The 115,343-nt window shown below is 47.7% G+C and carries 107 protein-coding genes and 1 riboswitch (2 of these 108 running past the window's edge); of the genes, 74 read left to right on the plus strand and 33 right to left on the minus strand.

Going from position 1 to position 115,343, the window contains the following annotated elements:
* The 19 genes from IQ294_RS09150 to IQ294_RS09240 all read left to right on the plus strand — a co-directional run.
* Window positions 1–1,014: the 3' portion of an excalibur calcium-binding domain-containing protein gene (locus tag IQ294_RS09150; RefSeq protein ID WP_203333728.1), read on the plus strand. It extends 495 nt beyond the left edge of the window; 1,014 of the gene's 1,509 nt are visible here — the last part of the coding sequence; its start codon lies beyond the left edge, outside the window; it ends in the stop codon at window positions 1,012–1,014.
* A gap of 178 nt (window positions 1,015–1,192) precedes the next feature.
* Window positions 1,193–1,363 carry a hypothetical protein gene (locus IQ294_RS09155; RefSeq protein WP_203333729.1) on the plus strand — a complete coding sequence of 57 codons (171 nt, stop codon included), beginning with the start codon at window positions 1,193–1,195 and terminating at the stop codon, window positions 1,361–1,363.
* A gap of 405 nt (window positions 1,364–1,768) precedes the next feature.
* Window positions 1,769–2,860, plus strand: coding sequence for a CdaR family transcriptional regulator (locus IQ294_RS09160; RefSeq protein WP_203333730.1), 1,092 nt, complete (start codon window positions 1,769–1,771; stop codon window positions 2,858–2,860).
* Window positions 2,861–3,004: 144 nt separating this feature from the next.
* Window positions 3,005–4,420 (plus strand): FAD-binding oxidoreductase, encoded by a 1,416-nt coding sequence (locus IQ294_RS09165; RefSeq protein WP_238942725.1) that lies wholly within the window; start codon window positions 3,005–3,007, stop codon window positions 4,418–4,420.
* Entirely contained in the window at window positions 4,410–5,723 is a 1,314-nt protein-coding gene (locus IQ294_RS09170; RefSeq protein ID WP_203333732.1) for a (Fe-S)-binding protein, read from the plus strand. The genes IQ294_RS09165 and IQ294_RS09170 overlap by 11 nt, the downstream gene beginning before the upstream one ends.
* Before the next feature lie 204 nt (window positions 5,724–5,927).
* The gene (locus IQ294_RS09175; protein WP_238942726.1) at window positions 5,928–7,133 is read left to right on the plus strand and encodes an anhydro-N-acetylmuramic acid kinase; all 1,206 of its coding nucleotides are present in this window, start codon (window positions 5,928–5,930) and stop codon (window positions 7,131–7,133) included.
* 72 nt (window positions 7,134–7,205) lie between these two features.
* Entirely contained in the window at window positions 7,206–8,117 is a 912-nt protein-coding gene (murQ, locus tag IQ294_RS09180) for an N-acetylmuramic acid 6-phosphate etherase (RefSeq protein WP_203333733.1), read from the plus strand.
* A gap of 70 nt (window positions 8,118–8,187) precedes the next feature.
* Window positions 8,188–9,258 (plus strand): serine hydrolase domain-containing protein, encoded by a 1,071-nt coding sequence (locus IQ294_RS09185; RefSeq protein WP_203333734.1) that lies wholly within the window; start codon window positions 8,188–8,190, stop codon window positions 9,256–9,258.
* 20 nt (window positions 9,259–9,278) lie between these two features.
* Complete coding sequence (locus IQ294_RS09190; protein WP_203333735.1) at window positions 9,279–10,841, plus strand: ABC transporter substrate-binding protein; 1,563 nt, start codon at window positions 9,279–9,281, stop codon at window positions 10,839–10,841.
* A gap of 51 nt (window positions 10,842–10,892) precedes the next feature.
* Complete coding sequence (locus IQ294_RS09195; protein WP_203333736.1) at window positions 10,893–11,837, plus strand: ABC transporter permease; 945 nt, start codon at window positions 10,893–10,895, stop codon at window positions 11,835–11,837.
* Window positions 11,838–11,865: 28 nt separating this feature from the next.
* Window positions 11,866–12,696 carry an ABC transporter permease gene (locus IQ294_RS09200; protein WP_238942728.1) on the plus strand — a complete coding sequence of 277 codons (831 nt, stop codon included), beginning with the start codon at window positions 11,866–11,868 and terminating at the stop codon, window positions 12,694–12,696.
* Between the two features lie 89 nt (window positions 12,697–12,785).
* A complete protein-coding gene (locus IQ294_RS09205; RefSeq protein ID WP_203333737.1) occupies window positions 12,786–13,805 on the plus strand; it encodes an ABC transporter ATP-binding protein in 1,020 nt (339 codons plus the stop codon).
* Window positions 13,774–14,748: an ABC transporter ATP-binding protein gene (locus IQ294_RS09210; protein WP_203333738.1), complete on the plus strand. Its 975-nt coding sequence runs from the start codon at window positions 13,774–13,776 to the stop codon at window positions 14,746–14,748. Before IQ294_RS09205 ends, IQ294_RS09210 begins: the two co-directional genes overlap by 32 nt.
* 40 nt (window positions 14,749–14,788) lie before the next feature.
* The gene (locus IQ294_RS09215; RefSeq protein WP_349291341.1) at window positions 14,789–15,679 is read left to right on the plus strand and encodes a MurR/RpiR family transcriptional regulator; all 891 of its coding nucleotides are present in this window, start codon (window positions 14,789–14,791) and stop codon (window positions 15,677–15,679) included.
* 11 nt (window positions 15,680–15,690) lie between these two features.
* Window positions 15,691–16,893, plus strand: a complete 1,203-nt coding sequence (gene nagA, locus IQ294_RS09220; protein ID WP_203333739.1) for an N-acetylglucosamine-6-phosphate deacetylase — start codon at window positions 15,691–15,693, stop codon at window positions 16,891–16,893.
* Window positions 16,871–17,578, plus strand: a complete 708-nt coding sequence (gene nagB, locus IQ294_RS09225) for a glucosamine-6-phosphate deaminase (RefSeq protein ID WP_203333900.1) — start codon at window positions 16,871–16,873, stop codon at window positions 17,576–17,578. Before nagA ends, nagB begins: the two co-directional genes overlap by 23 nt.
* A gap of 335 nt (window positions 17,579–17,913) precedes the next feature.
* Window positions 17,914–18,366 (plus strand): DUF4357 domain-containing protein, encoded by a 453-nt coding sequence (locus IQ294_RS09230; protein ID WP_203333740.1) that lies wholly within the window; start codon window positions 17,914–17,916, stop codon window positions 18,364–18,366.
* A 33-nt stretch (window positions 18,367–18,399) separates the two neighbouring features.
* Window positions 18,400–19,392 carry a LysM peptidoglycan-binding domain-containing protein gene (locus IQ294_RS09235; RefSeq protein ID WP_203333741.1) on the plus strand — a complete coding sequence of 331 codons (993 nt, stop codon included), beginning with the start codon at window positions 18,400–18,402 and terminating at the stop codon, window positions 19,390–19,392.
* 124 nt (window positions 19,393–19,516) lie between these two features.
* Window positions 19,517–19,894 carry a YhjD family protein gene (locus IQ294_RS09240; RefSeq protein WP_203333742.1) on the plus strand — a complete coding sequence of 126 codons (378 nt, stop codon included), beginning with the start codon at window positions 19,517–19,519 and terminating at the stop codon, window positions 19,892–19,894.
* Between the two features lie 19 nt (window positions 19,895–19,913).
* On the opposite strand, the gene IQ294_RS09245 is transcribed toward IQ294_RS09240, so the two are convergent.
* Window positions 19,914–20,084, minus strand: coding sequence for a hypothetical protein (locus IQ294_RS09245; protein ID WP_203333743.1), 171 nt, complete (start codon window positions 20,082–20,084; stop codon window positions 19,914–19,916).
* A 200-nt stretch (window positions 20,085–20,284) separates the two neighbouring features.
* On the opposite strand from IQ294_RS09245, the gene IQ294_RS09250 reads away from it, so the two are divergent.
* The 5 genes from IQ294_RS09250 to IQ294_RS09270 all read left to right on the plus strand — a co-directional run bounded on the left by IQ294_RS09250 (window position 20,285) and on the right by IQ294_RS09270 (window position 22,837).
* Window positions 20,285–20,650, plus strand: coding sequence for a YolD-like family protein (locus IQ294_RS09250; RefSeq protein ID WP_203333744.1), 366 nt, complete (start codon window positions 20,285–20,287; stop codon window positions 20,648–20,650).
* A 166-nt stretch (window positions 20,651–20,816) separates the two neighbouring features.
* A complete protein-coding gene (locus IQ294_RS09255; protein ID WP_203333745.1) occupies window positions 20,817–21,140 on the plus strand; it encodes a hypothetical protein in 324 nt (107 codons plus the stop codon).
* 68 nt (window positions 21,141–21,208) lie between these two features.
* Window positions 21,209–21,973 carry a 3-oxoacyl-ACP reductase FabG gene (gene fabG / locus IQ294_RS09260; protein ID WP_203333746.1) on the plus strand — a complete coding sequence of 255 codons (765 nt, stop codon included), beginning with the start codon at window positions 21,209–21,211 and terminating at the stop codon, window positions 21,971–21,973.
* A gap of 13 nt (window positions 21,974–21,986) precedes the next feature.
* Entirely contained in the window at window positions 21,987–22,436 is a 450-nt protein-coding gene (locus IQ294_RS09265) for a MaoC family dehydratase N-terminal domain-containing protein (RefSeq protein ID WP_203333747.1), read from the plus strand.
* Window positions 22,433–22,837, plus strand: a complete 405-nt coding sequence (locus IQ294_RS09270; RefSeq protein ID WP_203333748.1) for a MaoC/PaaZ C-terminal domain-containing protein — start codon at window positions 22,433–22,435, stop codon at window positions 22,835–22,837. The genes IQ294_RS09265 and IQ294_RS09270 overlap by 4 nt, the downstream gene beginning before the upstream one ends.
* A gap of 55 nt (window positions 22,838–22,892) precedes the next feature.
* On the opposite strand, the gene IQ294_RS09275 is transcribed toward IQ294_RS09270, so the two are convergent.
* Window positions 22,893–23,519: a hypothetical protein gene (locus tag IQ294_RS09275; RefSeq protein WP_203333749.1), complete on the minus strand. Its 627-nt coding sequence runs from the start codon at window positions 23,517–23,519 to the stop codon at window positions 22,893–22,895.
* 370 nt (window positions 23,520–23,889) lie between these two features.
* On the opposite strand from IQ294_RS09275, the gene IQ294_RS09280 reads away from it, so the two are divergent.
* Window positions 23,890–26,145: a putative bifunctional diguanylate cyclase/phosphodiesterase gene (locus IQ294_RS09280; protein WP_238942730.1), complete on the plus strand. Its 2,256-nt coding sequence runs from the start codon at window positions 23,890–23,892 to the stop codon at window positions 26,143–26,145.
* 220 nt (window positions 26,146–26,365) lie between these two features.
* On the opposite strand, the gene IQ294_RS09285 is transcribed toward IQ294_RS09280, so the two are convergent.
* Together IQ294_RS09285 and IQ294_RS09290 are read right to left on the minus strand one after the other, a co-directional pair.
* Window positions 26,366–27,334, minus strand: coding sequence for a class F sortase (locus tag IQ294_RS09285; RefSeq protein ID WP_203333750.1), 969 nt, complete (start codon window positions 27,332–27,334; stop codon window positions 26,366–26,368).
* 24 nt (window positions 27,335–27,358) lie between these two features.
* On the minus strand, window positions 27,359–28,690 hold the full coding sequence (locus tag IQ294_RS09290) for a hypothetical protein (RefSeq protein WP_203333751.1): 1,332 nt from the start codon (window positions 28,688–28,690) through the stop codon (window positions 27,359–27,361).
* Window positions 28,691–28,944: 254 nt separating this feature from the next.
* Between IQ294_RS09290 and IQ294_RS09295 the strand changes: the two genes are divergently transcribed.
* From IQ294_RS09295 to IQ294_RS09310, 4 genes are all read left to right on the plus strand, one after another.
* Window positions 28,945–29,511: an RNA polymerase sigma factor gene (locus IQ294_RS09295; protein WP_203333752.1), complete on the plus strand. Its 567-nt coding sequence runs from the start codon at window positions 28,945–28,947 to the stop codon at window positions 29,509–29,511.
* The gene (locus IQ294_RS09300) at window positions 29,504–30,277 is read left to right on the plus strand and encodes an anti-sigma factor (protein ID WP_203333753.1); all 774 of its coding nucleotides are present in this window, start codon (window positions 29,504–29,506) and stop codon (window positions 30,275–30,277) included. Before IQ294_RS09295 ends, IQ294_RS09300 begins: the two co-directional genes overlap by 8 nt.
* Window positions 30,278–30,753: 476 nt before the next feature.
* Complete coding sequence (locus IQ294_RS09305; protein ID WP_203333754.1) at window positions 30,754–31,347, plus strand: kinase; 594 nt, start codon at window positions 30,754–30,756, stop codon at window positions 31,345–31,347.
* 45 nt (window positions 31,348–31,392) lie between these two features.
* Complete coding sequence (locus IQ294_RS09310; RefSeq protein ID WP_203333755.1) at window positions 31,393–32,112, plus strand: nucleotidyltransferase domain-containing protein; 720 nt, start codon at window positions 31,393–31,395, stop codon at window positions 32,110–32,112.
* A 50-nt stretch (window positions 32,113–32,162) separates the two neighbouring features.
* Here the strand turns inward: IQ294_RS09310 and ytvA are convergent, their stop codons facing one another.
* Window positions 32,163–32,957 (minus strand): YtvA family blue-light photoreceptor, encoded by a 795-nt coding sequence (ytvA, locus tag IQ294_RS09315; RefSeq protein WP_203333756.1) that lies wholly within the window; start codon window positions 32,955–32,957, stop codon window positions 32,163–32,165.
* A gap of 278 nt (window positions 32,958–33,235) precedes the next feature.
* On the opposite strand from ytvA, the gene IQ294_RS09320 reads away from it, so the two are divergent.
* The 10 genes from IQ294_RS09320 (at window position 33,236) to IQ294_RS09365 (ending at window position 39,826) form a co-directional block, all read left to right on the plus strand.
* Window positions 33,236–33,619: a DUF302 domain-containing protein gene (locus IQ294_RS09320; RefSeq protein ID WP_203333757.1), complete on the plus strand. Its 384-nt coding sequence runs from the start codon at window positions 33,236–33,238 to the stop codon at window positions 33,617–33,619.
* Window positions 33,620–33,690: 71 nt separating this feature from the next.
* On the plus strand, window positions 33,691–34,800 hold the full coding sequence (locus tag IQ294_RS09325; protein ID WP_203333758.1) for an MBL fold metallo-hydrolase: 1,110 nt from the start codon (window positions 33,691–33,693) through the stop codon (window positions 34,798–34,800).
* Window positions 34,801–34,970: 170 nt separating this feature from the next.
* A complete protein-coding gene (locus tag IQ294_RS09330) occupies window positions 34,971–35,231 on the plus strand; it encodes a metal-sensitive transcriptional regulator (RefSeq protein ID WP_203333759.1) in 261 nt (86 codons plus the stop codon).
* 151 nt (window positions 35,232–35,382) lie between these two features.
* A complete protein-coding gene (locus IQ294_RS09335) occupies window positions 35,383–35,862 on the plus strand; it encodes a DsrE/DsrF/DrsH-like family protein (protein WP_203333760.1) in 480 nt (159 codons plus the stop codon).
* 22 nt (window positions 35,863–35,884) lie between these two features.
* Window positions 35,885–36,250, plus strand: a complete 366-nt coding sequence (locus IQ294_RS09340) for a rhodanese-like domain-containing protein (protein WP_203333761.1) — start codon at window positions 35,885–35,887, stop codon at window positions 36,248–36,250.
* A gap of 19 nt (window positions 36,251–36,269) precedes the next feature.
* Window positions 36,270–36,566, plus strand: a complete 297-nt coding sequence (locus IQ294_RS09345) for a rhodanese-like domain-containing protein (protein WP_203333762.1) — start codon at window positions 36,270–36,272, stop codon at window positions 36,564–36,566.
* 128 nt (window positions 36,567–36,694) lie between these two features.
* Complete coding sequence (locus IQ294_RS09350; RefSeq protein ID WP_203333763.1) at window positions 36,695–37,267, plus strand: sulfurtransferase TusA family protein; 573 nt, start codon at window positions 36,695–36,697, stop codon at window positions 37,265–37,267.
* Window position 37,268: 1 nt separating this feature from the next.
* Window positions 37,269–38,396: an MBL fold metallo-hydrolase gene (locus IQ294_RS09355; protein WP_203333764.1), complete on the plus strand. Its 1,128-nt coding sequence runs from the start codon at window positions 37,269–37,271 to the stop codon at window positions 38,394–38,396.
* Between the two features lie 367 nt (window positions 38,397–38,763).
* Window positions 38,764–38,991 carry a sulfurtransferase TusA family protein gene (locus IQ294_RS09360; RefSeq protein ID WP_203333765.1) on the plus strand — a complete coding sequence of 76 codons (228 nt, stop codon included), beginning with the start codon at window positions 38,764–38,766 and terminating at the stop codon, window positions 38,989–38,991.
* A 58-nt stretch (window positions 38,992–39,049) separates the two neighbouring features.
* Window positions 39,050–39,826, plus strand: a complete 777-nt coding sequence (locus IQ294_RS09365; RefSeq protein ID WP_203333766.1) for a sulfite exporter TauE/SafE family protein — start codon at window positions 39,050–39,052, stop codon at window positions 39,824–39,826.
* Between the two features lie 52 nt (window positions 39,827–39,878).
* On the opposite strand, the gene IQ294_RS09370 is transcribed toward IQ294_RS09365, so the two are convergent.
* From IQ294_RS09370 to IQ294_RS09380, 3 genes are all read right to left on the minus strand, one after another.
* Complete coding sequence (locus IQ294_RS09370) at window positions 39,879–41,747, minus strand: heavy metal translocating P-type ATPase (protein ID WP_203333767.1); 1,869 nt, start codon at window positions 41,745–41,747, stop codon at window positions 39,879–39,881.
* Between the two features lie 205 nt (window positions 41,748–41,952).
* Window positions 41,953–43,209, minus strand: coding sequence for a YeeE/YedE family protein (locus tag IQ294_RS09375; protein WP_203333768.1), 1,257 nt, complete (start codon window positions 43,207–43,209; stop codon window positions 41,953–41,955).
* Window positions 43,210–43,372: 163 nt separating this feature from the next.
* Window positions 43,373–44,239: a patatin-like phospholipase family protein gene (locus IQ294_RS09380; RefSeq protein WP_203333769.1), complete on the minus strand. Its 867-nt coding sequence runs from the start codon at window positions 44,237–44,239 to the stop codon at window positions 43,373–43,375.
* A gap of 142 nt (window positions 44,240–44,381) precedes the next feature.
* Between IQ294_RS09380 and IQ294_RS09385 the strand changes: the two genes are divergently transcribed.
* Window positions 44,382–44,801, plus strand: coding sequence for a universal stress protein (locus IQ294_RS09385; protein WP_203333770.1), 420 nt, complete (start codon window positions 44,382–44,384; stop codon window positions 44,799–44,801).
* Window positions 44,802–45,024: 223 nt separating this feature from the next.
* Here the strand turns inward: IQ294_RS09385 and IQ294_RS09390 are convergent, their stop codons facing one another.
* A complete protein-coding gene (locus IQ294_RS09390) occupies window positions 45,025–45,588 on the minus strand; it encodes a recombinase family protein (protein ID WP_238942731.1) in 564 nt (187 codons plus the stop codon).
* A gap of 121 nt (window positions 45,589–45,709) precedes the next feature.
* Here IQ294_RS09390 and IQ294_RS09395 point away from each other — a divergent pair, with 121 nt between their 5' ends.
* The 5 genes from IQ294_RS09395 (at window position 45,710) to IQ294_RS09415 (ending at window position 51,489) form a co-directional block, all read left to right on the plus strand.
* Window positions 45,710–47,170 (plus strand): SulP family inorganic anion transporter, encoded by a 1,461-nt coding sequence (locus IQ294_RS09395; RefSeq protein ID WP_203333771.1) that lies wholly within the window; start codon window positions 45,710–45,712, stop codon window positions 47,168–47,170.
* Window positions 47,171–47,382: 212 nt separating this feature from the next.
* Window positions 47,383–48,750, plus strand: coding sequence for a copper amine oxidase (locus IQ294_RS09400; RefSeq protein WP_203333772.1), 1,368 nt, complete (start codon window positions 47,383–47,385; stop codon window positions 48,748–48,750).
* Between the two features lie 189 nt (window positions 48,751–48,939).
* Window positions 48,940–49,572: a Yip1 family protein gene (locus IQ294_RS09405; RefSeq protein ID WP_203333773.1), complete on the plus strand. Its 633-nt coding sequence runs from the start codon at window positions 48,940–48,942 to the stop codon at window positions 49,570–49,572.
* A gap of 173 nt (window positions 49,573–49,745) precedes the next feature.
* A complete protein-coding gene (locus IQ294_RS09410) occupies window positions 49,746–50,555 on the plus strand; it encodes an alpha/beta fold hydrolase (RefSeq protein WP_203333774.1) in 810 nt (269 codons plus the stop codon).
* Between the two features lie 4 nt (window positions 50,556–50,559).
* Window positions 50,560–51,489 carry a GGDEF domain-containing protein gene (locus IQ294_RS09415; RefSeq protein WP_203333775.1) on the plus strand — a complete coding sequence of 310 codons (930 nt, stop codon included), beginning with the start codon at window positions 50,560–50,562 and terminating at the stop codon, window positions 51,487–51,489.
* Between the two features lie 37 nt (window positions 51,490–51,526).
* Here the strand turns inward: IQ294_RS09415 and IQ294_RS09420 are convergent, their stop codons facing one another.
* The 4 genes from IQ294_RS09420 to IQ294_RS09435 are packed head-to-tail and all read right to left on the minus strand — an operon-like array spanning window position 51,527 to window position 56,183.
* The gene (locus tag IQ294_RS09420; protein ID WP_203333776.1) at window positions 51,527–53,116 is read right to left on the minus strand and encodes an ROK family protein; all 1,590 of its coding nucleotides are present in this window, start codon (window positions 53,114–53,116) and stop codon (window positions 51,527–51,529) included.
* Between the two features lies 1 nt (window position 53,117).
* Window positions 53,118–54,212 (minus strand): S-methyl thiohydantoin desulfurase family protein, encoded by a 1,095-nt coding sequence (locus IQ294_RS09425; RefSeq protein ID WP_203333777.1) that lies wholly within the window; start codon window positions 54,210–54,212, stop codon window positions 53,118–53,120.
* Window positions 54,209–55,546: a cytosine permease gene (locus tag IQ294_RS09430; protein WP_203333778.1), complete on the minus strand. Its 1,338-nt coding sequence runs from the start codon at window positions 55,544–55,546 to the stop codon at window positions 54,209–54,211. Before IQ294_RS09430 ends, IQ294_RS09425 begins: the two co-directional genes overlap by 4 nt.
* 46 nt (window positions 55,547–55,592) lie before the next feature.
* The gene (locus tag IQ294_RS09435) at window positions 55,593–56,183 is read right to left on the minus strand and encodes a TetR family transcriptional regulator (RefSeq protein WP_203333779.1); all 591 of its coding nucleotides are present in this window, start codon (window positions 56,181–56,183) and stop codon (window positions 55,593–55,595) included.
* A gap of 410 nt (window positions 56,184–56,593) precedes the next feature.
* Between IQ294_RS09435 and IQ294_RS09440 the strand changes: the two genes are divergently transcribed.
* Together IQ294_RS09440 and IQ294_RS09445 are read left to right on the plus strand one after the other, a co-directional pair.
* Window positions 56,594–57,415 (plus strand): alpha/beta fold hydrolase, encoded by an 822-nt coding sequence (locus tag IQ294_RS09440; RefSeq protein WP_238942732.1) that lies wholly within the window; start codon window positions 56,594–56,596, stop codon window positions 57,413–57,415.
* 99 nt (window positions 57,416–57,514) lie between these two features.
* A complete protein-coding gene (locus tag IQ294_RS09445; protein WP_203333780.1) occupies window positions 57,515–58,360 on the plus strand; it encodes an STAS domain-containing protein in 846 nt (281 codons plus the stop codon).
* 58 nt (window positions 58,361–58,418) lie between these two features.
* Here the strand turns inward: IQ294_RS09445 and dapA are convergent, their stop codons facing one another.
* Window positions 58,419–59,306, minus strand: a complete 888-nt coding sequence (gene dapA / locus IQ294_RS09450) for a 4-hydroxy-tetrahydrodipicolinate synthase (RefSeq protein ID WP_203333781.1) — start codon at window positions 59,304–59,306, stop codon at window positions 58,419–58,421.
* Window positions 59,307–59,475: 169 nt separating this feature from the next.
* Window positions 59,476–59,655: riboswitch (Lysine riboswitch) on the minus strand.
* Between the two features lie 119 nt (window positions 59,656–59,774).
* Here dapA and IQ294_RS09455 point away from each other — a divergent pair.
* From IQ294_RS09455 to IQ294_RS09480, 6 genes are all read left to right on the plus strand, one after another.
* Window positions 59,775–60,395: a class I SAM-dependent methyltransferase gene (locus IQ294_RS09455; protein ID WP_203333782.1), complete on the plus strand. Its 621-nt coding sequence runs from the start codon at window positions 59,775–59,777 to the stop codon at window positions 60,393–60,395.
* Between the two features lie 42 nt (window positions 60,396–60,437).
* Window positions 60,438–61,286, plus strand: coding sequence for a KPN_02809 family neutral zinc metallopeptidase (ypfJ, locus tag IQ294_RS09460; protein WP_203333783.1), 849 nt, complete (start codon window positions 60,438–60,440; stop codon window positions 61,284–61,286).
* 134 nt (window positions 61,287–61,420) lie between these two features.
* Complete coding sequence (locus tag IQ294_RS09465) at window positions 61,421–62,587, plus strand: TraB/GumN family protein (protein ID WP_203333784.1); 1,167 nt, start codon at window positions 61,421–61,423, stop codon at window positions 62,585–62,587.
* A 300-nt stretch (window positions 62,588–62,887) separates the two neighbouring features.
* Window positions 62,888–65,995 (plus strand): efflux RND transporter permease subunit, encoded by a 3,108-nt coding sequence (locus IQ294_RS09470; protein ID WP_203333785.1) that lies wholly within the window; start codon window positions 62,888–62,890, stop codon window positions 65,993–65,995.
* Window positions 65,996–66,195: 200 nt separating this feature from the next.
* Window positions 66,196–67,545, plus strand: a complete 1,350-nt coding sequence (locus IQ294_RS09475) for a DHA2 family efflux MFS transporter permease subunit (RefSeq protein ID WP_238942762.1) — start codon at window positions 66,196–66,198, stop codon at window positions 67,543–67,545.
* Between the two features lie 268 nt (window positions 67,546–67,813).
* Window positions 67,814–69,025 carry a NupC/NupG family nucleoside CNT transporter gene (locus tag IQ294_RS09480; RefSeq protein WP_203333787.1) on the plus strand — a complete coding sequence of 404 codons (1,212 nt, stop codon included), beginning with the start codon at window positions 67,814–67,816 and terminating at the stop codon, window positions 69,023–69,025.
* 628 nt (window positions 69,026–69,653) lie between these two features.
* On the opposite strand, the gene IQ294_RS09485 is transcribed toward IQ294_RS09480, so the two are convergent.
* Entirely contained in the window at window positions 69,654–70,490 is an 837-nt protein-coding gene (locus IQ294_RS09485) for a nuclease-related domain-containing protein (protein ID WP_203333788.1), read from the minus strand.
* A 279-nt stretch (window positions 70,491–70,769) separates the two neighbouring features.
* On the opposite strand from IQ294_RS09485, the gene IQ294_RS09490 reads away from it, so the two are divergent.
* Window positions 70,770–72,068, plus strand: a complete 1,299-nt coding sequence (locus IQ294_RS09490) for an NCS2 family permease (protein ID WP_203333789.1) — start codon at window positions 70,770–70,772, stop codon at window positions 72,066–72,068.
* 105 nt (window positions 72,069–72,173) lie between these two features.
* Complete coding sequence (locus tag IQ294_RS09495; RefSeq protein WP_203333790.1) at window positions 72,174–72,359, plus strand: hypothetical protein; 186 nt, start codon at window positions 72,174–72,176, stop codon at window positions 72,357–72,359.
* Window positions 72,360–72,822: 463 nt separating this feature from the next.
* On the opposite strand, the gene IQ294_RS09500 is transcribed toward IQ294_RS09495, so the two are convergent.
* The 3 genes from IQ294_RS09500 to IQ294_RS09510 form a co-directional block, all read right to left on the minus strand.
* Window positions 72,823–73,722: a MerR family transcriptional regulator gene (locus IQ294_RS09500; protein WP_203333791.1), complete on the minus strand. Its 900-nt coding sequence runs from the start codon at window positions 73,720–73,722 to the stop codon at window positions 72,823–72,825.
* Window positions 73,723–73,887: 165 nt separating this feature from the next.
* Window positions 73,888–75,171, minus strand: a complete 1,284-nt coding sequence (locus IQ294_RS09505) for an MFS transporter (protein ID WP_349291347.1) — start codon at window positions 75,169–75,171, stop codon at window positions 73,888–73,890.
* Window positions 75,172–75,325: 154 nt separating this feature from the next.
* On the minus strand, window positions 75,326–76,561 hold the full coding sequence (locus tag IQ294_RS09510) for an MFS transporter (protein WP_203333793.1): 1,236 nt from the start codon (window positions 76,559–76,561) through the stop codon (window positions 75,326–75,328).
* 360 nt (window positions 76,562–76,921) lie between these two features.
* On the opposite strand from IQ294_RS09510, the gene scpC (IQ294_RS09515) reads away from it, so the two are divergent.
* From scpC (IQ294_RS09515) to scpC (IQ294_RS09525), 3 genes are all read left to right on the plus strand, one after another.
* The gene (gene scpC, locus IQ294_RS09515) at window positions 76,922–78,421 is read left to right on the plus strand and encodes a succinyl-CoA:acetate CoA-transferase ScpC (protein WP_203333794.1); all 1,500 of its coding nucleotides are present in this window, start codon (window positions 76,922–76,924) and stop codon (window positions 78,419–78,421) included.
* A gap of 79 nt (window positions 78,422–78,500) precedes the next feature.
* Entirely contained in the window at window positions 78,501–79,145 is a 645-nt protein-coding gene (locus IQ294_RS09520; protein WP_203333795.1) for a LytTR family DNA-binding domain-containing protein, read from the plus strand.
* Between the two features lie 234 nt (window positions 79,146–79,379).
* Complete coding sequence (scpC, locus tag IQ294_RS09525; protein WP_203333796.1) at window positions 79,380–80,894, plus strand: succinyl-CoA:acetate CoA-transferase ScpC; 1,515 nt, start codon at window positions 79,380–79,382, stop codon at window positions 80,892–80,894.
* A gap of 365 nt (window positions 80,895–81,259) precedes the next feature.
* On the opposite strand, the gene IQ294_RS09530 is transcribed toward scpC (IQ294_RS09525), so the two are convergent.
* Complete coding sequence (locus tag IQ294_RS09530) at window positions 81,260–81,733, minus strand: VOC family protein (RefSeq protein ID WP_203333797.1); 474 nt, start codon at window positions 81,731–81,733, stop codon at window positions 81,260–81,262.
* Window positions 81,734–81,892: 159 nt separating this feature from the next.
* Between IQ294_RS09530 and rlmN the strand changes: the two genes are divergently transcribed.
* A complete protein-coding gene (gene rlmN / locus IQ294_RS09535; protein WP_203333798.1) occupies window positions 81,893–82,969 on the plus strand; it encodes a dual-specificity RNA methyltransferase RlmN in 1,077 nt (358 codons plus the stop codon).
* A gap of 71 nt (window positions 82,970–83,040) precedes the next feature.
* On the opposite strand, the gene IQ294_RS09540 is transcribed toward rlmN, so the two are convergent.
* Entirely contained in the window at window positions 83,041–83,616 is a 576-nt protein-coding gene (locus IQ294_RS09540; protein ID WP_349291342.1) for a carbohydrate ABC transporter permease, read from the minus strand.
* Between the two features lie 107 nt (window positions 83,617–83,723).
* Between IQ294_RS09540 and IQ294_RS09545 the strand changes: the two genes are divergently transcribed.
* On the plus strand, window positions 83,724–84,854 hold the full coding sequence (locus IQ294_RS09545) for an ABC transporter ATP-binding protein (protein ID WP_203333799.1): 1,131 nt from the start codon (window positions 83,724–83,726) through the stop codon (window positions 84,852–84,854).
* A 159-nt stretch (window positions 84,855–85,013) separates the two neighbouring features.
* Window positions 85,014–85,850 carry a YkuS family protein gene (locus IQ294_RS09550; protein WP_203333800.1) on the plus strand — a complete coding sequence of 279 codons (837 nt, stop codon included), beginning with the start codon at window positions 85,014–85,016 and terminating at the stop codon, window positions 85,848–85,850.
* A 120-nt stretch (window positions 85,851–85,970) separates the two neighbouring features.
* Here IQ294_RS09550 and IQ294_RS09555 read toward each other — a convergent pair whose 3' ends face one another.
* Both IQ294_RS09555 and IQ294_RS09560 read right to left on the minus strand, forming a co-directional pair.
* Entirely contained in the window at window positions 85,971–86,912 is a 942-nt protein-coding gene (locus IQ294_RS09555) for an NERD domain-containing protein (protein WP_203333801.1), read from the minus strand.
* A 158-nt stretch (window positions 86,913–87,070) separates the two neighbouring features.
* On the minus strand, window positions 87,071–88,351 hold the full coding sequence (locus tag IQ294_RS09560) for an MFS transporter (protein ID WP_203333802.1): 1,281 nt from the start codon (window positions 88,349–88,351) through the stop codon (window positions 87,071–87,073).
* A gap of 184 nt (window positions 88,352–88,535) precedes the next feature.
* On the opposite strand from IQ294_RS09560, the gene IQ294_RS09565 reads away from it, so the two are divergent.
* On the plus strand, window positions 88,536–89,288 hold the full coding sequence (locus IQ294_RS09565) for an exodeoxyribonuclease III (RefSeq protein WP_203333803.1): 753 nt from the start codon (window positions 88,536–88,538) through the stop codon (window positions 89,286–89,288).
* Between the two features lie 203 nt (window positions 89,289–89,491).
* On the opposite strand, the gene IQ294_RS09570 is transcribed toward IQ294_RS09565, so the two are convergent.
* A complete protein-coding gene (locus tag IQ294_RS09570) occupies window positions 89,492–90,676 on the minus strand; it encodes a CDP-glycerol glycerophosphotransferase family protein (protein WP_203333804.1) in 1,185 nt (394 codons plus the stop codon).
* Between the two features lie 165 nt (window positions 90,677–90,841).
* Here IQ294_RS09570 and IQ294_RS09575 point away from each other — a divergent pair, with 165 nt between their 5' ends.
* The gene (locus tag IQ294_RS09575) at window positions 90,842–92,464 is read left to right on the plus strand and encodes a catalase (RefSeq protein ID WP_203333805.1); all 1,623 of its coding nucleotides are present in this window, start codon (window positions 90,842–90,844) and stop codon (window positions 92,462–92,464) included.
* Between the two features lie 263 nt (window positions 92,465–92,727).
* On the opposite strand, the gene IQ294_RS09580 is transcribed toward IQ294_RS09575, so the two are convergent.
* The 10 genes from IQ294_RS09580 to IQ294_RS09625 form a co-directional block, all read right to left on the minus strand.
* Window positions 92,728–93,414 (minus strand): P-II family nitrogen regulator, encoded by a 687-nt coding sequence (locus IQ294_RS09580; protein ID WP_203333806.1) that lies wholly within the window; start codon window positions 93,412–93,414, stop codon window positions 92,728–92,730.
* Entirely contained in the window at window positions 93,404–94,141 is a 738-nt protein-coding gene (locus IQ294_RS09585; RefSeq protein WP_203333807.1) for a DUF1538 domain-containing protein, read from the minus strand. Before IQ294_RS09585 ends, IQ294_RS09580 begins: the two co-directional genes overlap by 11 nt.
* Window positions 94,138–94,833, minus strand: coding sequence for a DUF1538 domain-containing protein (locus IQ294_RS09590; RefSeq protein WP_203333808.1), 696 nt, complete (start codon window positions 94,831–94,833; stop codon window positions 94,138–94,140). The genes IQ294_RS09585 and IQ294_RS09590 overlap by 4 nt, the downstream gene beginning before the upstream one ends.
* Window positions 94,834–94,911: 78 nt before the next feature.
* On the minus strand, window positions 94,912–95,328 hold the full coding sequence (locus IQ294_RS09595) for a Na+/H+ antiporter subunit G (protein WP_203333809.1): 417 nt from the start codon (window positions 95,326–95,328) through the stop codon (window positions 94,912–94,914).
* A complete protein-coding gene (locus IQ294_RS09600) occupies window positions 95,312–95,596 on the minus strand; it encodes a Na(+)/H(+) antiporter subunit F1 (protein WP_203333810.1) in 285 nt (94 codons plus the stop codon). Before IQ294_RS09600 ends, IQ294_RS09595 begins: the two co-directional genes overlap by 17 nt.
* Window positions 95,593–96,078, minus strand: a complete 486-nt coding sequence (locus tag IQ294_RS09605; RefSeq protein WP_203333811.1) for a Na+/H+ antiporter subunit E — start codon at window positions 96,076–96,078, stop codon at window positions 95,593–95,595. The genes IQ294_RS09600 and IQ294_RS09605 overlap by 4 nt, the downstream gene beginning before the upstream one ends.
* Window positions 96,079–96,299: 221 nt before the next feature.
* The gene (locus IQ294_RS09610) at window positions 96,300–97,784 is read right to left on the minus strand and encodes a Na+/H+ antiporter subunit D (protein ID WP_203333812.1); all 1,485 of its coding nucleotides are present in this window, start codon (window positions 97,782–97,784) and stop codon (window positions 96,300–96,302) included.
* A complete protein-coding gene (locus tag IQ294_RS09615) occupies window positions 97,777–98,115 on the minus strand; it encodes a Na(+)/H(+) antiporter subunit C (RefSeq protein WP_203333813.1) in 339 nt (112 codons plus the stop codon). The genes IQ294_RS09610 and IQ294_RS09615 overlap by 8 nt, the downstream gene beginning before the upstream one ends.
* Window positions 98,115–98,540, minus strand: a complete 426-nt coding sequence (locus IQ294_RS09620) for a Na(+)/H(+) antiporter subunit B (protein WP_203333814.1) — start codon at window positions 98,538–98,540, stop codon at window positions 98,115–98,117. Before IQ294_RS09620 ends, IQ294_RS09615 begins: the two co-directional genes overlap by 1 nt.
* Window positions 98,530–100,932: a Na+/H+ antiporter subunit A gene (locus tag IQ294_RS09625; RefSeq protein ID WP_203333815.1), complete on the minus strand. Its 2,403-nt coding sequence runs from the start codon at window positions 100,930–100,932 to the stop codon at window positions 98,530–98,532. The genes IQ294_RS09620 and IQ294_RS09625 overlap by 11 nt, the downstream gene beginning before the upstream one ends.
* A 331-nt stretch (window positions 100,933–101,263) precedes the next feature.
* Between IQ294_RS09625 and IQ294_RS09630 the strand changes: the two genes are divergently transcribed.
* The 11 genes from IQ294_RS09630 to IQ294_RS09680 form a co-directional block, all read left to right on the plus strand.
* Entirely contained in the window at window positions 101,264–101,950 is a 687-nt protein-coding gene (locus tag IQ294_RS09630; protein WP_203333816.1) for a universal stress protein, read from the plus strand.
* A gap of 71 nt (window positions 101,951–102,021) precedes the next feature.
* Window positions 102,022–102,666 (plus strand): pentapeptide repeat-containing protein, encoded by a 645-nt coding sequence (locus IQ294_RS09635; RefSeq protein ID WP_203333817.1) that lies wholly within the window; start codon window positions 102,022–102,024, stop codon window positions 102,664–102,666.
* Between the two features lie 326 nt (window positions 102,667–102,992).
* A complete protein-coding gene (locus IQ294_RS09640) occupies window positions 102,993–103,349 on the plus strand; it encodes a helix-turn-helix domain-containing protein (RefSeq protein WP_203333818.1) in 357 nt (118 codons plus the stop codon).
* Between the two features lie 167 nt (window positions 103,350–103,516).
* Window positions 103,517–104,302, plus strand: a complete 786-nt coding sequence (locus IQ294_RS09645; protein ID WP_203333819.1) for an SDR family oxidoreductase — start codon at window positions 103,517–103,519, stop codon at window positions 104,300–104,302.
* A 12-nt stretch (window positions 104,303–104,314) separates the two neighbouring features.
* Window positions 104,315–104,794 (plus strand): DUF4334 domain-containing protein, encoded by a 480-nt coding sequence (locus tag IQ294_RS09650; RefSeq protein ID WP_203333820.1) that lies wholly within the window; start codon window positions 104,315–104,317, stop codon window positions 104,792–104,794.
* Between the two features lie 237 nt (window positions 104,795–105,031).
* Window positions 105,032–106,804 (plus strand): DNA helicase RecQ, encoded by a 1,773-nt coding sequence (gene recQ, locus IQ294_RS09655; protein WP_203333821.1) that lies wholly within the window; start codon window positions 105,032–105,034, stop codon window positions 106,802–106,804.
* A 246-nt stretch (window positions 106,805–107,050) separates the two neighbouring features.
* The gene (gltB, locus tag IQ294_RS09660; RefSeq protein WP_203333822.1) at window positions 107,051–111,637 is read left to right on the plus strand and encodes a glutamate synthase large subunit; all 4,587 of its coding nucleotides are present in this window, start codon (window positions 107,051–107,053) and stop codon (window positions 111,635–111,637) included.
* A 36-nt stretch (window positions 111,638–111,673) separates the two neighbouring features.
* Window positions 111,674–113,161: a glutamate synthase subunit beta gene (locus tag IQ294_RS09665; RefSeq protein WP_203333823.1), complete on the plus strand. Its 1,488-nt coding sequence runs from the start codon at window positions 111,674–111,676 to the stop codon at window positions 113,159–113,161.
* Between the two features lie 245 nt (window positions 113,162–113,406).
* Window positions 113,407–113,841 carry a hypothetical protein gene (locus IQ294_RS09670; protein ID WP_203333824.1) on the plus strand — a complete coding sequence of 145 codons (435 nt, stop codon included), beginning with the start codon at window positions 113,407–113,409 and terminating at the stop codon, window positions 113,839–113,841.
* A 191-nt stretch (window positions 113,842–114,032) separates the two neighbouring features.
* Entirely contained in the window at window positions 114,033–114,836 is an 804-nt protein-coding gene (locus IQ294_RS09675) for an HD-GYP domain-containing protein (protein WP_238942733.1), read from the plus strand.
* A gap of 131 nt (window positions 114,837–114,967) precedes the next feature.
* Window positions 114,968–115,343, plus strand: partial view of a hypothetical protein gene (locus IQ294_RS09680; protein WP_203333826.1) — the 5' portion only. It continues 173 nt past the right edge of the window; the window shows 376 of its 549 coding nt (coding positions 1–376); the start codon lies at window positions 114,968–114,970; its stop codon lies off the right edge, out of view.

Here is a 115,343-nt window from a genome sequence, read left to right on the forward strand (position 1 = left end):
ATGGATTTAAAGAATAAAAACATAAAAATCACTCACTTCCTTAATAAACGGGATGATTTAGGATTCAGTAAAAATGGCCAGCGGCTTTTAAAGGAACGTCATAAAGGTGCAGGCTTAATCATTGAGGGGTACTTCAAGGAAAAGAAGAAAACCAACGATTTTATCGTAGTGGATAAGAATGTTTTTGTTTACGAATACAGTGACAGTGAGAGAAAAGTAAAGCTGCTTCATCAATGGCCGATCGCTTTTTTCGCGAATTCAATCATAGATCATTTCGCTATTAAGACAGAGGTCAGCACTGAAGAAGGAAAACTTGTCTTACAGGGATCAGGTAAAGCCTTCGAAGAGTTTCTTTCCAAAGAAAAAGTTACGTATACGAAGAAAGAACGGAAGTTATATCAGAAGACAATAGGTTTCCGGAGCAATAAATTATGGAAAAAGGTAGCTGCTTCTTTGATTTATCTTTCAGTTTTCTTCCTGATTATTATGTTTTCATTTGGCGACACAACTTCTGATTCAGAAAGTATTGAAGCAGCTGACGAAGCTTCGGCGATTTCAACAAATGAAAGCCAGGAAGAAGCAGCAGGGGCTGAAGAACAACAGGAGCAAGAAGAAGCAGCGCGTCTGGCTGAAGAAAAGGAAAAAGAGGAAGAGGCTGTGCGTTTAGCTGAAGAGCAAAAGAAACAGGAAGAAGCAGAAGCGGCGCGTATAGCCGAGGAACAAAAGAAACAGGAAGAGGCAGCGCGTATAGCTGAGGAACAAAGACAGCAAGAAGAGGTAGCACGCGCAGCCGAAGAACAAAGACAGCAGGAAGAAGCAGCGCGTGTAGCCGAAGAACAAAGACAGCAGCAAGAAGCGGCTGCAGCGGCAGCTGTTGAAGCTCAAGCTTCGAATGTCTATTATAAAAATTGTGATGCTGTTCGCGCGGCCGGCGCAGCTCCTATTCGAGTCGGTGAACCTGGATATTCCAAGAAACTGGATCGGGATGGGGACGGAATTGGCTGCGAAGTTTAATTTAAAAAAAATGAGCGAGTTATTCATTATTAATATGATGGAAGACAGCGGATTGCCTAATACTTGGCAGTCTGCTTTTTCCAGTCCTTTATTAATTTCAGCAAAATATCTACTTTTTCTCCCCTCATCTCTCTATATAGCAAGTAAGGAGCCTGCTATATAAAAGAAGATGAAAAAAATGACTAAAACACATTATGACAAAAGAATCATCCTACCAGATTACGGCGAGCTTTATGAGTTTTACGAAGTGGATGAGGCGACGCGTGCAAAGACCCCAGTAGACCCATTCGATGCGGGACTCCTGATGATGGCGTTGGAAGAACTGCCGGGAATCTTCAAATCAATTTAATACGTGGAGTATACGCCAGCGGGTTTTACCAGAGCAAAAAGTTCTTAGTGCGAAATGGCTCAAAGTTTGCTGCCAGTACCACGCCGAAATGTTCAAAAAATATCTACAGCTTCATAGGGGGTAATTTTGGGAGGTTTGCTGGTTCCGTTCCATCAATAACTGTTCTTGCAGGGAAATAAAGGCTGAATCCAATTAGTAAACCCGGTACATTGACTAATTTTGAAGGCTTGTTCCTCTGTGTCGCGCGTCCTGTTACGTAGTCGTTTTGCCGGAATAAGCTAATGGAAATATGAAATATGGCAGTTGAGAGCCCAATTTAACATTCCATGTCACAAAATGATAGCGGGATAAATATAGTCTGGAATTGAGGTTTTAGTTTATAGTAAGTGAAAAGGTGGTGAGGCAATGTTCGATTTTGAATCCCTGAGTTCTCAAATTGTAAATGAGCTCACTTCATTGATCGATGAGAACGTGATTGTAACAGACAAAAACGGTTTTATCATTGCGAGTACAGATCCGCAGCGCTTAGAGACTTTTCATGAAGGGGCAACCCTTGCAATGGAAAAACAGCAAGAAATCCGTATGACCAAAGAAATGTGTGAAAAACTGGATGGAGTACGTCCCGGCATTGTGATGCCTCTTATAGTATTAGGGGCACCTATTGGGGTGATTGGGGTTACAGGCAAGCCGGACCAGGTAGATAAATATGCAAAACTCGTAAGAAAAGTTACAGAACTTTTTATAACAGATTCTATTTCACGCCAAGAAAAAGAGAGACATATCCGTGAAATTGAATTCTTTTTCTTCGATTTGATAACTGCATCCCCTTCTGTTGAGATTATCGAAAATCGGGCAAAAATGATCAATATAGACATTTCACTATATCGGCGGATTGCCGTAATCCAAACATATCATCAATTGGAAATTACAGATGTGGAGAGCTTGCTGCGCATTCAGAAAATTCATCCCGAACTGAAAATCATCCGTTGGGGGATGAAAAAGCTGATTCTTCTCATACCGGATATTAAAAAAGAAAAATTGGTGGATGGGATAGGGGAATTGCTGGTCAAAATTCAAGGCAAGAAAAAACAGGAGTTGCCGGTAGGCGTTGGAAATATTAACGACATCCATGAATTGAAAAGACCTTATCAACAGGCGGAAACAGCGCTGGCCGTTGCTGAAAGAAGGGAAGGGATTGTATTCGAAGAAGATCTGAAATTGGAGCTGCTGTACTACTCAATCCCCGATGAGATCCAGGAAGAATTTTTAAATCGGACGCTGGCGCCTTTATATAAAAAGGAAGAATTGCTGCGAAGTTTAGAAACCTGGATAAAGATGAAGAAATCACTACAAGTTGTGGCGGATGAACTCCATATTCATAAAAACACATTAATCTACAGACTTAACAATATACAATCTATCCTGAATATGGATTTACATAACACGGATGATTTGATGACCCTGTACACAGCAATTCGACTGTACAGAAAGAAATGACCCTCTGGATTCCAGAGGGTCATTTAGTTTTTCGTCATAAAAAAAGATTGTATTCCTGTCGTGATTTGTTCGTTTAGTACATAGCGGGAGTAATAGTTGGAATATTATAATTGCTGAAAGAGCTTCATGAAAGCAGGGATACAATTGGAAAGCGAAATAAAAAATTCTTTCAAGTCAGTGGTTGGAGCGGAATATGTAAAAGACTCAAAAGCACAGTTATTTGCTTACTCATATGATGCAACAGCAAATTTTCAGGCACTGCCTGATTTAGTTCTTTCACCTAAAAATACAGAAGAAGTCCAGGAGATAGTGAAAATTTGTGATAAAGAACAAATCCCGATTGTACCGAGAGGCTCCGGAACGAATTTGGCTGCCGGCACGGTCCCGACCAAAGGAGGAATTGTGCTTCTGTTCAATAATATGAACAAGATTTTGGAGTTGGATAAAGAGAATTTAACGGTGACTGTACAGCCTGGGGTCATTACTCAGGATTTAAGTATATACGTTGAGCAAAACGGCTTGTTTTATCCTCCAGACCCAAGTTCAATGAAAATTTCAACCATCGGAGGGAATGTCAGTGAGAACTCTGGGGGACTGCGAGGATTGAAATATGGTGTAACCAAGGATTATGTGAAGGCGCTGACTTTAGTGACCCCTGATGGAGGAATTGTGAAACTGGGAGGAAAACTCGCTAAAGACGTAGCGGGCTATGATTTGATGTCTCTATTGATCGGAGGTGAAGGTACGCTTGGTATAATCACGGAAATCACTCTGAAACTGATTCCGCTGCCGGCTGTGAAGAAAACTGGAATTGCCTACTTTAATTCATTGGAAGATGCGGCAAAAACTGTATCGGCGATCATTTCAAACAGAATTATTCCGGTAACACTTGAATTTATGGATAAAGGTACTATTGGTGCTGTGGAAGACTTCATGAAAATCGGTTTGCCAAGGGAAGCAGAGGCGATGCTTCTGATGGAACAGGACGGCAATAAAGAGCAGGTGGATGAAGATATCCGGCAAATGATAGCAATAGCAGAAGAAATGGGAGCTACTTCAGCAATTCTTGCAGCTTCAGAAAAAGAAGCTGCAAGTTTAAAGGCGGGCAGACGCGTTGCCCTTTCCGCTTTGTCTCGGAAACGCCCCACAACAATTCTGGAAGATGCCACAGTGCCTCGTTCTGAAATTGCCAAGATGGTCCGGGCGATTCAGGATATCGCCTTAAAATATGATGTTGAAATCAGCACTTTTGGACACGCCGGAGACGGCAATCTGCATCCTACCTGTTTAACGGATATCCGTGACAGAGAAGAGATGGACCGGGTCGAGAGAGCTTTGGATGAAATATTTCATATAGCAATTGAATTGGGGGGAACCATTACCGGTGAGCATGGTGTAGGAGAAATGAAGGCTCCTTATCTTGAATGGAAACTTGGAGCCTCCGGTATGAATTTGATGCGCAGTATCAAACAATCTATTGACCCGAAAAATATCATGAATCCGGGTAAAATTTTCGCAAAAGAAACCAAGAAAAGGCTGGTGATTCATAATGGTCAGTGAATTACAGCAGCGGATGCAGAAATCATTTCAGGAAAACGTCAGTGAAGAGTATCTTATGGACTGTATGCGGTGTGGTTTTTGCCTGCCGGCCTGTCCGACTTACTTAGCCACAAATCAGGATGAAACACATTCGCCACGCGGAAGAATTTCATTGATGAAAGCGATGAGGGATGGAGATGTTGTCTGGGATGGGTCTGTAGAAGAGGCTTTTGATATGTGCTTGGGATGCAGAGCTTGTGAACCTGCTTGTCCGGCTGGTGTGCAATACGGGGTTCTAATTGAAGAAACGCGTGTGGCGGTCCAGCAGGCTAAGCCGCAGGGAAGGCTTGAAAAAACGGTCCGTAAGACAGCATTTGACGGAATTTTTGCTGATCAGAAAAAAATGGCAACGGCAGTAAAATTGGTGCAATTTTATCAGCGCTCAGGATTGCAGGCGGCTACTCGAAAAATTGGTTTCTTAAATCTCTTTCCTCCTTTTATGAAAGAAATGGAGGGTGTTTTACCGAAAGTGGAGAGCAAAAGAAAGCGGGCATCATTGAAAAAACCGCAAACGGCTCGAGTTGCATTTTTTACAGGCTGTTTAATGGATACCTTGTTTCAAAACACAAACCGCAAAACCATTGAAATGCTTGAGTGGCTGGGGGCCGAAGTGATTCTGCCGAAAGAACAGCAATGTTGCGGTGCTCTCCATGGCCACAGCGGAGAAATGGATAAAGGCTTGCGGAATGCCAGAGCTAATATTGATGCTTTCGACTCGGATGACTTTGATTATATTGTCAATAATGCAGGAGGCTGCGGTGCTTTTCTTTCCGAGTACGGCAAGCATTTGCAAAATGATAAAAGATACATGAAAAAAGCAGAGAGGTTTTCCCGGAAGACGATTGATATCTCTTCTCTTTTCGTCAAACTGGGCATGAACCTCAGATTGAAAGCAATGGAGGCGGAAGAAAAGTCTATTGTGACTTATCAGGATTCCTGTCATTTAAGAAATGTAAACCAAGTATTCTTAGAGCCCCGCTCGCTCCTGGAAGATGCTCCGGGTTTTGAATATAAAGAATTAAAAGATGCCGGCAGTTGCTGCGGATCGGCTGGCATCTATAATTTGCTCCAACCGGAAATGGCAGGCAAGATTCTGACTTCGAAGATGAAAGAAGTGAAAAAATTGCAGCCGACTAAAATTGTTACTTCAAATCCAGGCTGTTTGATGCAGATGCAGATTGGCATACAGAAGGAAGGATTGGAACAGGAAATTCAGGCAGTGCATATCGTCGATTTTTTATATGATGTAATTTTAAAAGATTAAAAGAAGGTTACAAAAATGAAGCCAAAAGTAAGTGTACGAAAAATCCAGAGACAGTTTATAGTGAGCTGAGCACCAAAAAAATCAATAATGATATATAATTTTAATAATTTATAAATATATTGATATTTTATATCATAAACTTTATAATTTATTTATGAAAGATTCTAACTATTCTTTCTTATGCCTAAAAAGGGAAGTGAAAAATTGCAAATTCCTAAAATGACAGTGGTTGGCTTGATGTCTGGAACCTCTTTGGATGGAATGGACATTGCCATAGTCGATCTTCAAAAAAGAAAAGAAAACATTGACTTGGAACTCCGCTATTTTAAAACTATTCCGTATGAACATGAAATTAAAAATCAATTGGAAAAAATCGTAGTACCTAGTGCCGCTTCACCAGAAATTTCCTCGATGAACATGTTGCTTGGAGAAGTATTTGCTGAGGGCATTCTGCAGACCATCGAAGATTCTGGAATACAAATCTCTGATATAAAACTGATCAGTTCACATGGACAGACAATTTTTCATGATTCTGTAATTAGAAAAGATGCACCAAGTCATCGACCAAATACTTTACAGATTGGTGATATAAGTGTTATTGCAGAAAGAACAGGAATTACAACAATAGGTGACTTCCGTACGCGTGATATGGCTGTGGGAGGCCAAGGGGCTCCTTTAGTTCCTTTCCTGGATTACCATTTGTTCAAATCTGAAGAAAAGGGAAGAGTTTTAGTAAATATTGGAGGTATAGCAAATATTACTGTGATTCCGAAAAATTCAGACAATACGAAAGTGGTTGCTTATGATACGGGACCAGGGAATATGCTACTGGATGCTTTTGTATTCTGGCATACCAAAGGTAATGAAAGTTATGACGATAGCGGGACTTTAGCTAGTAAAGGAACGACAGATGAAGAATGGCTGGAAGATTTATTGAAGCATCCCTATTATGAAAAAAAACCGCCGAAAACCACTGGACGGGAGCAATTTGGAACGGAGTATGCGAGAGAACTATGGGAGGAAGCTGAAAAGAGGGATATTCCGCAATTAAATAGAATCGCGACATTGACTTCGTTAACTGCCATTACTTTAGGGAAAACGTTAGAAGATCATTTAAAAGAAGACAGAATTGAAGAGATATACATCAGTGGCGGCGGTTGGCATAACCAAACCATGATGAAACTGCTGAAAGCTTACCTGCCGAAAAATGTGAGAATCAGTTCTTCAAAAGAATTGGGTATAGACGGTGATGCAAAAGAAGCCATAGCATTTGCGCTGTTCGGGTATTTGGGCTTTCATAAACAACCGAATAATTTACCAGCGGCTACAGGTGCAGGTAAAACCGTGATGATGGGAAAAATCTCTTGGGGCGAAGCTGAAACCATCAGCAGCGAAGATGACGAGGATTGAAAATTTCAAAAGAGCATTAATACTGAATATAATATTTGAAATGTTTTATAAAAAATTAGGATGGTTGCCAAAATGAATGATATTACAAAACTCGTGACAGAAAAGCATAATCCGAAAACAATGGAACTTGATCAGATGTCTGTTGGGGAGATACTGACTCTGATGAATGAGGAAAATCTAATGTTACCGAAAGCGATTAATGAAGTGCTGCCTGAAATCGAAAAAACAGTGGAAGTTATTTGTAATTCCTTTTCAAAAGGTGGACGATTATTTTATGTGGGTGCTGGCACAAGCGGTCGCATCGGGTTATTGGATGCAGTGGAATGTCCTCCGACATTCAGCACGGATGCCGAGCTGGTACAAGCGGTTTTAGCAGGCGGCAATGGGGCTTTAATGGTAGCGGTTGAGGGAGCGGAAGACGATGAGCAATCCGGGAAAGAGGATTTGAGAAATCGAAGTCTGACTCCTGACGATGTTGTCGTTGGTATAGCGGCAAGCGGGCGAACTCCCTACGTAAAAGGGGCACTTCAATATGCGCAGGCTATCGGCGCTGTTGCGGTTAGCTTAACAAGTAATGCAAATTCCGAAATAAGTCATTACGCGGATATACGGATTGAGGTTGTCACAGGACCTGAGGTATTGACTGGATCAACTAGATTAAAAGCTGCGACTGCTCACAAAATGGTCTTGAATATGATTTCGACAACTTCCATGGTAATGATGGGAAAGACATATAGAAATTTGATGGTTGATGTGAATGCCTCTAATGTCAAACTCCGTGAAAGAGCTAATAAGATTGTTCAGGAAGCGACGGGGGTGGATTATAAAACGGCAAGTCAAGTTTTGCAAGAGACTGATCACGCTGTCAAGCCTGCTATTGTAATGCTTCTGGCAGATGTGAGTTTTTCGGATTCCCTAAAGTTACTGGAAAACGCAAAGGGATTTGTCAGAGAAGCGATAAAAAAGAACAAAATGATAAATTAGGTTAAGTTTTTTCTTTTAATTTCTTTCAAAGTTAACAAAAGAATCTTTTAAAGAAAGGAGGTCACTGAGTATGCGCATAGTAGAAACAAAGATTGATAGTATTTTCGAGAAATATTTAGCCCAAAAATATTTTGTTGGAGGAGTTTGCCATATTCAGCAGAACGGAAAGTTAATCTTCTCTAAAGCGTATGGAAAAAGAAATACCATGTTGGACGAAAAAATGAAAGCGGATTCAATTTTTGACTTGGCAAGCTTAACGAAAATAATTACATCCACTTTAATCCTTCGATTGATCAGTAAAAGGCAGTTAGCCCTGGATACGACATTAAAAGAATGTCTCCCGGCAATCGCGGATGATCAAGAAAAATTAGCATCTTTAACAATTCGGCAGTTACTGACTCACTCCTCTGGATTAATAGCCTGGCATCCGTTGTATACCGTTGTCTCATCACCAGGAGATTTTATCGACGCCATAAAGGAAATTAGCCTGTTTCATCAAGAGAGCAATAAAGTTCTCTACAGTGATTTAAATTACATATTACTGGGTGAAGTCCTTAAAGAACATTATCACTCCGAGCTTCAAGATATTCTTCAAATAGAATTGAATTCACCTTTACAACTGGCTAGGCTGACTTATGGCCCGCTGATTGACAGCAATATAGCTGCCACTGAATTTGGAAATCGGATTGAGATGGAGATGTGCAGACAAAGAGGAAAAACATTTTCCGGTTGGCGAAATACTGAACAGCCTATATCCGGAGAAGTTAATGATGGCAACGCTTTTTATTTTTTTAAAGGACAATCAGGACATGCAGGTTTGTTCGGAACAGCTGAAGACTTATCCGTAATTATTGAGGAATATCTGCAGGCAATAGCTGGAGACAGTCTCATTCTGGATTCTGGTCTGGCTAAGGAATCTGTCCAGAATCAGGTAGCGGATAGAGGGCTTGGATGGCATAGCGGGAAGCCGTTCCCAATTGGCGTGGGACATACAGGATTTACAGGAACTTCGTTATGGATTGTTCCCGAAAAAGGATTGAACGTAGTATTACTTACCAACAGACTTCATGTTGAAGAGCCTAAAAATATCAACCAGTTTAGAGAAGAGTTGCACAAGGAAATTTTATCAGGCATATCTTAAATTGAGAAGGAGAGGAAATAATGATGAAAAAAGAATATTTATTGACTTTTATTTTGTTTGCTGTAGTTGCGATTATGGTCGCTTGCTCCAATGAAGCAGCCGAAAACGAAGGAACTGATGAGAATACAAGTGATGGAGAAAACCAGGCAGAACAAGTATTGAAAATTGCAAATGATCAGGAACCTGCCGGATTAGACCCGCATAAAACACCGGCACATTCTTCAGTCCGTATATACTCACAGGTTTACAGCGGGTTGGTTCAATTGGATGAAAAAATGAATCTGGAGGGTGATTTGGCGGAAAGCTGGGAACAGCCGGATGATCAAAGCTATGTTTTTAAACTCCGTGAAGGTGTAACTTTCCATAATGATCGGGAAATGACTGCGGAAGATGTGAAGTACAGCTTTGAGCGTATTTTGGATGAAGAAACTGCATCACATATTGCTTCCTACTTTGCAAATGTGGAAAGCATCGAAGTGCTGGGGGATTATGAAATCCAGTTTAATTTGACTGCCCCGGATGCGACGTTTTTATCGAACCTCACGAATGCCAGTGCTGTGGTTGTAGCACAGGAGGTTGTCGAAGAAAATGGTGGAGATCTTCAACAGGTTGCGGTTGGTACTGGACCTTTCAAATTTCAGGAGTGGGTTCCGGATAACCAGGTTGTGTTAGTTAAGAATGAGAACTATTACGAAGAAGGCTTGCCAAAATTGGATGAAGTCATCTACTTTACGATGAAAGATGAAGCAGCTCGAATGTCCGCAATTCGCACTGGAGAAGTAGATTTGACTTCGTTGACTGCTAAATCTGCCTCATTGCTGGAAAATGAAGAAAACTTAGATATCAAGAATTATCAATCTCTGGAGTACAGCTATGTAGGTTTCAATGTAAATTCGGAACTGTTGAGTGACGTTAAAGTCCGACAAGCTTTAAGTCTGGCAACAAATCGCGAAGCTGTTGCAGACATCGTTTGGAATGGAGATGCAGTAGTTTCCGGTCCAGTAGCCCCATCAATGGGAGATTGGGCAATTGATGTAACTGCACATGAGCTTTATGCAAATGATATCGAAAAAGCCAAGCAATTACTTGAAGAAGCAGGATATCCTGATGGATTCGAAATTACAATCACAACAGCATCGACTTACCCGGACATGGTCAATACTGCGCAAGTGCTTCAGCAGCAGTGGGCTGAAATTGGAGTAGACGCTGAGATCAGTCAGATCGAATGGGGCGCATACATTGATACATGGTCGAATACATCTGCTGATGTTCTTATAGGGCGGAATGGCTCTGGTACAGATCCGGATCGTGCTTTGCAGTACTTTTTCCATACAGATGGATCTGCTAATGTTTGGGGATTCTCTGATGAAGAATTTGATCAATTGACTGAAACAGGGGAAACGACACTTGAACAAGCAGATCGAAAAGAAATCTACACAGAAGCGCAAGAAGTATTACTGAACTTGTCGCCAAACCTGTTCCTGGTTTCACCAATGAGTTATGTGGCGGCCAGCAAGTCGGTAGAAGGATTTACCCCATATCCTCATAACGGCGAAGATATTCTCGAAGTAACTAAACAATAACTCAATTGAAGCTGCTTCGGCAGCTTCTTAAACTTATAAAGGGTGAGTAGCATGCTTTCGTATATACTGAGAAGATTATTGATGTTAATTCCTGTTTTATTCGGAGTCTCCATCGTTATATTTATTGCATTAAGGGTTATACCGGGAGATGTAGCTGCCACTATTTTAGGAACGGATGCTACACCTGAAACACTTGCTCAGTTAAGAAAAAATTTCGGCCTTGATCTGCCGATTTATGAACAATATCTGCAGTGGATAGGAGGAGTCCTGACTGGAGATTTTGGGGAATCGATGCGCACGGGTAAAGAAGTTTTACCGGATATTCTCGATCGTTTCGCTATAACTTTTGAGTTGACGATCCTTGCCGCAATTATTTCCTGGATTATTGCAATCCCAATGGGAATATTAGCAGGCATCAAACGCAATTCCAAAACAGATTTTTCTGTTCGAGTTATTTCCTTGCTCGGTGTATCGGTGCCCAATTTCGCTTTAGCCACAGTACTTATACTGGTGCTTTCTCTTTCTTTCTCATATAGCCCACCTGTTGGTTATGTGGGGTTTTGGGAAGATCCGATCAGAAACCTGCAAATCTTATTTTTGCCGGCCCTTGTTATGGGTACGTCCATGGCGGGTGCTGTCATGCGGATGACCCGGTCTTCCATATTGGAAATTTTAAGGCAAGATTTTATTCGGACCATTCGGGCCAAGGGCGCCAAAGAGAAAATTGTTATTTTCGATCATGCATTGAAAAATGCAATGATTCCCATTTTGACAATTATTGGCCTTCAGGTCGGTGTTCTGTTGGGTGGAACTGTAATCATCGAACAGATCTTTTCACTGCCAGGTCTTGGACAACTCGTTTTGACAGGAATAAATCAACGGGATTTTACAGTTGTTCAGGGAGCTGTTTTATTTATAGCATTTGTTTTTGTGCTTATAAACTTGCTGGTAGATTTGCTTTATTCATATCTGGATCCAAGAATTACGTACAAATAAGATACTTATATAAGGAAGTGCAATCTAGATGAAAGCTTTCATGCAGAGCTTGAAAAATGACAAAGTCGGTTTTATCGGATTCATTGGGATTTTATTGGTCGTTATCGTTGCTATACTGGCCCCAGTGATTGCACCTCATAGTCCCAGTGAAATATTCAACGAACATATTCTGCAAGGGCCAAACGCTCAATTCCTATTTGGAACAGATGAACTCGGCAGAGATATTTTCTCGAGAGTCGTATTTGGAGCACAGGTTTCGCTGCAGGTTAGTTTGACTGCTGTGGGGATAGGGGCAATTGGAGGGCTTGTTCTTGGTTTAATCAGTGGGTATTTTCAAGGGAAAATCGATCAAATTATCATGCGGGTAATGGACGTCTTTTTTGCTTTTCCTGATATTCTTCTTGCATTAACGATTATTGCTGTTTTAGGGCCAAGTTTGACAAATACAATGATTGCCATCGGGATAGTCTTTATACCTGTCTTTACAAGATTGGTACGATCTGCTGTTATGTCGGTAAAGGAAAATGAGTATTTAACCAGCGCGGTTGCTGTAGGAGTCCATCCACTAAAAATTATCGCTAAGCATGTCACTCCAAATATTATGGCACCATTTATTGTTCAAGTTACGCTGGCATTATCAGGTGCAATTTTAACGGAAGCTGCTCTCAGCTTTCTGGGGTTGGGAGTTCAGCCGCCAGATCCTTCATGGGGAGTCATGCTCAATGCCAGCAGAGCTTACATGGAATTTGCACCTTGGACCATTTTATTTCCTGTCACAGCCATTGTAATGACCATTCTTTGCTTTAACCTGTTGGGAGACAGTCTGCGGGATTTACTGGATCCAAAGCTGAAGTCCTGACTTAGCCAAAAATATTTCACTCCATATTTTTATACGGTAATGGACCAGGAATTAAACATGCAATTTGTTAGATTAAGGAGAGATATAAATTGAGCTCTGTATTAGATATAAAAAACTTATCCATAGACTTTGCTTCAAAAAAAAAGACATATAATATTGTAAAAGAATTTAATCTGCGGATAGACAAAAGAATGAAATACGGAATAGTCGGCGAATCCGGAAGCGGTAAAAGTCTTACTTCTCTTGCAATCATGAATCTTCTTCCTGAAGTATTAAATATAAGTGAAGGCAGTATTACGATGCAAACTAAGGAGAAAATCGACTTAACAAAACTTTCACCCAAAGAAATGCGGAAGGTCAGAGGTAAAGATATCGCCATGATTTTTCAGGAGCCAATGACTGCTTTGGACCCTTTGTATACAATAGAGCACCAATTGGTGGAAGTGCTGCGCATACATACCAAAAGCAGCAAAAAAGAAATGAGCGATTTAGGTTTAGAAATGTTGAAGAAAGTCGGAATTTCACGTCCGGCTGAAACTCTTAAAAGTTATCCGCACCAGCTTTCAGGAGGAATGAGGCAACGTGTAATGATCGCGATGGCTTTAATCTGCAAACCTAAACTGCTTATAGCAGATGAACCAACCACAGCTTTGGACGTAACGATTCAAGCACAAATATTGGATTTAATGAACGACCTGTCGGAAGAACATGATACTTCAATCCTGCTGATTACGCACGATCTGGGAGTAATTGCAGAAACATGTGATAGAGTGGCAGTGATGTATGCAGGACAGATAGTAGAGGAAACGACAGTAAAACAATTATTCACCAACCCTTCCCACCCTTATACAAAAGGATTACTGGAATCAATCAAATCTCTGGGAGACAAAGAAAGAGATTTGTATTCCATTCCTGGAAATGTTCCTACACCCTTTAACTATCAGGAAATGGGATGTCGTTTTGCCAGCCGTTGCCCTCATGCGATGAGTATTTGTAAAACTGAGCCAGCTATGTACCAAATTGAAGGAGATCATAAAAGCAAGTGCTGGCTTCATGCAGAGGAGGTAAATTTAAACGATGAGCAATACTTACGTGTTGGAAGTCAATAATCTGAAAAAGTATTTTCCGGTAAAAACAGGTGTATTCAAGAGAACCACCGGTCATATAAAAGCGGTCGATGACATCAGCTTTAAGATAAAAAGCAATGAAACCTTGGCGTTGGTAGGAGAAAGCGGATGCGGTAAATCGACTACGGGCAGAACCATTCTGAAATTATATGATTCCACTGCAGGGGAAGTTTTCTTTAATGGCGAAGACATAATGAAAATTTCAAAAAGCCAATTCCGCCATATGAGAAAAGATATCCAGATGATATTCCAGGATCCGTTCAGCTCATTAAATCCGCGGATGACAGTAAAGGAATTATTAATTGAACCATTGGCCACGCATAAAATTGGCGACTCGGCAGAGAGAAATCGATTAGTTATTGAGATGATGGAAAAAGTGGGACTTTCAAATGAACAATTAACCAGCTATCCCCATGAATTCAGTGGTGGCCAAAGGCAAAGAATAAGTATTGCCAGAGCGTTAATTGTAAAACCTAAAGTGGTAATTCTGGATGAATCCGTTTCCGCATTAGATGTTTCCATTCAATCTCAAATTTTAAACTTGCTTATAAAACTCCAAAAGGAATTCAATCTGACATACATCTTTATTTCACATGATTTAAATGTTGTTAAACACGTAAGTGACCGGACTGCAGTAATGTATTTGGGACAAATAATGGAGATGACTGAAACAGACAGGTTATATACAAATCCCCTGCACCCATACACGAAGGCGCTTTTGTCAGCTATTCCATCACTTGATCCATATGAAAAGAAAGAGAGAATCATATTGAAGGGAGACATACCCGATCCGTCCAATCCCCCGTCAGGTTGTCCCTTCAGATTAAGATGTCCAATGGCTCACGAAAGATGTATAGTTGATAAACCGGAATTTTTGGAGCAGGAAGAAGGTCATTGGGTAGCTTGCCACTTATACACCCAGTAATATCAGCAAATAGTGCAGCAAGTATGAGGAGTTGGTGATTATGACAATGGCACGTGGGGGATTAGTTTTACTAAAAGAGATGCGGGATGTATTGCCGTCGTCTGAAAAAAAACTTGCTGACTTTATTTTAAGTAATCCGGAGAAAATAATTGTGATGACAGTATCTGAGTTGGGAGATGCGAGCCAGACAAGCGGGGCGGCTGTTACCAGATTATGCAAGTCACTGAACTTAAAAGGGTTTCAGGATCTCAAACTCCGCATACACGGAGATATCGGCCGGAAATCCGAGTCGACCAACCGGGATATACAACCAAATGAACCGGTGTCGGAAACCATTCAAAAAGTGACGGATCATGCAGTGCGAACATTGCTCGAAACAGCAGAACTATTAGAGAGCAATCAGCTTGAACAGGCTGTAGATGCTGTAGTAGCAGCTAAAAACATTCATTTTTTCGGTGTGGGTGCTTCCAGTATTCCGGCTATGGATGCCCAGCAAAAATTTCTGCGTATCCATAAATCTTCGACAGTCAGCACAGACTTGCATTTAGGTGCAACAATTGTGGCGAACGTTGGTCCAGAGGACGTAGTGGTCGGTATTTCTTTTTCAGGGGAAACGTTTGAAGTTAAAAAAATCATAGAACTGGCAAACGCCAGAGGAGCGACAACAATCAGCTTAACAAAGTATGGACAATCTGCAGTCTCTAAAATATCCCAAATCCAACTCTGTACTTCGCCGTCCCGTGAAGCAAATTTTCGGAGTGGTGCCACTTCTTCCCGGCTTGCGCAATTACACGTGATAGATGTCTTGTTTATGTCTGTTGCTTCCAGACAATTCGACACAACAATCACTTACTTAGATGCTACGCGCGAAGCCATTGAAAATATTCAGAACCAGCGGGACAATAAGAAGAGAAAATCTTCAGCTGATTGAGGAAGGTGTTTATGAAGACGACTATGCTTATCTATAACATCCGTATTGCACTTCCGGATGGGAAGCTGATGAATGGAGAAATTCTGATTAAAGAGGGCAAGATTAATCAGATATCGGATTTTCCGATTAACGATTTTGATGGCGAGCGGATCGATGGACGAGGATCAATTGCTCTCCCCGGATTTATCGATATCCATATTCATGGAGCAGATGGTGCCGACTTTATGGACGGTAGTGAGAGTGCGTTTGCCAAAATAGCCCAAGCACTCCCCCGAGAAGGGACGACTTCTTTTCTGGCTACAACCATGACACAGGCAACCGGGAAAATACAACAGGCAATAGATGCCGGCTTTCGTTATTTGAGTAAAACGCAATGTGGCAAGGGTGCCGAATTTCTTGGATATCATTTGGAAGGGCCATTCATTGCTCCTGAAAAAGCTGGGGCACAACCAAGGGATTTTATTCAGAAACCTTCTGTAGAGTCGATTGAACAATGGTTTGGAAAAAAGTTAGAACACCTTAAAATAGTGACTTTAGCTCCTGAAAGAGATTCACAAAACCTGGTCATCAAGCACTTAGCCGACAAAGGTATCATCATGTCAGCCGGGCATACCATAGCGACTCAACAAGAGATTCAGACAGCCATTGAGCACGGGCTAACTCATCTCACTCATTTTGGTAATGCCATGAGAGGCTTACATCAGAGGGAAATCGGAGTCATAGGAGCAGGCTTGCTGCATGACCAATTATATTGTGAGTTAATAGCAGATGGTATTCATGTGTCAGACGATATGATGAAACTGATGATGAAAGTAATAGGTCCGGATCGTCTTCTGCTCATCACAGATTCGATGAGAGCAAAAGGTTTGGCGGATGGTATATATACCCTTGCAGACCAGCAAGTTAAAGTTTCGGGAGACAAAGCTACGCTCGAAGATGATTCATTGGCAGGCAGCCTTCTAAAGATGAATGAAGGTATAAAGCGGCTGCGCCTCTTGTCTGATCTGTCTTTACATGAAGTAATGAAGATGTCTTCAGTTAACGCGGCAAAAAGATTAGGCATCTTTGATCGAAAAGGGAGTATTGAAGAGGGGAAGGATGCTGACATCGTCATACTGAACGAAGCATTTGATGTACGATATACAATTTGCAGAGGGAGATTGAGTTATGCGTATGATGTCAACAAAGTCGATTCACTGGATTCAGGTTGGTGACTATGATGAAATGAGCGAGCTTGCTGCCTCCATTTTTGAGCAGCAATTACTGAGGAAACCGGATAGTACTTTAGGTCTTGCTACAGGAGGAAGCCCTCAGGGGTTTTACGTTTCTCTGGTAAAGAGGTATATAAATGGAGGATTTTCATTTAAAAAGGTGAACACTTTCAATTTAGATGAATATATTGGTCTCGGGCCTGACGATGAAACAAGCTATCATCATTACATGAAGCGCAGCTTTTTCGACTTTGTGGATATCCCTGTTTCGCAGCAGCATTTGCCCAATGGTTTAGCGGATGATTTGTTGCTGGAATGCCAATTGTATGAGCAGGCAATTGAAGAGAGCGGCTGGATAGATTTGCAGCTGCTAGGAATTGGGGTAAATGGCCATATTGGATTTAACGAACCGGGAACTGCGTTTCAATCCAAAACTCAGGTAATTGATCTCACAGAAGAAACGCGCAATAAAAATTCCAAATATTTTTCTTCGGAAGCAGAAGTTCCTGCCCAAGCAATTACGATGGGATTGAGAACTATCATGAAGGCGAAACAAATAATTCTCTTGGCATTTGGGGAAGAGAAGGCTGGGGCAATTGCAAGATTACAGGCTGGGACTGTTACTGAAGATTTTCCAGCAAGTATCTTGCATCACCATCCAAATGTTAAAGTTTTATACGGTAAGTAGTATGTGGCACATACCACTAATTATCGTTTTCCCCATTCATACGCTCTCTAAAGTTAATCGGAATTAACAGAAATACTCAATAAATCCCCCAAAGTAAGGCGGACTTTGAAAAAGAAATTTCTTTTTCAGTCCGTTTTTTGCGTTGGAGCTGTTTAAGTATATTGCCATTAAAAAGGGACAGGTGGGCTATTCAGAGTCACTTAAATCTGTTTATTAGTTCTGGAAGTTTTCTTATTACTAAAATTTATAAAAATGTATCCTTTTCTCCAAAAACTCCCTATATAGCCAGTAAGGAACCAATTTCCGAAACCTACTATATAAAAGGAGACAAAAAAATGACCAAAACACAATTCGTAAAAAGAATCACCCATCCCGATTACGGCCAGGTCTATCAGTTTTATGAAGTGGATGAGGAGACGCAGAAAGAGGTGTTTGTGGATCCATTCGATGCGGGGCTGCTGATGCTGGCGACGGAAGAGGAGCTGCCGGAGATCCTGGCGATTACATCAAAACGGGGAGCGGATGCGAGTGGCTATTATATGGGAGAGAAATTTATCGTTCAGAAAGGGTCGAAGTTTGCGGCGTCGACTACGGCGAAATGCCCAAAGAAATATGTGAAGCTGCGGGAGAAGCTGATATTGGAAGGCCTGCTCATTCCGCTGCATAACCAGTTGTTCCTGCTGGAGGATTTTGAATTCGATACGCCGGGTACTGCCATGGGCACGGTGATTGGCGGCTGGGGCAAAGGGCCGCATGACTGGAAAGAGACGAAAAAAGGCAATGCTTGATGAATTCAAAATTAAAACTGTGGGGGTTAGTTGATGAAGAATTTTTTAGCATTGCCGAATTTAGTGGATCTGCGTCACCAGTTGCCGAAAAAGCAGGATTATCCCGCGCGCAATAAAAAGATCAGTACGCGTGTCTGGCATCATTCGCTGACGCTGTCGCATCTGACGGGATCGGATGCGGCAAGTTTTGCAAAGTATCATATGGATGTGAACGGCTGGCCGGGCGTCGCTTATGCGATTGTGGTCGAGCCGAAAAATAGGGTGCAGACGCCGCGCGGCAAACGGGCGCGGATCGTCTGGGCGCATGATTTTGACCGGCGCACGTATCATGCGGGCAACGCCAATGATTACGGGCTCGGCATCTGCGTGGCGGGCGATTACCGCAATGAGCGGATGCAGGATTATGTGAAGGAGACGATCAACGAATTACAGGCGGCACTGGTGGCGGACGGCATCGGCCGTGAAGACAAATCGCATCATGAAATGCCGGGCTACGGCTGGAAGGCGTGCTGCGTGTTCGATTATAAAGGGGCGTTCAACTTCCTGGACCAGAAATCACTCGTCAAAGCGGTTCCGGCGACGTATGTGATCCAGGAAGGCGACACGTTCTGGAATATCGCGAATAATATGGACGGCATCCGGGTCGCGGATCTGCTGGCGGCGAATCCCGGAATCAATGCGAACGCTTTGCAGATCGGGCAGGTGATCCGGCTGGGGGATGCGAAAGGGGCGGCGCTGAAAACGTCTGCGAAAACGAAGCCGTCATCTGTTCCGGAGAAGCAGCTGGCGATGAAGGAATTTGTTTTATTGCCAAAGACAGTGGCGGCTTGGAAGACGTATCCGCTTGGCGTGGCGCCGGTTGCGAAAAACAGTGACTGGAGTCTGGCGCCTGCCCGGTTCGGGGGATTGGAATATGAAATTCTGGGCCGGCCGCAAACCGATGTGGTGATGATTCTAACGGGCAGAGGCAAACGCAATATTTACGTCGCGGCGTCGACGGGTGCGAAGATTTATCTGAAATCATGACGTCTATAGCTGCTTGACACCCGCTCATTTCCGGATGAGCGGGTTTTTTATTGCCATAAAGGATTGCCGTTCCTGCAATCGTGGTATAGAATAGGAACATATGTTCTTGAAAGGGGTTTTTGCGATGGGGCGTTTAATGACACAGGAAGATATCACCCACTTCGAAAATCTGATCTATCTCCCGATGGTGCTGACCATCCTGCATAGAGACCGGGAACTGGTCGACACGATGCCGTTCAAGCTGAAGCGGCCATATCAGCAGCTGATCGACGACGCCATTAAATGCGCTGAAAGGGATCTCCGCACGAGCCGGATCTTCCTGCGGAAACAGATGTATAAAGTGCTGCAGGGCAGCCGGGATAAATTGTTCACCGAATATGTTTTCTACTACAGGGGCTACGAGGATCACCGGAAGTATCTGCATTACCAGATGCGGAACCGCACGGAGGAGCTGATCCGTACGTATTTTGAACAGGGAATAAACGAAAACCCCCAGCTGTGAAAGATGAGGGCATTTGGGGTTACTGCATATTGCTGATCATGCGGATCATCACTCGCGGGATGAATAAGACGACGTTCCAGACGATGCTGAGAACCATTTCAATCATGTGGCCCATACGGAACTCAGCAAAGAATTCTTTGACGGGATTGTCTTTTTTCGGTTTTTTTTGGGCAGTCGGCACTTGGCTCATAGGATCCCCATTCCAAAGTCATTTTCCTCAGTATATACAAGCGGATTCAGCCTGCCAATCTTTTTCGGGCTTCATGCTGATGCCGGAAAACCGCTGAAGCATGTGCGTCAGCGGTTTTTATTTGCCGGAAAGGATTGCCGGCCTTGCAAACGTGGTATAGAATAAGAACAAATGTTCTTATTTTTTAGGAGGTGGCTCACATGAAGAAGTTGAACAGGGAATTCAAGATGCGGGGCGACATCAAGGACCGCGGGAACATCAAGTGGCAGGGGCTGATGCTGCCGGAACATATCGAGATGCTGCGTGAGTGGTATGAGGAAGATCATCATGTGCCGAGACCGGACCTGGATGAATACGATCTTCAGCTGATCCAGGAGGAATTGGACATCGCGTTGAAGCGGAAATGCGAAGTGCTGATCGAGACGTGGAAGGACAAGCAGATCTCCAAGCACCGCGGCGTTATCGAAGAGATTCAAGTGGCACGCCGCGAACTGGTCTACGAGAGCCCGTTCGGCACGCACCGGCTGAGTCTGGATGAGATTGTGGCAGTTATGTTGATTGATTGATGAAATAAAGTCAGGGAAGGGATGTTGCCGGCAATCGTTTTGATTGGGCGGGACATCTTTTTTTAATGGGTAAGAAAAACATGAAAATTATGGTAAAGTGAAAGTAGTCAGAATTATAGGTGAATATTGGCGCATGAAAATCAGAAGGAAAGAGAGGGGAGCCGACATGGACTATACAGCACTGATTATACCGTTGATCATCATAATTATTTTCTTCACCGCTATGACCTTCATCTATAAAGATAAAGAAAAGGTGGATAAGGGCTTTAAAGTGAATTTCTTCCGCTTGAGTTACCGGCGAAGAATGATCAGGAGCCTGAGCGGGGTACCGTTCGCGATTCTTGTGTTTTTCCTGCTTTATTATTTTGAATTTTTTTCGTTTGATGTATTCCTCGTCATCCTGGCAATTATACTGATGGTCTATGCGCTGGAAGCGGGTTATAACTACCGGATGTGGAAGAAGGAAGAGGCAGAGAAGGTGTCGGAGTAGGAGATGCCGGGTTTCATTGGCATAAATCGGTTTTAAAAGCACATACGGGATGAAAGGGGAAAAGGGGCATGGCAAAGAATTTTGAAGGCAGGACAGCGCTGGTTACAGGGGGAAGCAGGGGAATCGGCAGGCAAATCGCCGAACGGTTTGCGGAAGAAGGGGCGAGTGTCGCGATTATCGATATCAATGCGGAAGCGCTGGAGGCGGCGAAGCTTGAACTGGAGGCAAAGGGCTATTCGGTTTATACGAAAGTGGCGAGCGTGACGGAAAAAGAGCAGGTCGAGGGGGCAGTGGCGGAAGTGAACGGGCATTTCGGCTCCGTCGATATTCTGGTGAATAATGCCGGTGTCATCCGCGACAATATGCTCTTCAAGATGAGCGATGACGACTGGACGACGGTTATGGATGTGCATCTGAAAGGTGCGTTTTACGCTACGCGCGCGGTGCAGAAGTACATGATCGAGAATAAATACGGAAGAATCATCAATATTTCTTCCACTTCAGCGCTCGGCAATAGAGGCCAGGCGAATTATGCGACGGCGAAAGCGGGGCTGCAGGGCTTTACGAAAACGCTCGCGATCGAGTTAGGGAAGTTCGGCGTGACGGCGAATGCGGTGGCGCCGGGCTTTATCGAGACGGACATGACGAAAGCGACGGCCGAGCGCATGGGTGTGCCGTTTGACGGTTTCGTCCAGGCGAATGTGGCGATGATTCCCGTCGGCAGGAGCGGCAAGCCGGAAGACATTGCGAATGCCGTGGCTTTTTTTGCGGATGAACGGTCCTCTTTTGTGTCCGGCCAGGTGCTGTATGTTGCCGGCGGACCGAGAAACTGAGGGGGCTGGGTGAATGCTGAAAGCGATGATCGGCAGGAAATCAGAGAAGACGAAAAATGTCATTGAACGCGGCGCGGTGAAGAAATTCGCGGAAGCGCTGGGAGACGCGTCACCGCTTTTCACGGACGAGGAAGCCGGCAAACGGTCGGGATACGGGCGCAATATCGCGCCGGTGACATTTCCGGTGACGTTCGACGGCGGTTCGATTCCGGGGCTGGATCTGCCGGATAAAGGGCTCATCCACGGAGAGCAGAAATACGAGTATGCGCGTCCGCTTTTTATCGGGGAAGAAGTGTATTGCTGGATGGAAGTGAAGGATTATTACGAGAAAGCCGGAAATTTCGGCAGGATGGGCTTTCTCATCGTAGTTCTTTACGGGGAAGCCGATTCCGGTGAGCTGCTTTTTTCGGAAGAGCGCGTAATCATCATCAACGAAGCTGCCCGGAAGGAGATGGAGCGATGACGGCGATGGCACAGATGGAAATCGGGGAGGCGCTGCCGGTGATTCGGCTGCAGCCGGTGTCCCGCCTGGATTTGATCCGGTATGCCGGTGCATCCGGCGATTTCAATTCCATACATACGATTGACGAAGAAGCGGAAAATGCAGGGCTCCCCGGCATTATCGCACACGGCATGTGGACGATGGGGAACCTTGCGAAACTCTTCACTCCTTATCTGGGGGAAGGGTTTATTCGGAGATATTCGATCCGCTTTAAAGGGATGGTGTTTTTGGGGGATGTGGTTTCGCTGACGGCGACACTGGAGGAAAAGCGGAGCGATGGAATGGTTTTTGCCGTTGAAGCTGTGAACCAGGACGGGCGGAAAGTCCTCGCGGGAGATCTGGTTTTTTCTGTAGAGGGATGAGGATGAATAAAGGAGCACACCGTTTTTTCGGATGTGCTCCTTTTTATATCCGGTTTTATTGTCCGGAGCTGGACCTCGGCCGCTCGGTCAACGGCCTGTTCCGCAGCAGCACCAGGACGGGCCCGATGATCGGGATCCACGCCAGTCCTTTGGCGCGTGCATCGGGATAAAAGCGGTGGACGGTGTAGATGGACAAGCCGTAGAGCACCAGCCAGTCGACGGTCATGACCGATACGAGACTGGAAGCGAAAAAGGAGTCGGCGTAGTCAGCGAACGAAAAGCCCTGCAGCAGCGTCAGCAAATTGCCGGCCCACATGATGATGAGCACGATGAGCCAGAAACGTGAACGCAGGAAACGGAAAAGCCAGCGCGGCGTGCGCAGTTTCCTGTCCGATTTTTTTATGCCGAAAGCGAAATAAGGCAGCAGCGAAAACGCCCCGATGCCGAAGGACAATAAGGCGAACGGCCATGCGGGCCAGCGCTGTTTATCGTTCAGGAGCAGGAGGGTAAGAAAGACCAGCGGAAAGATGCCGAGCGAGTTGAACACGGCCAGGACGAGCGGATCGATCGCGCCGATGCTGCCGTTGAACAGCTCGGGAAAAATCGGGTTGTTGGCGCCGGTACCGGGTGCCAGGTAGCGGGCGTATAGGATTAATAGGATCCAGATTAGCAGGAAGACCATTTTGTCACCTCATTTCTTTTGGTATACCCGGTGGGCGGAGGGGTGTAACAGATTTTTGTCGGACTTCCCGCTGAATAAGGTAGGCTAATTTTTTTGTCTTTTATTTGTCCATTTGCATGAATTTATCAATGCATATATTTAAATGGGTAAAAAGACCGTTTAACTGTTCGGGTGTAAAGTGATAAAATAACTACTTGATTTGAATGGAGAAGTTAATATAAATTATATGAAGATAATGGAATTGGACGATTATAACCCGGTAAAGATTTGAGTGCCTGGGTTTTAGAGTTGAATATTATTCTTCTTATATAAAAAAGGCAGCCGAAAATTATTGATAGGCTGTATTTTTGATGCGAAAGGAAGAATAGAGATGGTTAAGAATAATGTTTTTCCGATTTCACTATTCATATTTGTCATTGGCGGATTTTACGGCTGGACCTCCTATTTTGAAGGGAATCTATTGCTCGTCGCCACTGGCATCAATGTGCTTGAAATCCTTGTCGGGATGGCCGGTATCTTCTGGATTTTTCAGGCCTATCGAGGCGCCATTCCCAGGCAAAGGAGTTTTTGGGTGCTGCTGTTGACTGGTCTTATTATCTATATCGCCGCCAATTGGATATGGCTGTATGATCAATTATTCCGCGGGTCGCCGGACTTTTCAGACGCCTCTTATCTGATTTGGATGATGGGTTATCTTTTTTTCCTGGCTGCCTTGATCGCTAAGGCGATCGAATTGCGGAAAGAATCCCCAGGGCCGTCCTATATTTTCAATATCACGGTCTTTATGATTACCGTCATTGCCGTCTGTTTTCAATACTTGATAAATCCAGCGGTTGACGTGCCGGGAACTACCTGGATTTCCGTCGCAACGGCGGTTGTCTATCCGATCATCGACTTGTCGATCATCTTGATTGCCACAATTTTGTACTATCAGATGCTGAAAGACCGGAAACGGGATTGGCTGCTGATCCTGGTGGCTGCGTTTTTCCTTCAGATCACAGCTGATTTTCTTTTCGCCTATGCAGGATTCAATGGCAGTTACGAGCAGGGCCATCTGATCGATCTGCTGTGGCTGCTGTCGACGATGTATATCGGGTTAGCAGGCTATTTCGGCAAGATGGGAGATACGAAAGATGTCTGGCTTTTAAAGAATCCGGTCAGGGGTCAGGAGGAAACTTTTCCATATTACAGTATCCTCGTCCTGCTGGTGATGGTTGCCAATAGTTATGATTTTGACTTCAATGCGCTCAGTCTGGGATTATTGCTCACTTTCTTCCTCGTGCTCGGCAGGCAGCTGCATATTCAGCAGAAGAACCGCCATTTGATGAATGAGTACCGGTATCTCGCTTATCATGATCCGCTGACGAATCTGCGCAACAGAGGCAGTTTTGTGGAAGAGATCGAGTGCGTCCTAACGGAGAATTCCACGAGGGAGACGGCTTTGCTGCTGATTGACCTGGATCAGTTTAAAGTGATCAACGATACGCTCGGCCACCATGTCGGCGATAAAGTACTCGAGCAGACGGCTGCACGGCTGCAGACGGTCATCGAAGACAATATGCTGCTGTTCCGCATGGGCGGAGACGAGTTCGTCATCGTCATCATCGGTGATACAGACAATCAAAGCGTGGCGACAGCCGAGAATTTGCTGGCTCTTTTCCGGGAGTCCATGCCCATCGATGAATATGAAGTGGATGTTACGCCGAGTATCGGCATCAGTAAATTTCCGAATCATGGCCATACGGCGGAAGAGCTGATGAAGAATGCGGACGCCGCGATGTACCTGTCGAAAGAAAACGGCAAAAATGGCTACAGTATTTTTAATGCTGAAATGAGCCAGGACAATGTACGGAAAATGACGATCGAGATTGAATTGAAAAAAGCGATCTCCAAAAAACAGCTGCAGCTGTATTATCAGCCGAAAGTGGATCTTCGGAACAATAAAACCATCGGCATGGAAGCGTTGCTGCGCTGGCAGCATCCGTCTCTCGGATGGGTGTCCCCGGACGAATTCATCCCTGTCGCTGAAGAGACCGGACAAATTGTTTCGATCGGCGAATGGGTGCTGCGGGAAGCGTGCCGGCAGAACAGAGCTTGGCAGGACATGGGCTTTCCGCCATTGACGGTATCGGTCAACGTTTCCGTTCTGCAGTTCAGGCATTCGGATTTTTTGGGGACTGTCCAGCAGATTCTGGATGAAACGGCTCTGGATTCGCAATATCTGGAGCTGGAGATTACTGAAAGCATCATGCAAAACATCAAAGAAAGCATCATCATTCTGGATGGCCTTCATCAGATGGGTATCAAAGCTTCCATCGACGATTTTGGAACCGGCTATTCTTCTCTGCATGTTTTGCAGAAACTGCCGATCGACACATTGAAAATCGACAAGTCCTTTGTGGATGAGCTGGACGCGGATCCGTTGAACCCAATGGTGAAAGCCATCGTCGACCTCGGATTAAACCTGAACATGACGCTTGTCGCTGAAGGAATCGAATCCGAAAATCAGGTGAATGTCCTGCTCGGACACGGCTGCACAATCGGCCAGGGTTATCTGTTCTCGAAACCGGTCACAGCGACTGACTTCGAAGAATTAATGGCAGCTCGTCTTGGACAACTGAAATAAAGAAAGAGGGCTCCCCGCCATTCTGATGAATGGCGGGGAGCCCTCTTGTAGTTTGGGAGACGCAGATTTCACGGTTTTATTAGCTGACGGCGGATATAATCGCCCAACGGCGGATATAATTTCTCAACGGCGGATATAATCGCTCAATGACGGATATAATTTCTCAACGGCGGATATAATCGCTCAATGACGGATATATTCCCCCAACGGCGGATATCCGTCATTCGCCAGCCGCCGTCTTCTCCGATTCATTCAAATCCACATCAACCGATGAAACGTAATAGCGTTTTGCTGGATCTGCTGCGAGCTCGACTTTCTTCCGGTCGAACAGCGAGACGGTGGCGATTTTCGTCATCTGGCCGCTTTCGATGTCTTCTTCGTAGACGCGGTAGCCGATGATGGCGTCGTCGCGGACCGCATGCCATGACAGATTGAACGCCGTTACGGTGACGTTTGTCGGTGCTTCCGGCTGCTGGAGCTGAACGCTCGAATCGGATACAAGTTCCGCTGTCACGACCAGGCGTTCTTCATGTGAACCGGTGTTTCGGTCAAAAGTGCCGGTGCAGGTGATCAGATTGATCATCCGGCCGTCCGAGGCGCCGAAGATATCGGCGATCGGGGCTTCATCGGTCGGATAGCTGTTTTTTTCATTGATCTTGAAGATCATTTTCCGGCCATCCCCATCTGTGATGATGACTGTTTCACCGGGTTCGACATTCGACAGGTGATAGAAGATGGCCGGTCCAGTCAGGCTATCGACATGTCCGGCAAGAACGGCATGGCCTTTTGCGCCAACTTTGAAGCCGGGTTCGAACCAGCCGGCCTGATTGATGTCTTCAGGTACACCCATTTCACCGTTGTCGAGTACGCCGGTCGCTTCAATGGATGCGTCGACGCCGATGGATGGAATGGTGATCCGTGCCGGAATCATGCCTTGGATGCTTTGCTGACGCTGTTTCTGTAATTCCTGCAATTTTTCGCGCTGTGCAGGAAGAATCGGGAATTCAGCGATTTTGTCGACTTTTTCATTGGTGGCCAATTGCTCAGCCGGTGTTTGTTCCAGCGTTTCAGGAAGGTTGAGCTGAGCGATGTCTTCTTCAAAAGTCGGTTCCCCGGCCATCGGCTTGAGGATGACAAACAGCACTCCGCAAAGGAGGATTGCTGTTGCCATTGTCCAAAATTGTCTCATCGCCCATGCTCCTTTCCAGTTTGCTTATTGCTGTCTTCTCTGACGAAACGTCATAGTTCCCGCTCCTGCAAGTACAAGTGTGCTGAGTGCAATCCAGATCATCATTGTGCTGGATTCATTCGCTGTGCCGCCAAGCCCTGTAGCCGGCATTTTTTCTGGTACAGCTGTTTCGAATTTTTCAGGGAACTGGTCAACGATGGCTCCGCTCAATGCTTTACCGATTGCGAAGACGATTGTGTAACCCTCACGGTACGTATTGTATGAAGCGTCGAAATCACCAGATGCATATTGTGTGAATGTGTCCACTACCGATTGTTCATGAGCTGCCACATTCGCGATTGTTTCGTCCATCGGCAGACGTTCTTCTGTTGCTGTGCTTAGGAAAGTTCCAAGGTCAGTGGCGAATGTTTCAATCAAAGCGGATTGTGCCTGCATGATCGCTTCTTCATTGCCATCTGCCTGTGCAGCTGCCAGGTCACTTTGGATGGAGATATGTTCGTTATTCCATAATTCCGCGAAGGCAGTAGCTGCATCATCTCCGTAGAAAGAGGCGATGGCTGCACTGAATTCTGCCGTGTTCTGGTCTTGCGCCCAATCAGCAAAGTCAAAATCTTCCGCTCCGTTAAAGCCTTTTGCCATGCTCAATTGTGAAAGTGCGAAATGCTCTGCTGCAATGCGGCTGACGGTCGAACGGAAGTCGCCGGCTGCTGTGTTCGGATCGGAAAACTGGTCCGGGAATTGTGCTGCAATGGCGCCACTGATGGCACTGCCTGCTCCGAAAATCTGTTTGAAGCCGTCAAGATAAGCCATGTAGGAAGCTTCGTATTCACCATCTACATAAAGGTCGAACGTGTTCTGGACGAAATCTTCATGCGCGCGGAGTGCTTCAGTCGCACCTTCTGCCGGCAGGTTGCCTTCAGTGGCGGATCCAAGGAAAGCACCCATTTCATCTACGAACGACTGCACTGTGTCCAATGCTTCTTCCTGTGCCATTTCGTCTCCCGCTTTCACGGCCATCGCATATTCATCGGTCCCGGTGTTGTGCTTATCGAAAATTTCTGCGAAAGCGGCTCCGCCTTCTTCACCGTAGACGGAAGCGATGACCGGTTCCATGTCCGCTGTGTTGGCATCAAGTGCCGCCATGGCTGCTTCAGCTGCCGCGTCACCTTCGTAGATTTTCATCATCGAATCGACTGCCAGTGTGTAATGCTCCGATAACAGGGAATCCAGTGTTGCCCGAAGTTCCACCCCGGTTGTTTCCACCGGAGAACCTTCCTCCGCGCTTACTGCCATGCCCATACCCGGAACCAATAATGCCGTACCCAATATCGGTGCCAAAACTTTTCTGAATTTCATCGTCAACACTCCTTTTTTTGTTTCTACAGGCATAACGGGCGGGTTTCCGGTTTAGATCACCTTTTTTTGAAAAAAGATTTTTTATTGGAATAAACCTTTTGATAAGCCGCTGATTTTATTGCCATGGCTGATCTAAAATGGCTCTTTGTACGTTATATAGGTAAGCTTACGAAAATAAAACCGGTCCCTCTTTCTCCGGAATGCTCCGGTGTAGTAAGCTTGTACTATGCCACAAGAATCGAAGGAGAACAGCGATGGAGAAAAGTTCCGATACGTTGCTTTACACGCGCATCCGGGAAAAAGATAAGGATGCGCTGGAAGATCTGTACGACCGCTATGAGAAGATCCTCTTTTCGTTTCTTTATAAAATGACGCAGGACCGTGAGCTCGCAGAGGAAGCGCTGCAGGAAGTGTTCATTAAAATCTGGCGGGGCGTCGGCGATTACGACGACAGCAAAGGGAAATTCAGTTCCTGGCTGTTCCGCATGGCGCAGAATTCGGCGATCGACCTGATCCGCAAACGCAAAAAGCCGACCGTGGGGCTGGAGGAAATTGCAGAAATGCCGAGTGCGGAACGAAGCGTCGAAGGGACGGCCGAATGGCAGGAAGAGAAAGAACACATCCAGGCGGCGGTGTCGCAATTATCCGCCGAACAGCAGGAGATGATCCAATTATTTTACTTTAAAGGCCACACACACGAAAAAATCGCCGAACTGTCCGGACTGCCGCTCGGAACCGTCAAGAGCAGGATCCGTCTGGCGCTCGGCAAATTAAAGAAAACACTGCACGGAATGCAGGGAAAGGGGGCTTACGATGAATAACGAATTATGCGATGGATTGGTGGATTATTTAAATGGTACACTTTCTATAGAAGAAACCCGTGAATTTGAAGAACACTTGAAAACATGCGAAGACTGCCGGGAAATTGTCGACGCAACCGGACAGCTCCCTTACCTGTCAGACCAGGAAGAACCGCCGGCGGGCATGAAATCACGGATTCTCGCGAATGTTTTTGAGGAAGAAGAGGAACCCGTACCGGTCGTTTCCGCTGTAGAACCGGGCAAGACTGACATCGAAATGGGCCGCGCACCGGCCAATCCGGAATTGACGGTGACTCCGGTGACTGACCGGAAACGCAAACGGGTCTGGTGGACACCCCTGATTGCCGCCGCTCTATTGGTGTCACTGCTCGGCAATGCTTATACTTTCATGCAATTGCAGAACGAACAGCCGGCACCGGCCGAGCCGCAGACGGCGTTCCAGTCGATCGATCTGCAGCCGAGCGAAGGTTTTGGCGGCGGTGCGACAGCCGCGGTGATCGAGCAGGCTGACGGCGCTTTGAATCTCGTCGTGACGGCAGAACAATTGGCTGCGCTTGAGGGCGAGCAGATCTATCAGGTCTGGCTGATCGAAGGCGACAATCCGATTCCGGCCGGCGCATTCACGGCGAATGCCAACGGAGAAGGCGCTGCTTTGTTTAATATTGAAAACAACACCGAAGAATGGGATACCATCGCGATCACACTCGAACCGCAGCCTGGCAACGAATCGCCACAGGGCCAAGTGGTGCTGAGCGCGGGACTATAAACTTTTAGGAAGACCGGCTGCCGGGTGCAGCCGGTTTTTTTATTGCTGGGGGCTGAATGTGGAGGTTGTGGGCGGGAGAGGGATGTTTGTGCGCGGGAGAACCATACTTATGCGCGGGAGACACATGTTTATGCGCGGGAAAACATCTTTTGTGCTCAACTCAATATATTTGTGATATGAATGTTAATTTTTTCGCCCACATAACCCCCAACCCCAAATTCAAGAACAACAGCGGACGTTTTTCGCCTTGCGAAAAACTCCAATCCCTTAAAGGAAGACTTCGCATCCGCGAAGCCTTTTTCATTATTAAAGCCCCTATTATTAAAATTTATGTGGTGGCACCCCGGTAATAATTTCAGACTCTTCCAGCAGAAGAGCCTGTTTTATTTGCATCAATCAAAAATTTTAGAGGGAATGTGCAAAGCCCAGGCGAAATATTAAAGAAGGTAATTTGGATGGATTGAAAGGAAGATGAAATGAAAGACATGATGAAGCGGATCATAGACAATTTATCGCCGATTGAAAACGGCAGGCGGCTGATTATCGGCATCGACGGCATGAGCCGGTCGGGCAAGACGACGCTTGCCGGCGAATTGAAGCGGCAGTTTGAAAATGAGGGGGTGCGGGCCGTCATTTTCCATCTTGATGATTTGATCGTCGAAAGAGCCCGGCGCTACGGCACAGGCGAAGAAGAGTGGCTGGAATACTACGGGCTGCAATGGGAAACCGGTTGGCTGCGGGAACATTTTTTCAAACGGCTGAAAACTGAAGATGAGCTGACGCTGCCGTTTTACGACGGGCAGGCGGACCGGCATGAGTGCCGGGAAATCTCTCTTCCAGATTCCGGTGTCATCATTATCGAGGGCGTTTTTCTGCAGCGCCCGGAGTGGCGGGGCTTTTGCGATTATGTGATTTATGTGGACAGTCCGCGGCAAAGGCGCATTGAGCGGGAGGCGGAGGTTGTTCAGCACAACCGGGAAAAATTCGAGAATCGCTATTGGCCAGCGGAGGAATATTACGAAAAGGTGGAAGAACCGCAGACACGTGCGGATTTGATTGTCCGGAATTAATCGGATCACAATTGCCGGCGGACCGCCAAAAGGGAGACAAAAGAAATGACGGCATACAATAAAACAGCACCGCTCGAAGCGGCGCAGAAGTTCATCGAAAGGTATTTTCCTGATTGCGACGCAGCGCTGCTTGCCGGAAGTGTGGTGAGAGGGGAAGCTACCGCAACGTCAGACCTGGATATTGTCGTGTTTGACGGGAATACTTTGGCTTCCTACCGGGAATCACTGGTGGCGTTCGACTGGCAGATTGAAGTATTTGTCCATAACCTGACGTCCTATAAAGCCTATTTTCAGCAGGACGCGGAACGGGCAAGGCCGTCGCTGCCGCGGATGGTGGCGGAAGGAGCCGTTTTGCGGGACAGCGGTGTAGTCGATGCCATTAAAGAAGAAGCGGCGCAATTGCTTGCAGAAGGGCCTGCCCTTTGGACGCCGGAAACCATCCGCACCAAACGCTATTTTCTGACCGATATGCTGGATGATTTCATCGGCTGCACGGAGCGTTCGGAAGGGATGTTCATTGCCGGAACACTGGCGGAACTGGTTGCGGAGTTCGAACTCAGGACGCATGGCAAATGGATCGGCGCATCGAAATGGATCGTCCGGGCATTAAAGCAGCATGATGAAGATTTCGCGGAGCGTTTCGTCCGAGCATTTGATGCCTACTACCGAACTGACGATAAAGACAAAGTTATCCGGCTGGCCGATGCCGTTATGGAACCGTACGGCGGCAGCCTGTTCGAAGGGTTTTCGCTCGGCAACCCCTGAACCTGAAAAGTCCTCCCGGAAACGAGTTCCGGGAGGAGAGGGGTCCATTCTTATTTGTCTGCATCCAAGCTGATGCCGATGGAGTGTTCGATCGCCTGGCGGACTGTCGAAAAAGTTGTCAGTGATTGGCTGTCGAACGGCAGGCTGGAAATTTCCATCGCGGCTTTCGCATTGATGCCGGTGACGTAAAGTTTTCCGCCCATCAGACGCAGGACGTCCTGGATCATCAGCAGTCGGTGGATGAAAGAGCTGCCTTCCCACAACACGCCTGAGATGTCGATGATGATGTGGTGCACCGCATTTTTTTGGACGTATTCACTCAGTTTGTCGGTCAGCACTGAAAAACGTTCGTCGTTCATCTTGCCGACAAGCGTCACAGCGCCGAGGTTATCGTTGATGGGCAAAATCGGCAGCATCAGGCGGTTGATCTCGTCTTCCTGCTCGATCAGCAGAAGCCGCTGGTTTTCCTCAACCGATATATCGGTCTGGGTGCCGATGAAATAAAGATGATCTTCGATGGTGACCGGTTCGATATTCAAACGGTTCCAGAACGGTGTGCCGTCTTTGCGGAAATTCCGTAATACGACAGTGACCGGCTCCGTATTGGAGATGGCCTCCCGTATTTGGCGGACGGCATCCTGCTGGGTTTCATCGCCTTGCAGAAAGCGGCAATTCTTCCCCATGATTTCTTCCCGGCCATAGCCGGTTAATTTTTCAAATGTGTGGTTGGTGTAAATGATGGGATTGTCAGGCTGCTGCGGGTCTGTCACCGCAGTGGCAACCTGGCTGCCGTCGAGCATCGCCTCAAAAAGGGCGGATTGAGTGTCGGGACTTAAATGTTTCATCGCATTATTCTCCAGTCTTTTTATAATAGTAGGATTGCAAAAAAATTGACCGGAGAGTCGGGAATATTGGTGCCTCCGTATAAGAATATTTGTCAGCGGCATGGAGTCGAATTATTCAGTGTATCTTCAACGTTAAGTTTACAGACAGCAGCTGCCGCTTGTCCAGAAATATGGAAACGGGCCGGAGTCACGGCAATCCGGGGTGAACATGTTTTATTCGCTTTCATCAGGGAATTTAGAAGGAAGATGATAAACCACATTCAGAGAGGAGCATGATGATGTTTGACTACACAGTGGAAACGAATAAAAGCCGGGACGAAGCGGTGCGGGACCTGGAAGAGAACCTGAAGGAAGAGAAATTCGGGGTGCTGTGGAATTTCGATTTGACGGCGAAGCTGCAGGAAAAAGGGACCGATTTCAGTACGCCGTATACGATTTTGGAAGTATGCAACCCGCAGGAAGCGAACCGGGTACTGTCGGAAGATCTGCTTGTCGGCTATTTTCTGCCCTGCAAGATTGTCGTTTACGAAGAAAAAGGGACGACGAAAATCGGCATGCCGAAACCGAGTGCGCTGATTCAAATGGTTGAAAATGATGCCATCAAAGAAATCGCTGTGGATATTGAGAAAAGATTGATTGGCTGTATCGACAAGACGGTCTGAACTAAAAATTTTAGCTCTCGATATACCCCGCACGGTAATAAACGATCCATTCGCAGGGAGGAATTGTGTATATGACAGTGAAATCCGTATCACCGAAGAAAGTGGCGCAAGAGGTTTTTCAGAACGAGCCGATTTATGTACTCGATGTCCGCAGTAAAGAGGAAGCGGAAGACTGGAAAATCGAAGGCGATCATGTTCAATTGATCAATATACCTTTCAAAGAGTTGAATGGTTCTGATTTGAAACAGCTGCCGGAGGATCGGACGCTTTATACAGTTTGCGCAAAAGGGAACACTTCGCAAAGAGCGGCCGCTTATTTACAGGATAATGGTTTTGACAATGTGTACTCGGTCGAAGGCGGGATGGCTGCCTGGAGTGAACAGCTGGAAACGGTCAAGATCGGCGATGTGAAAGGCGGCGCAATCTACCAGTTCGTCCGTCTGGGCAAAGGCTGCCTGTCGTACCTGGTCGAATCAGACGGGGAAGCGGCCGTGGTCGACGCCAGCCGCATGACGGAGAATTACGAGCAATTTGCGCGTGAGAAAAGCCTGAACATTAAATACGTCATCGATTCGCATTTGCATGCCGACCATATTTCAGGGGGCAAAAAGCTGACGGATGCAAGCGGTGCCGCATATTACCTCCCGCCGGATGATGCTGAAGAAGTCGTTTTCAGCTATGAACCGGTGACAGATGGCCTGAAACTTGAAGTCGGCAGCGCTGTGATTGAAGCCGTATACTCTCCGGGGCATACGATCGGCAGCACGACATTCGTTGTTGACGATAAGTATCTGCTGACTGGTGATATTTTATTCGTTAAATCGATCGGGCGCCCCGATCTTGCCGGCAAAGCTGCCGACTGGGCCAACGATTTGTATGAAACCCTGTACAGCCGCTATAAAAAGTTAGCTGACGATTTACTGGTGCTCCCTGCCCATTATGCGGAAATCAGTGAACTGAATGAAGAGGGCAGTGTATCCGAAAAGCTGTCTGTCCTTTATAAAGAGAATGAGGGCCTGCAGATAAAAGACGAAGCGAAGTTTATCAAACGGGTGACGGAAGGTTTGAAAGACCAGCCGAATGCCTATGAAGATATCCGGCAGACGAATATGGGCAAAATCCATCCGCCGGCAGATGAAGAGAAAGAAATGGAAACAGGTCCGAATAATTGCGCAGTATAATATAGAAGGCACGGATAATTCTTGACGCTGGCAAGCTGGGATTTTAAACTGACTGCAGGCGGATGGATTGTCCGTTTTTTAATGGATGAGCCAAATGCTTGAATTCATACCCTGAGGGGTATATAATCGGGACATAAAGTTAAGAGATTCCATACAGGGAGGCAAAAATAATGGAGTACGATAAACAAGTCCAGAATCGCCTGAAGCGAATTGAAGGACAGCTGAAAGGCGTGCTGCGCATGGTGGAGGAAAACGACGACTGCCGCGATGTGGTAACGCAATTGTCTGCTGTCCGGAGTGCCGTTGACCGCGCAATCGGCGTAATCGTCAGTGAAAACCTGGAACAATGTGTACGCGACAGTGTCAACAAAGGCGAAAGCACGGATCAGCTTGTAAAAGATGCAGTCAGCTTGCTTGTAAAAAGCCGCTAAGAAAGTTCGTCAAACTTTCGAGTTGACGAATTTTCATTTCGGATGTTAATATACCCCTGGAGGTATTTTATTCCTTAGTTACTCAAGCCGGTGAACTTTTTTTATTTAATAATTTTTATACCCCAGGGGGTAAATAGAGGAGAGATTTTGATTGGAACAGAAAAAATCAACGAACATCATATTATTCAGCGGAGACTACGACAAGGCGATGGCGGCCTACATTATTGCGAACGGGGCAGCAGCCTATGATCACGAAGTGACGATTTTCCATACATTCTGGGGATTGAACGCGCTCCGGAAAGACAACCCGCCGGCAGTGAAGAAGAATATGCTGGAGAAAATGTTTGCGAAGATGATGCCGCGCGGTGCGGATAAACTCGGACTTTCCAACATGAACATGGCGGGCATGGGGCCGAAAATGATCAAACACGTTATAAAAGAACATAATGCAATGACAATGCCGCAACTGATCGAAATGGCGCAGGAACAAGAGATTAACCTTGTAGCGTGCACGATGACGATGGATCTCCTTGGATTGAAGCAGGAAGAATTGCTGGATGACGTGACTTACGCTGGTGTAGCCGCATATCTTGCAGATGCAGAAGACGGCAACGTCAACTTGTTCATTTAAATAGAAGGAAAAGAGGGAAACAATGGATACTTGGTTAGTCGTTTTAATCGGAGCGGTAATCGTTTTTATCGCTTACCGCGCCATGGCGCCGGCAAAAGGTGTAACATCCATTTCCACTGACGAATTGAAAACGCAATTGAAGAAGAGGGATAAGCAATTCATCGATGTCCGGACGCCTGGCGAGTTCAAAGCCAACCGCCTCAAGGAATTCAAGAACATTCCATTGAATGAGCTGCCGGCACGCATCGGTCAACTTGATAAGAATAAAGAAACGTTTGTCATCTGCCAAAGCGGCATGAGAAGCAGTAAGGCAGCAGCAATCCTGAAAAGAAACGGTTTTGAAAATGTGATCAACGTCCGAGGCGGCATGGGAAGCTACCGCCCGTAAACTGGAGGAGGAATACGACATGAAAACAATGACTGTAAAAGAAGTGCAAGAATATATGAATACACATAAAGACGCATCCATCATTGATGTGCGTGAAATTGAAGAAGTGAAAGCCGGGAAAATTCCAGGCGCAGTGAATATTCCGCTCGGACTGATCGAGTTCCGCCTGCAGGATATCGATAAATCGAAAGAACACATCATGGTATGCCGTTCAGGCGGACGCAGCGGGATGGCAGCAGGAATTCTGGATAGCCGCGGCTACAACGTCATCAATATGGAAGGCGGTATGCTGGACTGGGACGGGCCGACTGAATAATTTTTGAAAGAAATAGGTTACAACTATATTTCGCTTCGGCGCTTAGAGAAATACCAACGTTAGATGGTTTATTTATAAAAAATTTTAACTTTAATTATACCCCCGAGGGTAAAGCAGGAGGAATTAGAATGATTCGAACAGATAAATTATTGGATGCAAAAGGGCTTGCATGCCCGATGCCGATCGTCCGCACGAAAAAAGCGATGAATGAGATGGAACCGGGACAGGTGATTGAAGTACAGGCAACTGACAAAGGCTCTCTGGCTGACATGAAGGCCTGGGCGAAAAGCAGCGGCAACCAATATCTTGGTTCATCTGAAGAAGGCGATGTGCTGAAGCATTATTTGCGCAAAGCGGATCAAAGTGAAGAAAAAGAAGAAATTAAATTCCCGCATACCGTAACGAACGCTGAATTGAAACAGGAATTAAATCGGGATGATGTCATCGTACTGGATGTCCGCGAACCTGCGGAATATGCATTCGGCCATATCGAAGGCGCAGTTTCCATCCCGCTTGGCGAACTGGAAAAGCGCAGTGCAGAACTCGACGCTGACAAAGAAGTGATTGTCATCTGCCGCACAGGCAACCGCAGTGATTTTGCAGCGAAACAGCTGGCTGATAAAGGATTCACTCGTGTGAAAAATGCTGTCGAAGGCATGACGCAATGGGACGGCGCAACCGAACAAACAGGAGGTTTTTAAATTGACTGTAACAGCAATGACCGCAAAAGAAGTGGCGCGCAAAGTGATCGATAACGAGCCTTTATTCATCCTTGATGTCCGAAACGGCGATGCTTTCGCCGACTGGAAAATCGAAGGCGGCAACATTCAGTATCTGAACACACCTTATTTTGATTTATTGGACGGTGTCGAAGATATGGTTTCAGAGCTTCCGAAAGACAGAGACATCCTCGTTGTTTGCGCGAAAGAAGGCTCTTCTGTGATGGTGGCGGAAATGCTTGCTGAAGAAGGCGTCGATGCGGAGTACCTTGAAGGCGGCATGAAAGCGTGGAGTGAACACCTGGAACCAGTGAAAGTCGGCGATTTGAAGGGTGGCGGGGAATTGTATCAATTCGTCCGTATCGGAAAAGGCTGTCTTTCTTACATGGCAATCTCAGACGGTGAAGCCGCTATTATCGATGCAACACGCATGACTGATATATTCCTGGATTTCGCGCAGGAAAAAGGTGCTGAGATCAAGTACGTATTCGACACGCACTTGCACGCGGACCACATTTCCGGAGGACGCGGGATCGCTGAAGCAACAGGCGCAACGTACTACCTGCCGCCGGCTGACGCTGAAGAAGTCGTATTCGACTATGCAGAATTGGTGGATGGACTGGAAGTTTCCATTGGCAACGCGAAGATTGAAATCGAAGCATTATACTCACCGGGCCACACAATCGGTTCAACATCATTCATCGTTGACGACAGGTACCTGATGACAGGCGACATCCTGTTCATCGATTCCATCGGACGCCCTGATCTTGCCGGCCTTGCAGAAGACTGGGTAGGCGACCTTCGTGAATCGCTTTACAGCCGCTATGCGGAACTCGCTAATGAACTGATCGGCTTGCCGGCTCACTTCATGATCATGGAGGAGTTGAACGCGGACGGAAGCGTCGCGAAGAAATTGGGCGACCTGTTCAAAGAAAACCACGGATTGAATATCGAAGATGAGCAGGAGTTCCGTGACATGGTGACGAAAAACCTGCCGCCGCAGCCAAACGCTTATCAGGACATCCGCAAAACGAACATGGGCAAAATCACGCCGGACGAAGAAGTTCAGCGTGAAATGGAAATTGGGCCGAACCGTTGTGCGGTGCGGTAAGTAGTAATCCAAAGTAATCGATATTCCGCAAAACAGCTCTGAAGACATTAGCCGAAGCTAGCGAGGCTAAGTCTTTGCGACGAAGCAGCGAAGCGATGCAACGCACTTTCATGTCTCGAAGCTAGCGCAGCGATGCAGAGACAGGAGCACGTTTCTTAAAGTTGTGCTCTTACAAGGATCTGTCTGCGCTGTTTTGCTCCATATCTTTAGAGACTTCTCTCAGCGCCGGCGCGCACATGGAGCAGGCGAATGCCGACGGAGCAGTGCGCAGGAGCATAATCTTTGCACTGTCTTAAGCGCCGAAGCGTTAAGTAAAAGTTATTTTTATTGGAATTAAAACAACACAAACCCCAAAGGAGAGATTTTGATGAACGCAGATAAAGTATTGGACGCAAAAGGCCTGGCATGCCCAATGCCGATCGTGAAAACAAGAAAAGAAATGAAAGAACTGGAGTCCGGACAAATCCTGGAAATCCTTGCAACGGATAAAGGTGCAAAAGCCGACATGACAGCCTGGGCAAAATCAGGCGGCCATGAACTATTGGATACAATAGAAGAAGACGGCGTCCTTAAATTCTGGATCAGGAAAGGCTGAAAGCTGTAAGAGGGTATCGCTGTGATACCCTTTCCGCTTTTCGAAGAGGTGACAAAAGATGAGTTTTGATTTTATTATCATCATATTCCTGATCGGCTTCATCGGTTCCTTCATCTCCGGAATGGTGGGGATTGGCGGTTCGATCATCAAATACCCGATGCTGCTGTATATTCCGGTCATGCTTGGCTACACGGCGTTCAGCGCCCATGAAGTATCCGGCATCAGCGCGATTCAGGTATTTTTCGCCACCATCGCCGGTGTTTGGGCATACCGTGGCAGCGGTTATTTGAATAAAACATTGATCTCTTATATGGGTGGCGCTATCCTGATCGGGAGTTTCATCGGCGGCTACGGCTCGACGCTGCTGTCGGAAGCGGCCATCAATTTCGTCTATGCCATTCTGGCGACAATTGCGGTTGTCATGATGTTCCTGCCAAAAGGAGGAGTCGACGACATTCCTTTGGAAGGGGTGACATTCAATAAATGGCTGGCGGCCGGACTGGCGTTCATCGTCGGAATCGCGGCCGGCATCGTCGGAGCGGCGGGTGCTTTCATCCTCGTGCCGATCATGCTGGTCGTCCTGAAGATCCCGACGCGGATGACGATCGCGACGTCGCTTGCCATCACGTTCATTTCGTCCATCGGGTCGACGTTCGGTAAGATTGTCACGGACCAGATTTTGTACGGCCCCGCGGCAGTCATGGTTGTGGCAAGTATTATCGCCGCACCCCTTGGCGCCAAACTTGGCCAGAAGATGAACACGAAATACCTTCAATGGATCTTGGCATTGCTGATTCTCGGCACAGCCATTAAAATTTGGATGGATATTCTGTAAAAATGAAAGCTGGAAAAAACCGTGAAGAAATTTTCTTCACGGTTTTTTGTATTCAGATATTCCGTTTCAGCATGCGCAGTCCGTTCAGGATAACGAGAATGGTGCTGCCTTCATGGCCCACGACGCCGATGGGAATCGTGATTGACTGCATGAAGTTCAGGAACAGCAGCACGATGATGACACTGACGGAAAAGAAGATGTTCTGTTTGATGATGCGCTGCATTTTCCGAGCGAGCTGGATGGAGTAGGAGATGCGAGAAAGATCGTTCTTCATCAGGATGACATCCGCCGTTTCGAGTGCGACATCGGTGCCTTCACCCATCGCAATACCGGTGGTCGCAATGGCGAGGGCGGGTGCATCATTGATCCCGTCACCGATCATGGCCACATTCCCGTATTTATCCATCAGCTTTTTCAATTCTTCCACTTTATCGCCGGGCATGCAGCTGCCGATGTAAGCGTCCATGCCGCTTTCTTCGGCAATGGCTTTTGCGGTTTTCTTGTTGTCACCTGTCAGCATAATGCAATTGATGCCGGCTTTCTGCAGCTTCTCAATCGTTTCTTTCGCATCGTCCCGCATGGTATCCATTAACGATATTGCGGCAGCGATTCCTTGGCTGTCGCGGACGAAGGTAACGGTTTTCCCTTCATTGGCCCAGGTATTCAATACACCGCCCTGGAACCCTTCCGCGTCGTCAAGGTTAACGAAATCGGGTTTGCCGATGCGGAATTCCTCGCCGTCGATGATCGACTTCAGTCCGTTGCCGGGCACATCGGTGATCTGCAGATTTCGTAAAGGAGCAATGCCTTTGGATCGGATGAATTCAGTGATTGCCTTGGCGAGCGGGTGATTTGACTGCATCTCGATGCCGGCGATGATGGCCATTATTCGGTCATGGTCGAGACCTTCGCGCAAGGTGAAGTCAGTGACTTCCGGCCGGCCGCGTGTGATGGTGCCGGTCTTGTCAAAAGCGATGGCCCGGATTTCACCCAGGTTCTGGAGATGGACGCCGCCTTTGAAGATGATGCCGCTTTTGGCACCGTTCGAAATCGCTGCGAGCGTCGCCGGCATGATTGATGCGACGAGTGCACAAGGGGAAGCGACAACCAGGAACAGGATGGCTCGATAAATCGTCGTCTCCCAATCCCACCCCACAAGATAATGCGGAACGAACAGCAGCAATGAAAAAACGATCAAAGCGATATTTACATATTGCCCTTCAAAGCGCTCGACAAATTGCTGGGAAGGAGGTTTTTCACTGTGTGCGGATTGCACAAGGTCGATGATTTTCTGGACCAGCGAGTCTGAATTCGGCTTGATCATTTCCATCGTGATGGCGCCGCTCATATTGACCGTTGAAGCGAATAATTCGTCATCAATATCTTTGGAGACCGGCACCGATTCACCGCTGATGGCGGATTCATCGACTACCGTATGGCCAATCAGCATACGGCCGTCCGCCGGAATGCGTTCCCCCGGTTTGACGACAAGCCGGTCACCGGGCTGCAGGGAAGAAACAGACACACGGGTCGTGTCACCGTCTTTCAGCAGCCATGCTTCTTCCGGCTGGATTTGCATCAATGCCGATACTTCCCTGCGGCTTTTATTCATGGTATATGTTTCAAGCGCTCCGCTGAGGGAGAAGATGAAAATCAGGATGGCGCCTTCCGTCCAGTAGCCGATTACAGAAGCGCCGATTGCAGCCAACACCATCAATAATTCTACATTCGGTTTCCGGTTTTCGATCGTCTTGAGGATGCCGTATCTCGCTTTGGCGTAACCGCCGATCAAAAAAGCCGCCAAATAGGTAATGACTGACCACAACTCGATGGACTGGGTTTCAAGAATATAAGCGATGATGATTAAAACACCGGACAGAATAGCGGCAATCAATTCAATATGCGTTCTCCAATTTTTCACACACTCATCTCCCTGTAATTTGCTGCGGCTTCAAGTCAATTTATTTTCAGATAACTTACTCATTTCCATTATAGCCCTTTTCAGAGGCATACAGTTACTGATTATCAGATAATTAAGGAGAGTTGATGTCTGGTTTTATTCGCTTGAAATTAAAAAAAGATCGAGCGCCGCATTTGGACGCTCGATCACTTATCTGTGCAGTTCGTCAGCACACCGAATCATTCGACTTCGGCACCGACAGCCCGAACAGCGGACGCAGATACAGCGCGAGGAATGTGCCGGCAAGCGCCAGGATTCCCCAGATGTAGCCGTGCAGGCTGAATGATGCGATGCCGCCGAAGTACGCGCCGATGTTGCAGCCGAACGCAAGGCGTGCGCCGTAGCCCATCATCAGGCCGCCGATGACGGAAGCGGCGAAGTTGCCGGCTTTGACTTGCGTGAATTTGAACAGACCGCCGGCAGCGGAAGCGAGAAACGCACCGATGATGACGCCGAGGTTCAAAATGGTTGTGGAATCAGCAAAGATGGATGCCTCAAGAGCGGCGGCATTGGTGCCTTGCCAATAACCCCAGCTTGCGACGTCGACGCCGAAAGCGCCGGCGATTTTAGAACCCCATAATGCGAAAGCGGACGTGATGCCCCATGGCGTGCCGCGTGTCATCAGTGTCAGCGCGTTAAGTACTGCCAGCACGATTGCCGCTGCAAACAGGGGCCATGAGCCGCGAAGGATCCGTTTCCAGCCTTTTTCAGAAGGGACGGGCGCCATTTTAGGTGCTTTCCTTTTCTTTTCGATGATAATTGTAACCCAGGCGATCACAGCAAAAAGCACAATCGATACGAGCCAGGCGCCGCCGTAGCCAAGGCCGGTGGAAGTGGCAAGTGAGAACGGTTCAAAAGCGGGCATTTCATCTGTCCAGAACGGCAGGTGATAAGCGCCGACCGTCGTACCGATGATGAAGAAAATCAGTGTCACAAACATGACGGAACTTCCGCCGCCGATGGAATAGAGCGTACCGGAAGCACAGCCGCCGCCGAGCTGCATGCCGATGCCGAAGATGAAAGCGCCGACGATGAGGCTGACGCCGACCGGTGAAACGTAACCGGCAACAGGGCCTCCGAAAAAAGTCGAGCCATATGCCAGAATGGGTGCGAATAGCGACACGGCGACAGCGAGCATCAGCATATGTGAACGCATCGCCTGTCCGTTGCCGACTGACATCATGCGCCGGAATGCGGAAGTGAAGCCGAACCGGGCATGGAATAACGTGTAGCCGAGCATCAGGCCGATTACGAGCAGCATTGTCTGAGAGACGTGCTGGGTTGCCAACAGGTAAACAGCGAGTATAAAGGCAACGATAACTCCGCCCATAATGAGCCCCTTCTGAGGCGGGTTTAAAGCGAGTCCTTTTCTGACGACAGGATCCTGTGCTTCGTTGATGGATTGAACGCGAGTGGTGGTCAAATCTATATCATCCTTTTCCTATTAATTTAGTCAGGAATATCTAAATATGATAATCTCTCTTCTATATGAAGTCAATAAATTCAGCGGATCGCCAACTCTTTGGACGGAATAAAAAAACGGGAAGCTTTGAGGCAACCCGTTTTCTCCCTCTATAAAATTGATATTACACGTTAGTCGCCGGCACCCGCAGCCAGTTCTCCATCGCTTCGAAGGCATGCAGTGCATCAGAATAGCCCTGATGGTAAAATTGCTCGAGCTTGTCCTGATCCCGCTCGGCATTGCCGACTTTCAAATCTGCAGAAGGCCGGATGACGAAGACTTTTTCTTCCTGCTCGAGCTGTTCGAGTACTTCAAGCTGATAATTATAGACGAGCCAGTGCATGTCGAGCGCTTGGGTAAGCCCCCTATATTCCTTGTAGAAATAGCGGCTCGTCTTGGAGATACGGGATGGTTTTTTACGATAGCCCCGTTGTTTCGTCAGCACCACTACCGGCTTCTCCACGCCATCGGCCAGCGCCTTCCTTACTGGAATCGGATCTGCAATGCCGCCGTCCATCAGCAGGCGCCCCTTATAGGAAACTCCTTTTGACATGAACGGCAGTGAACTCGATGCGCGGACTATTGTCAGAGCATCCTCCGGGTTTTCATTTTTTTCAAAGTAGACGGACTGTCCCGTAAGGCAATCCGTTGTACCAATAAAGCATTTCTCCGGTGCCGCATGAAACGTCTGGAAATCAAACGGGATGAGCTGATTTGGAATTTGATCGAATATCAGGTCCATGCCGAACAATTCCCTTTTCTGCATGAGATTGCGGAACGAAATGTAGTCGGGATGCCGGACATAATCGATCATGACCGTCTTATTGCGTCCGGGCTGCCGGGATAGATACGAAGCTGCATTGCATGCGCCAGCGGATACACCCACGACATAAGGGAAATAGCGGTCCTTTTCCATAAAATATTCCAGCACACCCGCGGTATAAACGCCTTTCATGCCACCGCCTTCCAGGATTAAACCACTCTCATCCATAGCCGTCCCTCCGCTTCCTTATAAACTGATTATTCTGTTTATTTTATCATACTATGGCCATCAAGTATTCGGTGAGCTATATATAAGAGGATTGGATGGTACACTTTAACTATCAAAATTGGAGAAAAAGGAGTGTCGGTATATGTACAGCAAAATTTTACTGGCGGTGGACGGATCGGATCATTCTCTCCGCTCGGCAAAAGAAGCAATTACGATTGCGGGGGCGAATCCCGAATCACAGATTACGGTCGTCTATGTGGCGGACCACGATAACGCGAAAAACGATGTGCTGCACAGCGGCAGTCCTGTAGAACTGGATCTGCAGCGCCGCAAAAAGCTGAAGCCGGTGGAAGAGGCGATTGCTGCGGAGAATATCAGCTGCCGCGTCGAAATCCTTCACGGCATTCCAGGGCCGGCAATTGTGGAATATGCCAATCAGGAAGGGTTCGACATCCTCGTCATCGGCAGCCGCGGTTTGAACTCGCTGCAGGAAATGGTGCTCGGCAGTGTCAGCCATAAAGTGGTCAAGCGTGCCAATTGCCCGGTGCTGATCGTGAAATAATAGCGCTCTTTTATTGGAAATCGATTCCGGACAGTATTTTCGATATCCGGATAGTATTCGGGCGATTCCGGATAGTATTTTTAAAACCCGGATAGTATTTGAGCATTTCCGGATAGTAAATCCTTTATTTGGAAATTTTTCGCCGCATCTTTGACGGAAAGCCGATTACAGACAAAGAAAATCCCTGCAGATGCAGGGATTCTCCATTGTACGGGCCTGAATTTCAGTTTTCCAGATAACGATACAGCGTTGATTTGCTGATGCCGGTCTGTTCTTTGATCTCAGCCAGGTTATACTGTTTACTTCTGTACATGGCAATCGCCTTTTTCACATTGGCGTCCGGCTTTCGCGGACGTCCCGCATGCATGCCTTTTTCCTTGGCTTCCAATAGGCCTGCTTTCGTTTTGGCGCTGATGGCGTCGCTTTGGAACTCGGCGAGGCATTGGACAATTTTCTGGAACGAAAACGTCCGGTCCGGGGCGGTATCGATTTTCTCGCTGACGGCATAAAACGTTGCGCCTCTTTGCTCGAACCCTTCCAGCAGCTCGACCAGATGGCGCGTCGAATCAGCCAGCGCATGCAAATTGCGCACAATGACGCGGTCTCCTGTTTCCAGCCGCGAAAGCATCCGTTCCAGTTCATCCCGCTTTTTAGGGTCGGCATGGCTTTCGGCAAAAATTTCTTTGCACCCCTGTTCTGTCAGGAGTGTTTTTTGTTGTTCACAGGTCAAATCCCCGTCGATGGGTCTCGCATAGCCAATAAGCACGTTTAAAACTCCCTGTCTCATCTATTGCATCCATTGTATCATAAATTATTTGAATAAAAGGACCAAAAAGGTTCCATTTCAGGATTTCAGGTGATACACTGATTTCATTGTGAAAATTGGACAACAAGAGGAGTAAGTTATTGTGGGAACAACATTAAAACAACAATGGTTCGGAAATATACGCGGCGATATCCTTTCGGGAATCGTGGTGGCACTTGCATTGATTCCGGAGGCCATCGCCTTTTCAATCATAGCGGGCGTCGATCCCATGGTCGGCCTGTATGCATCATTCAGTATTGCCGTCATCATCGCATTTGTCGGCGGACGGCCGGGGATGATTTCGGCAGCGACGGGTGCGATGGCGCTGTTGATGGTGCCGCTTGTCCGCGACCACGGTCTGGAATATCTGCTGGCGGCGACCATTTTAACGGGGGTCATCCAAATCCTGTTCGGTGTCTTTAAAGTCGCACGGGTCATGAAATTCATCCCGCGCGCCGTCATGATCGGCTTCGTCAATGCGTTGGCCATCCTGATTTTCATGGCGCAAGTGCCGCATTTGATCGGTGTCGGCACGATTACGTATGTATTCGTAGCAGTAACGCTGGCTATCGTCTATATCGTGCCAAGATTTTTCAAGGCGATTCCGGCGCCGCTGATTGCATTGGTGCTGCTGACGGCGATTGCTGTCTATTCCGGATTCGACATGCGGACGGTTGGCGATCTCGGAACCATCAGCCAGACATTGCCTGCGTTCCTGTTGCCGGATGTGCCGTTCAATCTGGAAACGCTGATGATCATCCTGCCGTTTTCATTTGCCCTGTCGATTGTCGGCCTGCTTGAGACTTTATTGACGGCCAATATCGTCGATGACATGACAGACACGGAAAGCGATAAAAATAAAGAAGCGCGCGGCCAGGGCATCGCCAATTTCGTCACTGGATTCTTCGGCGGGATGGCTGGTTGTGCCATGATCGGACAATCGGTCATCAACGTGAAGTCTGGGGGGAGAGGGCGGTTATCCGCTTTTGTCGCCGGTGCTTTCCTGATGTTCCTGATTATTGTGCTCGGCAATGTCGTGGTGCAGATTCCGATGCCGGTGCTGGTCGGCATCATGATCATGGTCTGTATCGGGACGTTCGACTGGAAATCGTTCAGTTATATGAAGAATGCGCCAAAAGGAGACGCCATCGTCATGCTGGCGACAGTCGTGATTGTCGTTTATACGCATGATTTGTCTAAAGGTGTCCTTGCGGGCGTTCTCTTGAGTGCCATTTTCTTCGTTGCCAAGATTTCGAAGATCAAAGTGGAAAAGCGTTTGCTGGATGCGACGCATTATCGAGTCGAAGGCCAATTGTTCTTCGCATCGGTTGAAGATTTTCTGGAGAAATTCGATTATGATATTGAAAATGAAAAAGTGGTCATCGATTTCACCGATGCCCACATCTGGGATGATTCGGGGGTCGGTGCTGTCGACCGCGTCGTCTTGAAATTCCGGGAAAGCGGCAACGATGTCGACATTATCGGTCTTGATGCAGGCAGCCGGAAGCTGATCGAGGGGCTGGCCGTTTATCGGCGGGACGAGGGGAAATTGCCGGTGCAGTGAGTCGGTTGAGAAATTTTAAATAATGCGGACAGCCTTTCTAATAGAAGAAAGGCTGTTTTTTTATGGTCAAAATGAGCAAAACGTAAGATAGAACCTACGCCACTAAAACCTCTCCTCTGAATTTATTTTTAAAAATGTGATCTAATCGGATCCTTCCTGCGTTATCCAGTCAGAACAATAAAAAATACCCCACGAAAAAGGAGAGGTTCATGATGAAAATGAACAAACTATTAGTGGCACTTCCATTAACGCTTGCAATGCTCGTACCGACGGCGGCGCTTGCCGACAGTCACGGAGGACATTCAGGTAACTCGCATGAATCGGTTCAGACAGCAGAAATAGCGACGGATACAGCAGCGGCAGAGCTCCGCATCTTGCTGGATACGATTTTGACGGAACATGCTTTCCTGGCAGTTGAAGCGATGAGAAAAGGAGCGGATGGTGCAGCTGATTTCGATCAAGCATCTGCGGCACTTCTTGCAAACTCGGACGATCTGGCAGCGGCAGTTTCTTCGGTCTACGGTGAAGAAGGCGGCGCGGCATTTCAGGAAATCTGGAATTCACATATCGGTTATTTCGTCGATTATGTAGTCGCGACAGGTGAAGGTGACCAGGCAGCGAAAGACGCAGCATTGACAGCACTGGAAGAATACAAAGCGGAACAATCAGCTTTCTTTGATTCGGCAACGGAAGGACGTTTGCCTGCAGCAGCTGTCCAAGAAGGGCTGGACATGCATGTTGATCAGCTGGTCCAGTCATTTGACGCCTATGTTGAAGGGGATTTCGAAACCTCTTATGCACTTGAACGCGAATCAATTCATCATATGAGTATGTTTGCGGAAACTTTATCGATTGCGATTGCTGATCAATTCCCTGACGTAGTTGAAGGAACGAACCCTGATACTCCAGCCATCGATTTGCGTGCACAGCTGAATTATACATTCACTGAACATGCAGGGCTTGCAGTAATGGCGATGCAGGACGGCGCTGACGGAGCGGAGAGCTTTGATCAGGCGGCTGGCGCATTGATGGCGAATGCTGATGATCTTTCTGCAGCAGTGGCATCTGTCTACGGTGAAGAAGCGGGTGCACAATTCGCTGAAATCTGGGGTTCGCATATCGGCTACTTTGTTGATTATGTGAAAGCGACTGGAGCGGAAGACATGGAAGCGCAAGAACAGGCTAAAGTGAATCTGGATGCGTATATTGCTGAACAGGCGGCATTCCTGGATGCAGCCACAGAAGGACGCGTTCCGGCTGATGCGCTGGAAGAAGGATTATCGGCCCACGTCAGCCAATTGCTGGCATCATTCGATTCTTATGTTGCGGGTGATTACGACGCAGCCTACAAATCGATGCGTGAAGCTTACATGCATATGACTATGCCGTCAGCCGGTCTGGCAGCAGCCATCACAGACCAGTTCCCTGAACAATTCGGCGGCGCTGAAATGCCGGATAAAATGCCTGCCACAGGACTTGGCGGAGCACAATCCGGAACCCTTCCGTACTTGTGGATTTTCGCCGGCCTGATGCTTGCGGCAGTGACTTCGACGCTGGCGTTCAGAGCACGTAAACAATAAGTGGGAAATTAATGCACCGGCCAGTAAATGGCCGGTTTTTTTAATGCAGAAATCGATCGAGGAATAATAAAGGAAACATCTCCCTTCTATTGACAAATAATTTTATTTTCTAAATAATGGAAACAAGGGAGATGACAAGATGAAGAGAGAAAACAACCAGGCAATTACGTCTAATACGAGTGGCAACCGATGAATTACTCTAAAGAGTCAAGGAGTGAAAGACTGAACCCGTTCTTCTCTATCTGGACCAAACCGCGGCAGACTTTGCGGCAGGTCATTGATGAAAATAACTCGAAATTTATTTTTCTGCTGCTGTTGCTGGCGGGATATTCGGCTGTACTGGTTAGTGTAATTGACACGAATTCAAACGAAACTTTAGGTGTATGGTCCATTGTAATAGGCGGATTGATCGCGGGCCCGCTCATTGCACTGTTCGGGAATCTATTGGGAGCTGGCTTATCGGTATGGATCGGCAGGATCTTTAAAGGGACCTCCACTTTTGAAGAAATGTTCCGGGCATTGCTTGCCGGACAGATTCCTCAGATCTGGATGATTCCAGTTCTGCTGCTGTGGATTTTCCTATCGCCATCGAGTTATTTTACAGTATCAATAGATGAATACAGTGGCGGCGATCTGGTATTGAATCTTATCCTATCCTCAATTTTATCTGTGGTATCCGTCTGGACATTTGTGGTGCAGAGTAAAGCGATCGGCGAAGCGCATGGGTTTTCTGCCTGGAAAGGCGCTGCCGTCATTTTCATTCCGCTGGTGATTATAGCCATTATCGGGCTGCTGTTCATTATTTCTGCGGTCTTTTCATAAGTTCCTATGAGCCTTTTTCCGGAAATACGGAAAGAGGCTTTGTTTTTTCTTATAACATCTCTCCTGACTGATAAATTGTAGATTTGTTATACAAAAAATATACAATTTGGTAAGATAGAGACATTAAGGGAATACTAGGAATTTATTGACAGAAAAGGCACAGGTGATTTGGAATGACAAATATCATTAAACGGAACAATGTGAAGAAAACAGGAAGCGGGAAAGAGACAATCATTTTCGGACACGGCTTCGGCTGTGATCAATTGGTATGGAAAGAAGTGATTGAAGCCTTCACCAAGGATTACCAGGTGGTGACGTTCGACTATGTCGGTTGTGGCCAGAGTGATAAGAGCGCTTACTCGCTGGAACGTTATGGCACGCTTCACGGCTATAAGCAGGATCTTCTCGAGGTTTGCGAAGCACTGGAAGAAGAAAGTTTCCTTTATGTCGGTCATTCTGTGAGCAGCATGATTGGAATGCTTGCTTCAAACGAGCGTCCGGATCTGTTCAAAAAAATGGTCATGATCGGGCCGTCTCCGCATTATTTGAATGAGCCTGATGGTTATCAGGGCGGTTTCGAACGCTCAGATATCAATGAGCTGCTCGATATGATGGAAGTGAATTATAAAGAGTGGGCAAAATACCTGGCACCGGTTGTCATGAGCAACGAAGACCGTCCTGAACTGGCAGCAAACTTTGAGAAGCTGCTTTGTTCGAATGACCCTAAAATTGCACGTCAGTTCGCCGAAGTGACATTCATGTCCGATGTGCGCGCAGACCTGGAAAAAGTTACGGTTCCAACTTTGATCATGCTGACACAGGATGATGCGATTGCACCGATGGAAATCGGACGCTATGTCCATACGCAGATTCCAGGCAGCCGGCTCGCAGTGATGGAAGCATTGGGGCACAATCCGCATATCAGCGATGCAGCGGAAACGGCGGCTGTCATCAAAGACTATTTGTCCGGTCAGGGGGAGTAGGTTTATGGACGTGCAACTGGATTTGGCGCCGGTGGGTTATCTGGTGATGGATGAGAACATGAAAATTTTGGAAATGAATGGGATGATGAGGGACATCGTGGCTGTTGAAACAGTGCCTGTCCACATCCATGATATACTGACGATCGCTTCCAGAGTCTATTTCCAGACGTATTTCATCCCTGCCATCATCACCCATGGCACTGTAAGTGAAATGTATTTGAAATTCAAAAACCCAGCCGGCTCGGTTCCAGTGCTGATGAATACGAAAAAGCGCAACGGCCTTTTTGAATGTGCCATTATGCAGGTGTCAATAAGAAATGAATACGAGACCGAGCTGCTGAATGCAAAACGGGAAGCGGAAGAAGTCAGTAAAGCGACTGCGGAAGCGAACAGTCAGCTTAAATTGCTGCTGGGTGAAGTAGAAGCGAAGCAGGCAGAATTGAATGTCCTGAACGGGCGACTAAAAGAATTGACTGTTACAGATGCTTTGACCGGTTTGAAAAATCGCCGCTATCTGGAAGAGTTTTTGCCGGAACTGATGACTGCAGGCAGTCTGTCGCTCTTGATGATCGACATTGATTTTTTCAAGGGTATAAACGATACATATGGACACCATGCGGGAGATATAATGCTGAAGCAGCTGGCTGCAGTGCTGGAAGAAGCAATTGGGACTGCCGGATTTGCGGCACGCCTCGGAGGCGAAGAATTTGTGGCAGTGCTGACGGCGATGGATGTGGCGGAAGCTTCAGAGATAGCGGAAGAGGTTCGCCAAAGAGTGGAACATCATGCTTGGCCTTACCGGCCGATTACCATCAGCATCGGTGTTTCTGTACATAACGGCAATGATACGCTTGCTGGCTTGCTGAATCGGGCAGATGCTGCTTTATACGAATCAAAAAATAATGGACGCAATCGTGTGACGGTTGCTACTTGAAAAACCCTGCCGGAGCGGCAGGGTTTTTTGATTGCTTCTATAGTATGTTGGTTTCCGCTATTTTCCGATCACTCAGCAGACCGCCGGCAGCCTTGACGCGTATTTTGGAGGCATTGCCCGGCAGATACGATAACGGAACTTCTTCGAGATCGACAATCACCAGGTCATCGGGATCTGCACCAGCTGTAATGGCTTCATCGAATGCCAGCTGTTTTGCCAGTTCGAGTTTTTTTTCGCGTCCGAGTTCATCGGTTTTGAAGATTTTTTCGATTTGGCCGCTGACTTGGGAGATGGCAGAACCGATTGCATTTGCAACTCCTGAGTTTACCGGTTTTATGACCTGGGAAGCACCTTTCAATTCGGCAGGGAAGAGGATGCTGCCGCCGCCGACCAGGATCACAGGTACTTCATCGGCGCTCGTCTTCATCCGGTCGATTGTTTCTTCCACCATTTCGACCATTTTGGTGTAGACGTTTTTCAGAACCGCTTCGTCCAGATGGGATACAAGAGCGGGGTCTCCAAGTTGAGCAATGCCGAGAGCCACGGCGACATCGGTTGCAGTCAGTGTATCGCCACCGAAGACAAGGCCTTTTTCGGCTAACCGGTAACCGACACTTTCGGGCCCGATCTGGAAACTGCCGTCTTCATGCAGCGTGACAACGGTTCCGCCGCCGAGGCCGATGGATGAGATGTCGGGCATCCGGAAATTGGTACGGACGCCGCCGATTTCGACGGCGAGGGAAGACTGGCGCGGGAAAGAAGCGACCAGGACACCGACGTCCGTTGTGGTGCCACCGACATCCACAACAAGGGCATCCGGATGTTCCGTCAGATAAGCCGCTCCACGCAAACTGTTGGTCGGACCGCAGGCAATCGTCAGAATCGGATATTTTACTGTATATTCCACTGACATTAAGGTGCCATCGTTCTGGCCGAAGAATACATCTGCATGAATCCCTTCCTGTTCGAGTGCTTTGGTGAAGCCTTCCGCAGTTGAACGGGCGACATCGACAATGGCTGCGTTGAGGATTGTAGCGTTTTCCCGTTCAAGCAAGCCGACGTTGCCGATTTCGCTGGATAATGATAAAGCAACATCGTCTCCGAGCACTTCATTTACGATGGCTGCTGCTCTTGTTTCATGCTCATTTGAAACCGGTGAAAAAACAGAAGTGATGGCAACTGAATCCACCTGGCCTTCCAGTTCTTCCGCGATTTCGCGGATTCTTTCTTCATCAAGCGGCACAATTTCACGGCCATCGAATTCATTACCTCCGCGGACGATGTATAAATGTTTTCCAAGAATGTTCCGGAGATCGTCCGGCACGCCGACAAGCGGTTTGATCGCCATTGCAGCAGGAGCACCGATCCGGATTGCAGCTACTTTGTTCAGGCGTTTCCGCTCTACGATGGCATTTGTGCAATGGGTAGTGCCGAGCATTGCATGATGGATTTCTTCAACTGGTACTCCTGAAGCCAAGACGACTTGTTTCATTGCCTGATAAATCCCGGAACTTACATCTTCGGTAGTGGTGGATTTTTTTTCTGCCAGAACCTTATAGTTTTCATCGAGGAGGACAGCATCCGTGTGTGTGCCTCCGACATCGATGCCAATGCGGTAGCTTGCCATATTAAATTTCCTCCTTTGTCAACTGCAGCTCTTCAAGCGGCTGGAAATCGATATCATAGCCGAAATAACGGGGACCAGTGACTTCGATGCCTTTCGGGGTGCGCCATTTGGCATCACAAGGCATTCCGATGACTGTGCAGCGGGATCCGTAGCGCAGCCCTTCCGTCGTGATGGGCATGCCGGTATCCGAATCGATTACGCTGATCAGATCCGGTGTCATGCAGACTGCGCGGCCATCCACTTCAGCCAGCAGGTGTTCGTTCTGGAAGAATAATGTGCACGATTCGGATCTGCAATCGTTCAATCCTTCGATGGAAGCGGTACCTTTTGCGAAACCATCCTGTGTCTTCCGGTCAATATCCGTAATTTTACCCTGGAATAAAACCCGGCCATTCGTTAGAGCGAGAACGCCGTCTATAGGATTTTCGTTGTTTTTCATCGCGGCGCGAATTTCGGAGCCGATTTTTTCTTCGAGCGTCAGAATATTTTTAATGGCGGATTTCTTCACCGTTGCGCCGTCCATCGGATAGATGGCGAGCATCACGGAACCGCCCATTTCAATGGTCGCCGTCCGAGCGATGCGCTCTGCCCATACACTATCGATCGTATTCAATAATAAGCTGTTCTTTTTCTCATCAGACAGGACCATCGGCGTGGCCGAAACGCCGTCAAGATAAAACGTCACCATCTGAAGTTCGGGAAACGCACGGCCCATGCCATCCGCATCCACAACCGGGAGGCCGAGATTTGCAGCGAGTGCAAGAGGTAGCAGCGAATTGACGCCGCCTGCCTCGATCGGCATTGTGGCATAGATGTCTTTGCCCAGATATTCTTCCAATGATTTGAAAGCTTCGATGGCTTCTTCACCATTCGGGATTTTTTCAATCATGACCGTGGGTGCCCCCATCATCGCGGAAGGAACGATCAATGCGTCATCCGGCACTTCTTCCGGATCCAGCAATTGGATGGGGCCATGTTCTTCGATTGCCTGCAAGGCCATCAATTTGCCGATGTATGGATCTCCTCCGCCTCCGGTGCCGAGCAAAGCGGCTCCGATGGCGATGTTCTCAATTTCTTCTTTTCCAAGCAATCTCATTGAGTATTCCCCCTCTGGTTCAAAATCAATTCTGGTTGTTTATTGCTTTGGAGAACTTTACTTGCAACAGCCTGAAGTACGAATGCAACGATGAAAGCGTCGAAACCGGAGGCTCCAGTCAATGTGAAGAAGCCGAAACCGGTTGGAGCCGGAGTCGTCATGAATGCGATAAGTGACGCAACAGCCCAAATCGACACACCGACGTAATTGATATTAGGCAATGACGCCAAGTTGGCGAACGTGTATTTTTTACGGTTCATCAGATAATCGGCTACATAGATGCCGCCGATCGGTGGGATCAAAGCGCTCAGGAAAGTCAGGAAAGGAATGAAATACTGATAGATGCCCCCGACAGCCATAGCTGTACCGATAAAACCGGCAGTGATCGTCAGAACGGATTTTGGTGTATTTTTGAAAATAACCGAAAATCCAAGTGCGGATGAGTAAAGGTTATTATCATTTGTGGTCCACTGGGCAAGGATTAAAATCAGCATAGCGCCAGTGCCCCAGCCAAGGCCAAGCATGATGGAGACGATGTCAGTTTGTGAAGTCGCTTTAGCCAATACTGCTGCAATCAGCAGGACTACACTGAATCCGCCGAAGAAGCCGACAAAAGATGAAACGACTGCATCTTTGGGTGTTTTTGCATAGCGTGCGATATCAGGTCCGATGATTGCCCCGACAGCAAGGGAACCGATGATCAGCGATATGGATACTCCGATCGTCAATGGATCGCCGGTTGGCGGTACTGCAAGGACTTCACTCATTGACTGGCCGCTCAACACGCGGACCAGTGAGGCGATGAGCAGGATACCAAGGAGCGGCACTGCCAGAAAACTAAGTTTTTCAATCGCTTTATAGCCGAAAAAGGCAGTGGAGGTCATTAAAATGCCGCCCAGGACAACCAATAATTTTGTAGGAACGCTGACATTGAAGACATCCAAAAGAATATTATGGAGACTTGCTCCGAACAGATCCACCTGTACACCGAACCAGCCGAATAAGGCGATGGCGATAACGGCGGATACAGCGTAGGAACCGTATTTGCCTAAAGAAAACCGCGAAACAAAGGCAGTGGACAAACCGGTCTGTGCACCGACCATCGAACAAAGGGCACTGACAACGGATAGCAGGAAACAGCCGATCAAGGTAGCGACGACAGCCTGTGGCATCGTTAATCCGTTGCCTAGTGATCCGCCGAGTACAATGGCGGAAAGGGCGACAATGGCGCCCATCCAGACGAGGGATAGTTTTAACCATCCTTTACGTTTATCTTGCGGAACCGGTTCACGTTCAAAATCCTGGGTCAACTTTTCATCGAATCTTTTAGCCATTCCATTTCCTCCTTTTGTTTCTTTCTATATTTATTTCACCGGGTCATCAATTGTACTGCCTATCCAATTGGTGGAACAGGGACTGGAAAATCTGCTCAGCCAGCTGGACCTGTTCCTTCAAATAGACCGACTCGTAAATATTGATGCCCCAGAAAATACCGTTCCCAAGAAGTACATATTGTTTGATGATGCGGTCGACATCCTCGGGGACTATGGAGGGATAATCTTTATAAACAGCACTTTCCAGCGCATCCATCATCCAATTATTGAAATTGATCAGGTAATTCTGTATATGGCTTTTTATTTCAGGAACCGGCGCCGTCACCAGTGAAAGGTAAGCGGATGTCTCTGCCATATTGGAGGTGTGATGATCCACGATTCCTTGGAGCATGGCTGAAAAAATCTGTTCCACCGGTTTTTCTATATTTTCAGCAAGTACTTTCTTCATCGCATGATGATGATTTTCAAGGATTTGCTGAAAGGCGGCGATAAAAAGCCTTTCTTTGTTTTCATAAAAGAAATAAATGGAAGCGGGTTTTATGCCGACTTCATCGGCAATGCGCTTCATAGTTGCGCCTTGATAACCATGATTTGCATATTGAAGTATGGCTGCCTGGAGTATCTCTTCCTTTTTCACGGTTCCACCACCTAACAAGTATTAGGTGAATTATATGAGTGCTTTTTTGAAAAAGCAATACTGTTTTTAGAAAAATTCGAATAATATAAATTGAGTGTGAACTTGGAAGCGATTTCATCGTTGATGCATCAATATCAGGAAGAAATAAAAAAATTTTAAAATATTTTAAAGTTTAATATGGAATATATCGATATCAAAAATGAAGAGGTTAAAAAAAGCCCTGCCAAATCGGCAGGAGCCATCACGCAATAAGGATAAATAATGCTGAATGTGAAAATAGCCTCCAGAAATTGACGGAAAAAATATAACTAATAAGGGGAATACTTAGGAATTAGGTCTCAAGAATGTTAGTATGAAACCAGCATTCGAATTATAAAAGTGCGATTTTTATGCAAGGGGTGATGACATAAATGACAGTGACAATGGGGAATAAAGAAGGCATACTTAAGCGGAATAACGTCAGAATCGGGGGGCAGGGACAAAAAGTTCTGGTTTTTGCACATGGTTTTGGGTGTGATCAATACGTCTGGAATCGGATTGCCCCGGCTTTCGAGTCAAAATACCGGGTCGTGCTGTTCGATTATGTCGGCTCCGGCAGAAGTGATAAATCAGCTTACAGTAAAGAGCGGTACCGTTCGCTGCATGGTTATAAAGAGGATCTACTTGAATTATGCGACGCACTGTCCCTTGAAAATATAGTATTTATCGGCCATTCCGTCAGCAGCATGATCGGTGCGCTTGCTGCCGTTGAACGTCCGGGACTGATGAAGAATCTGATAATGATCGGACCGTCCCCACATTTTCTGAACGGGGAAGGCTATAAGGGCGGATTCGAAAAGGAAGATATCGAAGGCATGCTTCAAATGATCAAAGGCGACTACAATGAATTCGCACGCTTTTTGTCGCCGGTTGTTATGCAAAATGCGTCACGTCCGCATCTGGCTGCTGATTTTGAGCGTTTGTTATGCCAGAATGATCCGGATATCATCAGCGATTTTGCAGAAGCCACTTTTTTATCAGACGTCCGGGAAGACCTGGCGAAAGTCACTGTGCCCACGCTCATTCTGCAAACGCGAAATGACGCGGTGGCGCCTGAATCGGTCGGCGAATATGTCCATAGCCAGCTTCAAAACAGCGAATACAAGCTGATGGAGGCGGAAGGCCATAGCCCGCACGTCAGTGATGCCGAAGAAACCATCAGTAAAATAGCGGAGTATCTTTCGGCTGTCTGAAAATGAAAAATCTTATTTTTCAAAAAGCCATACACTGAACTGCATTCTACAGGTATAATGAATTCAAATAAACCTGAATGCATACTCATGGAGGTCCTCATGGAAAAAGAATTCGAGATTTTGGGACAGCGCATCATTGAAGATAAAGATCTGATTGCAGAATTGATCAGCGAAGAAGTCATGAAAAATGCCAGCGAGGAAGAGATTGCCGAACATCAGCAATTCATCCGGCAGGTCAACGAGAAAAGAGCAGGTTTTATCGAACTTCTTGGCAATTCACTGAAGAATTCTTGTGATGTGAAACAAGTGTATGCAGATATCGATTCCTGGGGGCTCACAACAGGTCATTATTTCCTCGAAGCGAATATGATGCTCGATTCAGCACTTGCTGAGTCATCTCTTTACCGGAAGCACATTTCGAAATTGATCAAGTCGGAAGGAAAGCGGATGGCTATTACAATCGATGCTTTCTTTGATGTAATGGACTTCTTCAATTCACTGCTGGATCACGCCATGTACTCCTACAGCAATGCTTATATCAGTGCTTATCAAGCAAATTTGACTGAGGCGCGCCGTGAATTCTTTGAATTTTCCGCTCCGGTGGTACCGATAGCTGATAAGGTGGCGATCCTGCCACTGGTCGGAGATCTCGAAATTGACCGTGCCCGTTACATTCTTGAGAAAACATTGACTGCCGCCAATAGATTGAAGATCTCTGTTCTGGTCATCGACTTGTCAGGTGTCGTGCGGGTGGACGCCATGGTGGCACAACAGCTCATTAAGATTGCGCAGGCGCTGAACATGGTCGGGGTCAAAGCGATTCTGACAGGAATCCGTTCGGAAATCGCCTTGACGCTGACGCAGCTCGGCATCGATACCCGTTCGCTCGTAATCGGAGGAAGCCTGAAACAGACTTTGGAGAAACTACACTTTTCAAAACTATAACAGCCAATCATAGAAAAAACGCTGGAGCCTGGGGCTTCAGCGTTTTTTCTTTTCTAAATCAGACAGAAACCTTAATCTGGGCAGTTTCCAAAAGCTCACGTAACGTAGCGGTTTCTTCTTCGTTTAGCGGAATCATGGGCAGGCGGACAGTGCCGGTCTGGATTCCCAGCAACTGAAGGGCAGTTTTCACCGGCACCGGATTCGGTGCAGCGAACAATCCGTTCATGACGGGCAGTAATCTCCGGTGGCGCGCCCCCGCTTCCGTGGTATTGCCGGACACGAAGTCCGCAATCATGGCCTGCATTTCATCACCGATGATATGGGAGGCGACGGAAACGATGCCGTCAGCTCCGATTGCCATCAACGGCAGCGTCAATCCGTCGTCTCCGCTGTATAACGTAAAGTCGTCCGGCGTGTTTTCAATGATCGATGACGCAGCGTCAAGGTTGCCGCTCGCCTCTTTGACGGAGACGATATTGTCGACAGCCGACAGGCGGATGATGGTTTCAGGTGTCATATTGACGGCGCTGCGGCCTGGAATATTGTAAAGCATAATCGGCAGATGAGTGGCTTCGGCAATCGCTTTGAAATGCTGGAACATCCCTTCCTGAGACGGCTTATTGTAATAAGGCGTGACCAGCATTATCGCATCGACGCCGGTTTGTTCCGCTTGAACCGTCAAGGCTATCGATGAACGGGTATCGTTCGAGCCGGTTCCGGCGATGACCGGGATGCGGCCGTTCACTTGTTCCGCTGTGAACTTGAACAGCGCCAATTTCTCCGCTGCGCTTAAGGTCGGTGATTCACCCGTGGTCCCGGCAACAACGAGGCCGTCCGTGCCATTTGCAATCAGGTGTTCAATCAGTTCGCCTGTTGCGGCGAAATCGATGTCGCCATTCGTGTCGAAAGGAGTCACCATAGCTGTAATGATTTTTCCGAAGTTCATAAGATCCCATCCTTTTAGTTTAGATTGTTTATTCTAATAAAATCCAAGTCCAAGAGGTTCATTTGCTGTCAGCCGATTTCCGGTACGCGTCACAGATTTTTTCCATAAAAAAAGCAGCAGCGGAGAGATCCACTGCTGCTGCAGCAACACAAAAGCGTTGAGTTGCCGTGCGCCAGATAGCCCTCCATACGGTAAAACCGCATGACAGTCCGGCATCTATTAAATGCAGGACCAGCAATTTGGAATCAGGGGTTCCAAACGCTTCGGCAATGATCCCTTTCGGCAGAAGTCTCCGGAGCCCTAGCTCCTAGGCCTGCTTACTGATGATGATTGCGCCTCTATCCTCACTCCCTCGTCGGGGAGCAAGAAATATTGAATTAGCTAGACTTTATCAAATTCCGCTTTTAATTGCAAGGAGAAACGGGTATTGATAGTCAAATACAGCGAGTGGAAGCGGAGGGTGCGGAGATGGAAGAACAGGAAGGCGATCACTATTTGAATATCCAGACAACCGGAACACAATGGATTGCGGAAGCATCACTCCATCATAACCGCTATGAGCCGACGCCGTATATGCATTTGAAAGAATTGTTCAACCGCCATCCGCTCCATCCGGATGACAGCCTGATTGATTTCGGCAGCGGCAAGGGGCGCCTGAACTTTTATGTGCATGACCGCTTCGGATGCAAGACTGCAGGGATTGAGATGAATACCAATTTTTTCAATGAAGCACAGCGGAACCTCGAAGAGTATCGGCGTAACAGCAGACACCGGGATGCACAGGAATTGATCCGGTTCGATTGCGGTATGGCCCAGGGGTATGATATTCAGCCGGAAGATAATGTGTTTTATTTCTTTAATCCTTTTTCGGTGCAGCTTTTCATGAAAGTCACCGATAATATCCTGCGGTCAGCGGAAACGTACCCGAGAAGGATGGACCTTATCCTCTATTATCCATCCCTCGATTATATCGAATATCTGGAGCGCAATACGGCATTCGAATTAAACGAAGCGATCGACTTGCCGGGTATCCATAAAGATCCTGCTGAGAAATTCCTGATTTACCGGCACGTACCAGAGCCGGTTTGACTCTGGGCATTTTATAGATGAAACGGAAATGGATGTGGGCATATGAAATGGAGAGGACGGAGGGCCAGTTCAAATGTAGAGGACAGGAGAGGCGGCGGCAAAGGGCTCGCTGTCGGGGGCGGCCTCGGCGGCCTTGTGCTGGTGCTGATTTTTGCTTTTCTTGGCGGAGACCCGGGCGTGCTGCTTGAGGGGATGGGCGGCACAGGGTCCGGCGGCAATTCGGGCACCCCTTACCAGGCGACCGGACAGGAAGAGGAACTGGCCGAGTTCGTATCAGTCGTACTGGCGGATACGGAAGAAATATGGACAGAAATCTTTGCCGAAGAAGGCATGCAGTATGAAGAGCCGACACTGGTGCTGTTTACGGACAGCGTCCAATCGGCTTGCGGCGTAGCCGGTTCGTCGGTCGGCCCGTTTTATTGCCCGGCTGATTATAAATTATACATCGACTTGGACTTCTATGAAGAGCTGCAGCGCCAGTTCAATGCGCCCGGCGATTTTGCGATGGCCTATGTCATCGCCCATGAAGTCGGTCATCATGTGCAGAATCTTCTCGGTGTGATGCAGGAAGTGCAGCCGCAGCGCAACCGTTTAAGTGAAGAGGAATACAATAAACTCCAGGTCCGCCTCGAATTGCAGGCGGATTATCTGTCCGGTGTCTGGGCGCATCATGCACAGGACATGGGCTACCTGGAAGAAGGAGACCTGGAAGAGGCGCTTACGGCTGCATCGGCGGTCGGGGATGACACCATCCAGATGCGTTCCCGCGGTTATGTCGTGCCGGAAAGTTTCACGCACGGTACGAGTGAACAACGCCGGGAATGGTTCTATAAAGGCTTTGAAGCCGGTAATCTGGACGGCGGGGACACCTTCAGCGCGGACGGAATATGAGGAGCTTTTGTGAAACTGCAGGAAATCGGGGGCACAGGATTGATATTTTTGCTTCAGTAATTCATTATATAGAATAGACAGTCTTCTCAAAATTTTATGGGAAGAAAATTTGTTCTATGAAGGAAGTAAACCTCATGCAAGAAGAAAATATTACGCGTCTGCAATATGGTGATAAAGAGCTGATCCTGATCGGTACTGCGCACGTTTCCAAACTGAGCGCTGAGCAGGTGAAAGAGGTCATCGAAACGGAACAGCCAGACAGTGTCTGCATTGAACTGGATGCCCAGCGCTTCCAGTCTGTAACCGAAAACAGTAAATGGAAAGAAACGGATATATTCAAAGTCATAAAAGAGAAAAAATCAAGCCTGTTGCTGATGAACCTGGCCATTTCTTCGTTCCAGAACAGACTGGCCGACCAGTTCGGGATCAAACCGGGGCAGGAGATGATTCAGGGGATCGAGTCGGCAAAAGAACATAACGCTGAATTGGTGCTTGCTGACCGCAATATCCAAGTGACGTTTTCGCGGATTTGGGGCAATATCGGCTTCATGGGGAAAGCGCAGCTGTTGACGTCCGTCTTTTTCAGCATCTTTTCAAAAGAGACAATTTCCGAAGAGGACCTGGAAAAGATGAAATCACAGGACACGCTGAGTGCGGTCATGGATGATTTCACGAAAGCCTTTCCCCGCCTGAAAACCCCGTTGATCGACGAACGCGACCAGTATCTCGCGCAGAAGATCAAAGAAGCACCAGGCAAGAAGATCGTCGCCGTGCTCGGCGCCGCGCATATTCCGGGAATTACAAAAGAGATCCATAATGAGCATGACCTTGAAAAACTTTCCGAAGTGCCGCCGAAATCGAAGTGGCCGAAAATCATCGGCTGGACGATTCCGCTGCTGATCATCGCGATCATCGCCTATACATTCATCTCCAACCCGGCCGCGGGAATCGATCAGACGATCAGCTGGATCCTGTGGAATGGTACGCTTGCAGCAATCGGCGCAACCATCGCATTTGGGCATCCGCTCGCCATTCTGACGGCCTTTGTCGCAGCCCCGATTTCCTCGCTCAATCCGCTTGTCGCGGCGGGCTGGTTCTCCGGACTGACACAGGCATCGATCCGAAAGCCGAATGTCGGAGATTTTGAAACTTTATCCAAAGATGTATTTACACTCAAGGGATTCTGGGACAATAAAGTCACGCGTGTCCTGCTGGTGGTCGTCCTCACGAACCTTGGAAGTTCACTTGGGACATTCATTGGCGGTGCGGATGTTCTCCGCCTGTTCTTTGAGAATCTGTAATAGCTTGTTCATTGCCCGTCCAGCGGAAGCTGGGCGGGTTTCTTTTAGTTTTCACAGCAGAGTCATAATTTTGACAAAAACTTTAATTTGGTTCGGCTTTTATGGGGAATATTAGGGCATACAGAAAGCATTCAATAAGCGAGAAGGAGAAAAGAAGCGAATCTGCTATTATGAAAACTGGCAGAAATCATGATAAAAAATTCGTGGCGGATATTTCTTTTCAAAACGAATCTTCAAATTGGACAAATAGGATGACAGAGTTATACAATACTTATACAAAATAGAAAGAAGGTTATCCCGATGAATTACATACTTGAACGAAGTAAATTGTTTATTTTCCTCATTCTCATCCTCATGCTTGTTGGTGTATATACATTTCTGACATTGCCGCAGCGTGAGATCCCCGAGACGCCGCCAGGGCTTGTCCTGGTGTCGACGATTCTGCCGGGTGCAGGACCGGAAGAAGTCGAGCAGTCGATTACGACGCCGCTTGAAAATGAAATCCGTCAGGTCGACGGCATTTCATCCGTACAATCCATTTCGTCCAATTCGGCTTCGATCATTACATTGGAGCTTGAGGACGGGTTGGATCCCGATTCGCTGATCAACTCCATTCAGCAGGAAGCGCAAAGCGCATCCGCGAATTTCCCGGATCAGGCGCAGGAAACTTCTGTGCAGAAGCTTGATCTGACGTTCCCGCTCGTCTCTTATATGTTCTACGGCGACCGGACTGAACTTGATGGCATGGAAGATGCGCTTGCCACGCTGTCGGAAGATGTGGAGGCTGTTTCCGGTGTTGCAGGAACGACGGTGAAAGGCTTGAACGAACAACAGGTTCTGATTGAGCTGGACGGCGATGCCCTTGCTGAAAACAGTCTGCAGCCATTCGCCGTGCTTGAATCGCTCCAACAGGCCAACCAGCCTTTATCTCTCGGCACGCATGATAACGGAGAAGAACGGCTGGTCCTGACGGTGAATCAGGAAGAAGGGATCGAAAAGCTTAGCCAGCTGCAGGTGGGCCAATCGGCTGTGCCTTTAAGTGAGGTCGCTTCCATTGAAATGATCGATCAGGAAACTGAAGATATCGTGACGTTTGAAGGTGAAGATGCCATTTCCTATACGGTATTTTTGAAGACTGCCCAGGATGTTCCGTCGGTCGACGAAAAAGTTACCGAAGTGATCGAAGCATTCACGGCAGATTTACCGGCTGGGGTAGAAGCTGAGAAATACGAATCCCAGGCGGATAACGTGAATGAAATCTTCAGTGGGCTATATGTTTCCTTGTTGATTGCGGTATTGGCTGTACTGGTCGTCACCACAGCCGGACTGACCTTATTCGGTGCGTTCGCCGTTGCGTTGACGGTGCTTGCTTCCGTTCTGATCGGTCTGATCCCGATTCCGTATATGGGCGTCGACTTGAACCAGATTTCGGTCATCGGCCTCATCATCGCCATCGGGATATTGGTCGATGACAGCATCGTCGTCAATGACAATATCCAGCGCCGCTACAAACTGGGGGATTCGGCCCGGGAAGGCGCCGTCAGAGGGGTCCGGGAAGTTTACCCATCCATCATTTCATCCAGTTTGGCGATAGTCGTAACGTTTTCTCCGTTATTGCTGCTGTCTGGTGGCAACGGAGCATTTATCAAGGCATTGCCAAGTATTTTGATCACGACAATCATCGCTTCAACTGTTCTTTCCATTACACTTGTGCCGATGATGCAATATCTGAAGACGAAACGAAATGCGAAAAAGATTTCCGATACGCCAGGATTCCTGGGTAAACCGCTTGAAAAGCTTGCCGTGTTTTATTCGGAAAAAGTTTTGCGCGGCGTATTGAAACGTCCGTTATGGGTAGGGATCGGCGGCTTGCTGGTGGCGACTGGGCTATTGTCGCTTGCCCTTTTTACACCGTTCGAATTCTTCCCGGAAGCTGACCGTGAAGAAGTGACGATGGATGTCCGTTTGGCGGAAGGGACGCCGATTGAAGAAACGGATGAATTCATGGCACAGATCACGGAAGAAATCGCGGAAGAAGATGAAAATGTCAGAGAACTGGCGATCTTCACAGGTGATGGCCTGCCGAACCTGTTTGCGTCATCGATGGACAATACCGGTTCGAACACCGGCCAGGCAGCCATCCGGATAGACCGTGACGTAACGTCGGCTTCGGCCTTTATCGATAAATGGGAGCCGGAGCTTCGTGAACGCTATCCGGATGCTGAAATATTCCTGAACACGATCGTTCAAGGGCCGCCAGTGGGCGCGCCGGTAACTGTAACTGTGCTGGGGGAAGATTTGGATGAATTGACGGCATTGCGTGATTCCCTGAAACAGCGCATGCTCGATAAGGGTGCGGATATTGTCACTGATAATCTCGGCGAAGAGGTTCCAGCGATTGAATACGCACCAAATACGGAAGCACTTGAAAGCAACGGCATTGCCCTCAGTACAGTGACGAGTCAGCTTCAATTGCTGACGCAGGGCATTCCGCTCTACAGTATTTTTGAAGACAATCAATTCTATGATGTCGTGCTGAAACAGGCAGGCATCCAGGAAGGCGAAGACATCGACCTGTCCTTGTTTGCTGTGCCAGCAGCGAGTCCTGCTGCCGGCGCGCCGGACGATACGCAAGGTCCGCCGACGGGAGATCCAACTGCAGGCCAGCAAGGACCGCCGCAATTGATCCCGTTGAACGAGCTTTTGGATGAAGAAGAAACCAGCGTCATTGCCCAAGTTCCGCATGAAGACGGTGACCGCGCCATTACGCTGCGTGCTTTTGGCAGCACCGATGATTTTGAAGTGGCGATGCTTGAAGCCGTCGATGCAGAAAGAGACGGCCTTGCAGAAGGCTACGAAATCTCGACAGGCGGCGAAAATGACGATCAGCAGGCATTCTTTGCTGAAATCGGAATTTTATTCCTGGTCGTATTATTATTGGTTTATCTTGTCATCGCATTCCAATTTAAATCGTTCAGTCTGCCGTTCCTGGTGCTGATCGCTGTTTATCTGGGGATTTCCGGTGCGATTCTCGGCCTGTTCATCACGCAGACACCTCTCAGCTTCCTTGGTGTCATGGGAATTGTGTCGCTTACGGGGATAGTTGTCCGTAACGCAGTCGTCCTCATCGACTTTGTGGAAGCGCGTCGTCTGTCAGGTAACTTCTCGATCAAAGAAGCGATTATGGAATCCGGTTATGCACGTCTGAAACCGATCATTTTGACGACGATCACGTCGATTGTCGCTTTGATCCCGGTAGCCTTATCGGGCGACCCGTTATTTGAACCGCTGGCAATCACGATCATTGCTGGACTGGCATTCTCAAGCCTGTTCACCTTGGTGATGATCCCTGCCCTTTACCTGGTGTTTTACCGTATCAGACATCGAAAAGAAAAAGCGGAAGCATGATCATCCTGCAGCACAGCCTTTAGCCGGCTGTGCTGTTTTTTCGGAGAATGATAATATCCGGATTAGTCAGAAGAAGGAAGGGTAACTATGATAATAAAGCTTTAATAACGCTTAATCTCAGTGGGGTGAAGTCATTGGCAAGTAAGCATGACGTCCACGATAAACAAGATATTAAACGGGGGCCGCTGCTCGCAGTATTGATGGCGGGCGTATTCGTAGCCATTTTGAATCAGACGCTCCTGGCCACAGCATTGCCTCATATAATGGAAGATTTACAGATTACGGCGAATACGGCCCAATGGCTGACGACGGTATTCATGCTGGTCAACGGCGTGATGATTCCGGTAACCGCTTTTTTAATCGGCAAATTTTCTACACGTACTCTTTTTCTGACGGCGATGGGCCTGTTCACAATCGGTACCATTGTGGCGGCTCTCGCACCTGGGTTTGGCGTATTGATGATCGGGCGTATCATCCAGGCCTCCGGCGCCGGAATTATGATGCCGTTGACACAGACTATTTTCTTTGTCATTTTCCCCATCGAAAAGAGGGGGCAGGCAATGGGTTTGTTTGGCCTCGTCATTTCCTTTGCGCCGGCAATCGGACCGACGTTATCCGGCTGGGTTGTGGGACAGTATCCATGGCGCGCCTTGTTCTACATCGTCATTCCGATTGCCGTGATCGATTTGATCTTCGCTTATTTTTTCCTGAAGAATGTCACGAAACAGACCTTCCCGAAACTCGATATTCTGTCGGTGATGCTGTCGACTGTCGGTTTCGGCGGAATACTTTACGGTTTTTCAAGTGCCGGTTCGATGGGCTGGAGCAGCCTGCCGGTCATCCTGTCGATTGCGGTCGGAGCGGTATCACTTGTCTTCTTCATCCACCGCCAGTCGATCTTGAAAGAGCCGTTGCTTGAATTCAGGGTTTTCAAATACGGGATTTTTACATTATCGACGATTCTCAGTGTCATCGTTTTCATTTCCATGATCGGCAGCGCCACGATTCTGCCGATCTATATGCAGAACATGCACGGCTTTACGGCGCTTGAATCAGGCCTTATGCTATTGCCCGGAGCCATTATCATGGGCATCATGAACCCGGTCACGGGCAAAGTTTTTGATCTGTTCGGCGGCAAATGGCTGGCTATTATCGGATTGTCGATCGTCACCATCAGCACGTTCCAATTTACAGTGCTGACGGCAGATACCTCGTTCACTTATCTCGCGGTGATGCACGCCATCCGCATGTTCGGGGTTGCGATGGTCATGATGCCGGTCACAACGGCCGGACTCAACCAGCTGCCGGAGCGCCTGATTCCGCATGGCACAGCGATGAGCAACACGATGCGCCAGGTTTCAGGTTCGATCGGCACAGCGCTTCTGGTCACCATCATGACTACCACTGCGCTCGATCCGGTAGAATATGGAGTGGAAGGATTGATCCGTGGAGTCAATATTTCATTTATCGTCGCAGGAATCTTGAGTCTGATCGGCGTAATCCTTTCCTTTTTCCTGAAAAAGGCAGAACCTATGGCTGAAGACGAATAAAACCTAAAACTATTTTGAAATTAAATCTATCTATTTCTGCTGCATGAATTTATTGGTAAACCATAGAAAACACTGTAATAAAAGCTTTTCTGAAATATCATTTCTATTATGAATTTTCATCCGATTAGAAATACGGTAAAAAAGCGGATTTGTAACACAATGTTCATTTACATGACTGAAATGCTTTGATAAGATGTCTGACGACGGATGAGTTAGACGTGAAATTAGCCTAATTTTCTGAGAAAATACTAATCTATGAGGTGAAGTAGTGAATATATTATGGGGCATCTTCGGCATTTTCGTTGTTATGGGACTTGCGTTCCTTTTATCTGACGGAAAAAAATCCATCAAGCCACGGACAATTATAGGCGGTTTAGCGATTCAAATCGGCTTCGCGTTTATGGTTCTTGAATGGGAAACTGGACGTAAAGCTTTGCTTTGGTTATCTGATGTGGTCAATAGTGTAATCGGTTTCGCGGGCGAGGGGATTGCGTTTGTCTTCGGTCCTGCAGCGGATACGAATAACTTCGGTTTCGTGTTTGCGTTCCAGGTTTTGACGATCATCATCTTCTTTTCTTCATTGATCTCTGTACTCTATTACCTGGGTATCATGCAATTCATCATCCGCATCCTTGGCGGCGCGCTTTCTAAATTGCTCGGAACAAGTAAAGCTGAATCGGTTTCTGCATCGGCGAATATTTTCGTCGGACAGACGGAAGCGCCGCTTGTTGTGCGTCCGTTCCTTGCAGGAATGACGAAATCCGAATTGTTCGCAGTCATGACGGGCGGACTTGCTTCTGTAGCCGGTTCGACGCTCGCGGGTTATGCACTTCTCGGTGTTCCACTTGAATATCTTCTGGCTGCGAGCTTCATGGCGGCGCCTGCCGGGTTGATCATGGCGAAAATCATGATCCCGGAACAAGAGGAAGTGGAAGAAAAAGAATTCGTGATGGAAAAAGACGATAAATCGGCTAACGTTGTCGATGCAGCCGCACGCGGTGCATCCGACGGTCTGCAATTGGCTTTGAATGTCGGTGCCATGCTATTGGCGTTCATCGCATTGATCGCTTTATTGAACGGAGCACTTGGCTGGGCTGGCGGTGTTTTTGGCTTTGAAGGATTGACGATTCAAAGCATCCTTGGATTCGTCTTTGCCCCTCTTGCCTTTGCCATCGGTGTTCCATGGGTTGAAGCAGTTCAAGCAGGCAGCTTCATCGGCCAAAAACTTGTTCTTAACGAGTTTGTCGCTTATGTATCGTTTACTGCAGAAATGGCAGACCTGTCACCTAAAACAGTCCTTATTGTCAGCTTTGCACTTTGCGGATTCGCAAACTTGAGCTCGTTGGCAATTCTGCTGGGCGGACTTGGTGCCATGGCGCCGAGCCGTCGTCCTCAAATCGCGAAACTTGGTATGAAGGCAGTAGCTGCCGGAGCCCTGGCTTCACTTTTGAGTGCCTCAATTGCAGGTATGTTCTTCTAAAAATAATAACGGGAAAGCCACTCGCGTTTTTGCGGGTGGTTTTTTTCGGTTTTGTTCTGGGGTTTAGGGCTGTCGCTTTTCGCTGTCGCTTTTCGCTGTGGCGAAAAGCATGCATTATTAGCTTTTGAATTTGTATGGTGCTGAAAACCTTTTGCTGGATTGCATTTCGCTGGTGCGAAATGCGTGAAGGGCGGAGCTTGGTGAGGGAGAATGACCTTTTGACGGGAAATGGGCGAGTGAAGGCGTCGTTTCTTGTTAGATGTGATGCTAAAGGGGGGGAGGAGGCTTTTCGCGCGGCGAAAAGCTTCTTTTTGTGGTTTTCGGGGTCGGTGAGAGGTGGAATTGGAGTGGGGGAATGGGGTATGCGCGATTAGAAAAAAATACGCGCGATTAAAAATTTATATGCGCGATTAGAAAGAAATATGCGCGATTATAAAATTTTGCGCGCGATTAAAAAAATTTATGCACGTTCCGGTAAAAAGCCGAAAAAAAGAAGAGAGACGCATCAATCTCTCTTCTTTAAACTATATTTTCTGGCTTTGGACTCTCCAGAAGTCTCAAATTCAAATTGCGATAACAGTCTGGTAGCGACGGATCTCGATTCCACCCCCGTCCAATCACGAAACACCTAATTCGTGATATGGGTGTCGATCAGCGAGAAATATTCACGGAGGGCGAATTTATGTGCCTGCCGGTCCCGGTGCCTGCAGCCGGGACATTGCCAGCTCTTCTTGATTCGTTTCATTCCATACATCTGGTACTCGGAGCATTGGATGCCGGTTTGGATTTCACTCGGGTCAGTATAGTATTTACCACAAATGGGAGTTTTCTGGTAGGGGACTTGGCCGCTGAGAATCTGCTTTTTTATTTTCAGCAGTTTCGGCGGATCGGCTTCGAGGGGGAAAGCCTTTAGAATATGAAATAAATACTCAGGCATCTGGTAGACTTTGCAGAGGTAGTTGCTTTTGGGCCTGACAATAAATTCGCAGTTCTTTGCTGTGAACACGATTAAGCCGCTGACGGGCAGGTTGATCTTTTTCTGACCGAGCCATTTCGACAGGAAACGGGTATTCTTGTTTAACTGGATGCGGGGATCTTCCATCACCGCTTTTACGTTGCGGTCGTCGAAACGGTAGAACTCGCCGGTCTTTTCGTCGAAATGGATCTGGCCGCTGATGTTCTTGGAATCGATGATGATGGCGCAGCGCTCGGTCAGCAGCAGGCCGTCCATTTGAACTTTCCAGGAACCGATCGCCAAGCTGACATCCCACAGCACATGAAATTCTTCATCAGGATGAAATTCAACGAAACGTTTTCGCATCCGGTCTTCCCCGCGAATACCGGCACCAATTCGCCGCCGTTCGTCTTGCAGGTAATTTCGCTGCGAATGGACGGGTGGCAAACGGTCAATCAATGAACCGAGTGCTTCTTCCGCGCTTAGCAGTTCTAATTGTTCTTTGCCCATATAACACCTCATTTCAAGTAATACTTGAAGTATAGCATTAGCCGGCGTTCCGGAATCGCCTTCTCCAAAATATATTTTAAAGCTAATCAAAACCTCAGAATGCCTGGCATTTCGATGCAGCGAAATGCGATAAAACCGACTAGTGTGTTTTGTCTTCACAAGTCAATCCTCCACCCTTGACGCAGCAGCCTATTTGGATTACACTTCTATCTTGGCTCACCTGAATTTATTCAGAAAGAGCGGGTAGGGAGAGGGCTAATTTAATAGAAGGTTATCTATATGCATAAATGGATGGACCGGTTTTTCGGTCTTAAAGAAAATGGCACATCGGTAAAAACCGAGTTATTGGCAGGCTTGATCGGCTTCTTTACGGTGGTTTATATCATCGCGGTCAATTCGCTGATCCTGTCGGAATCCGGTATGCCGATCGAAGCGGCGATCATCGCAACGATTGCGGCGTCAGTTTTCGGTGCACTGGTCATGGGATTTTGGGCGAATGTCCCGATCCTGCTGATTCCGGGTATGGGCATCAACGCGCTGTTTTCGTATACTTTGGTGCAGGCGATGGGGCTCACATGGCAGGAAGCGCTCGCGGTCGTCTTTGTGTCGGGTGCGATTTTTGTAATCGTCGCATTTACACGTTTTGCGAAAATGCTGAACGATGCAGTGCCGCATTCGCTGAAGGAAGCGATAACGATCGGGCTTGGGCTTTTCCTGATGCTGTTGGGCCTTGAAAAAGGCGGAATCGTCATCAACGGCGAAGGCGCAATCCTGGCGCTCGGTTCGCTTTCCGATCCGCAGGTGCTTGCGACTGCGCTGACATTCATCATCGCGATCATCCTGTTTATCCGCAACGTGCCGGGGAATTTTCTGATCACGATCGTGGCCGGAACAGTCATCGCCATTTCTTTTGGCATGATTGACTTCAGTCAGTTGGATGAACCTGCGATGAGCGCTTCAGAAGCGTTTGCCGGATTCGGTGCGTTGAGTTTCTCAAGTTTCCTGACGATGGGGTTCTGGGTTGCTGTATTCTCGCTGACGATGGTCTTAGTGTTTGAGAACATCGGCCTCGTCCATGGGCAGGTCAATTTCATCGATCGTCCCGAGAAATACAGCCGCGCATTCCAAGCGACTTCCATCAGTTCGATGGCATCTGGCCTGTTCGGCACGAGCCCGACTGTCGCAAGTGTAGAAACGCTTTCCGGCATGGCTGCAGGAGGCCGTACCGGACTGACTGCGCTCACGACCGGCTCCCTGTTTGTTGCCGCCGCATTTTTTATTCCTGTCATCAAATTGATCCCGGACAGCGCAATTGCGCCGATCCTGATCATCATTGGCGGGCTGATGCTGCAGAACATCAAGGATCTTGATATGAAAGACATGAGCGAAAGTTTTCCGGCTTTGCTGATCATCGTCCTCATTCCGTTCACATACAGTATCGCTGACGGCATTGCCATCGGCTTTATCGTGTATCCGGTTCTGAAGGCCGGTCTCGGCAAATGGCGCGAAGTCACACCGACGCTCTACATCATCGCCGCGTTGTTCCTGCTGAATTACATTTTCCAGATCATCGGCTGACCGATGGCAATAAAGAAACGCACTTGCCGGATAGCAAGTGCGTTTTTTCATGGCGCCAGGCGTGCTATACTAGTATCAACAGCAACTGAAAGGAACGGATACAGTATGAAATATACCAAATCAAAGATGGAGACTCTTGTCAGTGAAAATCCTGAACTGAAGAAACGTTTGAAAACACTTATGAAGGATATGGAACTCGAAAAGAATTTTGCCCTGAAAGCACTTTATCATTCTGAAGTGACGGATAATGGCCCCTATCAATCAGCCTATCAGGACCTCGACTTGCTCTAAGGAGTGGGTCTTTTTTTATAGAGTAAAAGTCCATTACCAGCTCAAGTACTGAAAATCTCTTCATCATCCATATTTGAGAAATTCTTCTCGCGTTGAAGTGGTTTCCAAAAGCGAACTCGGACGAACCTTCGTCCGAGTTGGTGCCGGGCGCTACGCTGAAACTGTAAGGAGACTTTTTTCCTTCACTTCAAATTAAAGAAGTGGACCTTAAGCAAAGGTGCGGCTCAGGAGCAGGCGAATGCCGACTGGAGCAATAAGACGAGTGCCGTTCTCGGCTTATTGTGGGAAGCAAGGTACGCCAAACACGGATGGCGTACCTTTGCGACGAGCGCAGCGGTGGAGCATAATCTTTGCACTGTCCATAGCGCCGAAGCGATATTTCTATTATTTCTTTAGGTTACTTATTTAGAAATATAATAAAGTAAATAAAAACATCCCAGACAAAGTCATCTGGGAGGTTCCACTATCTTCTCGCCGCCTGTGCATCCAGCCAGTGCTGCCAGTCTTCATAGGTGGTGCCGATATAGTGTTTATGCGCTGTATTTTCTGTGCAGCCAAAGCCGCGGCCGCCGATCGCAAACTGCAGATCAGGCTTAGCTTCAGTTAAGGTGCTGATATATTTTTCGGCTGTCGGCAGCAATCGTTCGTGGCCGATCGACATGCAGACCAATTCGAAATCCTGTTTTTCGACCAGTTCACCCAGGCCTTCGAGCGGTGTGTCCGGGCCGATATAAGCTACTGGATAACCGTTTTCCCGTAGGAATAACGTGAACAGCAGGAGGCCGAGCTGATGATGTTCGCCGCTTGGGCAGAACGCCAGCGTTTTCGGCAGCGCATCGTTGGTCGGGAAAACACGGAAAAATTGCGTGAACCGCTGCAGCATCATATGGCTCAGCATATGCTCGTGTGCCACAGTGATGGTGCCGTTTTCCCATTCTTCCCCGATACGGACCATAAACGGTGCCAATATGGAGAAGAACACTGTCCGGTAATGGAACATTGAAAAATTCAGGTCCATTAAATACTGGAAACGTTCGCTGTCCATTTCCGCACCTGCATTATACAGTTCTTCAATCTGTTTTTGGTATTGATCGGAACCTTCAGCCGACGGAGGGAATTCTGCGGCGGATTTGACGAACTTCTTGCGCGATGCGTGTAATTGCTTGACCGCTTCGCTGATTTTGATGCCGTTGTCCTGGACCTGGATTTTCAGCCACTTCAAGTCCTCCAGATTCTGGTCTGAATACAGGCGGTGGCCTGATTCTGTCCGGGCTGGAGTAATTGCATTATACCGGGTTTCCCACGAACGGATCGTCACTTTCGGCATATCGAGGATCTTGGCAGCAGCTTTTATATTGTACATGGCATGACCCACATTTCTATAAGTTAGTTGTATATTTATTATACAAGTACCTATACCGCACGTAAAGCTTTAGGGTCAGGTACTGCTATATATGCCTTCATACAAATAAATTCGTTCATCCCGAAACAAAAAGCAGGAGGAGCTGAGGCTCTTCCTGCTTTAACATTATGCTTGGACAATTTTGGCTCCGCGTATACGGCTCCATGCCAGCGTGATGAAGATGGTGATGATCAGCATGATCAACCCGAGGATGAACGGGAAAATGATGTTGATATCGTACAGCATGCCTGCGAGCAATGGACCCGCGACGTTCCCGATACTCATATAGGCATTGTTCATACCCATGGCGAATCCGACTTCGCCTTCCGCCATTTTGGATATCAGCGTGTTCAGCACCGGACGAAGAATCGACGTCGCCAGGAAGATGATCAAAGAAACACCGAAGAACATTGCGTAGCTGCCTGCAAACAGGGACAGCAGGAAACCGAGAGCCGCAACGCCGAGGAAGGAGACGAGAATCGCTACTTCACCAAAGCGGCGGACAATGCGGTCAACGATGAACAATTGTACGATGACACTGACGATGCCGGTTGCTGTGATCATGAATGCGATATCTTTTGCAGTGGACGCGAATTGATTGTCCAGATACAGGCCGACAACGGATTCATAAGCGAGCAGGCCGAAACTCATAACAAGCGTGATGATCAAGGGGATGAAATACTGCTTTTTCGTGGAAGAAGCAATTTTCGCAAGCATTGATTCGGACGGGTCCATATCGATTGCGAGATCCGGATCCGCTTTTTCGGCATCGCTGTCTTTCAAAAGGACAAGCGAGAAGACGACCGCCCCAAGCGACACGAGGGCTGACACCAGAAACGGCAATTTCAGGCTGTAATCAGCAAGGAATCCGCCGATTCCCGGACCGACCACGATACCCAGGGACATCGCTGCTGATACAAGGCTTGTGCCTTTTGCCCGCTGATCGAAAGTCGTAATGTCGGCGATATAGGCGAAAATGGCCGGTACGAGCATCGCTGCACCGATTCCGCCGATAACACGTGAGAAGTAGAGGATCCAGATTGAATCAGAAGCATAGAAAACGAACATGGATAGCGTTAATCCGGCCAGTCCGTAGATGATCATTTTGCGGCGGCCATATTGATCCGCCCATTTGCCGGCGATCGGCGAGAAGAAGAACTGGGCGGCAGCGAAAATGGCGATCATAAGACCGGCAGCCGTCCCTCCCTGGTTGATCGATTCCAGGTACGAAGGAAGAATCGGGATGATGATCCCGAAACTGGCGATGGCAATAAACATATTGATCATCAGGATGATGATTTTTTTGCGTTGATCTGCAGACATGGTAATCCTCTTTTCTGATTGTGTTAGTTGTTGCCTGTATGAGTTTCTTCTATATAATCCGGCAAATTGATTATGAAGGGGATGAATCTGGAATCGGTCGGTTTTCTGATGTTATGGAGCAAGCTGACACGTGCTTCAACTATTTCATGACCCGAAACGATTTACACTCAGATTTCCATATTATGTCGGGGTTCTTTCGTTGTCAATTACTTGAACTTCAAACAAATGAAAAACTGAACCTTTAAGTTAAAGGTTCAGTTTCAGGGTTTTCAACGGCACTTGAAGGCGCCATTGATTTTGCGTTATTGGTCTTGCGCCAAGCCATCGCGATGGACAATGTCACCACTAGTAAGCCGAGGCCAAGGATGAATGGATAGTTGATGTTGACATCAAACAGCATACCTGCAGAAATCGGGCCAAGGACGTTTCCAAGGCTCATGTATGCAGTGGCCATACCCATGGCAAAACCGATTTCACCGGCGGCCATTTTAGAGACGAGAATATTGAGCACCGGACGGAGAATCGCCATTGCCAGGAAAATGACAAGGGATACACCGAAGAAGGCGCCGTAGCTGCCGGCTGCAAGGGACAACAGGAAACCGGCCGTCGCTAAACCTAAAAATGCGATCATCGTCTTGACTTCACCGAATCGGCGGACGAGGCGGTCGACGACGAAGAATTGCACTGTGACACTGACGATGCCTGTTGCGGTTATCATCATCGCGATATCGGACGAGGTCGAGCCGTATTGGGTGGTCAAATACATGCCGATGACGGATTCATACGCGACAAGTCCGAAACTCATGATGAAAATGATCAGCAACGGAATGAAGTAAGGCATGCGGGTCGAGCGGCCGATCTGCTCCAGCATCGACTCGTCTTTTGAAAATTCTGCTGCCTGTTTTTGGCTTTCAGCTGTAGAGCTGATTTCCTTCAGCATGATCAAAGAGAAAACCATGGCGCTGAATGTCACTCCTGCAGCGATCAAAAAAGGCAATTTCAGACTGATGTCTGCCAGGAATCCGCCGAACCCGGGTCCGATTACGAGACCGAGCGACATGGAAGCCGTCACGAGGCCGGTTCCTTTCGCGCGCTGGGCTGCTGTCGTGATACCTGCTACATAGGTGAAGACGCCGGGAATCAGGAAAGCGTCGCCGATCCCGCCGACTACCCGCGATGCATAAATGACCCAGATGGAATCCGTGGAGTAGAACATCAGCATGGAAATTGTAAGGAGTGCGAGACCGAGAATGATCACTTTGCGGGGACCGTATTTATCGGCCCAGCTGCCGCCGAGCGGTGAGAATAAGAGCTGCGCCCCTGCAAAGATAGCGATTAAGAGGCCGGCAGCCGTGCCGCCCTGTCCGATTGATACGAGATAAGCGGGAAGAATAGGGACGACAATTCCGAAACTTGCTATAGCAATAAACATATTGATCATCAATATAGACATTTTTTTACGTTGGTTCTTAGACAATTAAAAAATCCTTCTTTCAATAGGAAGTTATTGTACAAACACGAATCGGTTTGACAACTTTTCATATATTATGATAGGAACCTGTTAAAGTCAATGGTTAAATCCTATATTTTTATCCTGAAATCAAAATGAAATATTATAGTATAAAAGGAATTTTCGCATAATTTTAGAAAGCTTGATATAGAGGGGTTTATTATTTGTTCAGGGCTTTTAATTATTGGAGGATACTGAAAAGGAATGGCGAATTTGTGAAGGGTAAGGGTCTGGTGAGTCACGTTGAAGGAATTTATTAAAGTGAGCATTTTTGGGGTATAGGAAAAGAAAGCAGCGGAAAATAATGGCAGGGAAGGTGTGGGTTAGATGGATAAACGGTTTGATCGCATCAAAGCGGAGGATCTGCAGGAGCGTGTGGTAAGTGCCGAAGAGGCGGCGTCCTGGATAGGGGACGGCATGACGCTTGGGCTCAGCGGATTTACTCAGGCAGGCGATGCCAAAGCAGTGCCGCTTGCACTCGCAAAACGCGCTGAAACGGAAACATTTAAAGTGAATGTCTTTACCGGGGCTTCTCTCGGTTCCAATATCGATACGGTTTTTGCCGAAGCGGGTATTGTCCGTAAACGTCTGCCGTTCCAATCGGATCCGGTGATGAGGCGGAAGATCAATGCGGGTGAAATCTTTTACACGGATCACCATTTATCGCATACGGCTGAATGGATTCGCGATGGCTTACTGACGCCGATCGATTTTGCCATCATCGAAGCGATTTCCATCACAAAAGACGGCATGATCATCCCGACAACCTCTGTCGGCAATTCGGCAATCTTCGTCAAACACGCGAGAAATGTCATTGTGGAGATCAATACGGAACAGCCGGAGCGCCTTTACCGCCTCCATGATATATACGATACCGGCAAACACGAAGGCAGGCAGCCGATTTATCTGACGCACGTGGCCGATCGCGTGGGAACGACCGGGATTCCCGTGGATCCGGATAAAATCCGGGGCATCGTCTTTACGGACCAGGTCGATTCGCCGTCCAAAATCATGCCGCCTGATGGAGGAACAGAGGCCATCGCCTCCCATCTGCTTGAATTGCTGCGGTCGGAAATACGGGCAGGCAGATTGTCGGAAAAGCTGGCACCGCTCCAGTCAGGTGTCGGTTCAGTCGCCAACTCGGCGCTGCATGGGCTGATCGATTCAGAATTCCACGACCTTGAGATGTATTCGGAAGTGCTGCAGGATGCCGTGTTCGATTTGATCGATGCGGATAAACTGCGGTTTGCCTCGGGCTCAGCCATCACGCTGTCGCCTGAAAAGATGAAGCAGGTCTATTCGAATTTCGGCAAATATGAAGATAAAATTGTGCTGCGCCCGCAGGAAATCACGAATCATCCCGGCATCATCCGGCGGCTGGGTTTGATTGCGGTCAATACGGCCCTCGAATTTGATATTTACGGCAACGTCAACTCGACGCACGTGTCGGGCACGAAAATGATGAATGGCATCGGCGGCTCCGGCGACTTTGCCCGCAATGCGCGCCTGTCGATATTTGTTACGAAAGCGACAGCTAAAAACGGGACCATTTCAAGTGTCGTGCCGTTTGTGACCCATGTGGATCATACCGAACATGATGTGGATGTGCTCATCACCGAATTCGGCTACGCGGACCTGCGCGGTCTGGCACCGAGGGAGCGGGCCGCACTCATCATTGAAAATTGCGCCGATCCGGCTTACCGTGAACAATTGCGGGATTATTATGCCGAAGCACTGACACGCGGCGGCCAGACGCCACACGTCCTTGAAAAGGCATTTTCGTGGCATCAGCGCCTGGCGAATACGGGCAGCATGCTCGAAGACTGAGCGATTCCGGCGGAGAATTCACCTGTAAACATTGAAAATACATTATAATAAAGCCATCAGCATATACAGGAGGATTCTTATGGAGAAACTTACATTCGGCTCATTGCTCGATGTGGTCGGGGAATTGTTTTCCGATGAAATTTCCATTGCGGTGTCGGACAAGGAAAAGTACGTCTACTACAGGCCGAGCAAACGGGTGGATTTGAAGATCAAAGCGGGCGACCCGGTAAAACAAGGGACCATTGCACATAAAGCGCTATCGACTAATCAGAAAGCTTCTGAATTCATCGACCGGGAAGTTTTTGGTGTGCCTTATCACGGCATGGCCGTGCCGTTTGAGGAGAACGGTGAAGTCCAGGGCAGCGTGATGGCCATCTACCCGTCCTATACGGAAGGGAAATCGGTGGTCACGGTCAAGAGCCCGGATGGCTGGAAGCCGATTCCGTTTGACGACGTCGTATCACTTGAAGTGAAAGAACGTAAGACGCACGTCCATGCGGCAGATTTTTCGGGTACCAGTAAAAGTTCGCTGCAGGAATTCGAATACCTGCTGCCGCGGGAGACTTTCATCCGCTGCCACCGGTCATTCATCGTGAATGTGCATCATATAGAAGAAATCCATCCGGATACCCATTCGACTTTTGTGCTGGCAATGGACAACGGCAGTCGAATACCGGTCAGCCAGTCCTATTCCAGCTATTTCAGGAAGTTATTGGGATTCTGACAACTAAAGGAATAGGTGAAATCCCCTGCTTAACGCAGGGGATTTTCTGTTTCAGAGGAAGAAAACACTCTTCCGGTCACCTTTCGCTCGTTGCGCTGTCGTAATCGTTTAAAATTATCTAATAATTACCGCCGGAAACTGCCCTTATTTGTTATCAACCGAATGAAAACGCTTTATTTTTACAGGCAGCCGGACTTTATTCAGATAAAACCTTCGAGAAAGAGAGTGAATGAAATGACAAATAATACAAACAGGATCAAAGCAGCAGAATTACAGGAGCGCGTAGTGTCACCACAAGAGGCGGCTTCGTGGATTCAGGACGGCATGACACTCGGCCTTAGCGGATTTACACGTGCTGGCGACGTGAAAGCGGTGCCTTTCGCATTAGTGGGACGTGCGGCAACAGAAACGTTTAAAGTCAATGTATTCACAGGCGCTTCACTCGGTTCGGATATCGACCGGCTGTTTGCGGAAGCGGGAATTGTCGGCAAACGCTTGCCGTTCCAGGCAGAACCGGCGATGCGCAATAAAATCAACAGCGGGGAAATGCTGTTTGTTGACCACCATTTATCGCATACGGCGGAATGGGTGCGAACGAATGTCATTGAACCGATCGATTTTGCGATCATCGAAGCGCTGTCCATCACTGCAGACGGCATGATCATTCCGACGACTTCTGTGGGCAACTCGGCAGTTTTCGTGAAACATGCCCGCAACATCATCGTGGAAATCAACACAGCGCAGCCGGAATTGTTTGAAGGACTGCATGATATCTACGATACAGGCAAACAGGGCGAGCGCGATCCGATTCCATTGACAGCTGTTGATGACCGCATCGGGACAATCGGTATTCCGGTGGATATGGAAAAAATCCGCGGCATCGTCTTTACGGAACAGAAAGACTCACCTTCGAACATCGTTGCGCCGGATGCGGAAACGAAAATCATGGCCGATCATCTATTGGAATTTTTCCGTTCGGAGATCCGTGCGGGACGTCTGACTGAAAAGCTAGCGCCTCTGCAGTCGGGTATCGGTTCAGTAGCGAATGCGGTGCTTCACGGCATGCTCGACTCAGAATTCGAAAACCTGGAAGTTTACTCGGAAGTGCTGCAGGATGCCGTATTCGATTTGATCGATGCCGGCAAAGTGGATTTCGCTTCATGCTGTTCGATTACATTGTCTGAACCGAAAATGGAGCAGGTCTTCGGCAATTTCGAAAAATACCGCGATAAAGTTGTTATGCGCCCGCAGGAAATCTCAAACCATCCGGAGCTTATCCGCCGCCTCGGTTTGATCTCCATCAACACGGCGCTTGAATTCGATATTTACGGCAACGTCAACTCGACGCATGTGTCGGGTACGAAAATGATGAACGGCATCGGCGGCTCAGGCGACTTTGCCCGCAACGCGCGTCTTGCGATTTTCGTGACGAAGTCGACAGCTAAAGGCGGCAAGATCTCCAGTGTCGTGCCATTTGTATCACATGTCGACCATACAGAACACGACGTTGATGTACTCGTGACGGAGCAGGGCTATGCGGACCTTCGCGGCCTGGCACCCCGCCAGCGCGTGGAAGTCATTCTTGAAAACTGCATCCATCCGGATTATAAAGCCCAGATGCGCGCGTATTATGAAGAAGCTTTGACTCGCGGCGGCCAGACACCGCATGTTCTTGAAAAAGCGTTCTCCTGGCACGCGGCGCTTGCCGAAAAAGGTACGATGCTGCAGGAGGAAGAGCAGCTGGTGTAAAGGAAACAACCTGAATTCCAATCAATCTAAAAACCAGTTCCTTTCTATATATAGAAGAGAGCTGGTTTTAATTTGTGTAGCGGGCGCCATCGCTTTTCCTTGTGTCCAGACTCCGGCGGCCCAGCTCTTCGGGTCATAAGCCGGCCTAGCTCTGCGGTCAGGACCGCGCCGCTATTCCGTCTTATGCCTTTCAGAGCTTAACGGGCGCCGTCGCTTTTCCTTGTGTCCAGGCTCCGGCGGGCCAGCTCTTCGGGTCATAAGCCAAATCAGCTATTTGGCATAAAGGCTGCTCCTGTATCGCTGCGCTGCTTCGTCGCAAAGAGATTGGCCAAAAACCTTTGGCCATCTCTTCGTTGTCGCTTTTCTTATTTTTGCCCGTATACTTCCGCAGTACTGCGCGTATAAAGTTCGATGATGTGGCCGAACGGGTCTTCGGCATATACGAGATAATGCGGTTTGCCTTTATTGAGATTCCAGATTTTGCTGCGTTGCCGGCCACCATACAGGACGACTTTTTCAATCGATTCCACAATATCTTCAACGATGAGGCAAATATGGAAGAAGCCTGCGTGCGGAGATGGTTTTTCTTCAGTGAAATCCGGTCTTTGAAATTCGAACAGTTCGATGCCGACACCGCTGTGGCTCATCAAATGGACATTGCGCATTTTTTTGACCTCCGAGCCCTGCAGATCCTGGGTCATGGAAAAGAGCTGTTCATTCTTTTCATCGAATTCATAGGGCCCGGCTAATATATAGAAATCGAAAACTTTCGTGTACCAGTCGATGGCCTTATCCAGATCAGGCACCGCCAACCCGATGTGCGTGATTGTTGAACTCATATGTAAAACCTCCTCTATTCATTGGGATACCCGCGGCTATAGGCTTTTAAGCCTGTTAAAAAGCAGAGTTTTCTGTGTAATCAAAAATAGTTGTTGTCAATTGATATTTTTAGTATTATAATAAGCAATTGTGAAATTCTGAAATGAGGGTACTAAAAAATGAAAAATTCCATCTATGGACTAACGATAGACCAGCTAAAAGAATGGTTTCTTGAAAATGGACAGAAAAAGTACCGTGCTGAACAGGTATGGGACTGGTTATATATTAAACGCGTAACCCAATTCTCTGAGATGAATAACCTGAGCAAAGAAGTTATTCAATTATTGGAGGACAATTTCGCGATCCGCACATTGGAAGAGGCAGTCAAGCAGGAATCCGCCGACGGCACGATCAAATTCCTTTTCCGTCTGCAGGATGGCAACTTGATCGAAACTGTTTTAATGCGCTTCAAATACGGAAATTCCGTCTGTGTAACGACACAGGTCGGCTGTAACATCGGCTGCAGTTTCTGCGCCAGCGGACTTTTGAAAAAAAGCCGCGATTTAAACGCGGGTGAAATCGTGGAGCAGATCATGCAGGTGCAGGCGCATTTCGATGCACAGCAAAAAGACGAGCGCGTCAGCCACATCGTGGTCATGGGTATCGGCGAACCGTTTGATAACTACAAGAACCTGATGGACTTCCTTACTGTCGTCAATTCACAGAAAGGCCTTGCCATCGGCGCTCGCCACATCACAGTTTCAACAAGCGGCATCGTGCCGAAAATCTACGATTATGCGGATGAAGGTCTGCAGGTCAACCTGGCCATCTCGATCCATGCACCGACGAACGAATTGCGTTCGCGCATCATGAAGATCAACAAAGCATATCCGATCGAGAAGTTGATGGATGCCATCGACTACTATCTGGAGAAATCAAATCGCCGCATCACGTTTGAATACATCTTGCTGCGTGATGTCAATGACCATGTCGAGGAAGCCAATAAACTGGCGAAACTCCTTGAAGACAAACGCCATCTTTCGTATGTCAATTTGATCCCGTACAACTCGGTCAGCGAACACGACCAGTATCAGCAAAGCACGCCGGAAGCGATTTCTGCCTTCTTCGATGCGTTGAAGAAAAAAGGCATCAATTGCGGCGTCCGCCAGGAACAAGGCGCGGACATCGACGCAGCTTGCGGCCAGCTTCGAAGCAAGCAGATCAAAAAAGAGAAAAAGACAGCAACAGTTTCATAAAACAGCGAAACAGCCCCCGAATATTTTTCGGGGGCTGTTTTTGATTAGTATGCAGAATAAGAACTATTTCGCTATTTCCCTCCAGAAGACAAATTGATTCCCTGAATAAAGTATTTCTGGAAGAAGAAGAACAGCAGGATGACGGGTAAGAGCACAAGAAGCGAGCCGGCCATCAGGTAATTCCACTGGGTATTGAGCTGTCCTTTGAAAACAGCGAGCCCAAGCTGGAGCGTATAGAGATTTTCATCATTCAAGTAAAGAAGCGGGCCGAGAAAATGATTCCATGCGCCGTTGAACGAGAAAATGGCAACAGTAGCCAGAGCCGGTTTCGTCAAAGGCAAGCCGATTTTCCACCAGATGTAGAAATGATTGGCACCTTCGATTTTCGCTGCTTCGATTAATTCCGTCGGGATCGTCATATAGAATTGACGCAGCAGGAAAATGTAAAATGCGCTTCCGAAGAAATGCGGTACGATGAGCGGGTAATAGGTATTGACCCAGCCCAGTTTCGAAAACAGCACATATTGCGGAATGAGTGTCACAAAGCCTGGGATCATCATTGTCGACAGCACAATGGCGAACCAGATGCCTTTGCCGCGGAACGGAATTTTCGCAAAACCGTAAGCGATGAAGGAATTGGCGAGCACGCTGCCGATGACGACAAGTGTCGTGATGGTGATGGTTTACAGTATGGATTTGTAATTTACAGATAACTCTTTATAATTAGAAGAAAACGGATAAAGGGGAGTCGGACATGGCAGAGATCAAAATCAATAATCTTGGCAAAAGATATGATAAGGGTGCGTTGGCAGTCACCGATTTTAATCTCCATATTAAAGACGAAGAGTTCATTGTATTTGTCGGTCCATCGGGTTGCGGGAAATCCACGACGCTTCGGATGATCGCTGGCCTGGAAGAAATCAGTGAGGGCGAATTTTTCATCGACGGCAAGCGCATGAATGATGTCGAACCGAAAGAACGGGACATCGCGATGGTTTTTCAGAACTACGCTTTATATCCCCATATGACCGTTTATGAAAACATGGCTTTCGGACTAAAATTAAGGAAATTCAAGAAGCCCGAAATCAAAAGGCGCGTTGAAGAAGCGGCGAAGATTCTCGGCCTTGAGGAATACTTGAACCGGAAGCCGAAAGCCCTGTCAGGAGGGCAGCGCCAGCGTGTTGCCTTAGGCCGCGCAATCGTCCGCGATGCAAAGGTGTTCCTGATGGATGAACCTTTATCGAATCTGGATGCAAAACTGCGTGTGCAGATGCGGGCAGAAATCGCCAAACTGCACCAGCGCCTGAAAACGACGACGATTTATGTAACACATGACCAGACGGAAGCGATGACGATGGCGACGCGCATCGTCATCATGAAAGCGGGCATCATTCAACAGGTCGGCACGCCGAAGGAAGTGTATGATTTTCCGGCCAACCGCTTTGTCGGCGGCTTTATCGGCTCACCTGCCATGAACTTCTTCGAAGGCACCATTTCGAACGGCAATTTTATCGTTGGTGATAAATCGGTGACGATTCCCGCTGACACTGCGGCTGTCTTGAAAGACCTCGGCTATGACGGCAAACCGATCGCGCTCGGCATCCGGCCGGAACATATCCACGTCAATAACGAGGATCTTTCCGGTGTCCCGGCAAGTGAATTCGAAGCGGAAATAACAGTCGCCGAATTGACGGGGGCAGAGACGATTCTTTATGCCGTTTACGCGGATCAGGAATTCATCGCCCGGGTGGATGCCGATACATTGATCGAAGCCGGCCATACTGCGACGCTTGCGTTCGACATGTCCCATGTTCATTTCTTCGATATTGAAACCGGAGACCGGCTGAAAGCGGAAGAACTGCAGGCTGCCGCAAAATCCATGTGAATAAATTCAGCAGCCGCTCCCGGTATGGGGGCGGTTTTATTTATAGGGATCTTTTATTGTTTTGGGAATCTTCAATATAGTTCGAGCGAAAGGAGTTTAGATTTTCCGTATTAGGGAAAATAGAATAATAGACATTTTTGAAAAGGAGTGGTTGGATTGATGGTGAAAATTGCAGTCGAAGAACCGTTTACATCCGTACAGCAGGCATTGGTGAAAAAAGGGTATAAAGCGGTGATGCTTAAAGATAAGACCGATGCCCCGGATTATGATTGCGTCGTTGTGCGCGATAAAGAAGATCTTGTGGATTTCCATATGAATGTACCATTGGTGGAAGCCAAAGGCCGCACGTTGTTCGAAATCGTTGAAGAAGTGGAAGAACGGCTTGTGCGCAGCGGAAAAATCATGCCGCCAACTCCAATCGTATCGGACAACAAATCAGGCGGTGGCGGATTTATCGCCGGAGCGGCTACAGGCGCTTTGATCGGAGCGGCAGCCGGATTGATGCTCGCACCGAAGAGCGGTAAAGAGCTGCAGCAGACCGTGAAAGACAAAGCCGCAGAAATGAAAGAAAAGAAAGAAAAGAAAGCCGAAGAAAATTCCGGTCCAGGAAAGATGGATCAGGTGAAGGAAAAAGTCAGCCAGGTTAAAGAAAAAGCCAGTGGCGTGACGGAAAAAGCCAAAGGTAAAGCCACTGATGTTACAGAAATGGCTAAAGGCAAAGCCGACGAATTAAAAGCGAAACGCGAAGAGAAGAAAGAAGATAAAGAATTGGCGAAGCAGCAAAAAGAAGTTGCAAAAAGCATGAAAGATGAAGAAAAAGCTAAAAAAGAACACGAAAAAGCAGCGAAGCAAGCTGAAAAAGAAGAGAAGAAAGCTGACAAAGAAGCCAAGAAGGAAAGTGGCGGCATCGAAGTCGTCGAATTCGGCTCATCAGCTGTTGACAAGAAAGACAGCGGCGAAGTCAACATCCATCCTGCTGGCAAAGAGAAGAAATAAGAGTGAAACCGGCGTCCCTGGGAGGGGAGGCCGGTTTTTTTATAATGGGACAGCTCAAAAAAGTTTATGCCCAACTTTGAATGTTATATGCCCAACTTTCCATATATATGCCCAAGTAGCTTATAAAAGGTATTTTGCTCCTTTATGAGTACCAGTTCTCTTCAAATCCGCGTCACTTAGTAACCGGGTCACCAATCTCCGGTCATCCACCCCCAAAACTTCCCGGCACTTCTTATTCGTCATCGGCTCGCCGGTCAGCAGCAGCCAGTCGCGGATCGTCCGCAGATGTGCATCTTTCGAAGAGACGCCGCAGCCCGGGCAGACCCAGCTGCCGTAGCGCCTCTCCATGCCGAGGCGATTGCAGCCGGCACACCAGACGCCCCGCAGCATCACATCAATCGGATACCGTGGATTTGAGCAGATCGGCCGCGGCTGGAAAATCACCAGCCCCTTCACGAGTGCCTGAGCCAGCGACTTCATTTCAACCATGCTGAAAATGGCGGGTTCCACAGACAGCTGGTTCAGGAACCGCGGCAGCTGGTGAGAGAAGATGACGGGCTGCGAAGCCGGCACATTTTCGGCGATCTGTTTCGTATAGGATAAGACCAGGACCGAGCGTACCGGCAATGAAATCTGTCGCATCCCAAGCCACTCGCCGAGCAGCCACTCGTTTTCGGCAATCTGCTCGATGGGTGATTTGCGGCCGATCACCGTGCCATCGTCTCTTGTCTGCAGCATCTGCACAGGGCCGTCCCTAAATTCCATGCGGCCATTCATATTCTTAATCTCAAATATGTAAACACACCACGGCGTAATCATCACCGAATCCAATTGGAAGATGCGGAATGAGCGCAGCGTGACGTTATGCAGCATAAGATGTGAGAACGCCACCGGACTCGCCGCGAAATAATGGTCGAAGCGCTCTTCGCCACCCTGGCCGGCCGTTTCCGTATAAGTATCCTTCTCCACTTGACCGTATGCCGCATGCCATTTCGGCAGACGCCGCAGCAGCACCTCCAACTCCTCTTTATTCCGCGAAACGTCCCGACTTTTCCAGATCACCGGCATCCCTCTTTTTAAATTGACCATAGCACTCAAATCAGTCCATGCCCATACTTTCATTCAAAATAAAAATTTGAACGCCCGATAGGCGCCAAAACCCGAATTTGGCACAATATAAAAAGCTCCCGCCAACCGGCAGGAGCATTACACTGAAAATTTTAAGATTCCGCTGCCACTTCATCGACCGGCTCATGCGGCACCGGTTCAGGAACCCGTGACAACACGATCAGTCCGATGATGAAGAGGATGACGAGGCTGAAAACGCCGAAGCGTGAATCGCCGGTCAGCTGAGCTGTGACAGCCACTAAAATCGGTCCCATGATGGCGGCGAATTTGCCGAATACGTTATAGAAACCGAAGAACTCGTTGGAGTTTTCTTTCGGCACGAGCTTGCCGAAGTATGAGCGGCTCAGTGCCTGGATGCCGCCCTGGCTGGAAGCGACCAGCATCGCGAGCACCCAGAAATCGAATATGGTTTCCATGAACATTGCATAGATACAGACGACGATGTAGACGCAGATGCCGACATACAGCATCTTTTTGCCGGTGAAACGATCGGCGAGGCGCCCGTAAAGAAGAGCGAACGGGGCGGCGACGACCTGCGTTGCGAACAGCACGATGAGCAGGCTGGTCGAAGACAGTCCTAAATCAGTTCCGTAAGCGGTAGACATCGAGATGATCGTGCCGACTCCGTCAATATAGAAGAAATAAGCGACCAGGAAAATGACGATCGCCCGGTACTGGCCGATTTCTTTCATGGTTTTGCCGAGGCGCTTGAAGCTTTGCGCCACTGGATTCGGTTCCCGTTTAATGTAATAGCGCTGATGGACGTGCCGGAACATTGGAATCGAGAAGCAGATCCACCAGATGGCCGTGATCAGAAACGCGACGCGGCTGGCGCCGGTGACGGACAATGGGATGATTCCGTTTTGTGCGAGCAGGATGATGGCAATTGCAATGATGAATGGAATCGTTGAACCGATATAACCCAGGCCGTAACCGAAAGACGACACGCGGTTCATGCGTTTTTCAGTCGTGACATCGACGATGAAGGCGTCGTAGAACAGGTTGGATCCCGTTGCCCCGAGTGCTGCGAATACATAGCAGATGAGCATGAGCAGCCAATTATCGCTTGGCACAAACGCAAGCATTGCTGTCGACACGGTGCCGAGCAGGAAAAATCCGGTGAAGAATTTCTTTTTCAGGCCTTCATAATCGGCGATCGTTCCCATAATTGGGCCGATCATGGCCAGGATGAACGTGAAGATGGCGATTGTATAGCCAAGATAGGCGGTCGAATCGGATAAACTTACGCCGGCGTCCGTCGCCGCGGCTTTGTAATAGAGCGGAAATACAGCAGTGGTGATGATGATCGAGTAGGCTGAATTTCCCCAGTCGTATAGCGCCCAGCTTTTCTCTGTCTTCGTAAACTTTTTCATCTATTGATTCCCCTTCGAGCATTATAAATTCATTGTACAAGAACTGGCAGGGAAAAAAAGGATTTTTAAAAAAATTACTGAAATTTTACATAATTAGAACCGTGATGGCAATAAAACACAATCGTTTGAGCCGTCCTGCGAGTTCCGTTAAACTGAGGGAAGACAGCGAAAAGAGGGAAACATTTTGAAATTGATTTCATGGAATGTCAACGGCCTGCGGGCGGTCATGAAGAAAGGGTTCATGGATTTTTTCAAGGCGTCCGATGCCGATATATTTTGCCTGCAGGAGATAAAATTGCAGGAAGGGCAGATTGAAATGGATCTGCCGGGCTATCATCTTTACTGGAATTATGCGGAGAAGAAAGGCTATTCCGGAACGGCCGTATTCACCAAACAGGAGCCGCTGTCCGTCCACTACGGCATCGACCATGCTAATCATGCTGCGGAAGGGCGGGCCATCACGCTCGAGTTTGAAGATTTCTACCTGGTGAATGTCTATACGCCAAATTCGCAGCACGGTTTACTGAGGCTCGGTTACCGGCTCGAATGGGAAGACGCAGTGCTCGAATACGTAAATCGGCTTGACTCCATTAAACCCGTCATCCTTTGCGGCGATCTGAATGTGGCCCATCAGGAAATCGATTTGAAGAATCCGAAGGCCAATATGAAAAATTCCGGTTTCACGCCGGAAGAGCGCGGCAAGATGACGGACTTCCTGGCAAGCGGATTCACTGATTCGTTCCGCCATTTCCATCCGGAAGTGAGCGGCGCCTATACGTGGTGGTCCTACCGCACCAATTGCCGGCCGCGGAATATCGGGTGGCGCATAGATTATTTCATCGTCTCCGATCGGCTGGCCCCGAACATGAAGGACGCCGGCATCCATCGATACGTTGAAGGCTCCGACCATTGTCCGATTGAACTGGAACTGCATTAGAAAAGAGCGCCTGGAGATTTCCAGGCGCTCTTTTCATTCGCTTTTCGGAGCTTAACTAACGGGCGCCCTCGCTGTTCTTTGTCCAGACTCCGGCTGCCCAGCTCCTCGATCATAAACCGGCCCGGCTGCCGTGGCAAAGTGCGCCACTCTGCCGTTCCGTCTTATGATTTTCGTAGCTAAACGGGCGCCCTCGCTTTTCTTTGTCAAACACCCATGACCCGTTTCGCGAGTCGCTCACAATTGTTCCGGTCGAAATAATCGATGAATTCAGGTGCTTTCGGGTACCATTCATTGACCGTGATATTGTCATCGATGATTTTCTTCAGATATTGATAAACTTCTTCTATTGAATCCGCTTTATAGCCGTAGAGATCCGTATCCAGATTCAAATAGCTTCCGCGTCTCGCCAGATATTCCTCTTTATCGAACATATTGAAGATGATCGGTTTATTGAGATAGAGGAAATCCCAGGATATGCTGGAGATATCGGTGAGCAGCATATCGTTTTCTACAATCGCATTTTCAATGGAGTAAGTATTGAAATCCTGGAATTCGATGCCGCTCTCGGGGTGGTCAAGGCCGGTGAAATGCTTTTCGAATTTCCGCATGAACGGATGGAGCGCGACATTCATATGTAGATTGTTGTCGGCAATCAGCTTCCTGATGCCTTCGTGACTGACCAGTCCGATGGTGTTCTTGAAGTAATCGCTTTCAACGAATTGTGCTTCAGTCAAATCGAAAAGCCACTCGCGCCACGTCATCAACATAAGTATTTTTTTGACTTTCGGAGAGGGTTCGTTTGCTTCGAAGCGGTCGAAACGCGGGAAGCCGGTGACGATCAGTTTGTGCTCAGGAATTTTCCATTCATTGAGCTTCAGTTCTTTTTCGTATTCGGATGCACAATTAAAAAAATCTGTCCGCTCCAATAAGGGGACATCTTCTTTTTGGATGAGTATTTTTTTGAATCCTTCAATGCCGTGGCTGATATGCGTGATTTTAGTTTTGCGGTTCAGGTATAAAAACTTGTCGACCGACGGGGCAATATCGTACATCAGCGAATGACCGTGGAATGTATAATCAGCTTTGAAGAACAGCAGATAATTACGGAAACTTCCGAGGGCGACTGCATTCGGAAGCTGTCTGCCTTCCGCAGTCGATTTCTTCGGGTCGTAGAGCCAGTGGATCGCCAATTTATCCATGTGGTTTTCAATCAGGTATTTATGGAAGACGGATGCATTATCTTCATATTTTTCACCAAGATTGCCGCCGACCAGTACGATTTTCTTGTCCTTATTGGGGTTCAGGAAAGAAAGTAAGTACGCCGCGGAAACTTTCAAAAATACTTTCAGGGGATCGAATCGCCCTTTTTCTTTTAACTCGACACTCATGTTCAGCCCTGCTTTCTAAAGATTGTTCTGATACTGATTTTTCCATACTGGTGTCACTTTGTCCAACTGCAGACAATTTTTCGCTTTCCAAAGGAATAAAGGTTTAATTGTCCGGGGAAATGGGAAGATTATAAGGTGATACAAGAATGAGAAGGAGGATTCAGTATGAAGGAAAACAATGAAGAATTGCACCGGAAAATGGGAACGGGAGAAGATGAAGAAACTCTGACGACCCGGCAAGGCCATCCGGTAAAAGACAATCAGAATATACGGACTGTGGGCAACAGAGGTCCGGCTACATTGGAAAACTATCATTTCATAGAAAAAATCTCTCATTTCGACCGTGAAGAAATTCCTGAGCGGATTGTTCATGCCCGTGGAACAGGGGCTTTCGGCTATTTCGAAACTTATGGCAAAGTCGGCGATGAGCCGGTGGAAAAATATACACGTGCCAAAGTATTTTCAGGCGCAGGCAAACAGACGCCTTTGATGGTGCGCTTTTCGACAGTGGCGGGATCACGTCATTCTTCGGAAACGGACCGGGATCCGCGCGGTTTTGCAGTTAAGATGTACACAGAAGACGGCAACTGGGATTTGGTCGGGAACAACCTTAAAATTTTCTTTATCCGCGATGCGATGAAATTCCCGGATATGATCCATGCTTTTAAAACAGATCCGGCTTCGAACATTGCCAATCCGGAGCGCATGTTTGACTTTGTAGCGCGTACACCGGAAGCGACCCATATGATCACTTTCCTGTTTTCTCCGTGGGGCATCCCTGCGACTTACCGCCACATGCAGGGGTCCGGCGTAAATACTTATAAATGGGTCAATGAACAAGGGGAAGCGGTCCTCGTCAAATACCACTGGGAGCCGAAACAGGGCATCCGTAATCTGACGCAGAAGGAAGCCAGTGAAATCCAGGCTCAAAACGTCGGACATGCGACGCAGGACCTTTATGAAGCGATAGAAAGAGGCGATTACCCGGAATGGGAATTATTCGTTCAGATCATGAGCGATGATGAACATACGGAACTCGATTTCGATCCGCTTGATGATACAAAATTATGGCCACAGGATAAATTCCCATTCCTGCCTGTCGGTAAAATGGTATTGAACCGTAACCCGGTCGATCACCATGCTGAAATCGAGCAGGCAGCATTCGGAACTGGGGTCCTTGTCGATGGTTTGGACTTCTCTGACGATAAAATGCTGCAGGGCCGCACATTCTCTTATTCGGATACACAGCGTTACCGTTTGGGTGCCAACTACCTTAAACTTCCGGTCAACGCACCGAAGAAACGTGTTGCAACCAACCAGCAGCGCGGTCAGATGGATGTCAAGAACCCGCATGAAAATCCGTCGAATCCGTCGATCAACTATGAGCCATCAGTTCTTGGCGGCTACAAGGAAGCGGATAAAACCGGCACACCTGATCATGAGCCGGCTTATAACGACCGCCTGATGAAAGCGCCGATCGACCGCACGAACAATTACGGACAAGCTGGTGAAACTTACCGCAGCTTCGAAGATTGGGAACGTGACGAACTGATCAATAATCTGGGCGATGCATTATCCGTTTGCGATCCGCGCATCCAGGAAGAAATGATCCATCACTTCACACAAGCGGACGAAGATTATGGCCGTCGTGTACGTGAGAATATGGAAGAAAAACTGAAAGCAATGAAAGAAACCGAAGGCGCTGAACCGAAATTGATGGGTCAGCCGGCTTCGAACAAAATGGCGCAGGGTGCCGCAAGCAAAGGGCACGAAGCCGATCCATATTGATAAACAAAAAAATCCGGCAAGCCGTTTCGACGGTTTGCCGGATTTTTTTATGCAGATTTTTCGCTTTTCGGTGTCCAGACTCTAGCGGCCCAGCTTCTCGGACATAAGCCAGTCTGTGCCACTAGGTGAATCTTTAAGAAAACCCCTTTGCTCCACCAGCGCTTCGCGCTTCGTCGCAAATAGATATCCCAAATGGAATTTGGGATATCTGTTTGCTGATCCGTCTTATGCCTGTCGAAGCTAAACGGGCACTATCGCTTTTCCTATTTAAAATCCAAAGACGAATGGTTCACCCCGAAAACATTCTCGACATCGATGAGAAAGGCGATACCGCGACCGGGTGCGTTCAAATCCACTGCCTGTTCAATATTGCCGACCACTTTTTCGGTATAGCTGGAAGGCACGAGAGTTAAAATGACGTCTTTTTCGGGATCGATGGTGAAATTCATGAAAGTGCGCTGTTCATTGACCCCTGTACCACGGCCATTCAAGATTGTGCCGCCTTCAGCGCCGGCATCTGCCGCTGCTTTAATCACTTTTTGTGAATCTCCGCTATTGACGATGGTAACGATCAATTGAAAGTCTTCATAACCCTTTTTCATGTCATTTTCCCCTTTCAGAAGGCCGGTTTTATCTTTTAAATGCGGGACACCCAGGAGCTTGTCCAGATGAATCGTAAAACCGAGGCCATAGCCCGGTTTTCCCAGTTTGCCCGCTTCATTGACCGCGGTGGCAATCGCTTTTTCGTTCGTGCCGTCCACAGCGATGAAAATGACATCTTTTTCATGGGTAGCAGGCAGACCAAAAAAAGTAGGTCTTTCGTTTCTGCCGACTCCTTCCCCGTATACAGTAGTAGCGCCGTCTGCTCCAGCCTTTTTTGCGGCTGCTATAACATGGCGGGAATGTCCCCGTTTAACAATAGCAATCATCAGTCTGTGATTAAGCGTCATTGGATTCTGCCCCTCCTTTTTTCGCGAAAATCAATCCAAGGATCAGCACGGCAATGATAGGTGCCATGGCTACGATGGCAATCATGCCAAAGCCTTCTGTTAATGGGTCTCTGCCTTCTGTAACAGAAGCAATTCCTACAGCGACAGAGACGATGAAGGTGACGGTCATGGGGCCAGTCGCAACTCCACCCGAATCAAATGCGATGCCGACGAATATTTTATTGGAGAAAAAAAGAAGAACCAGGATAACAAGATATCCGGGAATTATAAAAAACCAGAGAGAAAACCCTGATAGGATCCGGAACATGGCTAGCGCTATGGAAACGCCGACTCCAGTCGATAACGTATAAAGCATCAATTTTTCTGAGATGAAGCCGCCGGTTGCTTTATCTACTTCCGCATTCATGACACTTACGGCAGGTTCCGCGAAAGTGGCGACAAACCCAAGTACAAAACCTATTGGGATAAGGATCCACGTATAGGATAATTCCCCGAGTGATTTCCCCATGATTTCCCCGACAGGCATAAAACCGATATGAACCCCTTGAAGGAAAAAGGATAATCCAAAAAATGTAAGTATGAAACCATAGATGATACGCAATACTTGCTTGAAAGGAAGCTTTAACATGAATACTTGGAAAACAGTGAAAAAGAGAAATAAGGGAATGAGCGCAATGCCGATTTCCAATAATAAGGTGGGGAAACCTTCAAAAACATGGAGGTTCATCTGAACAGCACCCCCAGGATCATGATGGCAAAAATCGGTCCTACTGAAGCCAGTCCGATCAGTCCGAAGCCTTCACCTGAACGGGTTGAATTCTTTCTAAGGGAAGAGGCGATGCCGATTCCGAGCGCTAATACAAAAGGTACAGCCATGGGTCCGGTCGTCACACCGCCTGCATCAAACGCAATCGGCATGAAATCTTCAGGAACAAATATTGAAAGAAGAAAAATAAGTGAATAACTGCCTATCATCATGGCGTGTATAGGAATTGAAAAAATGATTCTGATAAGGGCGAGTGCCACGAAGATGGCAAGTCCAAGTGAGACTGTAAATACAAGGATCCCTGAAGGAATTTCACCACCGGAAACCAGATCGATCTGCCTGGCCAGGACCCGCAGATCCGGTTCAGCTACTGTAGCTGAAAAGCCGAGAAAAAATCCGGTGAGAACGATCAGCATAGGCTTTTTGGTTTTCGGCAGCGTTTTCCCGATCAGTTCACCAACCGGGAGCAAACCGGCATTCACGCCAAGCAGGAACAAAAAGAAACCGATACTGACGAATAAAGCACCTATAAGAAATTGAAGAATCGATTCCAGCGGCAGTCGGATCAATGCAATCTGTATTATGAGAACCACAATAGTGACTGGGAGAATGGCAGCGGCAACTTCTTTGAAAGTTTCTCTCACATTTTCCATAATTTCTCCTTTCAGAATATTGAGACTAATCTTATTCTAGCTGAAAAATTACCTGAATACTAACAAAAAACCAGCCGCTCATTTTCGCGGCTGGTCTGGATCGGTATCATCTTCTGTTAGGTCATCAAGCATATCATCCATTTTTTCTTCTGTTTTCCTTAAAACTTCCTCCAATGCATCTTCAGTCGAAGAGTCTGCAAGTTTTACGCGGGAGCGGTAGGCCGCTCTCGTAATCAAATGGCCTGCAACCGGTGCCGTCAGGAAAACAAACGTAATCCCCAGCAGGAGGCGGACACTGATGAAATTCTCGGATGCCCAGAAGTAGATGAAAGTTCCGGACAGCGATAACAGTACGGCGAGTGTCGAGCTTTTCGTAGCTGCGTGGGAACGTGTATAGACGTCCGGCAGCCGCAAGATGCCAAAGGCACTGATGACAGCCATGATACCGCCGAGCAGGATGAGGAGGACTCCGGCGTATTCAACGATCTGGATCATGTTCGACAATCTCTCCTCTCTCAACAAAGCGGGCTAGGGCAATTGTACTGATGAAGGCGAGAATCCCGACGATCAGTATGACCTCCAGGAAAGCGTGGGTACCGAGGGCAACGGAAAAGACGGCCACTGCGGAAATCAGGTTGACGCCGATCATATCGAGCGCCACTACACGGTCTGGCATGGAGGGGCCTCTGATAATGCGGTACAGTGCGAGAAGTATGGCAATGATATAAAGGGACAAAGAGATGGCCAATATCGTCTGGATCAATTTCTCGTCACCTCCATAATTGCTTTCTCAAAAGTTTTAATGGAACGAAGAAGGGCTTCTCTGGATTCTTCGACATCCATTGCGTGGATATAAAAAATTTTGCCGTCTGGTGAGACTTCCATTACGACCGACCCTGGCGTCAATGTCAGCAGCAAGGCCAGAGTCGTCAGCTCATAATCGCCTTCCATATTATGTTCGTAAGTGATGATCCCCGGCTTGATATTCAGCTTGGGGCTCAGGATTTGCTTCAGGATCAGAATGCTCGATTGGAACAGTTCGGATATGAAGATCAGAAGCAGCTTGATTGCCGAATAAACCCTGAGCAGGTAGAACTGGGAACCGAAAAAGCGCTGCATTATCAGAACGATTCCGATACCGATCAGATAACCTGTTATAAACGTCGATAAATAGAAAGCTTCTTCATCCATGAGCAGCGTCCATAGAAAGGCGATCGTGATATTTATCAGAAATTGGGCCGGCATTCGCAGTCACTCCTTTCAATTATATAAGTCGAACTAAATACTCTGCAGAAATCGATATTCCGCAAAACAGCTTCGAAGACACCAGTCGACGCTTGCGAGGGTAATGTCTTTGCGACGAAGCAGCGTAGCGGTAGAGCATAATTCTTTGCACTGTCCAAAGCGCCAAAGCGGGATATAACCGGATTCTCTTTTCAGCACTTATAGTCAACAGACACAGTTTCTTATTGCTGATTGCTGAAAACTGCATCGATATAAATTTCCGGATGGAGCAAAGTGTTGGCTGCATCGGTGACGTAAATGGCAAGCCCTTCTCCGCCAAGCCCGATTCCTGCTGTCAGAAGCACCAGGATCAGACAAGGGACCAGGATGCCTTTATGCAAGGGCAGCTGTTCATCTTTACTGATGATCGTCTCTCCCCAGAAACAGTTTCTGAAAATCCGCAGGAGCGAATAGAGAACGAAAAGGCTCGACAGCAGCGCGAGCGCCAGAAGCACCAGGTTGCCGTTCTGGATGGCACCTTCCGACACGAGGACCTTGCCGATAAATCCGCTGAAAGGCGGCACACCGGCAAGCGACAGCATGGCGATGAAGAATGACCAGCCGAGCAACGGATAGTTTTTCATGATCCCGCTCATTTCCTCTATCTTTGAAGTGCCTGTCAGCGAAATCATAGCCCCGATGACAAGGAACAGCAAAGCTTTCACGACCATGTCGTGGATCAGGTAATAGATGGATCCTTCCATGGCAAGCGGCGTTGATATGGCAAGGCCGACCAGGATGAATCCGACCGCAATCACGACATTGTACGCGGCGATTTTACGGATATCATTGGACGACACAGCTCCGAGACTTCCGCCGATCAGCGTGATCGCTGCCATGAAGCCGATCAGTGACAGCGTCAGTTCAGGATGATGAGGAAAAATCAGCGAAAAGACCCTGAACAGCGCGTAAATTCCGACCTTCGTCAACAAGGCGCCGAATAGGGCGGAAGTGACTGCGGGCGGCGTGCTGTAGGAACCCGGCAGCCAGAAGTAAAGAAGCAGACCGGCTTTTAAACTGAATACGATAAGGAACAGGATGCTTACCGTTGTCAGCATCGGCCCCTGCCCATCTTCAGCAACACGCATCGCGATATGCGCCATGTTGAGTGTACCGACCGATCCGTAAAGGTAGGCAAGTGCCACCAGGAAGAACCAGGAAGATACAATATTTATCGATACATATTTGATCGCCTCACGCAGTTGGCGTTTCGATCCACCGAGTGTAAGGAGAACGTATGAAGACAGCAGCATCACTTCAAAACAGACGAACAGGTTGAACATATCGCCTGTCATGAATGACCCGATGACCCCGGCATTCAGGAACAATACGGCGGGATGGAAATAAAGCGTGTTCATCTGCTTGCCCGCCGCGATCACCGCATAAAGCAGGCAGATGAACGTCACGATGCTGGTCGTTACAACCAGGATCATCGCGAAGGAATCCGCTACGAACAGGATGCCGAAAGGCGGTATCCAGCCGCCGAAGTCAAGGCGCAGGATGCCTTCGGTTTGAATCGTGTGCAGGATATAGATGGAAACGACGGCTACGGCTATCATGGCTCCCAGACTGACTACGATCTGCAGTCTTCTGTTGGTGCGGAAAAAGATCAGGATGATCCCTGCGAGAATCGGCAGCAGCATCGGAAAGATCAGTATATTATTCATCATCGGCACCTCGCATTTCTTCTAAGTCATCGGTGCCAAGTTCCTGATACGCACGGTAAGCCAGGACAAGGATAAAGGCGGTAACGGCAAAACTGATGACGATTGCAGTCAGAATAAGCGCCTGTGGCAAAGCATCCACATAGACTGTGGCATCTTCGCCGAGCAGAGGAACTGTTCCGTTTTTCAATCCGCCCATCGTCAAAATCAGCAAATGTACAGCATGTGACAGGATAGCTGTCCCGAGTATGAGACGGATCAGGTTTCTGGAAAGAATCAGGTAAATGGCAACGGCAGTCAATATGCCGACTAAAATGATGATCAATGTCTCCATTATTTCGTCCCCTCACTTATGCTCAGGATAATGTTGACGACAACTCCGACAACTGTGAGGGCGATGCCGGCTTCAAAAATTGTGACGGTTGCCAGTTCGGTTTTCCCCAATAGCGGCAGATCGAAATAGCCGAAACTCTGGCTGAGGAAAGGCTGTCCGAAAAACACAGGCACCAGGGCGCTGCTCATTGAGATCAAAACGCCCACTGCAGATAATTTTTTAAAGGAAATAGGGATCCCTTCACTGACTGTCTCGACATCATATGACAGAAACAGCAGAACAAAGCCGGATGCCAAAACGAGACCGCCGATAAATCCGCCGCCGGGGGTGTGATGCCCGGAGAAGAACAGGTAAAGACCGAAAGTCAGGATAACGAGGACTACAGCTTTTGCCACAGTCTTCAAGATGACGTCATTAATTTTCATTATCGTTCGGCTCCTTTCTTACTTTGAGCCGGATCAGTGAGAAGACGCCGATGCCTGCGATAAACAGGACGAGGCCTTCAAGCAATGTATCTAAAGCCCGGAAATCACCAAGGATTGCGTTGACGATATTTCTTCCGCCGGCCAGTTCATAGGAATCCTCGAAGTAACCGGAAATTGATTCGTATAAATCGACACTGTTGACGGACAGCCCGATCAGCGTGATCGTCAGCCCGCCCGTGGCGGCTATGATGGCATTGCGTACTTTGACATGCTTCGGTGAAATTTCTTTTTTCCAATCCGGCAGATAATTAAAGCAGACTAAAAACAGGACGGTAGTCACTGTTTCGATGACTAATTGGGTAAGTGCCAAGTCAGGCGCCCGGAAAAGTACAAAGAACATCGCGATGGAGAAGCCGAGAACGCCGTTCAACAGGATAGCCGACACCCGCGATTTCGTGAATAGAATCGCAATAGCTGCCAGCGCCATTACCACGACGAGTAGGACTTCATAGACACTCAGAGGTGAATCATTCGACAGGTTGATGTTCAAAGCACCGGACCAGACCAGCGTTCCGCCTGCCACAAAGACGAAGAAACTGAAGATATACGCGAAATAATGCGGCAGATGGCCGGTCATATAGGAATTCGTCAAGTAGCTGGATGTGTTTTCCAAATTCTTCAAAGAATTGGTGTAAAGCATATTGAATGTCCAGTTACTTGGGAATAAACTGTAAATACTCTTCCATTTTCTAAGCGTAATGAATAGAATGGTACCAAAGACAATGATCGCGACAGTCATCCAGAGTTCAGGGATGAAACCGTGCCATGCTTTAATATGAGGTGCACCGCCGTCTATGCCCGGCACGATTCCGCTGAGGGCGGGCCGCAGCAAATGATCTCCCAAAAGGTTCGGGAAGAAAAAGAGCGCGATGATCAAAAATGACAGGATTGCAGGAGGAACCAGCATTCCAGCAGGTGGTTCCACAGGGATTTTATCCAATTTCTCCGGTTTATGGGCTCCGAAGAACGTCCGGAATATGATGATGGCACTATAGACGAATGTCAGCACACTTGCTGTCCAGGCGATGACCGGGATGATCCATCCCCATGTGCCGGTTCCGAATAACTCCATGTCCAAAGCCTGAAGTGAAGCAGTGAAGAACATTTCCTTGCTCAGGAAGCCATTGACGAATGGGAGACCGGCCATCGACATGCTGCCGATGACGGCGATGGTAAACGTAAACGGCAGGAATGCCATCAATCCGCCGAGCCGGCGAATATCGCGGGTCCCGACCTGGTGATCGACAATTCCGACGGCCATGAACAACGCACCTTTAAAGGTGGAGTGGTTGACCATATGAAACAGTGCGGCGAAGGAGGCAAGCCCGAAAGCAGCGGTTGCTTCGGCGGAATTGCCGGAATACATGGCGGCAGAACCGAGGCCGAGCAGGCTCATGATCAAGCCGAGCTGGCTGATGGTGGAATAAGCGAGCAATGCTTTCAGGTCGGTTTGCCGGATGGCATTGAAAGCCCCCCAGAATAAGGTGACGAGGCCGACAAGCGTGACCGTCCAGAACCAGGCGGAATTTCCGCCGAATACAGGTGTAAAACGGGCGACAAGATAAATGCCGGCTTTGACCATGGTTGCCGAATGCAAATAGGCACTGACAGGGGTCGGTGCTTCCATCGCATCCGGCAGCCAGATATGGAACGGAAATTGAGCCGATTTCGTAAAAGCTCCAAGCAAAACCAGGAACATGGCTGGGTAAAAGAGCTCATGATTGGCATATTGGGTGAGTTCTACGGCGATTTGGCGTACACTGAAGGTGCCAGTCATCGAATGCAGCATCAAAAAGCCGGCCAGCATGGCGAAACCGCCAAAAACAGTGATCAATAATGATTTCTGGGCGCCTGCACGAGAGTTTTTCCGGTGATACCAGAAAGCGATCAACAGGAAAGATGATATGCTGGTAAGTTCCCAGAAAACATAAAGTACCATTAAGTTATCGGATAACACGACTCCAAGCATTGCCCCCATGAACAGCAGAAGGTAAGCATAGAAATGGGGCAGTGAGTCTGTAGAGGATAAATAATAGATGGAATAGATGATGACGAGGCTTCCCATCCCTGTAATGAGCAAAGCCATGATCAGGCTGAGCCCATCAAGATAGACGGTCATGTCGATGCCGACGGTAGGCAGCCACTTGAGCGTCTCTGTAAACGTGTCGCCTGCTGATATCGCAGGAATATGGTAGATGAAAAATGCGAACAGCGCCAAAGGGATGGCTAATGCCAGCCAGCCGATATTCAGCCGGCCAAGCCTATTATGTATTAAGGGAATTACAGCTGCTGCTATGAAAGGAAGTAAGATTGCCGAAATGATCAAATACACGTGGTAACCTCCTGTTTCTGGTCTGGATTTATTGTTAAGTGTCAGCGAAGTTTGTTGGCTGTTAGCTAAAGAGGGGATTTACTGATTGAAATGTAAATTGCCGGGGTTTCTATGGCAATAAAAATTAAAACGCACAGAATAAGTGCATACTTAATTAATTATATAGGTTTTAATGTTTTTTTTCACTCATTAAGGTGTCTGCAAAATAGAGGATATCAGGAAGGTTCATCCGACTGAATTTTTTAGACCTTGATTTTAATGTTTATTAGCAGTATAATTTCATAGTTTTGAAGTGCCGGCTTGTGAAAAATCCCTGGAGAGGTGAAATGATATGAAAACTGTCAAAGGACGCATGGATGAAAGCATCCTGGTTTGTGTATTTTATGGCCCGAATGGTGAACGCCTCATCAGAAGGGGACATAAATTAGCCAGCATGCTGGACTGTCCATTATATATATTAACTGTAGACCCACTGCCTTTGGACGATTTTGATGCGGAAAAGTCTTCTTACATCGAACGCTGGGAAGAGTTGGCCGACGAACTCGATGCGGATGAATTCATCATCCGTGATAACGAGAAACGCCCTTCTCCGAAAGTTATTTCAGAAGTCGCCAAAGAACTGAATATCACCCAGATCGTCATTGGCCAGACCGCCCGCAGCCGTTGGGAGGAAATTACCAAAGGTTCTTTCTTGAACATGCTGCTTCGTGAAATCCCTTTTGCGGACTTCCATGTTGTCTCAGTCGCCCGGAATATCGGCGCTGAAGATGAAGAGTTTGAAACTGGGGTGCGCTGCTACCTAGTCAGAGAAAATGACGATTATAAAATCAGTTTTGCCCAAAGAAAAGATTGTCAGGTAGAAGGCATCTTCTTTAAGGAAATCGGCACTGATTTTAATAACGGGATCTTTAAATTCATGAAAGACAATAAAATCTATCAGCTTGAAGTGACGGATGACCTCATCGTGAAACCGGAAGTGGTTGATGAGTGCGTCGGCAACGAGACGGTTAGTAAATAACAGTGCGGAATTACTGAAGCGGCTGCCTTGAACACGGGGCAGCCGCTTTTTTGGCACAGGAAGGTGAGTTCATGAAGAAAAAACAGAGGGAAACGCCGATCATTCAGGAACAATTGCCGGAGACATCCTTTCTTGAGGGGCTGGATGAAGAATACCTTAATGGCTGCCGGATCACTCAGGAGACGATCGATTACGAGCCGGCAGGGACGCTGCACGTAGATGGCGTGATTTTTGAAAATGTAAGCTTTACAGAGATCAACTGGCCGCGCAGTGAATTCGTCGACGTGGTTTTCATCAATTGTGATCTCTCCAATGCGGATTTCAGCAGATCTGTTTTCCACCGGACCGAATTCCGCAACTCCAAATTACTCGGCGTCAATTTTGCCGAAGCGGGAGTCCGTCATACACTGTTTTCAGACTGCGTCTTGAATTATGCGACATTCGGCTTTTCGCTGTGCAAATTTGTACACTTTGAAAACTCGTCGCTGCGCCAAGCCGACTTTTATGAATCAGAGCTCCAGGCCGCGGAATTCTCCGCCTGTGATATGGAAGAAATCAATTTTTCGGAAACAAATATGGCCGGAGTCGATCTCAGCTCAAACCGTTTCGAATCGATCCAGGTGACAATCGAAAAAATGGCCGGCTGCACCGTATCGCCTAATCAGGCGATGGCGTTTGCAAGGCAGCTTGGAATGCGGATCAGTGATACTGAATAAAAAGCATTAAAGGAGCGGTAGCGGAAGCTATCGTTTTTTTGTATCCAAAAACGTATATATTAAACATTAATGAAAAATATTGAAATGCAGGCAAATTCAATTATTTTTTATTGATATAATTTTTTATTGATAAAAATTAACTAGTGAATGTATATTTATCTGGATCTTTGGTCTTATTAGTCTTTGTTTTAACGAAAAAATTAACATCAACTGTTCACACAATATTCAAAAATATTTAAAAATATTATACAAAGATATTGTAAAAGGGCTCAATGTACAGTATATTTTAAATAGTTAGAATTTAATAAAGAAGGAGCTATTGCGAAATGGTAGAATTAAGCAATAAGATAAAACAATTAAGAGAAGAAAGAGGGGTTTCACCAGAAAAGCTTGCAGAAGAGATCGGTTTCGCCAAAAGTACGGTCTGGGCTTATGAAAGCGGCAAAAAACAAGTGTCCGTCAGCCATTTGACAAGGCTGGCTGATTATTTCGATGTATCGGTGGATAGTTTGCTGAACCGGGAAGAACGCACCATCGATCTGGATCTGCAAAATTCAGCGGGCTTAACGGATTATAAATTGCTGCTGGACAATAAACCGCTGAATCCGGATGAGATCGCAGAAGCCGCATCTTACATCAAAGTGAAACGGCGCATGGGAAGCTATGGCGTGGTAACTTCATAAAGGTCAGCTATAGCCAAAGTTGCTCATTCCGTTGTTTGGAATGAGTTTTTTAATGGAAAAAAGAATCGCTGGAGGAGAAATGGCAGGAAGATTCCTGCCATTTTTGTTTATTTCATTTCTGGAAGGGAAGATAGCCACTAGAAAATAAACTTCAGGAGGAATCTCTAATGGCGAAAACGATTTTTATAACCGGAGCCGGAAGCGGCCTGGCGAAAGGGACTGCTATCGGTCTCGCGAAAAAAGGCCATAAAGTCATCGCACCGGTTGAAACAGCACCTCAGGTAACTTCTTTGATGGAAGCGGCAGAAGCGGAAAATGTAGAGCTTGAAATATTCAAGATGGATATCAAGAACCCGCAGGATGTCGCGCAGATGCTTGATCATGATTTTGATATCTTTGTGGCCAATGCGGCAGTAAATGAAGGCGGACCGCTTGGAGAAGTTCCGCTGATGAATTTCCGCGAACTTTTTGAAGTGAATGTTTTCAGCACGCTTGAAACCGCTCAAATAGCGGCACGGAAATTTGTCGAAAAAGGAAAAGGGAAAATCATCTTCATGTCTTCGATGGCGGGCATCATGTCAACGCCATACGTCGGGCCCTATACTGCAACGAAACATGCCATCGAAGCCATCGCCAAAACGATGAAAAAAGAACTGGAAGGCCACGGTGTGCAGGTTGCCACGATTAACCCAGGTGCATTCGCGACCGGCTTTAATGACAGGAGTGCAGAAGCCAAGTGGAAATGGTATGACGAGAAAATCCATTTCACTAGAAAAGAAGATATGGAAGAAGCTGACCAGGCGCTGGAAGACCAGTTTGATCCACAGGATATGATCGATAAGATGGTAGAAGTGATTCCTCAGGATCACCATAAATTCCGTACAGCATTTCCGCCTGAAACTGAACAGCAGATGAAAGACGAAGAAGCGAAGCTTTGGGATCTTGAAATTTGAAGGAGTGGTGTCATGGATGCCCGCAAAGAATTCCTGGCAATCCTCGGCGAAGGCGAAACCGATACGCATACAGCTTGCCGTCTGTTTGATGAATTTGGTGAAGTGGGTCTGGAGGAGCTGTCGGGCACGTGGCAGGGGATGGAATTTCGCACCGGCCACCCGCTGGATGGGATGCTGAAAAAGTTAAACTGGTACGGCAAAGCTTTTCATGATGCCGAAAATGTTGACCCGCTGTTGTTTGAAGGTCCCGGAGGCGAAATCTTCCCGGTGGATCCGGCGCCGTTGATGGATGGCAGGAAGCTGGTCAAAGCTGCTGGCGGCAAGGCACGGATGCGGATGATGCTTCACCGCGGAAAAATCAGTGCGGCGATGATTTATGATAACCTGCCGATCATTGACCATTTCAGAAAAGTGGAAGACGGCACACTGCTCGGCATGATGGACGAAAAAACAGCCGCAGCCCCTTATTTTTTTATATTGCAGAAGAAATGAATATAAGAACGTCTGCGCCGGAAGCAATCGCTTTCGGCGTTTCTTTGTCCAGACTCCAGCGGCTCAGCTCCTCGGGTCATAAGCCGGCTCAGCTGCGCGATCAGGATCGCTTCGCTAATCCGTCTTATGCCTTTCGGAGCTTAACGGGCGCTTTTGCTTTTCCGATTCCGGAAAAAGAAAAAGGGGCCGAAATATGGTAAGCTAAGCAATACGAAACGAGTTATAGGAGTGTTTGTATTGTTGGAAAAAGCAAGAGAATTATTGCAGACCTATTTTGGCTACGAAACATTCCGGACAGGTCAGGAACAGGCGATTTCACAAGTCTTTGAAGGCTCCAATTCGATTTGTGTCATGCCGACAGGCGGCGGGAAATCAATGTGCTATCAGATTCCAGCCATGGTTATGGAAGGGACGACCATCGTCGTGTCCCCCTTGATATCATTGATGAAAGACCAAGTGGATTCACTCCTTGCAGCCGGCATTCCTGCTGCTTATATAAATAGTTCGATGGATTTCGACGAAGTCCGTGAAACACTTTACGACGTCCAGCGCGGCGCAGTGAAATTATTATATATTGCACCGGAACGCCTGGATTCGGAAATGTTTCTAAATGAATTGCAGGGCGTCCATGTGCCATTGATCGCAGTCGACGAAGCACACTGTATTTCCCAGTGGGGCCATGATTTCCGGCCAAGCTACCGGTTGATCAGCCGCATGATGGAATTGTTTCCGAACAATCCGACTGTATTGGCGCTTACTGCAACTGCAACACCTCAGGTGCGTGAAGATATCTGCCGCATCCTTCATATAGAAGAACGCCATACAGTCATGACCGGTTTTGAACGGGCGAACCTGACATTTTCCGTGATCCGCGGCCAGGACCGGGAGAAGTTCCTTAAAGATTACGTACAAAAAAACGATAAAGAAGCGGGGATCATTTACGCGGCCACCCGTAAAACCGTAGATTCAGTTTATGAAATGCTCCTGAAGAAAGGCATTCGGGCAGCGAAGTACCATGCCGGTATGCCGGATGACCAGCGCCGGGCAGGGCAGGAACAATTCCTGAATGACGAAGTGACGGTCATGGTGGCGACGAATGCCTTTGGAATGGGTATCGATAAAAGTAACATCAGGTACGTCATCCATTATCAGCTGCCGAAAAACATGGAAAGCTATTATCAGGAAGCGGGACGCGCCGGAAGGGATGGCCTGCCGAGTGAATGCATCGTCCTTTACGCTTCACAGGATGTGCAGACGCAGCGTTTCCTGATCGACCAGGCGCAGGATCCAAGCCGGATTCCAGGCGAACTGGTAAAATTGCAGGGTATGGTCGATTATTGCCATACTGAAAACTGCCTGCAGCAATTCATCATCCATTATTTCGGCGACCATGCAGCCGGTGAATGCGGCCATTGCGGCAATTGCGTCGATGACCGGGAAAGCCTGGATGTCACAAAAGATGTCCAAATGGTCCTGTCATGTGTCATTCGCATGGGGCAAAAATTCGGCAAGATGATGACGGCGCAGGTGCTGACAGGCTCGCGCAATAAGAAGATCCTGGATTTCGGATTTGATAAATTATCGACTTACGGAATCCTGAAGCATCAAAGTGCAAAAGAAGTCTCCAATTTGATCGAATTCATGATTTCACAGGAATTGCTGGCGGTCGAACAGGGTTCATTTCCGACGATCTATGTGCCGGACGGCGGGAGAGACGTTCTGCTCGGTAAACGCCAGGTTCTCCGTAAGGGAGCCGTAGCCACCAAACAAATTGCAGAAAACGATCCGCTGTTTGAAGAATTGCGTATAATCCGAAAAGAGCTGGCAGACGTGGCCGGTGTTCCGCCATTCGTTATTTTTTCCGATAAATCACTGCAGGATATGTGTGCGAGAAGACCGAAGACACCTGAGGAATTTCTGGAGGTCAACGGGGTCGGTGCCAATAAACTCGAGAAATACGGCGAAGCATTCCTGTCCGCAATACGCCAATTTGAAACCATCAATCAATGAAAGTTCCTGTCTTCGGACAGGGGCTTTTTTATATGTGCATCATCAGTAAAAACGGTATCGCATTATAAAAAGTAAAGCTTGGCAAACTTCCCTGAGTGTTCAAAGTCTCCGTCAGAAGACTCTATAATTGTAAGCGTTTTCAATTAAAAGGACTATTCCATTTAGTCTTAATATTATATTAATTAAAAATTTATGATATACTATCATAATATTATGACACTTTACTGTGTTAGTGGGGGGAAGACTATGAGCAAAAAAGAATACCCGAAAGCGCAAGGGCTATATAGCCCTGAGCAGGAACATGAAGCTTGTGGAATAGGCATGATAGCGAATATAAATGGTGAGAAATCACATTCAATTGTCCAAAATGCAGTTAATATCCTGTGTAATCTCGAGCATAGGGGAGGACAGTCTTCTGATACGAGTACGGGAGATGGTGCCGGAATCCTGACGCAGATCCCGCATCGTTTTTTCTTGAAGCAATGCGAAAAAGAAGGGATTAACTTGCCGGCAGAAGGAAGATACGGTGTCGGAATGGTTTTCATGCCGCAGGATTATGATATCCGCTTGAAAGCAAAGGAAATTATTCAACGGATCATCGATGAAGAAGGCCAGCAGACGCTTGGCTGGCGGCCAGTGCCTATCAACGATTCGTTTGTCGGAAAAGTGGCTGCAAAATCGAAGCCTGTTATCAGGCAGGTGTTCATCGAAGCGGCGGCGGAACTGGAAACACGCATGGACCTTGAAAGGCGGCTCTATATCATCCGCAGAAGGATCGAACAGGAAATGGGAGCTGACCCGGAATTTAAAGATGTTTATTTCAGCAGTTTATCTGCAGGCACCATCGTCTACAAAGGCATGCTTATCCCGGAACAGCTGGATTCCTTTTATATCGACCTCAACCATCCCGAATTCAAATCGGCATTGGCCCTTGTCCACTCCCGTTTCAGCACCAATACATTTCCAAGCTGGCAGCGGTCGCACCCGAACCGCTATTCCATACATAATGGCGAATTCAATACGCTTCGCGGAAATGTCAACTGGATGCGGGCGCGCCAGGCACTCTGCACTTCCCCTTATTTCAATGAAGAAGATCTGAATAAGATATTGCCGGTCATCGATGAGAGCGGGAGTGATTCATCGATGTTCGACAATTGCTTTGAGTTCCTTCATTTATCGGGACGTTCGCTTGCGCATACAGCGATGATGATGGTGCCGGAGCCGTGGGTCAATGATCCGACCATCAAAAAAGAGAAAAAGGATTTCTACGAATATCACAGTACATTGATGGAGCCGTGGGATGGGCCGGCAGCTTTGGTCTTCACAGACGGCAAGCTGATTGCCGCTTGCCTCGACCGCAATGGACTGCGTCCGGCGCGTTATTATGTGACAAAGACAGGCATGATTGTTTTGGGTTCGGAAGTGGGCGCACTGGATATCTTCTCGGACGATATCATCTATAAAAACCGCCTGCGCCCCGGCAAGATGCTGCTGGTCGATCTCGAAGAAGGGAAAATTATCCCGGATGAAGAGATAAAAATGCAGATTGCAGGAGAATTACCCTATAAAGACTGGATCGAAAACAATCTGCTGGACCTGGAAGATTTGCCGGAGCCGGTGGATCAACCAAACACTGATGTTACGGAATCGTTGGTCAAACAGCAATTGACTTTCGGCTATACAATGGAAGAAGTCCAAAAAATCATCAAGCCGCTGGCGACTGACGGCAAAGATCCGGTCGGGTCCATGGGATATGATTCGCCGCTGGCCGTATTATCGAAAAAACCGCAGCTCCTGTATAACTACTTCAAACAATTATTCGCCCAGGTGACGAACCCGCCGATTGATGCCATCCGCGAACAAATCATTACGTCAGCGCGGACGACCATAGGCGCGGAAGGGAATCTGGTACAGCCGACTCCTGAAAGCAGCCGTCATATCCGGTTGGAAACACCGCTTTTGACGAATGGCCAGCTAGAGAAATTACGCGAAAATCCGCTGCCTGAATTCAAGGCTGTGACGCTGTCGATGCTGTTCCCGGCAGCAGCAGGTGCAGAAGCAATGGAGAAGCGCTTGGAAGAATTGTTCACAGAAGCGGTCCAGGCTTATGACAATGGAGCTTCACTCATCATCCTTTCCGACAGGGGAACGGACAAGGATCATGCGGCGATTCCGGCTTTATTGGCTGTATCTGGCCTTCACCATCATTTGATCCGCGAAAATTTACGCACGAAAATGAGTATTTTGCTGGAATCGGGCGAACCGCGGGAAGTGCACCATTTTGCGGCGCTTCTCGGGTACGGGGCAGAAGGCATCAATCCCTATCTGGCATTTGACACTATACGCCACTTAGTCGAAACGGATGAAATAGAAGGGAAAGATTATCTGGAAAGTGAAAATGGCTATGTTAAAGCCGTTACCGATGGCATCATCAAAGTACTATCCAAAATGGGCATTTCAACCATTCAAAGTTACCGGGGGGCACAAATTTTCGAAGCCGTGGGGATCCGTTCCGATGTCATCGACCGTTATTTCACCCGGACTTCGTCGCGTCTCGGCGGCATCGGTCTTGATGTGATCGCTATAGAAACCCTTATGCGCCATGCCAAGGCCTACCCTGAACGTGAAGGAAGCGACGGTGAACTTGAGTCAGGCGATGATTATCAATACCGTGAAAACGGGGAGGATCATCAATACAATCCGAAGACGATCCACACACTGCAGCAAGCATGCAGAACGAATAATTATGATGTCTTCAAAAAATATTCGGCTCTGCTTACCGATGAAAAAGCGAATCTCCAATCCTTGCGTGGATTGCTGAAATTTAAGGGCCGGTCTCCGGTGCCGATCGAAGAAGTGGAAAGCATCGAAGAAATATGTGCCCGATTTAAGACAGGTGCGATGTCGTACGGTTCGATCAGTAAAGAAGCACATGAAGCGCTGGCTGTCGCCATGAATAAAATTGGGGGCCGCAGCAATTCAGGGGAAGGCGGGGAAGAAATTTCGCGCTTCATCCCGGATGAAGACGGCACCAATCGCAGAAGCGCGATCAAACAAGTGGCTTCCGGCCGTTTTGGTGTGACAAGCCATTACCTCGTCAATGCGGATGAGATTCAGATCAAAGTGGCGCAAGGGGCAAAACCGGGTGAAGGCGGCCATTTGCCGGGCAAGAAAGTGTACCCATGGATTGCGGAAGTCCGCGGCTCGACAACGGGTGTTGAACTCATCTCGCCTCCGCCGCATCACGATATCTATTCAATTGAAGATTTAGCTGAATTGATCTTTAATCTGAAAAACACCAATCCGTTCGCGCGCATCAGCGTCAAACTTGTATCAGCGGTCGGTGTCGGGACGATAGCTGCTGGCGTCGCCAAAGGGCGCGCCGATCTTGTATTGATCAGCGGATACGACGGCGGTACGGGCGCTGCACCGAAAACCAGCTTGAAACATACAGGCTTGCCATGGGAAATCGGTTTGGCGGAAACCCACCAGACACTTCTTCTGAATGGTCTGCGCGACCGGATCGTCGTGGAGACGGACGGCAAAATGATGACTGGACGGGATGTCGTCATGGCAGCCTTGCTCGGAGCGGAGGAATACGGTTTTTCCACCGCACCTCTTGTAGTGCTGGGCTGTGTCATGATGCGGGTTTGCCATATGGATACCTGTCCGGTCGGCATCGCCACACAAAATCCTGAACTTCGGAAGAAATATGGCGGAGATCCGGAGCACGTCGTGAATTTCATGCGCTTTATTGCGCAGGAAGCACGCGAATTAATGGCACAGCTCGGTTTCCGGACCATCAATGAAATGATCGGCAGAACCGATGTACTCGAAGTGAACGATGCAGTCGACCACTGGAAAGCGAAAGGAATCGACTTCTCAGCGCTCTTGTATCAGCCGGATCTGCCCGAGAAAGTTGGGCGTTTTGCCACTGTAAAACAAGATCATGGATTATTGCAGACGCTGGATTATCAGGAACTGCTGCCGCGGTGCAGCAATGCCATCAAAACCGGGGAGCCGGTCGAAGTGACGACGGCCATCCGCAATATCCACCGGGCAACCGGCACCATAACCGGCAGCGCGATTTCAAGGCATTACGGTGCAGAAGGGCTGCCGGAAGATACGATCAAACTGAATTTCCAGGGATCAGCGGGCCAGAGTTTCGGGGCATTCATCCCCCGCGGAATGACGATGACGCTGATCGGTGATTCCAATGATTTCGTCGGAAAAGGGTTGTCCGGCGGAAAAATCATTGTGAAGCCGGCAGCGGACTCCACTTTCATACCGGAGAAGAATATCATCATCGGGAATGTATCCTTCTACGGTGCATCGGCGGGTGAAGCGTATATCCACGGTGTGGCGGGCGAACGCTTTGCCGTGCGCAACAGCGGAGCCGATATTGTGGTCGAAGGCGCAGGTGATCACGGCTGCGAATATATGACGGGCGGACGGGTCGTCATTCTCGGGCCAACAGGTAAAAACTTTGCAGCCGGCATGTCCGGCGGCATTGCATACGTCTTGGATGAAGCCGAAGATTTCAGTGATTATTGCAATGCGGATATGGTTTACTTGCAGCCGCTGGCAGAGCCGCAGGAAATTGAAGATCTGCGCCAGATGATCGTCAAGCATCACGGCTACACAGGAAGTTCGAATGCCAAACGGATCTTGGATCATTGGGAAATCTACTCGGCCAAATTTGTACGCGTCATCCCGAAAGCCTATTTGCAGATCAACGACCGGATCACCAAGCTGCAGGATGGCGGCATGACGAAGTTCGAAGCGGAAATGGCGGCTTTTGAAGAAAGTAAAATGAGCGAAAGCGTAAAATAGGAATTTGTGCTGAAAATCGAATCTAGGAGGGATCTGATGGGCAAAAGTACAGGATTCATGGAATACAATAGACAGACGATGAAAGAGCGCGACCCGGCAGAACGGACGCATGACTGGAACGATTACACCATTCCGCTGTCTGACGCAGAAGTTCAGAAGCAAGGGGCCCGCTGTATGGATTGCGGTGTGCCGACATGCCATACCGGGATGGAGCTGGATAATGTCACCACGGGTTGCCCCGTTAACCATTTGATTCCCGAATGGAATGATCTGGTTTACAGAGGCCAATGGAAAGAAGCACTGCGGCGTGAACATCTGAAGAACAATTTCCCTGAATTTACAGGGACTGCCTGCCCGGCACCATGTGAAGGTTCGTGCGTCCTCGGGATAACGGATCCGCCCGTGGCGATTCGGACAGTCGAACGTTCGATCATTGAACGCGGTTTCGCCGAAGGCTGGGTTGTGCCTGAGCCACCGGAGACGCGGACGGGCAAACATGTTGCCGTCATCGGCTCGGGCCCTGCCGGCCTTGCAGCCGCTGCGCAGTTGAACAAAGCGGGGCATTGGGTCACCGTGTTTGAAAAGAATGACCGTGTGGGTGGACTCCTGACTTACGGCATCCCGGAAATGAAACTGCCTTATGAGATGGTTGTCCGCCGGGTGGAAATTCTGAAACAGGAAGGCATCACCTTTAAAACCAATATTGAAATCGGCAAGGATTATGCCGCTGAAACGCTGAAAGAGGATTTTGATTCGATTATCATGTGTACAGGTTCGACGGTTCACCGCGATCTTCAAGTGGAAGGGCGCGAGCTCGGCGGCATCCATTACGCGATGGATTTTCTGCATGCCAGTACAAAGAGCCTGCTCGATTCGAATTTCGAAGACGGCAAGTATATTTCGGCCAAAGACAAAGACGTAATTGTCATCGGAGGCGGAGATACCGGTACGGACTGTCTGGCTACCGCCGTCCGCCACGGCTGCAGAAGCCTTGTTCAATTTGATGTCTATGATAAAAAAGGTGCGATACGGGATGAGCGTGGCAACCCTTGGCCGCAGTATCCTAAGATTCACCGCATTGAATATGGCCATAAGGAAGCTGCGGCTGCATTCGGTGATGACCCGCGCGCTTATGCCGTGATGACGAAGAAATTCGTGGGAGATGAAAACGGCAAAGTGAAAGAAGTCCATACCGTTAATGTGAAACTGCGTATAGACGAGGAAGGCAACCGCATCCGCGAAGAAATTCCGGGAACTGAAAAAGTCTGGAAAGCGGATCTTGTCCTGATCGCCATCGGTTTCAGCGGGCCGGAGCAGGGGCTGATCCAGCAATTGGATCTCGCAACTGGAGCGAATTCATGCGTGAAAGCGGAGTATGGAAAATACGCCACGGATGCTGAAGGAATATTTGCGGCCGGCGATATGCGCCGCGGGCAGAGCCTGATCGTCTGGGCCATCAATGAAGGGCGTGAAGCGGCAAGGGAGTGTGACCGTTATTTGATGGGCAGCACCGTATTGCCTTAATCCGGAAACCGGGAGAACTCTCCCGGTTTTTTCATGCGGTATAATATCCGCATAAAGCTTTTCCGAGTTGATAGAAAATTTAGTTATTTAAAAAGTTGTTCTTTCTTCCTGGTTTGTATATACTTTAAAAGTGAGTCGGAAGAAAATTCCATAGCCCTTATTGCATAGGAAAATTCAAAAAATTTCTGAGGTGTGGGCAGAGGGCACATTTTTCGCTACTATTTTATAAGTCGGGGGGAATTTGCATGATGAAGAAAAGTATGGTTGCTGTACTATTTTCGATGATTTTTGCTTTGATTTTGGGCACAACAGGGGCTTTTGCAGCAGAATCGGCAATGAGTGCTGACATTGAAAAAGCTTTAGAGCAAGTTGCAAAGACAAATGATGAAATCTACAAAGAAATCGAAAAAGCACAGGAAAAATCTTCTAAGATGTACGATAAAAAAGTAAGCGATATCGAAAAGGAAAAAGATGCTGAAAAGATTTTAAGAATTGAAATGAAGTATGAAGAGGAAATCACTGAGCTGATTGCGAAACTGGATAAAAAAACTCAGAAAATGACCCGAAAAGGCATTGAAAAAGCAAAAAAAGCCGGACTTACTGTAGAGGTCGAATGGGTCTCTGTACAATTTGCAGACCGGACGGCAATGATCGATCCGATTAAAGTGATGGATTGGTAATTGTTATTGTGTAAATAGAATTAAATAGAGTACTATGAGAGTATAAGAAATCTATACTCCATAGTGCTTTTTTTTTGGAAGGATGTGTATTTGTGAAGGGCTTAGAGATACTAAAAGGTAAATACTTAGAAACAGTTCAAAATGGTTCCACAAATCTCAGTCTCCTTGGGCGAGGTGGAGGAATGGAAATCATGAAGCAAACGGTTTTAAAAGATAAATATATGATTCTTTTTCCTGGCGATGAAGATATACAAGAATTTTTTTACATATTAAATGGTGAAATGGAATTAATGGTGGACGATACTAGAACAATACTGACTGATTCCGATTTTTTTTCGGTCAGAGGCTTGGAAGAACCTATTCATATTACAGCAATAACTGATGTAGCCTTTTTATCGATTTCAAATAGTCTGGTATTTCATTCATTAAGTGAAGAAATTAAGGAATTGCGTAAAATCGGAGAAAAAGTAGAAAAAAAGGATTACTATACGTATAAACACAGTTCCCGTGTTTCAAGATATGCTTTAAAGGTAGCTGCGAGAATTGGAATGACGAGGGAACGGATTGAGGATTTATTTCTTGCATCCATCCTCCACGATATCGGCAAAATCAATATTCCGGAAGACGTTTTGAACAAGCCGGGAAAACTGACGGATGAAGAATTCGAGATGATAAAAAAGCATCCCGGAGACGGTGCAGAGATGCTCCGGAAAACAGCTTATAAAAAATTGGCTGATATTGTCGAACAGCATCATGAGCGCATAAGCGGAAACGGTTACCCTTTCGGTCTGAAGGGGGAGGAGATCCTGTTGGAGGCAAGAATTATTGGGGTCTGCGACACATTTGACGCAATGACGGAAGACCGTTCTTACCGGAAAGCCTTCACCTCGGAATATGCTATGGAAGAAATACGGCGCCTTTCAGGAATCCAGTATGATCCGGAAGTGGTCCGGGCATTTGAAGAAGTGCTGCAGCAGGAAGAATTAATTAAATAGGGATTAAATCCTTTGCAAGACACCCGTATAAAATATACAGGTGTCTTTTTTCACGGAAAATGTTTAGAATATGCAGAAAAAGTAAATAATAAGGACACAGTGTATTTAATTACTGAGAAGGAGAGATTCAAATGGCAAAACGCTCAGGCGGCATGTTCGGTAAATTAGTATTATTAGGTATTGGTGCGGCGATCGGTTCCGCTATGGCACAGAAAAAAGTCGATTCTAATGGCACTTCAACCAGCTCGACGGGCGGTTCCCAAACCGATAATATGAAAGAAAACGTCAAAAAAGGCCTTGAACGCTTCAATGAACAATCAGGAGGCATGGTCGATAAAGCCAAGCCGTACGTTTCGAAAGCGGTTGAATCTGTCAAAAGTGCAATCGACAGCCAGCAAAAGATGATGGACAAGGAAAAAGATATGTTGGATAAAGCCGATAAAACGTTGCAGGATGAAGTCGGCAAGAAGTCGGACAGCGAGTCGGGCTCAGCAAAGGGTTCGGATT

It is taken from the genome of Planococcus beigongshangi (assembly GCF_016820495.1).
In the GTDB taxonomy this organism is placed as follows: Bacteria; Bacillota; Bacilli; order Bacillales_A; family Planococcaceae; genus Planococcus; species Planococcus beigongshangi.

Coding starts and splice junctions, on each gene's coding strand:
- IQ294_RS09155 (WP_203333729.1), top strand. CDS start 1,193: ATGACTAAAACACATTATGACAAAAGAATCATCCTACCAGATTACGGC.
- IQ294_RS09160 (WP_203333730.1), top strand. CDS start 1,769: ATGTTCGATTTTGAATCCCTGAGTTCTCAAATTGTAAATGAGCTCACT.
- IQ294_RS09170 (WP_203333732.1), top strand. CDS start 4,410: ATGGTCAGTGAATTACAGCAGCGGATGCAGAAATCATTTCAGGAAAAC.
- murQ (WP_203333733.1), top strand. CDS start 7,206: ATGAATGATATTACAAAACTCGTGACAGAAAAGCATAATCCGAAAACA.
- IQ294_RS09185 (WP_203333734.1), top strand. CDS start 8,188: ATGCGCATAGTAGAAACAAAGATTGATAGTATTTTCGAGAAATATTTA.
- IQ294_RS09190 (WP_203333735.1), top strand. CDS start 9,279: ATGATGAAAAAAGAATATTTATTGACTTTTATTTTGTTTGCTGTAGTT.
- IQ294_RS09195 (WP_203333736.1), top strand. CDS start 10,893: ATGCTTTCGTATATACTGAGAAGATTATTGATGTTAATTCCTGTTTTA.
- IQ294_RS09200 (WP_238942728.1), top strand. CDS start 11,866: ATGAAAGCTTTCATGCAGAGCTTGAAAAATGACAAAGTCGGTTTTATC.
- IQ294_RS09210 (WP_203333738.1), top strand. CDS start 13,774: ATGAGCAATACTTACGTGTTGGAAGTCAATAATCTGAAAAAGTATTTT.
- IQ294_RS09215 (WP_349291341.1), top strand. CDS start 14,789: ATGACAATGGCACGTGGGGGATTAGTTTTACTAAAAGAGATGCGGGAT.
- nagA (WP_203333739.1), top strand. CDS start 15,691: ATGAAGACGACTATGCTTATCTATAACATCCGTATTGCACTTCCGGAT.
- IQ294_RS09230 (WP_203333740.1), top strand. CDS start 17,914: ATGACCAAAACACAATTCGTAAAAAGAATCACCCATCCCGATTACGGC.
- IQ294_RS09235 (WP_203333741.1), top strand. CDS start 18,400: ATGAAGAATTTTTTAGCATTGCCGAATTTAGTGGATCTGCGTCACCAG.
- IQ294_RS09240 (WP_203333742.1), top strand. CDS start 19,517: ATGGGGCGTTTAATGACACAGGAAGATATCACCCACTTCGAAAATCTG.
- IQ294_RS09245 (WP_203333743.1), bottom strand. CDS start 20,084: ATGAGCCAAGTGCCGACTGCCCAAAAAAAACCGAAAAAAGACAATCCC.
- IQ294_RS09250 (WP_203333744.1), top strand. CDS start 20,285: ATGAAGAAGTTGAACAGGGAATTCAAGATGCGGGGCGACATCAAGGAC.
- IQ294_RS09255 (WP_203333745.1), top strand. CDS start 20,817: ATGGACTATACAGCACTGATTATACCGTTGATCATCATAATTATTTTC.
- fabG (WP_203333746.1), top strand. CDS start 21,209: ATGGCAAAGAATTTTGAAGGCAGGACAGCGCTGGTTACAGGGGGAAGC.
- IQ294_RS09265 (WP_203333747.1), top strand. CDS start 21,987: ATGCTGAAAGCGATGATCGGCAGGAAATCAGAGAAGACGAAAAATGTC.
- IQ294_RS09270 (WP_203333748.1), top strand. CDS start 22,433: ATGACGGCGATGGCACAGATGGAAATCGGGGAGGCGCTGCCGGTGATT.
- IQ294_RS09275 (WP_203333749.1), bottom strand. CDS start 23,519: ATGGTCTTCCTGCTAATCTGGATCCTATTAATCCTATACGCCCGCTAC.
- IQ294_RS09280 (WP_238942730.1), top strand. CDS start 23,890: ATGGTTAAGAATAATGTTTTTCCGATTTCACTATTCATATTTGTCATT.
- IQ294_RS09285 (WP_203333750.1), bottom strand. CDS start 27,334: ATGAGACAATTTTGGACAATGGCAACAGCAATCCTCCTTTGCGGAGTG.
- IQ294_RS09290 (WP_203333751.1), bottom strand. CDS start 28,690: ATGAAATTCAGAAAAGTTTTGGCACCGATATTGGGTACGGCATTATTG.
- IQ294_RS09295 (WP_203333752.1), top strand. CDS start 28,945: ATGGAGAAAAGTTCCGATACGTTGCTTTACACGCGCATCCGGGAAAAA.
- IQ294_RS09300 (WP_203333753.1), top strand. CDS start 29,504: ATGAATAACGAATTATGCGATGGATTGGTGGATTATTTAAATGGTACA.
- IQ294_RS09305 (WP_203333754.1), top strand. CDS start 30,754: ATGAAAGACATGATGAAGCGGATCATAGACAATTTATCGCCGATTGAA.
- IQ294_RS09310 (WP_203333755.1), top strand. CDS start 31,393: ATGACGGCATACAATAAAACAGCACCGCTCGAAGCGGCGCAGAAGTTC.
- ytvA (WP_203333756.1), bottom strand. CDS start 32,957: ATGAAACATTTAAGTCCCGACACTCAATCCGCCCTTTTTGAGGCGATG.
- IQ294_RS09320 (WP_203333757.1), top strand. CDS start 33,236: ATGTTTGACTACACAGTGGAAACGAATAAAAGCCGGGACGAAGCGGTG.
- IQ294_RS09325 (WP_203333758.1), top strand. CDS start 33,691: ATGACAGTGAAATCCGTATCACCGAAGAAAGTGGCGCAAGAGGTTTTT.
- IQ294_RS09330 (WP_203333759.1), top strand. CDS start 34,971: ATGGAGTACGATAAACAAGTCCAGAATCGCCTGAAGCGAATTGAAGGA.
- IQ294_RS09340 (WP_203333761.1), top strand. CDS start 35,885: ATGGATACTTGGTTAGTCGTTTTAATCGGAGCGGTAATCGTTTTTATC.
- IQ294_RS09345 (WP_203333762.1), top strand. CDS start 36,270: ATGAAAACAATGACTGTAAAAGAAGTGCAAGAATATATGAATACACAT.
- IQ294_RS09350 (WP_203333763.1), top strand. CDS start 36,695: ATGATTCGAACAGATAAATTATTGGATGCAAAAGGGCTTGCATGCCCG.
- IQ294_RS09360 (WP_203333765.1), top strand. CDS start 38,764: ATGAACGCAGATAAAGTATTGGACGCAAAAGGCCTGGCATGCCCAATG.
- IQ294_RS09365 (WP_203333766.1), top strand. CDS start 39,050: ATGAGTTTTGATTTTATTATCATCATATTCCTGATCGGCTTCATCGGT.
- IQ294_RS09380 (WP_203333769.1), bottom strand. CDS start 44,239: ATGGATGAGAGTGGTTTAATCCTGGAAGGCGGTGGCATGAAAGGCGTT.
- IQ294_RS09385 (WP_203333770.1), top strand. CDS start 44,382: ATGTACAGCAAAATTTTACTGGCGGTGGACGGATCGGATCATTCTCTC.
- IQ294_RS09390 (WP_238942731.1), bottom strand. CDS start 45,588: ATGAGACAGGGAGTTTTAAACGTGCTTATTGGCTATGCGAGACCCATC.
- IQ294_RS09400 (WP_203333772.1), top strand. CDS start 47,383: ATGAAAATGAACAAACTATTAGTGGCACTTCCATTAACGCTTGCAATG.
- IQ294_RS09405 (WP_203333773.1), top strand. CDS start 48,940: ATGAATTACTCTAAAGAGTCAAGGAGTGAAAGACTGAACCCGTTCTTC.
- IQ294_RS09410 (WP_203333774.1), top strand. CDS start 49,746: ATGACAAATATCATTAAACGGAACAATGTGAAGAAAACAGGAAGCGGG.
- IQ294_RS09415 (WP_203333775.1), top strand. CDS start 50,560: ATGGACGTGCAACTGGATTTGGCGCCGGTGGGTTATCTGGTGATGGAT.
- IQ294_RS09420 (WP_203333776.1), bottom strand. CDS start 53,116: ATGGCAAGCTACCGCATTGGCATCGATGTCGGAGGCACACACACGGAT.
- IQ294_RS09425 (WP_203333777.1), bottom strand. CDS start 54,212: ATGAGATTGCTTGGAAAAGAAGAAATTGAGAACATCGCCATCGGAGCC.
- IQ294_RS09430 (WP_203333778.1), bottom strand. CDS start 55,546: ATGGCTAAAAGATTCGATGAAAAGTTGACCCAGGATTTTGAACGTGAA.
- IQ294_RS09440 (WP_238942732.1), top strand. CDS start 56,594: ATGACAGTGACAATGGGGAATAAAGAAGGCATACTTAAGCGGAATAAC.
- IQ294_RS09445 (WP_203333780.1), top strand. CDS start 57,515: ATGGAAAAAGAATTCGAGATTTTGGGACAGCGCATCATTGAAGATAAA.
- dapA (WP_203333781.1), bottom strand. CDS start 59,306: ATGAACTTCGGAAAAATCATTACAGCTATGGTGACTCCTTTCGACACG.
- IQ294_RS09455 (WP_203333782.1), top strand. CDS start 59,775: ATGGAAGAACAGGAAGGCGATCACTATTTGAATATCCAGACAACCGGA.
- ypfJ (WP_203333783.1), top strand. CDS start 60,438: ATGAAATGGAGAGGACGGAGGGCCAGTTCAAATGTAGAGGACAGGAGA.
- IQ294_RS09465 (WP_203333784.1), top strand. CDS start 61,421: ATGCAAGAAGAAAATATTACGCGTCTGCAATATGGTGATAAAGAGCTG.
- IQ294_RS09470 (WP_203333785.1), top strand. CDS start 62,888: ATGAATTACATACTTGAACGAAGTAAATTGTTTATTTTCCTCATTCTC.
- IQ294_RS09475 (WP_238942762.1), top strand. CDS start 66,196: ATGGCGGGCGTATTCGTAGCCATTTTGAATCAGACGCTCCTGGCCACA.
- IQ294_RS09485 (WP_203333788.1), bottom strand. CDS start 70,490: ATGGGCAAAGAACAATTAGAACTGCTAAGCGCGGAAGAAGCACTCGGT.
- IQ294_RS09490 (WP_203333789.1), top strand. CDS start 70,770: ATGCATAAATGGATGGACCGGTTTTTCGGTCTTAAAGAAAATGGCACA.
- IQ294_RS09495 (WP_203333790.1), top strand. CDS start 72,174: ATGAAATATACCAAATCAAAGATGGAGACTCTTGTCAGTGAAAATCCT.
- IQ294_RS09500 (WP_203333791.1), bottom strand. CDS start 73,722: ATGTACAATATAAAAGCTGCTGCCAAGATCCTCGATATGCCGAAAGTG.
- scpC (WP_203333794.1), top strand. CDS start 76,922: ATGGATAAACGGTTTGATCGCATCAAAGCGGAGGATCTGCAGGAGCGT.
- IQ294_RS09520 (WP_203333795.1), top strand. CDS start 78,501: ATGGAGAAACTTACATTCGGCTCATTGCTCGATGTGGTCGGGGAATTG.
- scpC (WP_203333796.1), top strand. CDS start 79,380: ATGACAAATAATACAAACAGGATCAAAGCAGCAGAATTACAGGAGCGC.
- IQ294_RS09530 (WP_203333797.1), bottom strand. CDS start 81,733: ATGAGTTCAACAATCACGCACATCGGGTTGGCGGTGCCTGATCTGGAT.
- rlmN (WP_203333798.1), top strand. CDS start 81,893: ATGAAAAATTCCATCTATGGACTAACGATAGACCAGCTAAAAGAATGG.
- IQ294_RS09545 (WP_203333799.1), top strand. CDS start 83,724: ATGGCAGAGATCAAAATCAATAATCTTGGCAAAAGATATGATAAGGGT.
- IQ294_RS09550 (WP_203333800.1), top strand. CDS start 85,014: ATGGTGAAAATTGCAGTCGAAGAACCGTTTACATCCGTACAGCAGGCA.
- IQ294_RS09560 (WP_203333802.1), bottom strand. CDS start 88,351: ATGAAAAAGTTTACGAAGACAGAGAAAAGCTGGGCGCTATACGACTGG.
- IQ294_RS09570 (WP_203333804.1), bottom strand. CDS start 90,676: ATGAGTGTCGAGTTAAAAGAAAAAGGGCGATTCGATCCCCTGAAAGTA.
- IQ294_RS09575 (WP_203333805.1), top strand. CDS start 90,842: ATGAAGGAAAACAATGAAGAATTGCACCGGAAAATGGGAACGGGAGAA.
- IQ294_RS09580 (WP_203333806.1), bottom strand. CDS start 93,414: ATGACGCTTAATCACAGACTGATGATTGCTATTGTTAAACGGGGACAT.
- IQ294_RS09585 (WP_203333807.1), bottom strand. CDS start 94,141: ATGAACCTCCATGTTTTTGAAGGTTTCCCCACCTTATTATTGGAAATC.
- IQ294_RS09590 (WP_203333808.1), bottom strand. CDS start 94,833: ATGGAAAATGTGAGAGAAACTTTCAAAGAAGTTGCCGCTGCCATTCTC.
- IQ294_RS09595 (WP_203333809.1), bottom strand. CDS start 95,328: ATGATCCAGATCGTTGAATACGCCGGAGTCCTCCTCATCCTGCTCGGC.
- IQ294_RS09605 (WP_203333811.1), bottom strand. CDS start 96,078: ATGCCGGCCCAATTTCTGATAAATATCACGATCGCCTTTCTATGGACG.
- IQ294_RS09610 (WP_203333812.1), bottom strand. CDS start 97,784: ATGAATAATATACTGATCTTTCCGATGCTGCTGCCGATTCTCGCAGGG.
- IQ294_RS09615 (WP_203333813.1), bottom strand. CDS start 98,115: ATGGAGACATTGATCATCATTTTAGTCGGCATATTGACTGCCGTTGCC.
- IQ294_RS09620 (WP_203333814.1), bottom strand. CDS start 98,540: ATGAAAATTAATGACGTCATCTTGAAGACTGTGGCAAAAGCTGTAGTC.
- IQ294_RS09630 (WP_203333816.1), top strand. CDS start 101,264: ATGAAAACTGTCAAAGGACGCATGGATGAAAGCATCCTGGTTTGTGTA.
- IQ294_RS09635 (WP_203333817.1), top strand. CDS start 102,022: ATGAAGAAAAAACAGAGGGAAACGCCGATCATTCAGGAACAATTGCCG.
- IQ294_RS09640 (WP_203333818.1), top strand. CDS start 102,993: ATGGTAGAATTAAGCAATAAGATAAAACAATTAAGAGAAGAAAGAGGG.
- IQ294_RS09645 (WP_203333819.1), top strand. CDS start 103,517: ATGGCGAAAACGATTTTTATAACCGGAGCCGGAAGCGGCCTGGCGAAA.
- IQ294_RS09650 (WP_203333820.1), top strand. CDS start 104,315: ATGGATGCCCGCAAAGAATTCCTGGCAATCCTCGGCGAAGGCGAAACC.
- gltB (WP_203333822.1), top strand. CDS start 107,051: ATGAGCAAAAAAGAATACCCGAAAGCGCAAGGGCTATATAGCCCTGAG.
- IQ294_RS09665 (WP_203333823.1), top strand. CDS start 111,674: ATGGGCAAAAGTACAGGATTCATGGAATACAATAGACAGACGATGAAA.
- IQ294_RS09670 (WP_203333824.1), top strand. CDS start 113,407: ATGATGAAGAAAAGTATGGTTGCTGTACTATTTTCGATGATTTTTGCT.
- IQ294_RS09675 (WP_238942733.1), top strand. CDS start 114,033: ATGAAGCAAACGGTTTTAAAAGATAAATATATGATTCTTTTTCCTGGC.